Genomic DNA, 115343 nt, shown 5'->3' with positions numbered 1-115343 from the left:
GAAACGGTTAAATTTTTCTGTAACCGCCCGCAGATACATGTTTCCCCATTTATGATATACTATGCACAACTTTAGAAAGCTGAGGTGAGCTCCCGGACATGGGGGACGAATTGGACAGTATATTTTATCTTTATATCGCAACCGCAAGTATTCTTTTATTTTTTACCGCTTTTTTTGTCGGGGCGGAATTCTCCATCATCCGGGTGCGCTTGTCGCGTATCGAACAAGCCTTATCTGAAGGCCGGAAAAATGCCAATTGGCTGGAAAAAATCAGCAATAACCTGGATTATTATTTATCCGTCTCGCGCTTTGGCATCGCCGTGACGGCAATCGGCCTCGGCTGGCTGTCGAAAAACATTGCCGAGTTGCCTTCCGTACAGGCAATAGCGGACAGTGCCGGATCGAATGCGGCAGGGCCGATTGCGTATATCACCGTGCTCGTGCTGGTCTTTTTCCTCCGGGCCATCATCGGGGAACTGGCGCCGAAAGCCTTCGCTGCCCAGTACGCAGAACGCGCGGCTTTCCGCCTCGCCCCTGCATTAAGTCTCGCCGGCAGTGTATTCGCACCCGTATTATGGCTGCTTAACGCAGCGGCGCGGCTGTTGTTGCGGCCGCTGGGCATCCGGACCTTGCAGCCCGAATATGGCCATTCGGAAGAAGACTTGAAGCATTTGATGCACGAGAGCTACCAGAGCGGCGAGATCAACCAGAATGAACTGGCGTATATGCAGAACATCTTTTCGTTTGACGAACGGCTGGCAAAAGACATCATGTTGCCGAGAACGCAAATGATTACCATTTCACTGGAAATGGATCATGATGAATTAATGGAAATTATTGAAGAACATCAATATACACGCTACCCTGTAACCGAAGATGGCGATAAAGACGCCATCATCGGCTTTGTCAATATCAAGGAGTTGTTGACGAGCTACACGACAGCGGGAGATCTTTCGAAAAGCTTGACGATCCACGATTTGCCATTCGTCCACGACCAGGCGCCGATCCAGGATGTGCTCTTGCGCATGCAAAGCCAGCACGTCCATATGGCGATTGTCGTCGATGAATACGGCGGGACAGCGGGCGTCATCACAATGGAAGATATTCTCGAAGAAATTGTCGGCGAAATCCGCGACGAGTTCGACCACGATGAAACCGATGATATCAAACGGATAGACCACCACAATTTCCTTGTCAACGGCCGCGTGCTGCTGTCAGAACTCGAAGCGCGCTTCCCGATCGAATTTGAAGAAAGCGAAGACATCGACACGGTCGGCGGCTGGGTACAGATGATGGACACCGACATCGCAGAAGGCGGCGTCATCGATTTGACCGACTTCCGCTTGATCGTGCGCGAGATGGAAAACCACCAAATCATCACTGTCCAATTGAACAAGAAAAACAAATCATAGAAAAAAGGCATTGCTACATAAGCAATGCCTTTTTTTATTTACTTTTTGTCTTCCAAAAGCGATTTCTCATATTCGAATTTCTTCATCAGCATTTCGCCGGTGTAGCCTTCTTCGATCAATTTCGCCAATACCGCTTTCGTCTGGTCATCGGCCGCTTCCGGATGCTCTTCGCGGTCGATTTCGACGACACTGTCCTCATCTGTGATCCAGTCGGAATAGCTGCCGACATAGAGCTTCAGTCCTTCGTGCTGTTTTTCGGCAAGCATGGCGTACAGCGCAGCCGCCGTTACGCCGCTGCCGCAGTACACGACTGCCGGTTCTTTCGGCTGCAGCAAGCCGCCGAACTCTTCGTCAGTCCGGAATGCCCCATTTGATACGAGTTGCGACCAATCGTAATTGCGGGCGCCTGGTATCCGACCGGCGACCGCATCGATCGGCTCGTTGATGCCAGCATAGCGCTCAGGAGAACGGGCATCGATCAAGACGCCCAATTCTTTGCCGTCAACGATTTGCTGGACATCTTGCCGAGTTGCAAGCACCTCATCGTTAAATTTCGGTGTTACGGTTGAAGCCGGATATGAGGTTGATTCTGTCGAGGTGGCAATGCCTTGTTGCTTCAGTTCGTCAAAGCCGACACGGCTGATATAGGCGTGTTCGAAGCCTGCATAAGTGAGCAGCCACCATGCCCGCGCGGCATAAGGAGAACCGCCCTGGTCATAGACGACGACCGAATCGGTTAATTCCAGGCCTGCTGCTCGGAACAATTGGGTCAACTGCTCTTTACTTGGCATCGGGTGGCGGCCATTTGCAGACGCCATATCGGATAAATCGTTCTCCAAATCCCAGTGGACCGCCCCTTGTACATGTTCTGCCGCAAAGCTTTCGCTTCCCCAGGCGGAATCTTTCAAGTCAAAACGCGCATCGATCCACCGGTACTTCTCTGTATCTATCGTTTCAATAAAAACAGCCATATTATCCCCTGCCTTCCATCAATTTTTCATGCAATTGCTTCCATTGCGCCAAAATTTCGCTTTGCTGCAGCAGGCTGCGCTCGGAGTCGATTTGCTCGATCGACTGGCGAAGCAAGTGCTGGCGAAGCCCTTCCGCTTCCTGTTCGATCCAAAATTCCGCCCATTCTAAAAGTGCAGTTTTTTCCTGTTCCAAATAGCGGCTGGCATCCGGTTCCATCATTCCCTGCAAGGCGTCGCGCATCGCTTCTTTTTCATTTTTCTCAAAAAAGCTCTTATTGTTTTTGTAATATGATTTAGCCGTGGAATAATCGGCATCGGTAAACGGCTGGCCGGCATCGAGCAGCTGCGCTTCCTTCACTTCATATGGAAGGAACGAAAATTCTGGATTCCAGTCCTTGAGTTTAGCCGCATCGTCTTTGAAGCGTTCCGTCAACTTCTTCTCGATAAAACGGGCAAGACGCAGATTGGTCACTCTCATTTCCTGCTGGAAATCAAACGCCGTCATTTCCCGCAAATCACGCAATGCCGTATCGAGTGCTTGCTTCGAGGATTCCCTTGCGAACAGTGATGGGTTGAATGCTTCCTTGAAGAAATCGTTGAAGCGGTAGAACACGCGCTGCTTCACGTAATACAGCAATTCGCCGAGTTCTTGGCTCGCTTCTTGCTCCAATACCGGTGCCATTGTTTCGTTATAGCGTTTGCGTACTTTCTGTTCCAATTGCTTCAATTCTTCCAGGCGCTCATCTTTTCGTTCCAGGTTCTTTTCGGTCGACTGGATCAAATTGCGGAAACGGTCCACCGTCTTCTGTTCTTCTTCCGACAGCGACTGGACCGCCATCCCTTTCAGCTCTTCTTTCAGGAAGTGCTGGAAGTTTTCCTCGAACTCCGGCATGCCGGAAATGTCGCGCTCTTTCAAGGCTTGCAGGCTCGAAACGCCAAACAGGCGCGGGAAGCGGATGCCGAAGCGCTGCAATTCATTGCCGACATAATCGATCACTGCCTGCTTTTCCTCTTCATTATTCGCCAAATCGATCGCATTGACGACAAAGAACATCTTGTCCATTTCGAAAGCGTCTTTCACGCGGCCGAGTTGAATCAAAAATTCGCGGTCCGCACGGGCAAAGGCGTGGTTGTAATATGTGATGAACAACACAGCGTCTGCATTGCGGATGTATTCGAATGCGACATTCGTGTGACGCGCATTGATGGAATCCGCACCTGGCGTGTCCACTAGGGTAACACCATTTCTGGTCAACTCGCAATCAAAATAAAAATCGATTTCCTCGACAAAACAACTGCGTTCTTCTTTGGCGACATACAGGCCGAACTCTTCGCGGTTGACGCGCAAAGTTTCCCCGAGATGCCCGCTAAAGGATTCATACCCACTCTTGAATGCCAGCAAGAACGACTTATGGATTTGCTGCTCGGTCGTTGCATCATCCGGAAGCGCATCGGTTTTCGCAAATGCTTCTTCCAGCGTCTCCACGTCTGTGCCAAAGACGGCAAACGAATTTTTAACATCCTCGGTCATCGCCGAGACGGTTTTCAATCGTACGTCAGCCGTTTCATGTGGATGGGCGTCGGTCACGGGGCGGATGCGGTTGATGGTCGCAGTCGTCGGGTTCGGGGACACCGGGAGCACCGTCTCGCCCATCAATGCATTCGAGAACGAGGATTTCCCGGCACTGAATGCACCGAACAAGGCGATGGTGAATTCCTGGCCTTCCAAACGCTTCGCTTTGCGCTTCAAATACTCAACCGTTTCCGAAAATCCACGCACCGGCTCTAGAATATCGGCGGTTTTCTTCACGCGCGACAACACTTGCTGTTCATCAAACGATGCCAGTTCATGTGTCGGGGCGGTCTCGCCACCGTCCCATTGCTGCTGTACTTCCTCTTCGAGCATCGACGGCGTGAATTCCACCATGTCTTCCGCCGACAAATGAAACGCATCTTGCCAAGCGGCTACTTGTTTTTCCGCCGCGTCCATCTGCTTCGGCAAAATGGCGGTGAAGGATTTCTTCACTTTATCGATCGCTTCGTCCATTTCCTCGAGCGTGCGGATCGCGAGCACCTTTTGTTCAAGTGACTCGGATTTCATGTCGATCTCCACACCCGCATCGTCCGGCAGTCCTTCAAAGCCTTCCTGTTGGTGGGCTTTCCAGGGATCGGTTTCCTGGATGAGCCAGCGCTGCACTTGGGCAGTCAAGCTCTTGCTGACATTGAGTACGGTATCTGCAGTCATCGTAGCCGTTTCCGGCACATTTTCTTCGACAACTTCAAACGGCAAGCCGAATTGCATGTTATCGATTTCAAGCGATTCGGTATCCGTCAACAGCCCAGCTTCGCGCAAGGAAGTTTTCATCAATTTCTTCAAATGGCCTGACATTTGCGAATCGATCGTTTTCGACAGCTTGTCTAGAAGGTCGTTTTTACGGTTTTCCCGCTCTTCTTCGGTTTTCTTGCCGCTGAACAACAAGCCCACTTTGAAACCAGGTTGGCGCGCTTCTATATAAGCACTGAGCGCATCCCTCACTTCATAAGGCATGATATTGGCGTTTTCAAGCAGCTCTTTGCGCTTCTTCTCGAAATTCAATCGCCAATTGTCATAATCCTGGACAGAACTGCGGCGCTTGATCAGTTCGTGTTCTTTTTTTAGGTCTTCGCGCGCAGCCCATTCTTCCTCCGACAAAACATTCGCGAAGGCTTCAAGCCGCTCCGCTTTTTCATCTTCCAAAAAGCCGATGTGCTCATCTTTCAATTGACGAAGTGCAGAAGCCGAAGCTTCGCCGAGATGCCCTTGCCAATTGTCCATGACGGAGGAGACGAGCTGTTTCACTTCGGGAAATTCATTGCCCGGGAAGTCGTGGACTTTTAATGAAGTGAAAAAGATGCCTTTCGGTTCTACGCCCCAAGCGGCAAAGCTATCCGCAACCGATTGCTGGAACTCCGTAAACGACATTTCGCTTTCCTGATGTTTATCGATCTGGTTGACGATCAAATACAGATCTGTGTACTTCTGCAATTCCCTTGTGAAATTGAAATTGAGCTCGGATTGCACATGGTTGTAATCCATCACATAAAACACCATATCGGCCACATGCAATGCCGATTCCGTTGACATCCTATGGGCGTCGTCCGTTGAGTCGACGCCTGGCGTATCCATCACGGTGATGCCCTCTGGCAACACGGAAGTGGAATGTCCGATATCGATTTGTGTGACGTCGCCGCTCTTGCAAAAATCCTTGACCGCCTGAAAATCATAGTTCTCAGGGAAATGCACGGGACGGTCTCCCCTGCGGTTGACAATGGCATAGTCTGTTTCTGCCTTATGGACATTGACGATGTTTGCGCTTGTCGGGATCGGGCTCGATGGCAAGAGCGTCTCGCCCGTCAAAGCGTTGATCATTGACGATTTTCCGGAGGAGAAATGGCCGGCAAAGCCGATGATGAATTGGTCTTTCAAAATCTTGCGCGCAAATAATTCCGCTTTTTCTTTGCGTTCCGTATCTTCGTTGTCCTTAAAAATCCGGTAAAGATGCGCTGTTTCGATTAATTCCTGTTTGTGGTCTGTCGCTGTCATATGTATATCTCCTTCACCGTTACTTCTATTCATCATATCATTTTTTCCAGCAGAACGAAAAACATCCTCCCATTACTGGAAGGATGTTTCTTCAGGAAAACCCGTGGATCGACATGCCGCCATCGATGAACAAGGTCTGACCGGTAATATAACCCGCTGCGTCCGACGCGAGGAACACGACAGGCGAAGCCACTTCCGGCAACTCGCCGACGCGCTTGAGCGGTGTCACGGCAAGAATCGAATCCAAGTATTCCTGATCCGACAGGAGTTTTTCCGTAAGCGGCGTACGGAAATACCATGGGCCGATCGCATTGACGCGGATGCCCCGCTCGCCCCATTCCATCGCCATCACTTTGGTCATTTGAATAATCGCCGCTTTGGAAGCCGCATAGACAACGCCCGTCTTCAGCGCCCGGTCGCCGCCGACGGAGCTGACATTGATGATCGATGCCCCTTTTTTCATATGCTTGGCCGCTTCCTGGGAAAACATGAATACGCTTTGCGCATTGGTATCCATGATGCTATGCCATTCGCTATCGGTCGCCTCATCCAGTTTCGAACGGATATTCATCCCTGCATTATTGACTAGGATGTCTATGCGGCCAAACCGCTCAACCGCCTTTTCGACTGCTGTTTGGATGTCGTTTCGGTCAGTCACATCCGCGACTGCATAGGATGTGCGATCGCCAGCCATTTCCTGCATCACTTGCTCCAGGTCGCTTTCCGTCCGTGCGACAAGCAGGACATTCGCCCCTGCTTCACCAAGTGCTAGTGCGATCGCACGCCCGATGCCTTTTCCGGCTCCGGTCACGATTGCGGTCTTGCCTTCTAAATGAAAAGATTCCAACACAAGTAAGTCCCCCTTTTAGCCATTTTCTATTCATGCATTGATAAAACCGAAATCTCCTTTTTTCATTACTTTAGTTGATAGATTTTGGCGTATTTCGCTTCCAAGTATTCGGCCAGATGGTTTCCATTCAAGCCTTCGCCCGTCGCTTCTTCCAACAGCTCAAGCGGCTTCTTGACAGCTCCGTGGCGGTGGACCTTGTCCGTCAGCCATTCGGTAACTGGGCCAACTTCTCCAGTTGCCAGCAAGTCATCGAAATTCGGGATGTCTTTTTGCATAGCCTTCTTAAATTGGGCTGCATACAACAGCCCCAGTGCATAGGAAGGGAAATAGCCGAAGCTGCCGCCTGCCCAGTGGACATCCTGAAGTACGCCTTCGCCGTCGTGTTCCGGTCGTATGCCCAAGTATTCCTCGTATTTATCGTTCCATAAAACCGGGAGATCCTTCACTTCGTAGTCGCCGTCGAACAAGCCTTTTTCCAATTCATAACGAATCATGATATGGAGTGCATACGTTATTTCATCGGCTTCGATGCGGATTAAGGAAGGCTTTGACTCATTGATGGCTGCGAGGAATTTATCAAGCGCCACGTTCTGGAATGAATCCGGTGCATAAGACAGGAATTTTTCGTAGTTATGGCGCCAGAATGATTCGTTGCGCCCGACAAAGTTTTCAAAGAACAATGACTGCGATTCATGAATGCCCATCGATGAGCCGCCGTCGACCGGCAAGCCGCTTAAGTCACTGCTGATGTTTTGTTCATACAAAGCATGGCCCGCCTCATGGATCGTGCCGAAGACAGCCGTCCGGAAATCCCGTTCGTCGTATTTCGTCGTTACCCGGACATCGCCTCGGTTCACTGCGATCATGAACGGATGGACTGTTTCGTCCAGTCGGCCCGCTTCGAAATCATAACCCAATTGTTTCAGCACATCCATGCTGAAATCCTGCTGGGCTTGTTTCGGGAAATGCCCATACAGAAATTCGGTGCTCGGCTGAGTTTCCGACTCCTGGATTTGTTTGACGAGTGGCACGATGCGGTCTCTCAATTGCCCGAATACCCGATCCAGCTGTTCAGTCGTGACGCCTGGTTCATACTGGTCGAGCAAGGTATTGTAGATGCTGCCATTTTTCACGCCCCAATAGCCGACAAAGCGGCGCGTCGTTTCCACGAGCTGTTCAAGATATGGTTGGAACATGGCGAAATCGGCCTGCTCTTTCGCCTCTTCCCATACGGATTCCGCTTTGCTCGTCAAGACGACGAACTCGCGGTACTCCTCCGGCGGAATTTTTGCGTTCAATTGGTATTCACGGTCGGCTTCTTCCACCGAGCGCTGCATCGCGATCGATAAGCCGTCTTGCCTTTTTAGTTCAGCGATCAGTTTGCCATATTCTTCGGAAGTCGACATCGCAAACAGTTCCGAAGACAAGGTCCCGATCGTCTCTGAACGCAGGTCCTGGCCTTTTTTCGGCGCGCCTGTCCGCATATCCCAATACAGCAATGAGATGGCTTCGTTATAACTTGTCATTTTCTGGTGTAGTTCCCTGAATTGTTGTTCCATTGACACAATATTCCTCCTTCTTTTCCGGTCTATTGTATCATAAGGAACGTTTTTTCCGCCCCATCGGCTTTCGGGAATTTCATTTGTATCTCCGGCCTGGCGGAAAAGATATAAAAAAATCAGCGGGGAGTTTCCCCGCTGATTTATCACTTCTATTTATTCAGCGATTTTTCGCCGGCACCGGCAAAACGTTCTGCCAGAGATGTTCAATGCGCAATTCCTCTTCGGTCAACAGCAAATGGATTTCGCCGTGATCGGAAGAAGAACGGATGAGGCGCCCGACACCTTGCTGCAGGCGCAATTGCATAAACGGCAAATCAATCTCTTCCAGCGGATGTTCGCTGAATTTGCGCTTGGCGTCGAATACCGGATCGCTCGGCGGCATCGGCAAGTCGACGATGATGACTTTGGTCAAGGCATCACCCGGCAAGTCCATTCCTTCCCATAGGTGGTGGGAACACAGCACTTGGAATTTGCCTTCCTGGAAATCACGCACGACGGACGATAGCTCGCGGTCGCCTTCGAACTCGATGGCAGTCGAAGAATCTTTCGGCACTGCGCGTTTGAAGGATTGCATGGCGGCTTTTGATTTGAACAACACCAATGTCTGGCCGCCTTCCGCTGTGAGTTCCAATACTTTTTGGGCTTTTGCCTCCTGTGATACCGGGTGTTTGTAGATCTCCATCACTTCTTCGTATTCAAACGGAGATGGCACCGAGAACGATTCGAAATTGTCGATTCCCAAAGTATCCGCGAGATAAGTGAAATCTTTCGCAACGGATAACGTCGCGGAAGAAAAGACGATCGGCAGTTTGCCATCGAATAATTTCTCCTCGAGAATATCCGTCACAAGGCGTGGCATGATGACCAATGTTTCAATTTCATCTTTTTCTTCAAGCCAGCTGATCGCGTCGCCATTTTCAACAAACAAGCCCATCGAGAAATTGTACTGCTCGAAATACTCTTCGGCCAAGTTCAATTCGTATTCGGGTATGCTGAACAATTCGCCTTCAAAGACGAATTCTTCCAACAGGCTGTCGACGGTGCGGATCAATTCCGTTCCGATGCGTTTCAATAACGGGTCTTCTTGGATCGCTTTACGGTCTTCTTCACTTGGAATCAAATTGCTGCGCAGCACACGGAAGAATTCCGTATGCAAATCGATGGTCCGTTCAATGAGGCCGAGCGTCTTTTCGCGGACGCCGTCAACCATGACTTTTTCCGTTACATCATACAGCGAGCTTTCCTGCACTTCATAAGTAAGCGCGCGCTGTGCGGCAAATTCGAGTAAATGGCCTTCATCGAGCACGATTTGGGAAACTTCCGGAAGGAGTGGGGCCTGGCCTTCATGCTTGCGGTTTTCTTTCGTCCAAATATGCTCCATCAGGAAATCATGTGAACAGATGACGAGGTCAGTGGCTTCCCGGTAATGGTTGCGGTGCAGCGTCTGACCGCATTTATTGCGCATCTCGCAGGCATTGCAGTTTTGGATCGGATGGTAATTGACTTGCTGCCATTGGTCATCCGTGAGTTCTGGGTAGCTCGAACGTTCGCCGTATGGATACATTTGCTGCATCGAATAAGTTTTGTTGACGAATTCAGGGAGCGTATCTTCGATGTGATCGAGAAAATCCTCGTCGCTGCGTTTTTTCGCCCCTTCGAATCGCTGCAGGCACAAATACTGGTCGCGTGATTTCGCGAGGCGGACGTCCAAATTCAAATTGAATAATTCATCCAGCCGGTCGATATCCCCGCCTTTTTTAACCAATTGTTCAATCAATGCCTCATCTGCACAAGAAATGAGGGCAGGCTTTCCTGTGTAGCGGGCATAGGCAATCGCTGGCAATAAATAAGCCATCGTCTTGCCTGTCCCGACTCCTGCTTCTGCAAATAGCACTTGTCGTTCTTTCAGCGCTTTTTCCAATTGAAACGACATGAAAATCTGCTCATCGCGGAGTTCATACCCTTTTTCAGGCAGAATATCGTAGAAGATATCCCCGATCCAGTCGTTCAATGAGTCAAAGAAGGTTTTGTCTTTGGATAACGGAAATGGCAATGCTTGTCTCATATAAAACCCCTCACAGAGAAACGGAAGGGCGGGATGCCCTTCCGTTTTCCTCATTTATTTTTTGGACGTTCTCCCCAGAATTGGAACAGGTCCGTGCGGATAAAGCCATTATACAATTTGCGTTTTTTCGTCGCTTTCTGGCCATAGAGTTTTTCAAAGCCTTCCATTGACGACAACATATAAACAGACCATGTCGGATATTTCGAGAACATTTGCCCCATATCCCCGATCATTTCCTCAATCACTTCCACTTCACCGATCCGCTCGCCGTATGGCGGGTTCCCGATGACGACACCGTTTTCTTCAGTCGTCGTGAAATCAGTCACTTGGCGCTGCTGCAGGCGGACGATTCCTGCAAATCCAGCTTCAATGACGTTTTCTTCGGCTATTTGAATCATCCGGTGGTCAATGTCGGTGCCGAGAATATTGAGCGGTTGATCGTAATCCGCTTGTTCTTCCGCTTCGGCACGAACTTCATCCCAAATTTTAGTGCCGATCCACGGCCATTGTTCGCTATCGAATTCACGGTTATAGCCCGGCGCAATGTTTTGCCCGATCATTGCTGCTTCGATAACGATTGTCCCTGAACCGCAGAACGGGTCGACAAATGGGCGGTCTGGGGTCCAGCGGGACAATTTGATGAGCGCAGCCGCTAAGGTTTCCTTCAGCGGTGCTTCGCCTTGCCCGACGCGGTAACCGCGTTTATGCAGTCCCGCTCCGCTCGTGTCGATCGATAATTGCACTTTATCTTTCAGGATCGACACTTCGATCTTGAAGCGCGGTCCTGACTCATCCAAAAAGGCATTGCGGTGATACGCTTTTTTCAAGCGTTCGACAATGGCTTTTTTGACGATCGACTGGCAGGTCGGCACGCTGTGGAGCTTCGATTTGACGGATTTTCCTTGTACCGGAAATTCAGCATCGACCGGCAAGTATTTCTCCCATTCGATCGCTTTTGTCTGTTCGAATAGATCATCGAAAGTCGTCGCTTCGAATTCGCCGGCGATCAATTTTACGCGGTCCGCTGTGCGCAGCCAAAGATTCGCTTTCGCAATGTCCCGGGCAGTGCCTTCGAAAAACACTTTCCCATTGTCTGTTGTCGTTTCATATCCAAGTTCTTTTACTTCGTTCGCCACGATGGATTCAAGCCCCATCGCCGCAGTGGCCAGTAATTTATAGCTAGTCATAACAACTTCCTTTCCGTCTTCCTTATCTCTGTTTTAGTCATCATGGAAGCAATCGCTGGCATGGCCTTGCGATATGCAGCAGCTCGCTTCATTTCGGAGCTTAATCGCTCCGCATTCATCTTTGTTCATATGAAGAAAGGCTCCCCAACAGGAGAGCCTTTCAGAAAAGATAAGTTAAGACCATTCAAAATTCTATAAGCCATGTTTTGTCTCCACGTACTCAAACGGCCGAAGCCTCGTACTAGCGGATGGCAATCATCTATCTGCGGATTCGCTCCGCCTCTTCCGTCGGTTCATTTCCCTTGGAAAAGTGCCCCTACCATAATTTGGGTTTCTCACTCGCGGGGTTTACCTCGTTCCACCTGCATAGTTTCCTAGACAGCTCCGTCACTGTGGCACCTTCAGGGTATTTCGGCCATATCCGAAGACTTAGGCGTTCTACCCGCCGTCAGCATAAATGCTGCCCCAGCTTATTGTTTCGCTGGGCGCGATCACTACGGTCATCGCAGATCCGTGTGAGCATGGACTTTCCTCTCCCGCATCGAGTGCGGGAGCGATTGCCAGAATTTCAAATGGCTAATTAAGTATACGCTATTCGGCGGCTGTTGACAAGCTTATTACCTATTGTCGAGCTTATTGCCGAACACGTGATTCTCCAGATGGGACAATCTGCGCAAAATATCAAAATTGGTCGTTCCAGGGGCGGGAGTTGCTTGCTTTTTTGGCGACTCCTCCAGTTCCGCGCGCAATCGGCGGTTCTCGTTTTGCAATTGCTCGATTTTCTTGTTGTACAATTCATAGTCTTGAATGATCTCATCCAGGAAATGATCCACTTCGTCCTGGTTGTAGCCGCGCATGGCTGTTTTAAAGTCTTTTTCTAGAATGTCTTTTGCTGCGTATTTAATATCCATTCGAATCGTCCTTCCATTAAAAGAAACTTCGTGAAATATGTCTATTCCTTACGGCTAGTATAGCATAAGCGATATTTATCGTGTTCTGCGAACCGTGGATTCGGCGGCTTTTTTTCGTTTTTTCTCCTCGAGCCGCAGTTCGCGCTTCGCCAAGTCATCCAATATCGCCTTCCTGACTTTCGTCTGGCTGGCTGCTTCTTTTGCAAAGCCGGTCATGACAAGCGCTTGCGTCGGGTCTTTGAATTGGTGTTCGTGGAGTTTCGCCAAATGCACCCACGCCTCCACTTCAACCGGCCCGCGCAGATGAGGCGCGGCTTCTTTGAACAATTGAAGCGCTTCCGTAAATTCGCCTTTGCGCTTTTTTTGCACTGCCAGCAAAAAGCGGGCAAGCGCCCCGGCGTCTCCGCGCTCAAGCGTAACATGTTCAAGATAAGCAGCGCTTTGGTCGAATTGCTTCAAGTCCGCGTACCATTTTCCGATATTCGTATAGGCGCCGCTCGATTCGCTTGAGAGGTCTTCCATCAGCAAATCGGATGAGCGGATGTAAAGCGACACGAGCGACAGGATGTCCAGTTCGTTATGGTACAGCACTTTCGCCAAGCCTTCCGGAAATCCGCTTTTAACCGCATCGAGATAAATCGCGGGGATCAAATACCCCGGCACGTCCCCGCTGCGGGCAAAACCGAGCTTTTCTTCTTCGATGACGCTCAGCTTGAGCCGCTGCAATTCGTTTTTCCAGATCCTTTTCGTGCCGTGGAATAAATCGATCTGCTTCGGGTCGGGCAGTTTCGGCAAGACTCCACGGTGCATCGTCCAGCGCGAATGAAGCTGCGGCCAGTCGAAGCTTTTGCCGTTGTAGGAGAAAATGACCGAGTCCTGTGCCTGCCATAGATTCGATTCGTAAAGAAAAGCAGCTTCCTGAGAAGGATCCGGCATGATCCATTGGGTCATTTCAAAATGTTGTTGTTTTCTTTCCAATACGCCAAGCAGGAAAATATACGCTCCCGTCCCGCCGAGCCCTGTCGTTTCCGTATCGAAAAACACCAAAGGGGCCTCTTCGGCCAGTTTGAACGGATGATCATAATCGGTATTTTGCCATGCTTCAAGCACACGGTCGAGTTCACCCAGCACGACATCGCCGTGAAGGTAATCAAGCGGATACTCGATTTTCTTCTCGAAGACAAAACCGAATTGATTTTCCTTCAAGGTCAAACCGATTTCCTTCCACTGCGTTTCATGAGGCGGCCGTGCAGGGGCCGTTTGCGCTTTTCGGGTTGCCGGTTTCTTGTTCAGCATGCCTTTCATCTGCATCAATTTGTTTTCAAAAGACATACGCTCACCCCTCTTTCTCCAATTCCACGAGCAATTCGATGACGCGCCCTTTCATGTCCATCGCCGCATCCTGTGCCCCGATGCATGACGGGCAACCGTCAAAGCATGGGCATTCCGTGACGTGCTGCCGCGCCTTTTCGAGCAAGGGCTGCCACAAGTCATAGATGCGCTCGCTGATGCCGATGCCCCCCGGGTAGGAATCGTGGATGAAAAAGGACGGCTGGTCATTATGCGGTGATTTCACTTGCGGCACGACGTGAACGTCCCGCCGGTCGCATTGCACGAATATCGGAATAAAGCTTTCGATGGCGTAAGCCGCGCCGGTCATCATATCCGACAAATCCGAATCACTGAAATCCGCCGGCTTATCAAAGCTGAGCCATGTCGATGAGGTATGCAGTTCTTCCGCAGGTAGTGAAATCGGCCCTGAGCCAATATTGTCATGCGTATCAAAACGGATTTTCTTGAAAATCGTCGGCATGGCAAGTACCGCCACATCGCCGTAAAATACATTCGACTGGTGGAGCTTCCGGTGCTTGTCTTCGCTGATCACTTTCAATTCGATTGCGAGGTTCGCATCGGTGAAATAATCGACATCCACCTCCCGCACATACGCTTTTTTCTCTTCCCAATCCAAGATTTCCACTTGAAACTGGGTACCTTGGTGAAGGTAGATCGCTTCTTCGTGCAGAAGCGTCATGGCGCTAAAACGGTCCATCTCGCCGATGACTTTCGTGTCGGCCGGAACCGATTGGTCGACGATGACGACGTTTTCCTGCGTCGCTGAACGCAAGGAGATATCGTGCGCCGGGAATCGGTCGCTCATCCAATGCCAGCGGTCCGATGTCCGGACGAGCACCCCTTCTTCCTGAAGGTATTCAAGCAACGACTGGACATCGAATTCCCCGTACATATCATCTGTCGAAAACGGAAGTTCGAACGAGGCGCATTTCAGGTGGTCCATCAAGATGATGATGTTCTCCGGATGGATGCGCGCTTCTTCCGGCGATTGGTCGAGAAGATATTCCGGGTGGTTGATGATGTATTGGTCAAGCGCTGTCGACTGGGCGACATAGACGACGAGCGACTCGTCCTGGCGTCTTCCTGCGCGTCCTGCCTGCTGCCAGGCACTCGCGATATTGCCGGGATAGCCGGTCATGATGCACGCCTGCAATTGGCCGATGTCGACGCCGAGTTCAAGTGCATTGGTCGATACGACGCATTGGATTGAGCCGTCGCGCAAACCTTTTTCGATGGCGCGCCGCTCGGAAGGCAAATAACCGCCCCGGTAGCCTTTAATCGATTCGTCCTGCAACTTATATTTCGTAATTTCGTTTAAATAAGTTACCAGCATTTCCACGCGCACGCGGCTCTTTGCAAAAACGATCGTCTGGACGCCTTGCTTGACGAGATATGTCGCCAAGTCACGCACTTCGAGCACCGCGCTGCGCCGGACGCCGAATGTCGGGTGGACGATCGGCGGATTGTAGAACAGGATATGCTTTTTGCCTGCCGGCGCACCGTTCTGGTCAATCAATTCGTGGGCGGTATTGGTCAAACTTTCAGCCAGCTGCTTCGGGTTGGCGATGGTCGCTGACGTACAGATAAAGACCGGATCGCTGCCGTAAAAGTTGCAGATCCGTTTCAGGCGGCGGATGACATGCGCCACATGGGTGCCGAATACCCCTTTATAGGTGTGAAGCTCATCGATCACTATATAATGAAGGTTCTCAAAAAGAGATACCCATTTTGTGTGATGCGGCAAGATGCCGGAATGGAGCATGTCAGGGTTGGTCATGACGATTTGTCCGGCTTTCCTAACCTTCGTCCGAATCGACGGGGAGGTGTCGCCGTCATAGGTGTAGGACAGGATCGACTGCTCGGTCTTTTCGATCAAATCGTGCAAATCGCTTTTCTGGTCTTGCGCCAAAGCTTTCGTCGGAAACAAATACAAGGCGCGTGCATTCGGGTCATTCAATATTTTATGCAGCACCGGCAAATGATAGCAATACGATTTACCGGATGCGGTCGGCGTCACGGCCGTAAATGAATTGCCCGCTTGCGCTAAGTCGAATGCCTGCCTTTGGTGGGTATACAATTGTTCGATGCCTTTCTTGCGCAAAGCTTGTTTTAAGCTATCGTGCATCGCTTCCGGAAAATCGGCATAGCTAGCCGGCTTTTCAGGCTTCGTATGCCAGTGGTAAATGCGCTCCATCATCTCCGGCTCCACTTTCCATTCTGCGAGGATTTCCGGTATCGTCTTTTTGATTCTCATTGTTTCTCATCGCCCTTTTCATCAATCGCTGTCAGCAAGGTCTGGATTGTATACTGAGCCGCTTGTATCGTTTGGACAAAACGCTTTTTGCTCGTATCTTTATAGAAACTTTGGACGAATACTTGCCCCATGCCTTCTGCCGCATTGTCGATTTGCAGCTTGTGGACGTATTTCGGCCGTTCGTTCCGGATAAACATAAGCGAAGCATCTTTCCATTCATCTATGGCAGCATGCCATTCATCGGCATACGGTTTTACATCTTGAAAAAAATCAGGATCGGCGTCCAGTTCACGCATTTTCTTAAAGCGTGCAAGACACATATCGCATTCGTGGTAAAGATTGGTTGATAATTGCTTGAGGTCCATTTTCTTCCCCTCCATAGCCATTAGTTTATCACAATCCGGCAAGCCATATACAGTTTGCCGAACAGGCATTCTTTTCAGTTGGAGATGGCTTTGAAATCCGCTATTATTAGGAGTAAAGTTCGGAAACCTTTCATCATATTTGTCGTCTAGGTGCGTGTGATATGATAAAGTAAGCGAGGTGTATCACAAATGGCGATCAATTACCCAAACGGAAAGAAATTTTCTCCACCGAAGGATCAGCCGGTGCAGAAAAAGAAAAAAGATGTTTCATTCAGCAACCGCGGGAAAACCCTGGAGGATGAGCTGAACGAAACCAATAGTTTTTATTTGCAGCGCGGGCTCGCCGTCATCCACAAAAAGCCCGTGCCGGTGCAAATCGTGCGTGTCGAATACCCGTCCAGAAGCGCTGCGGTCATCCGGGAAGCTTATTTCCAAGCCCCGTCTACGACCGATTACAACGGCATCTGGCAAGGCCGCTACGTCGATTTCGAAGCGAAAGAAACCGAAATCCGGACTTCTTTTCCGCTGAAGAACATCCACGAACACCAAATGCACCATATGGCAGACATTATCCGCCACGGAGGCCTGGCCTTTTTGATCATCCGGTTCTCTTCCCTCGACCGCTATTTCGTCTTGCCATTCGAAACACTGGAAACCTATTGGAAGCGAATGGCTTCAGGCGGCAGGAAATCGATGACTTTAGCGGAAGTGGAAGCAGCTTCGGTTGAAGTAAAGCCAGGCGCTTTCCCGAGAATCGATTATTTATCCGTGCTCCATCAGCTAATGCAATAGCATATACATGAAAGTGAGGAAGCGCTAGTGAGTGATAAGAAAATATCGCGTGAAGAACGCAGAAAATCAATTGAACGGCAACGAAAAAACTCGAACAAACAAAAGAAATCCGGTGCAAAAACTTGGATCAAAAGAGGGTTACTGGCTGTTGTAGCTTTAGCCGTCGCCGGTTTTCTATTCGGGGTCGTCCTATTCGCTGCCTATGCGTCCAGTGCGCCTGAGCTCGACGAAGAACTGTTGAGAGATCCGATCAGCCCAGTATTCCTGGCCAATGACGGCGAAACGGAAATTCCGTATTTCACTGCCCAAAACCGGGAATACGTGGAATATGAAGATATTCCGCAAGTGATGGAAGATGCGATCCTCGCAACAGAAGATAATCGCTTTTACGACCACTCGGGAATTGATTTGATCCGCCTTGGCGGTGCGGTTGTCGCTAACGTCACGGGCGGCTTCGGTTCCCAGGGAGCGAGTACCATCACCCAGCAGGTCATCAAGAACTCGTTCCTGTCCAATGAAAAAACGCTGAAACGGAAAGCACAGGAAGCCTATTTGGCTTTTAAACTGGAGCGGGAATATTCGAAAGAAGAAATTTTCGAAATGTATTTCAACAAAATCCTGATGTCAGGCAATACCTACGGATTCGGCACTGCTGCTGAACAATTCTTCGGAAAACCAGCGGCTGAATTGGAACTTCACGAAGCTGCCCTTCTTGCCGGCATGCCGCAGAGCCCGAACCGTTACAACCCGTTCAAGAACCCTCAGGCAGCTGAAGAACGCCGCGATGTCGTCTTGAATTTGATGGAACAGCACGGAAAAATCGATGCAGCACAAAAAGAAGAAGCGTGGAACACGCCAGTCGAATCGACCCTTGTTCCTGAAGATCAACGTTCCACTAATGAAGAAAGCACAGAGTACACGGCATTCATGGAAATGGTCGTCGATGAACTCGAAGCCCTCGAAGGCGATTATTCGCTCGATGAAGGCTTGACGATTTACACGACGCTTGAACCGTATGTACAAGAACGTGTCAATGAGACGATGGCATCCGACCTCTTCTTCGATGACGAAGTCGAATCTGCCATGACGGTCGTCGATACGAAAACCGGCGGCATCAGTGCAGTCGGGGCGGCCCGTGAATACGAAGGCGATGTGCGCAGAAACTTTGCCACATCCAGAGACCGCGTCATCGGCTCGACGATCAAGCCGCTTGTCAGCTATGGCCCAGCGATCGAACATTTAGATTGGTCAACTGGCCAAACATTGGTCGATGAAGAATATTCCTATAGCGACGGCCAGGAAATCCGCAATGTCGACGGCCAGTTCCTCGGGCCGATGACAGCGCGTGAAGCTTTGTACCGCTCGCGCAACATTCCGTCAGTCAAGACGCTAGCGGAAGTCGGATCCGATAACGCCAGTGACTTCACTCAAAAACTTGGCTTGGATTTCGGCAGCATTTATGAATCCGCCGCACTTGGTACACCACAAAATAACATCTCTACTGTCGAGTTGGCCGGTGCTTTTGCGGCTTTCGGCAATAACGGTGTCTTCACTGACCCGCATACAATCAAGAAAATCGTCTTCCGTGACGGTTCGACAGAAGAAGTTGTCGCTCCTGAACCGGTGACGGCGATGAAAGACAGCACCGCTTATATGGTGACCGATATGCTTCGCGATGTCGTCGACACAAGCATTGCCGGAGCAACCGGCAAAGAGGCAGCCATCAGCGGACTCGATATGGCCGGTAAGACTGGCACATCCAACTACACGGCAGACAAACTTCAAGAGTTCAACCTCGATTCCAGCTCTGCGCCGGATGTCTGGTTCGCAGGCTATACGACTGATTACTCCATCTCGGTCTGGAGCGGTTATCCATCCATCTCAACACCGATTGACACGGGATCGGATGAGCGCCTGCTTGCACAACGTTTGTATAAGCAAGTGATGAGCCAGATTTCTTCACCGGAAACGGCAAGCTTCCAGCAGCCGGATTCGGTGACGGAGGAAGTCATCGAAGTCGGCACTGAACCGCTTCGCCTGGCGAGCCCGTTCACCCCGTGGAGCATGCGCAGTGAAGAATTGTTCGCCAGGGGGACGGAGCCCAGTACAGTATCAGAGCGATTTGTGGCAGACCCTGACCGACCTTCTGGATTAAGAGCAGACGTCAGCGGCAACACAGCGAACTTGAGCTGGAGCCACGGCTCGGATGATGTATCATTCGAAGTTTCCGTCAATGGCGAAGTGCTGACGACAACAGACGATACCAATTATTCCTATGATGGACTGGAGGAAGGCGTCACGTATACCTTCCGCGTCGTCGCCACTCAAAATGGCAGACGCAGCGATCCTGCTTCCACGACCATCGAAATCTCGCCTCCTCCTGAAGAGGAGCCCGAGGAAGAACCGGAAGAAGAACCAGCTGAAGAAGAGCCGGTTGAAGAAGAACCGGCCGAGGAAGAGCCAGCTGAAGAACAGCCAGCCGAAGATGAACCGGCTGAAGAAGAACCGGCTGAGGAAGAAGAAGCCACCGAAACTCCAGATGATCTCGTAGACATTCCTGAGCAGCCGGAAGAGCCGGAAGAAGGCAACCGAGAAGGATCAGGAAGCAATTCCTCATCCAATGAAAATAGGAACGGCAATGGCAATGGAAACGAGAATGGCAACGGCAATGGCGAGGATAACGGAAATAACTCAAACAGCGAGGACGATGAAGACGCATCTTGATCTTCCGTCCCAATTTTAAAAGGCCTGCCCTGGACTATAGGGCAGGCCTTTTCAGGCTGTCGAGAAAGGTAAGAAGTCGTATTTTCCGAAGCTTATCGCACGACTCCGTGGGGCGGGAATCGAGCCTCCTCAGCCGCTATCGCGACCTGCGGGGTCTCTCAAACCCGCTAGTCCCACAGGAGTCGAGCAAACGCTTCTCCAAATACTAAGCTAGATTTTTGATTTTTAAATATCAAAACGCAGTCACTTTTTTAAAAGTTTAGTAGATTTTAGACTTATTCAACACTCTGAAAAGGCCTGCCTTGGACTATAGGGCAGGCCTTTTTCTGTACAAAAAAACCCGGACAGAAGGATTTCTGTCCGGGTTCGTTCATTCAGCCGGATAGCCGATTTTTGTGCGTGCAATTTTCTTCTTCAACTCTTCAAATAACTGCGCTAGCTGCCGTGAAGCGGCGTGTGCGCTTCTGGAACTCCGGACAAACTCAAGCCGCTCGCTTTCATTCAATGGAGACGGCGCAGAGTTTCCGAACAACCCATACAGCGCTTCTTTTAATGCTTCGTAAAGCTCGCCGCCTTGTGCAATGAGCGTGTGGCAATCACTTGCCTCATGGTCAAAACAGGATTTTACCTCTTGCGATAAGGCAGACCACTCATCGTAAAACGGCGAAACGGTTTGGTCAATTGATTTCCGTGACAGCGTCATGCTTCACAAGCCCTTTTTTATCGCGTTTTTTCCCTTCCCGGCAGCGGTCGAATAACGGACACACGTGACAGCCGGGGTTTTGCGCCTTGCAGTGGTAGCGGCCGAAGAAAATGATTTGGTGATGGGTTTTCGACCAATCCTCTGCGGGGGTTTTTTTCATGATCGTCTCTTCCACTTGCAAGGGAGAATCTTTCCAACGGCATAAGCCGAGACGTTTCGAGACGCGTTCGACATGGGTGTCGACTGCCAGTGCAGGCTTATTGAATGCGACAGAAACGACCACATTGGCGGTCTTTCTCCCGACGCCCGGCAAAGTCATCAATACATCGCGGTCTTCGGGTACTCGTCCCCCATGCTGTTCAATCAGTATGCGGCTGAGCGCTTGGATGTTCTTCGCTTTATTGCGGAACAAGCCGATTGAACGGATGTCCTGTTGTAATTCTTCCAAAGGAACCGATAGATAATCTTCCGGTGTATGGTATTTCTCGAAAAGATCTGCCGTCACTTTGTTGACGAGCTTGTCGGTGCATTGTGCAGATAACAATACCGCAATGACCAAATCGAACGGGTTGCGGTGGATCAATTCACAATGGGCATCCGGAAACATATGGTCCATTTCCTCCAGGCAAGCGAGCCATTCCTTTTTTGTCATCATCCTATCACCTGCTAATTCCGTTCTTCCAGCCAATTATAGAATTGCACTTTTTTCGCCGTGCTTTCCTGTGGCTGAATGCGGATGTTTTTTTCCCGGAACGAATTTGCATGCCGTGACACTTGGCTCGACGTCCGGATGTTTTTTTTCTTCCATTCAAATAAAATACGGTCGACATATCGCAAGCTGATCTTCTGCGCGATGACGGCTTCTTTTAAAGCCATGCGGATGACTTCCGGCGTATGGCCGTCCTGGTCCATCCACATGGAAATCGTCTCAATCTCCATCGGCGATAAGAATCGCCCAAACTCTTGTTCAAACAGCTGGAAGATCTCGCCTTCCTGCTCTTTTTGCGTATGCTCTTTTTCGGTTTGCGCTTGAACTTCCAGGCAGTCCACAAGCTTGTCCCATAAAGGCTGAAGCGAAATCGTCTCCGTCAGCATCCCATCAGCCGTTTCCTGGCGAATCGACAAATAGCCTTGCTGCATCAATTTCTGCAGCATCGTCGTTACGCTATTCTGGCTGGCGGACATCCGTGAGGCGACTTCATCCGGTGTCGGGAAAACGTTCCCTGCCTGTTGGAAAGAGTGGATCTGCAATAGCATGATCGCTTCCTCGTCGCTGATCTTCAAGCGCCGGTAAAACTGAAAAAAAAGCTGGGAAATGGTCACATTTCCCTGCTCAATCCATTGCTGCAATCGGTCAGACTGTCTCATATCCCAACCACCTTTCTGTATGCGAATTTCTAGCTGTCTGAATCTATTAGGATATTTCATCTTGTCGAGAAATTTAAGAAGTTGTATTTTCCGAAGCTTATCGCTCGCTTTCCGCGGGCGGGAATCGAGCCTCCTCGTCACTAAAAACGTTGCTCAACTCTCACTACGTTCGAGCATCGCAAATGAATGTGCTCAGCACAGCTTCGCTCATTCATTGCCTGTGGGGTCTCTCAAACCCGTCGCTTCGCTGCTCCCGCAGGAAAGATAAGGTCGAACTACGTGATGCCTTATCTTTGCGAAGTAATGCGCAGCATTATTGAGCAGAAGGATTTACGAGCGGACACTTCTCCAAATACTTAGAGAGAACATTTATTTTTGATTGTAGAAAAGATGATTTCCTTTTGATCTACATTAAATTATAGACTTCTTTAACACTCTAATTTTTTATCCACCGCGGCAGAAAACCTGTTGAAGGGGTTTCTGCCGGGCAGCTTCTTATTGTCTTGTTTAACTTTTTAAGGGTATAGACGGTTCAACAAACGCGGGAAGGGAATCGATTCGCGGACGTGTTCTGCCCCGCTGATCCAAGCGACTGTGCGCTCAAGGCCCAAACCGAATCCCGAATGCGGTACCGCTCCGTATTTGCTGAGGTCCAAATACCACTCATAAGCAGCTTCATCCAGGTTATGCTCTTGGATGCGCTGTTTCATCAAATCATAATCGTGGATCCGTTCTGATCCGCCGATGATCTCCCCGTAGCCTTCAGGTGCGATCATGTCAGCGCATAGCACAACGTCATCGCGGTCCGGATGCGGCTGCATATAAAACGGTTTGATGCCGATCGGGTAATGCGTGATGAAGATTGGCATGTCGTAGCTTTCGGCCAGAGCGGTCTCGTGAGGCGCCCCGAAATCTTCGCCCCATTTGATATCATCAAAGCCGTTGTCGTTCAGCCATTTGATCGCTTCATCGTACGTGACGCGCGGGAACGGTGCTTGGATTTTCTCCAGCTTCGTTGTATCGCGGCCAAGGCGCTCGAGTTCCAGCTTACAATTCTTCAAGACGGATTGCACGATATGTGCCACGTATTGTTCTTGTACTTCCAAGCTCTCCGCGTGCTCCACAAATGCCATTTCCGGTTCGATCATCCAGAATTCGATCAAGTGGCGGCGGGTTTTCGATTTTTCAGCACGGAAAGTCGGCCCGAATGAAAACACTTTCCCGAGCGCCATCGCAGCCGCTTCCATGTAAAGCTGGCCGGATTGCGACAGATAGGCATCTTCGTCGAAGTATTTCGTCGCAAACAGTTCCGATGTCCCTTCCGGCGATGAGCCAGTCAAAATCGGCGGATCCACTTTGACAAATCCGTTGTCATTGAAGAATTCATACGTCGCGCGGATGATTTCATTGCGGATTTTCATGATAGCATGCTGTTTTCTCGAACGCAGCCATAGGTGGCGGTTGTCCATCAAGAACTCCGTGCCGTGTTCTTTCGGGGTGATCGGGAAATCTTTCGCTTCCTGGATCACTTCAATATCCGAAATCGCTAGCTCGTAGCCAAAGGCAGAGCGCTCATCTTCTTTCACTTCACCCGTCACATACAGCGACGTTTCTTGCGTCAATGCTTTCGCTTTGGCAAAGATTTCTTCTCCCGCTTCCGCTTTGACAACGACGCCCTGTACGAAGCCGGAACCGTCGCGCAATTGAAGAAAAGCGATTTTTCCGCTGGACCGTTTATTGGCGACCCATGCGCCAAGCTTGATGGTTTGTCCGTTATATTTTGCCATTTCGGCGATAGTGATTTTTTTCATCTGTCAAATAGCCTCCAAAATTATATTGCTTACTCTTTCCAGTGTTTGTGCACGAATTGGCTGATGCGTTCGACCGCCTGTTCCAATAATTCGAGCGATGTCGCATACGATAAACGGATCGTCGAATGTGCACCGAATCCAGACCCTGGAATCACCGCAATATTCGCTTCTTCGAGCAGCGCTTTCGCAAAATCGTCCACTGAAGAAAAGCCGGTTTTCGCTACAGCTTCCGAGACGTCCGGCAGCAAGTAGAATGCTCCTTGTGGACGCAATACGGTGAATCCTGGGATTTCCTCCAATTTAGGGAAAATAGCCTCCAACCGGCTTTCAAACGCTTGGCGCATTTCTTCCACTGCATCTTGCGGCCCGTTATATGCTTCAATCGCTGCGTATTGTGATGTTGTGGTCGGATTAGAAGTTGAATGGCTCGCAAGGTCGGTCATTGCCTTGATCAATTCCTTGTCTCCGGCTGCATAGCCGATGCGCCATCCGGTCATCGAATGCGATTTCGATACGCCATTGATGATCACTGTGCGATTTTTGGCATCTTCCGACAGTTCAGCCACCGAAGTGTGGACGGCATCGCCATAGATCAACTTTTCGTAGATCTCATCGGAAACGATAAGGATATCCGCTTCGCGGCAAACTTCAGCAAGTGCTTCGAGTTCTTCTTTTGAATAGAGCATGCCTGTCGGATTGCTTGGCGAGTTGATGATGACGGCTTTTGTCCGGTCTGTTATCGCTTCGCGCAGCTGTTGCGGCGTGATTTTATACGATTGTCCGGCTGTCGCTTCTATGTAAACCGGCACGCCTCCAGCCAGTTTCACCTGTTCTGGATAACTGACCCAATAAGGGATCGGGATGATGACTTCATCGCCTTCATTCAACAATACTTGGAATAGTGTATAAAGTACATGTTTTGCCCCGACGCCGACCATGATTTCGTTCTTGTCATAGCTTAAGCCTTGGTCGCGCTGCAGCTTGTCCTGGATCGCTTGCTTAAGTGCAGGCAAACCGCCGGCAGGTGTATATTTTGTCTTGCCTTCCTCCATGGAGCGCTCGGCTGCATCGAGAATGTTTTGAGGTGTATTATAATCCGGCTCCCCTGCACCGAGCCCAATGACGTCGACGCCCTGTGCTTTCAGTTCATTCGCTTTTGCCGTGATCGCCAAGGTCGTGGATGGCGTTAAAGTCTGTACGCGGTTTGCTAATTTCAACAAATTGATCAACCCTTTCACAAATTCAATATGCGTTTCCACCAAGTGCCATCTTCCGCCAAGAGATAGACGTAGTTCAAGCGCCCAGCTTCATTCAAAAAGGCGATTTCCCACACTGCCCCGGCCTCTTCCATGCCGAGCTTCGTATGGAGGATCTCCTTGACTTCCATATCTTCCTGAACGATCTCACGCGCTTGTTGGGCGGTCACTTGGTCTTCAAGCATCAACGCTTCCATATCCCCTTCTTCAGGAACGAAGGCGGCTTTGATCTTCCCTTCCCCGTCCGTTCCGAGCACCGTCACGGATTGGGTGGAACTGGAATAGACATATGCCCGCTCCACTTCTTCGAGCAACCCTTCCGCCTGCACTTTTTCAACGGCTGCCTGTTCCGCTTCCGAAAACGGTTTATTGCCGAGGAATAAAATGATCAGCACAATCGCTACCGCCAGAAAAGACAGGAAAACGACGATGAATTTCATCCATTCTTTCATATCATCACCTAGGTTTTATAAATTGTGAAAACCGCTTTTGTCTGGTCGTCTTTATCAAGCGCCAGGCCAAACATCAAATCACGGTCTTTCAATGTCCGGTTCAATGCATCGACCACTTTGTACAGGTCTGATTGATATTCGACTTGCACCGTATTTAATACTTCGATTTTGGATTCCATTGTTCGGCACTTCCTTTCGGTTGAGGAGATGCTTCCTCCCTCTTTATCCTTGCCTATTATACCAATGTTCAATATCGGTTACCATCTTTTCCAAAGACACTTTGGCGACCGGCACGTCAGGCAAGGCATGGAGGAATTCCTCGCCATATGATTTCGTTTCAATCCGGCGGTCCAGCACGATGAATAAGCCTTTATCCTTTTTCGAACGGATCAGCCGGCCGAATCCTTGGCGCAAGCGGAGCACCGCTTCCGGCAAGGCATAATGCATGAATGGATTGATGCCTTCTTTCGAGATGATCCGTGATTTCGCCTTAAACACAGGTTCTTCGGGCGATGTGAACGGCAGCCTCACGACGACGACGGCACGCAGCGCATCTCCAGGCACATCGACACCTTCCCAGAAACTATTCGTCCCGAACAATACCGATTTCTGGAACCGCTGGAACGATTTCAATAATTTCATCCGGCTGCCTGAAGACATCCCTTGCGCAAACAGCATATAATCATCGAGCAGCTGGGAATCCTGGATTAAATCGACCGTTTTCCTCAGCATGTCCTGTGATGTGAACAAGACAAAGCAGCGCCCTTCGGTGACGAGCACCGTCTGGGTGACCGCATCCGCGACGGATTCGATGTATTCCTGCTGGGATACTTGCTGGATATCCGGCATGTCCTCAACGATATAAACTTTGGCGCCGCTGTAGAATTGATCGGCAGGTTCGAATTTATCGATCGGCACATGATTCGGTATGCCGAGCTGGTTGACGATAAAGCGTTCGTTCGACGGAACGCTCATCGTGCCCGACAGCCAAATGACCGCTTTTTCGCCCCTTGCCTGGCCGATGACCTTATCGACAAGCGATGCAACTTCATATGGCCGTTTGTACAGCGACAAGCTCGTCGGCATGCTGCGCAAGTCGCCTTCGATCCAGGAAACTTCGTCTTCTTTCGGGAACAGGAAAATCTCACTGAACTCCACTGCTTTTAGCATCATTTCTTCTGTCCAATAACGGAAATCCGCGAGCACAAGCCGTTCGTTCATCGTCAGTTCCGTAAAGCGCCCTGCTTTTTGCAGGATGGTCTGGGCGATATCGATCCAACTGTTCAAAAATCTCAGGAAATCCATAAAGCGCTCTCGTTCGAAATCCAATTCATCCAATAAGGATGCACATTTCCGGGTGCGGCTGTTATGGAATTTATTCTGGAAGGCCTGCGCCAGATAAAGCGTGATTTCGTCGAATAAACTGGTGTACTTCAAGTACAAGGATTCCATCTGCAATAATTCCGGCACTCTGGCAAAGCCGTGGGATTCGGCAACGCGGTAGAATTTCGAAAACAGCTGGTTTTCATCGAAGCTTCCCAATTGGCCGAATACATAGCGCCATTGCGTGTAGACAAAAGTCTTCTCTTTATGGGCAACTGCCGCCTGCACGACTTGATGCGCTTCATCCCATATATACGCATCGACGTTTCTCAATATTGCCCGCTTTTGATTATGCGGATTCAACAGGAAAGCGTGATTGGTCACAATGACATGGGCATGTTCGGCATCTGTCAATGCATGCTCATAGAAATCGACTGTTTTTTCAAGCTTTGTCAATTTTCTTAAATGTGAACGGCGTACTTTATCGACCAGCAATTGGCCGCCGCTCGACACATTCAATTCGTTTAAATCGCCGGTCCGGGTCGAAGTCAACCAGACCATGATCTGCATGATCGTGAAGGTTTCGTCATAGGACTCGTCTTCCCCGTGGAGCAACTCGAATAATCGGCCCAAATCGATGTAATGCGACAGCCCTTTGATGAGTGCCACGTGGATTTTCGTGCCGAGAAATTCTTCCGCGAGCTTCACTTCCTTGGCAACCAGTTGATCTTGCAGATGGGTCGTATACGTGCTGATGACCACTTGCTTGCCGGAATCCTTGGCATAGGCCGCTGCTGGCAACAGGTAGCCGAGTGTCTTGCCCATGCCGGTCGACGCTTCGATTACCAATTCACTCCGTTCATGGATGGCCCGCTCCACCGCCTGCATCATCGCGACTTGACTCGGCCGCTGTTCGTATTCCGGCTTGACGGTCTCCAGCCCTTCTCGCCAATCGGACTGCTGTTGTGAATCAGCCAAGCCCTGCGCACGCTCCGCTTTCGGGACGATTGGAATACCGCGGAATCGGCCGTATCTATCAGCTTGGCCATCGCGTTTTTGCTGCGTAATTTCAAACAGCAGGCGCGACAGGTCGGATTTCAATTGGAAAGATCGTTTATGCAAAAAGACGAGCGTATCGTAAGGAAGTTCAGACAACTCCTGTTTCGCACGTAAAAACAACTCAGCCGTGGCCAAGGCATCGTCATCGGCGCGATGCGCGTTGTTCAAGTGAATGCCTTGTTCCGTTGCAATGTCCTGCAATTTATAGCTGAAGGCCGTCGGGTAGACCAGGCGTGACAATTCCACTGTATCCATCGCAAGCCCCTGCCATTTCGGCATGCCGGCACGGCTCAGTTCCGCCTGAAGAAAAGGCAGATCGAAATGGATGTTGTGGGCGATGAAAATCGCGCCTTCCAACCGCTGGTAAATTTCCTCGGCGTACGCTTCAAAAGGTTCAGCACCTTCCACGTCCCGATCGGTAATATTGGTCAAATCCTGTATGAACGCCGGAATTTTCCGCTGCGGATTGATGAATCTCGTATATGTATCAACAATTTCGCCTTGTTCGATCGCCACCATCGCCAGTTGGATGATCCGGTCACCTTTTGCAGGGGAATGGCCCGTTGTTTCGATATCGACAACGATATATTTTTGGGAATTCATGATAACCCCTCTTTCTCAGGTGATTCTCTCAGGAAAAATTGTAACATATTCGCCCGCTGTTCGCCGAAAGGAGTACGGCAAAATAAGAAACACTCCAAAAGGAGAGCTCTTCCTTTTGGAGTGTTCGGGTATCGAACCTTGTTACATGACCGTCGCTTCCGGTTCGTAATGGATGATTTCTTTGATGGAATTGTCCGCGTCCATGATTGCCACGGTCGGCTTATGGCTGCGTGCATCTTTGTCCATGACATAGCCATAAGACAAAATGATGACGATGTCCCCGCGCTGCACAAGGCGAGCTGCTGCCCCGTTGACGCAGATAACGCCGCTGCCGCGTTCCCCGGCGATGATATACGTCTCGAAACGGGCGCCATTATTGTTGTTGACGATATGGACTTTTTCATTCGGCAGCATGCCGACTGCATCCAATAGATCCTGGTCGATCGTGATGCTGCCGACATAGTTCAAATCAGCTTCGGTTACCGTAGCACGGTGGATTTTGGAATTGAGCATCATTCTAAGCATAGGTCAGTTCTCCTTTAAGTTGAAAATGATATTATCGATGAGCCGGGCTTTTTGGAATTGGACAGCGAGCGCAAGGATCGCTTGTCCTGTCGGTGCCTCGGTCAGGTCCGGGTAAGACAGCAGTTCGACATAATCGATTGTGCCGGATGTTTCTGACTCAAGAAACCGCGTCATCTCCGGAATTGGGTCTTTGCCTTCGCGAGCGGCCGTCACCCCTCGCTGCAAAGCTTGATAAAGTTTCGGCGCCTCGAGGCGTTCCGTTTCGCTCAAATAAACATTGCGCGAGCTTTTGGCAAGACCGTCCTGTTCACGGACTGTTTCGATGCGGCGGATCTCCAGCGGGAAATTGAAATCCCGCACGAGCGATTCAATGATCGCCAGCTGCTGTGCATCTTTCTGGCCGAAATACGCCAAATCCGGTTGGACGAGGTGGAATAATTTCGTCACCACTTTCAGTACGCCGTCGAAATGCCCCGGACGGCTTTTCCCGCACAGGACCCCTGCAAGCGTTCCCGCTGACATCGTGATTGGGGATTCGCGCGGGTACATCTCTTCTGGAGACGGCGCGAATATTACATCGACGCCTGCTTTTTCTGCGAGCTTGCTGTCCCGTTCGAAATCGCGGGGATAACGGTCAAAATCCTCATTCGGGCCGAATTGGGCAGGGTTGACGAAAATGCTCATCACCACCGCATCGGTTTCCGCTTTTGCAGATTCGACAAGCGTTAGATGCCCTTCGTGCAAAAAGCCCATTGTCGGTACCAATCCAATCGACTGCCCGCTTTTTTTGATGCTCCAGACCCAATCTTTCAAGTCCTTCAACGTGTTTATGACTTGCATGTTCTTTCCTCTCCTTTTTAGGAGAAAACCATATAAAAATCCTTCTGTCAGAAGACAGAAGGACAGAAAATTCCAATTCGGTTTCCTCCGTCCCTGTCACGCGTGATCAAGGCAGAATCCTATTCATTTTATCGCTTGCTGTTACGAACCACGGTGCAGTTCGCATCGGATACTGCCCGTTATTTTCACTATAGCAGAATTTTCGAGAAATGCCTATATCGATTACTTCAGCTCGATGTCAGCCGAATAGATGCCGTGGAGCTTGCCATCTGCAGTCCGGAGCTGCAAGACGCCCTCTTCTGTAATGCCTTCTGCTATGCCTTCCAAAGTTTCGCGTGACATGCGGGCGCGCACGGATTTGCCGATTGTAGCCGAATGCCCTTCCCATAGTTCCTTTAATGGCCCAAATCCTTCTTCAATGTACATCTCAGTGTAAATTTCTAGGCAGTGCAGGATTTCCTGCACTAATTTCCTGCGGCTCACCAGCTGGCCGGACTCAAGACGCAATGACGTGGCAATATTCTGGACGGCAGCATCGAAATCGTTCCGCTCTTGATTGACATTGACGCCGATGCCGATAATCAGCGCTTGGATGCCGTCCGCGTCCGATTGCAGCTCTGTCAGGATGCCTGTCGCTTTTTTTGTTCCGAACAAAATATCGTTCGGCCATTTAATCGATGCTTCTAGACCCGTCACCGATTGAATTGCCCGGACGATCGAAACCGCGGCGACCAATGTAAATTGCGGAGCTTTATGGGGCGGGACGTCCGGACGCAAGATGATGCTCATCCAGATTCCTTGGCCCTTTGCGGAATCCCATTTTCTCATCAAGCGGCCTCTGCCTTCGGTCTGAAGATTCGCAATGACGACCGTTCCGTCTGGTGCGCCTTCTTGCGCCAATTGATGCGCAACGATTTGGGTCGAGGCGCATTGCTCCAAATACTCGATGCGGCTGCCGATTTTGCTCGTCTTAAGGCCTGATTGGACAAGAAATGCTTCCAAGCTGTCTGGGCTTTTTTGGATGCGGTAGCCTTTTTTGCGCACCGATTCGATTTCATAGCCCATTTCCTCAAGCTCTTTCATGTGCTTCCAAATCGCTGTTCTTGAAACCCCGAACTCTTCTGCCAATTGCTGGCCCGACACCGGTTCCGCCCCCGCTTCCAATAGCCGCGTCGCCAATTTATGTGTGACGGTGATATTCATCTATAAACCAGTCCTTTATCCGTTCTTTATCATTGGCCAAGCGGCGTTCGACTACCGCTTTTTCAATGTGCAAAGTCCACTCTTTCAGCCATGGCCCCGCTTTTTTTCCTGCCCATTCCATCAAGTCGCGCCCGTTGGCGGCAAGCTCGGATTTTGACCGGATCGGCAAAGCCTCTTGATGCTCTTTCACCGCTTCCGCTTTGTGCGAAGCTGCCTGCGCAATCATCAATTGGCGTTCTGTGAAGCTGTAATAAACCCAATCATCCCATAGCAGCAGCCGGCTCGCTTCCAGTGCCCGCTGCAGGTCTTTTTTATCCTGGTTGGAAAAGCGGTATTCCTGTATCGCGCCGAAAGTCTCGTTAGTTTGATGCAATAAGTAAAACCAGCCCGATAATGGATCCTTGCCGCTCGTGTACCCCGACCACTCAAGTTCAAACAAGCTTCCTGCTGGCAAAAAACGATTCAACCGGGTCGCGGTTAAATAGTGCATGCTGATTCCCGGGTGAGCGGAAACCATGACCTTGTCCAATTCCGCCTTGATGCGCTCGATCGCGACAGACTGTATTCTCTCTGCGTGCTCGATGATGGCTTGTTTGGTCGCCGCATCGATTTGAAAATTCAATTGCCCCGAAAACCGGATTGCCCGCAGCATGCGCAAGGCATCTTCTGCAAAACGTTCTTCCGGAATTCCGACGGCGCGGATGATTCCTGCCTTCAAATCATCCTTGCCGCCGAAGGGATCGATGATTTCCATCTGCTCGGTCATCGCCATCGCATTGATGGTGAAATCACGCCGCTTCAAATCTTCGTGCAATGAGTTGACGAATTCCACTTTATCCGGCCTTCTATTATCCGAGTAGCCGCTTTCTGTGCGGAATGTCGTGACTTCGGTTCCTTGTCCCTCGATAAGAATCATGACGGTCCCGTGTTCGATTCCTGTATCGACCGACCGGTCAAACAAGGCTTTTACTTGTTCTGGGGCAGCGGACGTCGCTACGTCGATATCATGGGGCACGGCGCCGCGCAAATAATCCCGTACCGCACCGCCAACCATATATGCTTCAAACCCTGCTTCCTGTAGGCGCGCGATGATGTGCTTGGCCCGTTTCATTGCTGATCTGCCTTATTCAGCAAACGCGCATAAAGCGTTTCGTATTCGGCAAGAATCTTCTCTGAACTGAAGCGTTTGGTGGCCGTCTCCAACGCCTTAGCGGACATTCTTTCATGGAGCTTATTATCGGTCAATATGCGGATTGCCGCCTCTGCTGCAGCATCGACAGCGCCAAGTTCCACCAGACAGCCGTTTTCGCCCGATTCGATGATTTCCGGGATGCCGCCGATTCGGGTCCCGATTGCCGGCACGCCGCAAGCCATTGCTTCAAGCAAGACGAGGCCAAACGCCTCTTTTTCCGACATCAGCAATTTCACATCGCTCATGCTGTAAAGTTCCGATAGATTGTCGCGCTTGCCGAGAAACAAGACCTCCTGTTCAATGTGGAGGTCTTTCACTTGTTGATGGATGCGGCTCATTTCAGGGCCGTCGCCGACCAGCAATAGTTTTGAGCCGACAGCTTGTTGTACTTTCGCAAAAGCGGAGACGACATCTTCCACCCTCTTTACTTTGCGGAAGTTCGACACGTGGATTAATACTTTTTCATGCGCTTCGATGCCCAGCTCTTCTTTTAATTTGGCTGAATCGTGCTGATGGTATTCCCGCTCGTCAACAAAATTATGGACAGTTTCGATGTGTTTGTCCGGCGCGATCATGTCATAGGTCTGCTGTTTCAATGAATCCGACACCGCCGTCACGATATCGGATTTCTCGATTCCGTAACGGATCGCATCTTTCAATGAACTGTCCGTACCGAGCACGGTAATATCGGTGCCGTGCAAAGTCGTGACGATGCCAATATCGGACCCTGCCATATCACGCCCCAATATCGCACAAACAGCATGCGGGATCGCGTAATGCACATGCAGAAGGTCAAGTTCTTCATTTTTGATCACTTCCGCAATTTTGGTTGCCAACGCGATGTCATACGGCGCATATTGAAACACCGAATAACTGTTGACATCGACTTGGTGGCTGAATATATTCGCATACAGGCGGTTCAGCCGGAACGGCGTACTCGAGGTGATGAAATGAATTTCATGGCCTTTTTCAGCCAGCATTTTCCCCAGTTCGGTCGCCACGACACCAGACCCGCCGACCGTTGGATAACATGTAATTCCGATTTTCATTTTTCGCAAAATCTCTCCTCCTATTTCCGGCGGTCGCTTAGGAGCCGCCAATCGACCAATCCGTTTTCCAAGCCTTTCAGGAGGACTTCAGCTGTTCCCATATTGGTCGCAAGCGGGATTTGATATACATCACAGAGCCGGATCAAAGCCGTAACATCCGGTTCATGCGGCTGGGCTGTCAACGGGTCGCGGAAGAAGATGATCATATCCATTTCGTTTTGGGCAATCATCGCCCCAATCTGCTGGTCGCCGCCAAGCGGCCCGGATTGAAAACGGTGGACCGCCAAGCCAGTCCCTTCGACCAAACGGGAGCCCGTCGTTCCTGTTGCATATAATTGATGCTTCGCCAAAATAGGCTTATAAGCTAATGCAAATTCTATCAAGTCATCTTTTTTTCGGTCATGTGCAACCAATGCGATATTCATTTAATCGCCTCCTCTAGCCGATGATATGTTCCAGGCCATAAATTAATTCCTTGCGCTCTACCACTTCGCGAATCGACAAACTGACGCCTGACATGAACGAACCGCGGTTGAACGAATCGTGCCGCAGCGTCAACAGCTGGCCTTCTCCGCCGAGCAGCACTTGTTGATGCGCAACTAATCCGGGCAGCCGGACACTGTGGATACGCATGCCTTCGTAGTCCGCGCCGCGCGCGCCTTGTAAAGTTTCCTTTTCATCCGGATGCCCTTGCTGGTGGACAGTCCGGGTCTCGCTCATCATATGTGCCGTCTTCATCGCGGTACCCGAAGGCGCGTCGAGCTTTTGGTCATGGTGCATCTCGATGATTTCCACATCCGGTAAATACTTCGCCGCTTGCTCTGCAAATTTCATCATCAAGACCGCCCCCACTGCAAAGTTCGGCGCGATGATACAGCCGAGACCTGAAGTTTTTGCGAGTTCCGTCAATTCATTCAATTCTTCCGTGGAAAACCCGGTTGTCCCGACAACCGGGCGAATGCCGAGCTGCAGGGCTTGTTTCGTATGGGCATAAACATGCTCCGGTGTCGTTAGGTCCACGAGAACGTCCGGTGCGTGCTGCCCGTGAAGCATTTCTAGATCGGTAAAGACCGGCACTCGAAAGCTTTCAGGGAATATTCCTGTATCGGCCAAGGTAGCGCCGATCTCTTTGTAATCAAGTGCTGCCACCAGTTCCATATCGGTATTTTCCATTACAGTATGTACAGCTTCTTTGCCCATTTTCCCGCGGGCTCCGGCAATTGCCACTTTTATCGTCATCATTGCTCTTCCTTTCTTGTCCAGCGGTCTTTATCACGCGTCCGGAATTTTTCCATGACTCCATCATGGGCTTCCTGCAAATCGATATTCATGGAGTTGGCCATGCAGATCAAGACAAATAGCACATCGCCCATTTCCTCTTCGATCAATTTATCGGCTTCCGACTCTTTTTTCTTTTTCGGACCGTACACATGATTCACTTCACGCGCCAGTTCCCCGAGTTCTTCGGTCATCCGCGCAAGCATCTCCATCGGCGCAAAATACCCTTCCTTGAACTGCCCAATGTGGCGGTCCACTTCCTCCTGCAATTGCCTCATGCTTTTATCTGCGTTCACTGTCATCACACTCCCATTCAATCGTAAAGAAAACAGGGGTTGTTGTCAAAAACGGCATTATGGCAGATAATACAGAAGTTGATGACCAAAAAGGGAGGCTGCTTTTTTTATGAAAGATCTTCAATTAAAAAACATCTTTTTCATCCTGCTCGGCTCGGCTATCTATAGTTTCGGCTTTGTTCATTTTAATATTCAAAACGAGCTCGGGGAAGGCGGCTTCGCAGGAATTACATTGATCCTCTATTTTCTTTGGAATTGGGACCCGGCATTGATGAACCTGGTATTGAATATTCCCTTGTTCTTTATCGGCTGGAAATTGCTCGGGCGCAAGGTGTTCCTTTACACGATCATCGGCACGGTCGCTGTTTCCGTCTTCTTGAAAATTTTCCTTATCTACGAAGTCCAAATTCCATTGCGCGATGATTTATTTCTCGCCGCTTTATTTGCCGGCGTTTTTGTGGGGATGGGGCTTGGCATCATCTTCCGCTACGGGGGAACGACGGGCGGGGTTGATATCATTGCGAGGCTGGTACAGAAATACATCGGCTGGAGCATGGGCAAGACAATGTTTTTGTTTGATGCACTGGTCATCATGCTGTCATGGCTGACTTTCCTTGACTACCGTTCCATGATGTATACGCTCGTGGCAGTCTTCGTCGGCGCGCGCGTTATCGACTTCGTTCAGGAAGGGGCGTACTCCGGACGCGGCGCCTTGATCATTTCCAATTCGCAAGAAGAGATCGCAAGCCGCATCGCCATCGAAATGGATCGCGGCATCACGATTCTTCGCGGCTATGGCCATTTCACAAAAGAAGAACGCGAAGTCCTTTACTGCGTCGTGGCGCGCAACGAACTCGTCAGGTTGAAGAACATCGTCAATTCCGTTGATCCCCACGCATTCGTTTCATTGATCGAAGTGCATGACGTGATGGGCGAAGGGTTTACCCTTGATGAACAGAAACAGCCTCTTTAACACGGTTATGCCAAATTAAAAACGGGCGGGAAAAGCAAATGCTTTTCCCGCCCGTTTTATTTCATTATGAACGGTCCATGCTAGTGTAGATCAAAATCAGACGAGCCAGTTCGATCACTGCAACTGCAGTAGCTGCAACATAAGTCATCGCAGCTGCGTTCAATACTTTTTTCGCATGCCGCTCTTCATCGTTGCGGATGACATTATGCGACAGCAGCTGGTCCATTGCACGGTTTGATGCATTGAACTCGACCGGCAAAGTGACCAATTGGAACAACACGCCAACCGCAAGAAGGGCGATACCGATCAACAAAGCGCCGCTCATCTGTGCGAACAAACCGATCATGATGAATACCCAAGACATGTTCGATGAAATATTGACCATCGGCACAAGGCGGTGGCGGAAGCGCAGGAATGAATAATCCGTTGCATCCTGGATTGCGTGCCCCACTTCGTGCGCTGCGACAGCTGTGCCGGCTACCGATGGTTCATGGTAGTTATGGCTGCTGAGCGCGACCGTTTTGGTCATCGGGTTATAATGGTCGCTGAGCATGCCGCGGCTTTCCACGACTTTTACATTGCTCAGGCCGTTCTGGTCCAAAATGATGCGCGCCACTTCGGCCCCTGTATGGCCGGAAGTCGACCGTACTTTGGAATACTTCTTATATGTGCTTTTCAGTTTCATTTGAGCCCAAATCGGCACAATCAACAAGACGATAAAATAAATCAAATAGCCGCCCAATCCCATTTCTCGATCAACCTCTCTTTTTGTTTCTATATGTTTATTTTACTTGTTTTTCTGACTTTGGGTCAACTGATACGCCGCGATTCAAGATGGCGGTTCTGTGACGCCGTGAACCATGCAAACGCGATACAGGCAATCGACAGCCAGAATGTAAAATATCCTATTTCTGCACTGAATTCGCTTAAGCTCGAATAGATGGGCATCTGCCCGAACACATAATCGATGACGTCGTTATGTAAAGTCCAAATAGCGGTAAGCGCAACGGATATGTAGCCGAATCGGTAATGCTCGAAATACAGTACGGCTTGCAGCGCCATGGCAAAATGGGAAGCGACGAGCATCCAGCCCAGCCAGCCGATCGATCCGGTCTGCAGGAGCGTCAGGAGATTCATGACAACCGCCCATAATCCATATTTGATCAAGGTTACAAAAGCGAGCGCTTCAATCAAAGGGCTATGCTTGCCGATGATCCACAATCCAAGGACAATCGTGAAAAACAAGCTTGCGGTCGGGCTATCCGGCACAAATATGAGGAATAACGGTTCGGTGATGCGCAATTGCCACCCATACCAAATGTATCCGTAGATCGTCCCGCCTAAATTCACGAAAAACAGCAATATCAAAAACGGGCGGAACATCAGCCAAGCAGAAATTTTCGCTATGAACTCGACCATCCAACCTTCCTTTCCTGTGCAGAAAAAAAGAGCCGGTTTCCCGGCTCTTCTACATTGCATTATTCAGCTTCAAGCCCAGCAATAAACTCTGTCATGACTTGAAGGTCTTCATCAGATCCATCCCATGATGGCGGCATCAATTGTGTGCCTCCATCTTCGATACCATTCACTGCGATTTCAGCGATTTCTTCAGGTGACAGGCCAGTTCCGATCAAGCTCGGCCCGACTGCCCCTTCCAAGTTGTCGCCGTGGCAGCTGATACATGCAGAAGCGGTGTAGATTTCATATCCAGGGTCCGCTGTATCGATTTCGACTTCTTCCGTGATTTCCCCTTGGCGAGCCGCTGCTTCCCAGTCATGGTTGGCTACGGATTCCCAAGTCAAGAAGACGATGGATGCGACCGCCAAAAGCATAAAGCCTGTCGGCAATGGGCGTTTCGACGGACGGCGTTCCGGTCCACGGTCAAGGAACGGAGCAAGCATCAAGGCACCGAACGCAAGGCCCGGCATGATGATTGCGCCGACGATGTTGAATGGGCCGGACGCGAATTCATATTTCAATAATTGGTATAAGAACAAGAAATACCAGTCTGGCAATGGAATATATGCCGTGTCTGTCGGATCAGCCTGGCCTTCAAGAGGCGAAGGGTGGGCGACAGTCAAGAGCAAATACCCAATTAGGAAGACAGAACCGATCATCCATTCTTTTAGAAGGAAGTTCGGCCAGAAGGCTTCTGTTTTGCCAGGATATTCGGAGTAATCTTTCGGGATATTCGGTTTCCGAAACTCTTTGCTCGGAACACGTGAATCCCCTACAAATTTCATCCCTTTTCCGCGGTGCATAGTGTCCCCTCCTTAAAATCCTTGGTCAAGGATGAATTACAATGGTCCTGAAATACCTTGTCTTCTGATCATGATAAAGTGTGCTGCGAGCAACCCAAGCAAAGCAGCAGGCAAGAAGAAGACGTGGATCGCGAAGAAACGTGTCAAAGTTTGTGCGCCGAGAATCGTTGAATCCCCTGCAAGCAAAATTTTGATCGTATCGCCGATCACCGGTACAGAAGCTGCAATTTCAATCCCAACTTTTGTTGCGAACAATGCTTTCATGTCCCATGGAAGCAAGTAACCTGTGAAAGATAAGCCGAGGATTACGCCGAATAGCAATACTCCAACGACCCAGTTGAGCTCACGAGGTTTTTTATAAGACCCTGTGAAGAATACACGCAGCGTATGAAGGAAAATCATAACTACTACTAAAGAAGCTCCCCAGTGGTGCATCCCACGCACGATTTCCCCAAAAGCGACTTCATTCTGGAGATAATAAACCGACTGCCAAGCATTTTCGATATCCGGCACATAATACATCGTAAGGAACATGCCAGACAGAATCTGGATGACTGTGATAAAGAATGTCAGTCCTCCGAAACAATAGACAAATGCTGAAAAGTGGTGTGCGGGGTTAACGTGTTCCGGTACTTCATGGTCTGCAATATCGCGCCAGATCGGCGTGATGTCCAATCGCTCATCTACCCAATCATATAACTTGTTTAGCACTGGTGTCGTACCCCCTAACTATTAAACTAAAGTGTTTTCTCTTACTGCTCCAATGGCTACAAAGCCATCTTGTTCTTCAACCTGGTACTCATCAAGAGGTCCGAGCGGCGGTGTGCCTGCGATGTTCTGGCCATTCTTTTCATAGCGGCCGGCGTGGCACGGGCAGAAGAACTGTGTTGGCTGTTCTGGGTCCCCGCCCCAGTTGACTGTGCATCCCAAGTGCTTGCAGACAGGTGAAAGCGCGATTAGCTTATCGCCTTCTTTGTAAACCCACGCAGAATTCGTGACTTCAGATGTATACCATGCATCTACTTGTTCGTAGACAAAGTCGACGCGTACTGGTTCTTCTGTAATCTCGGATACAGCTTGATCTGTCAAGACGTAGTCTCCAGCGCCTTTTTGCTGCAATACTGGATCGACTGCAAAACGCACCATCGGCATTAACATTCCTGCTGCCATGAAACCACCTACACCAGTCAGTGTGTAACCTAGGAATTGGCGTCGTGATACACGATTGTTACTCATTCTTTTCCCCCCTCTAACATTCAAGGTCAGTCCAATGGACATACTCATTCAAATATAATTACTAGGACAACCTAATGATATATCAATCAAAACTTAAGGTCAATATTGCATTCAGTCTATCGGAACAGTTTGTGAACATTTCATGAATGATGTGTCCATTCTTTGGTGAACAGCGGCAACACTTGACGCAGCTGGTCTTCCATGACCGATTTCTTGAAGGATTGGTCCATATCACCGGTTGGAATGGCGGGCAACCATAAAACATTGTCAAGTTCTTCGACAGAGCGCCATTTCGGGTCAGTCGTCAAGTAGAACACGTGCTTGAACCCGGTTTCCGACAGCTCTTTTTTCAACTGCTCGCCAAGTTCTGTTCGATCTGCCGCCCGGACATAAGAAATAGGCGGAAGCAAAAGGATCCGCCCTTTGAATTGCTTTTCCAATATAACGGTTAGGGACTGCAAATATTCAGATGCCCCGGCACTCGCCTTCATGCCCGCTACGGTCAAGTCCAATTCAATCAGCGGGACGACCGCGGTGTCGACGTATTCTTTTTGGCTTGTGTATAAATCGATGTCTTTGCTGTTAAAATGCATGTATTCAGTCACTCTCCATTTTTTTTGGCCGATTTAACTACAGACAACAGGGCGGATAATTCAAAGAATCGTTCTTTATCCCCCGCATCCAGTGCTTCGTCGATTTTTTTGAGGATCGTTTCTTCCTGGTAAGACGACAGGCTTTCATTCAATACCTTCTCTGCTATCAGGCGGTCTTGTTCGCTGACCGACGCCCCTTTGGGCATATGGGGATTTTCTTCCAACACTGCGAGATAAAGCGGCGCAGGTGGAATGCTCGGAAAATTCAATTGCACATATAAAGGTTCCTCGGGATGGAGCCTAAGGTCGTGGAAAGACTTTTCAGCATCGGCAGTCATCAGCTTGCCTTTATAAAACTGGAACGGGACGTCTTTCGATTCAGTTGTCGACATGACCATGGCGCGGGGGCAATAATGCGCTTCTTCGACAAAATGCGTCTTCTCCAGCAACTCGTCATTGCTCAGCAAGTAGTTGAGGATCCAGATGCATTCGCGTCTTTTCATCTTATAGGATCCGAGGAACCAGCGGACAAATTGTTTTTTCTCGCCTACAGAAACAGATGCAGTCATATCGTCTCCCCCTTTCATTCAAACGATTGCAGCCAATCGAACCATTGCGGATTTTCAGGCTCCAGCGCTTGAAGCTGTTTAATTATTTCGAGAGCGCGGTCGCGTTTCCCTTCCTCTACTAAAAATAAGGCATAGGATTCGAGGAATTCCGGGTCATCGGAAAATGCCGGATAAGCTTTGTCGTAATACTCCAGAGCTTTGCCGAATTGTTCTGTCCGGTCGTATGCTCCCGCGATCATCGGATAAAGCGCATGCCAGTCATTGCCGCTTTCGACAGCCATTGAAGCAAGCTCAAGCAGTTCTTCGTCCCGCTCTTCTGCATGGAAATAAGATATCAATGCATAAAGAGCCTCCATGTATTCGGGATCAAGGGCGATCGCCTGGCGGAGCATTTCGACGCCTTCCTCCCCTTTGCCAAGCTTCAGCGCGAGTTTCCCTGCAAACAAATACAGTTCCTTATCGAATTCATCACGTGCGAGCCCTTCTTTGATAGCATCGTAAGCACGCTTGTAATCTTCCATCATATTGAAGCATTGCGCTTTCAATAGATAAGCAGAGAAATAATCGGGGTCGGCTCCCAAAAGTTCATCGAGCCGCTTTACCGCTAATTCGTATTGTTTCGCCTGGAAAGCGGCAAATGCAGCGCCGAATAATACGTCAGGCTGCGCTTCGTCTTCCAGCGCACGTTCATAATACGGCAAAGCTTCCTCGTAAGCCGCACCGGCGCTATAGACTTCAGCCAAGCGTTCGCTCAAGTTGACGCCCTCGATTTTGACATTGCGGCTTTCCAGTTCCTGATAGATGCGTGCCGATTCCAGGTAGCGCCCCGAATCGAGCAAAAGTTCCGCTTTTGCCTGCTGCAGGAGCGGTTCGTCCGGCATCAACCCGATCGCTTCATCCAGCCGCAGTTCCGCCGCCTCAAGAAGCCCCTGCAGCTGAAACAGATCCGCTAATGTAACAAGTGCTTGAGGGTATAACTCATCGTCTTTCGGAATCGCCATCAATTCGTTGAGCGCCTCATCTTCACGGTCGGCATCGATCAGCAGTTTTGAACGGTCAACGCGCAATTGCGCCTCTTCCGGAAACATATATTGAAGATGCTCCACCACGCGGAGCGCTTCTTCGATAAAACCGATCTCCTGCAGCCATTCCATGACCGCGTATTGTTCATCGGGATCGCCTTTTAATAAATATTGTTCGAGCAATGTATCCAGCGCAGCCGTATCTCCAGCCTGCACCGCTTCTTGGATATTTTGTAAAGTTGCCATTTGCATCACCTATTCCTTGCCGTTATATAGTTATCGTACACGAAACCATCATCCTAGCATAATAAAAACTCCCCCGGAGGAGAGTTATTGTGTCAGCTTATCGAGATGTTCAAAAAAGTTCGGGTAGGAGATTGAAATGCAGCCCGGGTCGTCAATTGTCACAGCACCATCTGCGATTAATGCAGCAACTGCGGCCATCATGCCGAGGCGGTGATCGCCGTAGCTATTCATCGCTGCGCCAATCAACGGGGTCGGGCCATGTATGACCATTCCGTCTTCTGTCGCTTCGATATCGGCACCGAGTTTTTTCAGTTCGGTGACAACTGCCTGTATGCGGTCGGTTTCTTTGACACGCAATTCTTCCGCATCGCGGATGACCGTCTCTCCTTGCGCTTGCGTTGCCACAAGCGCAATCAATGGAATTTCGTCGATCAATCTTGGAATGACATCGCCGCCTATATCCGTCCCCCTCAAAGAAGTGCTGCGGACCGTCAAATCAGCCGCTTGTTCCCCTTCGGATGTGTGGCCGCTTGCTTGAATATCCGCACCCATGGCTTTGAACACGTCAAGCAAGCCTGTTCGCGTCGGGTTGATGCCGACATTCTTTAATGTGATTTCGCTGCCTTTTGCAATGAGCGCGGCACCGATCAAAAACGCAGCGGATGAAATATCGCCAGGCACCTGGACATGTGCCGCTTGCAGTTCCTGTCCGCCTCTCAATGAAATGACATCGCCTTCGCGTGAGATGTCCGCCCCGAAATGCTTGAGCATGATTTCCGTATGGTCGCGAGACGGCACCGGTTCGTGGACAGTCGTCGTCCCTTGCGCGGTTAATCCCGCAAGCAGCACGGCCGACTTCACTTGTGCACTCGCCACAGGCATCGTGTAATCAATAGCCTGAAGAGCTGTTCCTTGCACGGCAAGCGGCGTGAAATGGCCATTGGCACGCCCACGGATATCCGCCCCCATCAAACGCAGCGGTTCAACGATGCGCTTCATCGGGCGGCGTGCGATGGATTCATCGCCGGCCATGACTGAATGGAAATCAGTGCCCGCGAGCAAGCCGAGCATCAAGCGCGTCGTCGTACCGGAGTTTCCGGTATCCAACACGACATCCGGCTCTTTCCAGGCCTTCCTGCCGCCGCTTTGCACCGTCACGTGCTCGCCATCTATCCGGATCTCGATGCCGAGTGAACGGAAACAGCTGATGGTGCTCAGGCAGTCATCACCCATCAAGAAACCTTCGATGGTCGTCGTTCCCTGTGCCAGCGCTCCGAACATGATGGCGCGATGTGAGATGGACTTATCCCCAGGCACTTGGACGCTGCCCGTTAGCGCAGGTTTTGCGTAGCTGATCGTTTTGGTCATGAATTTCATTCCTTTCAGGAAATATACGTATCGTACACAGTGCGTTCGGAAAAAACGCGTTTCGCATTTGCCCGGTCTTCCGCTGTCTGGAAACTAAGGACGAGAATCCCGAAAACATCTTCGCGGGTCTCCAAGATCCTCAAATTGACGATGCTGATGCCAGCTTCCGCCAGATACCCTGTAAGCTCTGAAATGATTCCCGGCACATCAGGAATATCGATATACAAATCGAATACGGAATACATGGCGCCATGCCCTGCAACCGGCAGTTCATCACGCGTTTCCTTCGCTTTCGCAAAAAAGCGGTGAATCGGCTCCGGCTCATTGCTCTGCAGGATCTCGCGCAAATGCGTCATCTGGTCCATCCAGTGGTCCAGCTGCTCGACAATCATTTCATTGTTTTGTGTCGTGATGTCGCGCCACATATCCGGATTCGCAGAGGCGATGCGCGTCGTGTCGCGGAACCCGCCTGCTGCAAGCTGCCGGGCAAACGGGTACTGCTCTTCCCGGTCCAGCTGGTGGACCAGTGCGGCAGCAATCAAATGGGGGAAATGGCTGACAATTGCTGTCATATGATCATGTTCTTTCGCTTCCAGCACTTTAATCTTCGCTTTGGTGACTGACAACAGATTGACCAGCCTATTTACATCTTCCTCAGCCGTCCCCTTGCCAGGCGTCAATATATAGAAAGCATTTTCAAATAACACGTCTTTGGCTGCTTCGACGCCGCTTTTATGGGAACCGGCCATTGGATGGCCGCCGATAAAGGTATGCTCCAGCTTTGCTGCAGCTTCCATGATTTGGACTTTAGTGCTGCCGGTATCTGTCAAAATGACATTTTCCTTTAAACCCCAATATTTACTCTGTTCCATTAATTTCACAGTGGCGCCGACCGGTGTCGCAAAAATGATGACATCAGCCGCAGCAGCTGCCTGCTCGAGAGAAGGCGGCGAACTTTGGATGATGCCCATTTTAAAAGCTTTTCTGGCAGTCAATGCGTCCGCATCATAGCCCGATACATGAACATCTTCATTGCGCTGCAATGCTTTCGCTAACGACCCGCCAATCAATCCGAGGCCGATAATGAGGACTTCTGTTTTCACGCTTGGCTCACCTGGCTTTTCTGTGATAGATCGGGACGCAGCTTGACAGCGTCATTCATGTAAATGTGCTGGATCTTGTCCTGTGCAAGTTTCGTGTTGACATGCATCATGACACGGATGCAAAGCGGCATGCTGCCGGGCACATCCATTTCATGCGTACACATGACCGGCACATACGTCCAGCCCTCGATGGTGCGTACGGCCTTTGCAGGAAAAGCTGCAGAAATATCCGTCGTTGTCGACACGATGACCGAAGCCACTTCATCCGGTTCGATGCCGTTTTCCTTGGCCATTTCCAAGACCAAGCGGCGCGTTTGCTCCAAAATTTCGGGCGCTTCATCTTTCGTGATGGTGATGGCGCCTCTGACTCCTCGAATCATCAGATCATCTCCTTGATCGTTTTTCTCAGCTTATCGTAAGCCGCTTGCGCTTGTGGTTCTGGGATGGTTTCGATATATGGCCGGCCGACTGCGCCAAGCAAAACGAAGTTCAGCGCGGCAGCGGTCGATTTTTTGTCTTTTTTCATATAGGGCAAGAGTTCTTCAAACGGCATGTCCATCAATAGCCCGAGTGGATAAGCATTTGCTTTTGCCCAGTCCAGGAAGCGCGGCAACTCCGGACTTTTGGATAATTCGAGCGCATAGGCCATGCCGAGCACGACGGCTTCCCCGTGCGTCAGTTTGCCATAGCCCAGATGCGCTTCGATGGCATGTGCCAATGTATGCCCGAAATTGAGGAATTTACGGACTCCTCCTTCGAATTCATCTTCTTCGACAATCGCCGATTTGACGGCGATTCCTTTTTCAAGATGGCCTTCAAGTTCCTGTCCAGTCATCCCGGTAAAATCCTGATAAGCCAGAAGTTCATCAAGCCAGCCTTCATTCGATATGAACGCATGCTTGATTACTTCAGCCATCCCCGAGCGGATTTCGTTTTCAGGCAGCGTTTGGAGAAAGTCTGCGTCGTAGACGACCGCACGCGGCTGATAAAAGGTCCCGATCATATTCTTGCCGAGCGGGTGGTTGATGGCGGTTTTGCCGCCCACAGCACTGTCATGGGCCAAGATCGTTGTCGGCACTTGGATAAAAGGCACACCGCGCATGAAAGTGGACGCGACAAATCCTGCCAAATCCCCGACGGCCCCTCCACCGAAAGCAAGGATGACCGTATTGCGCGAGCAATTCTCCGTAAGCAAAAAGCTGTGGCAATCCATAAAGCTTTCAGCGGATTTTGCCCCTTCGCCCGCCGGGACTTGGAAAACTTTCGGCTGGAAATCCTCCAGCGCATCGAGCAGCTGCGGCAAATGCAATCCAGCCACTTTGCTGTCGGCGATCACAACGACTTGGTCAGCTGCTCCAAGCAAATCGCTATAGCGCTCCGCGAATAGCTTGACCGCCCCTTGCCCGATATGCACCGTATATGGATGTTCAGTCTCGACGCGCAACTCCCTCATGGATTAAAACTCCTTTGTATAGGCTTTATAGCTATCGATGTTTTCTTTCAGCCTCGGCAATTGATCCGCATCGAATTGTTCAAGCAGTGCATTTGCCGCTTCAAACGCCACAACATGCTCTGCGACAATCGAAGCAGCAGGGACCGCACAGCTGTCCGAGCGCTCGATGCTTGCCTGGAACGGCTCTTTCGTTTCGATATCCACGCTCTTCAAAGGCTTATACAGCGTTGGGATCGGCTTCATTACACCGCGTACGATAATCGGCATGCCAGTCGTCATTCCGCCTTCAAAACCGCCAAGGTTATTTGTGCTGCGGCCATATCCTGCTTCTTCACTCCAAATAATTTCATCGTGGACTTCACTGCCCGGGCGGCGCGCCATTTCGAAGCCAAGGCCGAACTCTACACCCTTGAACGCGTTGATGCTCATGACCGAAGCTGCGATTTTCGCATCGAGTTTGCGGTCGTAATGCACATAGCTGCCGATTCCTGCTGGCATGCCTTCTACGATGACTTCTACCGTGCCGCCGATCGAGTCGCCATTTTTCTTCGTGGCGTCGATCAAATCGGTCATTTCTTTTGTTTTTGATGAATCTGCGCAATAGACGGCATCCTGCTCGACAATGTCTCGAATTTCATCTGCAGATTTTCCGATATAGCTTGACGGGTCGACTTTAATGCCGCCGATTTCTGTCACGTGCGACACGATCTTGACGCCAAGTTCAGCAAGCAGCTGCTTGGCTACTGCGCCGACTGCCACGCGTACGGTCGTTTCTCGTGCAGAAGAACGTTCCAATACGTTCCGGAGGTCGCGGTGGCCGTATTTCATGCCGCCATTCAAATCGGCATGTCCCGGGCGCGGACGCGTTAATTGGCGTTTCACTTCATCGGTTTCTTCGATCGGCTCGATGCCCATGACATTTGTCCAATGCTTCCAGTCATCATTTTTGACGACCAATGCGACAGGAGAACCTAAAGTCTTCCCGTGGCGGACGCCTGAAACGATCTCCACCGTGTCGGTCTCGATTTGCATGCGGCGGCCGCGGCCATGGCCTCCCTGGCGGCGTTTCAACTCTTTATTGATCATTTCCGCCGTCAAAGGCAATTGCGCTGGCAACCCTTCAATAATGGCGGTCAATTGTGGACCGTGAGATTCTCCTGCTGTTAAGTAACGCATGTACGCTTTCTCCCTTCAACGTGCTAAAGTATTTAATTATCACTATACCACATGGCATTTGTTCAATTCTATCCTAAATATGAAGAAAACTAAACATTCGAATAGCATTAAACCCGCGCCAATAAAAGAAACCGCTTACATTAATCCGTTGTTTCGCGCGCTGCTCGATTCTTACCATCGCTCTTGAAAATAAAAAAATGCAGCCGTTTGCACGGCCGCATTTTTCAAAATCTGGATTAGTTAACCCAGCTGTTCATAGTTTTTTCGTAAGATACCAATTCTTCTTCTTTGAAGAACAAGCCGATTTCGCGTTCAGCGCTTTCAGCTGAATCAGAACCGTGGATCATGTTTTTCCCGACAGTAACTGCGAAGTCGCCGCGGATTGTTCCAGGAGCAGCATCTTTCGGGTTTGTAGCTCCCATCATTTGACGCGCAGTCAAGATGACGTTTTCACCTTCCCAAACCATTGCGAAAACTGGTCCAGAAGTGATGAAGTCCACAAGTTCGCCGAAGAATGGGCGTTCTTTGTGCTCGCCGTAATGCTGTTCAGCAAGCTCGGTCGGGATTTGCATCAATTTAGCGCCTGCCAAATGATAGCCTTTTTTCTCGAAACGGGAAACGATTTCACCGATGACATTGCGTTGGACACCATCAGGTTTTACCATCAAAAATGTTTTTTCCATTATAGAACACTCCTCTGTTAAAAAGCTCGGGCACTTTGCCCACCTTAAAAAATACTATCATTGTCCGATCATTTGTCAACTGGAAACTAAAACTTTCGCTTGCCGATGAAAAAGGCGATTTTGCGCATCGTTTTCATCGCGGGGCCTTTCGGCAAATAGTCCAGTTCTTTCAGCGCCTTTTCCAAATAACGTTCACTCATCCGCTTCGCTTCATCGACCGCACTGCTCGTGCGAATCGTGCGAACGATTTCCAGCCGTTTCTCGTCGGAAATGTCTTGGTTCAAATTCTCGCGGAGCATCTGATAGATCCGGGGGTTCCGCCGCGCGTATAAGATCGGCAAAGTGATGTTGCCTTGGATGAAATCACTGCCGGCCGGTTTGCCCAATTCCTGGTCGCTGGCTGTGAAATCGAGGATATCGTCGATAATCTGGAACGACATGCCGATGAAATAACCGAAACGGCGCAAATGCGCAGCAGTTTTCTCATCGGTCCCCGCCACCAAAGCACCCAATTCACAGCTGGATGAAATCAATAATGCGGTTTTTCGTTTGATGCGGCGCAAATAATCCCGCAAGTTTTGGTCGAGCCTGTATTTGTCCTCGATTTGAATGATTTCCCCGCGGCACACTTCGATCAATGTCTTCGACAGGATATCGTGGATTCTTGGCGATTCGATTTCCGTGATCCGCTCCAGCGCCCTGGCCAGGATGAAATCGCCGGTATACATCGCTACGCTATTGTTCCATTCCGACTTGACGGTCGGGCGCCCTCTGCGAATCTCCGAATCATCTATGACATCATCGTGGACCAAAGACGCCATATGTATAAGTTCCAATGGCACAGCGACGCGCTTCAGTAATTCGATATCATACTCCCCGAATTTTCCGGCAAGCAAAACAAAAACAGGGCGGATCCGTTTTCCTCCGGCCTGCAATAAATGAAGGGAAGCATCATTTAATAGAAGGGATTCGGAATCCACTGCCTGTTCCAATTCTTTTTCGATCAGTTCCAGTTCCGGTTTCAGGTCGGAATAGAGCAATTTCAACTTCATCTTTTCCACTTAATAACCTTCTCCCGCTTGTTTACTTTTTCAATCCCATATGGAGGGCAGCAGCCCCTCCTGAATACGGTTTGTATTTCACTTTATCGAACCCGACTTTGCTGAAGAGTTTCGCAAGGTCTTTCATGCCCGGGAATGTTTTGGCTGATTCCTGAAGCCACGAATACTCTTTATAGCTTTTCGCAAAGAGCTTGCCGAATACGGGCATGATGAAACGGAAATACATCCGGAAAAACGGCTTGAAAAGAAGGCTTTCAGGCTGTGAAGTCTCCAGGCAGGCAATCATGCCCCCGGGTTTCAAGACACGGTGCATTTCGGATAACACCTGTTCATAATCCGGCACATTGCGCAACCCAAAGCCGATTGTCGCAAAGTCGAATGAATTGTCCGGGTAAGGCAAAGACATTGCATTTCCTTGCACCAATTCGATTTGGGGCATATGGGCTGTTTTCTGGTGGCCGACATTTAGCATGTTTTGGCTAAAGTCCAATCCGACTACGCGGCCTGTAGGCCCTGCCGCTTCACCGAGTGCAATCGTCCAATCCGCTGTCCCACAGCAGACATCGATGCAGGCCGCGCCTTTCGCTACTTGCATTTTGTGCATCGTGTCGTTGCGCCATTTATTGTGCTGCTGAAAGCTGATGACCGAATTCATCTGGTCATAGTTTTCGGAAATTTTTTCAAACACTTCGTGAACTCGTTGTTCTTTCGTTTTCTGCATCATCGTCATCCTTCTCGCGTCAGCGGTTCAGCGCTATGCCGATGCGGAATAATTTGGTGGAGCAATACATTCTTAAGCTCAAAATCCAGTTCGCAATCATTGCTGGATTGCAAAATTTCATTCTCTAAAGTTTCCAGGCGGTCAGTTAGCCAACGCTCGATGAATGCTGAGTGGACCAATGTTCCGCTGAGCAATCTCAGGAGATAGCTGAACTCACCCTTCTTCAACGCATCCAGCTCTTCTGTATAGCGTATATACAGCAAGGATTGTTCCATCAGTTGCCTGTAATGGTCAAATCCATTCTCTTCGTAAAACGCATTCAGCAAAGCCGTTTCGATCACTATCGCTGTATCCTCCACTTGCTCCGGCTGCTGGATCGCATGTTCATGGAAGGATGCTTTCTTTTCGCTCACCTGAATGATTGCTGTAGCGAGCTTTTGTACCATTTCGATATTTTTCCCCTCAGCCAGCAATTGGTAATAGATGCCGCTGTAAAAGTCTCCAGCGAGCACTGTCAATTGCTGCTCTTTGCTGATCGGCATTTCTTCTTTCACCCGGTCATGTGCGTGCAGCGCAGCGTAGACGATCGCCACTGTCCGAGCGCTTGTCTCCATTTTGCCCGACCATTGCTCCCCGTTAAAAAACGGCAGCAGCAAGAAAAACAGGCGCGCCTCCTTAACAAAAGGCCCTTCCGTCAACTGGTCTAGCGTTCGTTGGCGGACTGCTTTTAGTACGTCGATTTCCATGGAGATGATTTTGGATTGTATTTGTTGTCCGTTCATACTGCCTGCTCCATTCATAGGTTAGCCATAGCTCATATTATAGCATATTGCCCTCATGGCCTTCACCATTAACGCTTATTTTTTCGCGTCGCTTTCAATGATGCCGTGCGCGGAATGGATTTCCGCCTTGCCGCGGATTTTCATCGCCGATGTATGTTCGGTGAATTGGGCGATCATCACTTCGCCGCGGTCGAGTTTTTCCGTATGATGGAATTTTGTATCGTTTCCACGCGTCAGCCCGATAACGTTGACGCCATCTTCCTGTGCACGGATAACGACATATTCAGTCTGTGCCATTGTTTACACCTGCTTTTCCATAGTTTTAGTTCATATTGATATAGGTAATAACTTCCGACCGCTTGATGTCATCTGTCTCCAATATCCCTCGTGACACGGCCGTGACGGTCTTCGAGCCCGGCTTCTTGATGCCGCGCATCGTCATGCACATATGCTCTGCCTCGACCATGACGTACACGCCGTGGGGATTCAAAGTCTCCATCATCGAGTCAGCAATGGTGGAAGTGATCCGCTCCTGCAATTGAGGCCGTTTTGCGACTGTTTCGACCGCTCTGGCCAATTTACTGAGCCCTGTGACCACTCCGTCGCGCGGGATATAGGCAATATGCGCTTTTCCGAAGAATGGCACCAAGTGATGCTCGCACATCGAATAGAACGGAATGTCCTTGACCAATACGAGTTCTTCGTGGTTTTCATGAAACACGGTGCGGAAATATTCTTTCGGGTCTTCTTTCAATCCAGCAAAAACTTCCGCATACATTTTCGCAACGCGTTTCGGGGTATCCTGCAGCCCTTCACGGCCCACATCTTCACCGACTGCCTCCAAAATCATTCCGACAGCTTGCTCTATTTTGTTCAGATCTACGTTATGGCTTTTCATATCTATCACGTTGTTTCCTCCTGTAGAAAAAATCACTCTATTTGGGGCAGCGGTTGAAAACAGCCATTGATCATCGCAGTTTCACGCGCCTATTTCTGCTGAGCTGAGAGACAACTCCGCTTTTCTCACCTGAATTGTAGCATTTACGGGGGGTATTGGCAAAAACGGGGCCGAAAAAAAAGAATGGCCTTTGCAAGATTAGATCTCGCAAAAGCCATTCTATGTACAGTAGCCGAAGCTTATTTCACTGCGTCTTTAAGTGCTTTACCTGGCTTAAAGGCAGGAACCTTGCTTGCGGCGATCTCGATTTCAGCACCTGTTTGTGGGTTGCGTCCTTTGCGGGCCGCGCGCTCACGAACTTCAAAGTTACCGAATCCGATCAATTGTACTTTGTCACCTTTAGTTAGAGCATCTTGAATCGCTTCAAATGCAGCGTCAACTGCTTTCGCAGCGTCTTTACGAGAAAGTTCAGCCGCTTCTGCAACAGAGTTCACTAATTCTGTTTTGTTCATGCTATTCACCTCCTCTCAAAGGGGATGCTTGCCATCAATCCTGTAAAAAGAGTATCACAACGAAAATCGCATAGCAACAACAAATAGGCCGCATTTCAAAGAAAAACACCAAATACTCCCAGTATTTTCAAAAACATGTGGATTTCAGGCGAATCCGTGCTGTATCAGGGTTTTTCTTCGGTCAAAAAAATGGGCTCGCCATTTTCATCAATGGTGTATGGAAGTGAATAAGCAGGCACGACCGGGCTGTTTTCGTAAAGGATGAAACGGATATCCTGCCCTGCTTCAAGTTCGCCCTCATAGCTTTGGATTGCCTCATACAAATCAATGGAATAATCGATATAGACATCGCCTTGGCCGGTGATGACCATCGGCAGCATTTTGCCGCTGTATGGGCTTTCAACCATCGGCTCTTCATTGAAGCCCATCGCTTCGTGATTGAATTTATAGACATTGTCGGCAAGGATATCCGAGATGGGGGCCCTGCCGCCATTCGCGCTCTTTCTGACATTGACAGAACGGATGCCTTCCGCTATCCGAAGGTCGACAAGCTTGACGGTGGGATTTTCATCTACATCCATCAAGACATACTGGTAAATCCCGCCGACTTCAAACGCATTGCTCGGGATCTCAGCTGTAAAATCCGGCACGATTTTAGCGAAATCGACCGGATATTTGATGAATTGGTCGACGTCCATATCACGCGTCTTGATCGGCAATAAGCCGCCATTGGCCTCCTGGTAGCGTTCAACCGCTTGTTGTACGGTAGCCAACTGATCTTCATAGGGAATCTGATTTTCCGCCCGCTCGCTGCTGGGATATGCACAAGCCGTAAGGAGGCTTGCTGTCAGCAGGACGAGCAGCAACGCTGTTGTTTTTTTCATAATGTCCATCCCCTCAGGCGCCACCGGTCGGTCCGCTGAATACAGTGAAAACCATAATGAAGAAGCCCAGGATCAGCAGAACGTACGCGATCAGCGCAAATAGAAATTTCAGGATGCCGTTTTGCAATTTGTACCGGCTCAAATAAATCATCCCCATGGAAATGATCAAAAAAGCGATGCCTGCAAACGATACCCACATTTTATCCAAAGAACTCATGAATAAGCCGCCTTTCGTGGAGTTTCAGTCAATAGTATAGCATAAAAAAAGAAGGGGCAGCAGCAAGCAGCCCCTCCGTTTGTGACAATTACAGCAAGTCAATCAAATCTTCCATCTCATTTTTCTTCATGCGGCCCATCAACGCTTCCACGGCATTCTCCGGCTTGACGCCTTCAAACAATACCGCATACAAAGCTTCCGTTATCGGCATGGGCACTTTGTATTCAGCGGCCAATTGATGGGCGGCTTTTGTGGTCCGGATTCCTTCGACGACCATGCCCATTTCGCTGAGGACCTCATCGACGGTTTTTCCTTTGCCGAGCATATTGCCTGCCCGCCAGTTGCGCGAATGGACGCTCGTGCATGTAACGATCAAGTCGCCTACGCCCGATAAGCCTGAGAAGGTCAAGGGCGTTGCGCCCATCTTCACGCCGAGGCGTGCAATTTCAGCCAGGCCTCGCGTCATGATTGCGGCTTTGGCATTATCGCCGTAGCCGAGGCCATCGGTAATCCCCACAGCCAATGCAATGATGTTCTTCAAAGCCCCGCCGATTTCCACCCCGATGACGTCGGTATTCGTATAGACGCGGAAATAGGAGTTCATGAACAGGTCCTGGACACGGTTCGCCGCTTGCGTATTTTCACACGCTGCGGTAACGGTAGTCGGATGCTCTTGGACGACTTCTTCTGCATGGCTTGGCCCCGACAAAATAACGACGTCTTCGACCAGTTCAGCCGGGATTTCTTCGCGGATCATCTCGCTGATCCGCTTAAGCGAATCCGGTTCGATGCCTTTTGACACATGGACGAACAAGCCTTTCTTCGTCATCCGCTCCCGAATATCCCGTGAAACTTCACGAATGGCCTTTGTGGGAACGGCCAATACGAAAATATCTGCGTGCGCCACCGCTTCATCGAGGTTTGCTGTCGCTTTCAATGAATCCGGCAAGCGCACACCTTTTAAATAGCGTTCGTTCGAATGCTGATTGATCTCATCCGCCTGGTCTTGGCGGTGGGTCCACAATAGAAGATCATGGCCATTTTGGGCGAGTACATAGCTGAGCGCCGTCCCCCAGCTTCCTGCACCAAATACAGTGACTTTTTCCATCTTTATCTCTCCTTTATCCTGCTTTAAGAAAATCAAACTCCCACCTCTTCAAGTGGGAGCCCTGATGTTCCGTAAAGTCCGATTGGATCAAGTAATATCAACAGGAATGCAGAAAGGCCTGCTGATTGAATTTAAGTACGTGCGCGCGTAATCAACCGCAGCGGCGTGCCTTCGAAATCAAAACTTTCCCGGATGCGGTTCTGCAGAAAACGCTCGTAGCTGAAGTGCATCAATTCCGGTTCGTTGACGAACACGACGAAAGTCGGCGGTTTGACTGCCACTTGCGTCACATAATAAAGCCGCAGACGGCGCCCTTTATCGGAAGGAGCCGGATTCATCGCTACTGCATCTTCAATCACTTCATTGAGAATACTTGACTGAATGCGGCGCGAATGATTGTCATTGACGCGGTTGATGATCTCAAGGATGTTGTGCACCCGCTGCCCGCTGAGTGCAGAAACGAAAATGATCGGGGCATAATCAAGGAACAGGAAATGCTCGCGGATTTGCTGTGTGAATTTATTCATAGTCTTGTCGTCTTTTTTCAGGGCATCCCATTTATTGACGACAATAATTACCGCTTTTCCTGCCTCATGGGCATAACCCGCAATCTTCTTGTCTTGTTCCTGAATGCCTTCTTCGGCATTCAAGACGACCAAAACAACATCTGAACGTTCAATCGCGCGCAAAGCGCGGAGCACGCTGTATTTTTCGGTGCTTTCATATACTTTCCCTTTTTTGCGCATGCCTGCCGTGTCGATGATGACATAAGGCTGCTCATCGTATTCATACTGCGTATCCACGGCGTCGCGTGTCGTTCCTGCCACTTCACTGACGATGACGCGCTCTTCGCCGAGGAAGGCGTTGACCAATGAAGATTTCCCAACGTTTGGACGCCCGATCAATGAAAACTTGATGACATTGTCCGGATACTCTTCTTCGTCCTCTTTCGGGAAGTGTTTCGCCACTTCATCCAACAGATCGCCAAGGCCAAGCCCGTGCGATCCGGAAACCGGGTAAGGTTCGCCGATTCCAAGTGAATAGAAATCGTAGATCATGTGGCGCATATCTGGATTGTCAATTTTATTGACAGCCAGCACCACTGGTTTTTTCGTGCGGTACAGGATCCTTGCTACTTGCTCGTCCTGTTCCGTCACTCCATCCCGCCCGTTGACAAGAAAGATGATGACATCCGCTTCATCCATCGCCACTTCTGCCTGGCTGCGGATTTGTTCGAGGAACGGCTCGTCGCTAAGGTCGATGCCTCCTGTATCGATGATATTGAATTCGTGCGTCAGCCAATCTGCCGAACTGTAGATGCGGTCACGCGTGACCCCTGGAATATCTTCCACGATGGAGACACGTTCTCCGACCACGCGATTAAAAATCGTGGATTTCCCTACATTCGGCCGGCCAACAATTGCTACTACCGGTTTTGACATAATTAATTCATCCTTCCACTTCTGATAAGCCTATTATACACGAAAAAGAGGATGGCATCTGAATAATGTCCATCCCCTTAAATTGTCCAATATTCAGTTTTTCAAAGGAACTGCAAAATGTTCGGTCTCAAAGCCTCTCTGCTGCAGATAGGAAAGTAACTCCCCATCGATAACGGCGGGGGCGGAGCGGATATCTTCAATTGTACGTGCCCCGAGTGCGGTCATGAGCATGCGCAAATCTTCGTGCAGCCCATTGATCTCTTCGATCAGGCCGGCTTCCCCAAGGCTGACTGCGTGCTTCAGGAAACTGCCTGCAATCCCTGCAGCACCTGCGCCGAGACGAAACGCCCGGACCACGTCACCGGCGTCCTGAAGGCCACCTGAGGCCAACACGGTGCGGTTGAAGCCCTGTCGGCATTCGACGATTGCGGCAGCCGTCGGGATGCCCCAGTCTTCAAAATAAGCCAGTTTGCGTTTTCTGCGTTCATTTTCGATGCTGGCAAAATTGGTGCCGCCAAAGCCGCTCGCATCGATTGCCGCAACTTGAGTCTTGTTAAGCGCCCCAGCAGTTTCCAGTGAAATGCCGAAGCCGGTTTCTTTAACGATGACCGGCACATCAAGTGCTTCAGCAATCATGCCAATGCGTTCAAGCGCCCCGCGGAACTGCCGGTCGCCTTCTGGCATCGTCAATTCCTGGACGACATTTAAATGAATTTGCAGCGCATCCGCTTCGATCATTTCGACCGCTTCAAGTGCCTGCTCAACAGTCGCTTCACTTCCAAGATTGCCAAAGATCGTCCCGTCCGGATTTTCTTTCCGGACAATTTGATAGCTCTCGCGTTCATTTTTGTCTTTTAATGCGGCCATTTGTGAACCGACCGCCATGGCAATTCCTGTTTCTTTTGCAGCACGTGCAAGCATGGCATTCAGCTGCAAGGTCTCAGAACCGCCGCCTCCGGTCATGGCATTAATAAAAACAGGTGATTTTAGGTTCAAATCACCTGTTTTGGGTTCCAACGACACATCAGCGACGCCGATTCCCGGCAGCGCCTGATGGACAAAACGGACGCAGTCGAGCCAAGTAGCCCGGCATTGCCCGGTGGACAGTGCATAATTGATATGATCCATCTTTCTTTTTGCCCGTGACATTTATTCGGATTTGAACCCTTTTAATTTATCTCCAATGACATCACTAATCGAGAATCCGGATGCTTCTTCCGGCATATCGTATTGTGAGAAATCCTGTTCCGCTTCTTTTTCCTGAAGCTCTTTGATGCTGAGTGACAAACGCTTGTCTTCTTTATTGACTTCCAGTACTTTCACTTCAACTTCCTGGCCTTCTTGCAGCACTTCATGAGGCGTAGCGATATGCTTATGCGCGATTTGGGATATGTGCACAAGACCTTCCACTCCCGGAAGCACTTCAACAAATGCGCCGTAGCTGACAAGGCGCTTCACTGTTCCTTTGTGGACAGAACCTTTTGGCGCCTTTTCATCGATGGCATCCCATGGGCCAGGCAAAGTATCTTTGATCGACAGCGAGATGCGTTCAGAGTCACGGTCAACAGAAAGCACTTTGACTTTCACTTCCTGGCCTTCCGTCACGACGTCCGACACTTTGTCGACATGCTCGTGTGATAATTGGGAAATATGCACAAGCCCGTCCACTCCGCCTATATCGACGAATGCGCCGAATGATGCGATGCGCTGGACTTTGCCGTCAAGCACGTCCCCTGCATTGATTGAATCCATCACTTGTTCTTTCTTGGATTCTTTTTCCCCTTCCACGACAGCGCGGTGGGATAGGATCAAGCGATTGTTCTCTTTTTCCATCTCGACAATCTTAAAGGTCATGACGCGGCCTTTGTAATCCTCAAAAGATTCGACGAAATAATCTTCCACGAGTGAAGCCGGCACGAAACCGCGTACGCCAAGGTCGATAACCAGACCGCCTTTGACGACATCCTTCACTTCCGCTTCGATAATTTCACCGGATTCGAATTTCTTCTCGAGATCGTCCCAAGCGGATTCGGCATCGACTTTGCGTTTCGACAACACAAAGTTCTCGTCTTCCACTTTGGTGATGATCAATTCAAGCTCGTCACCTTCTTGGACCGAGTCTGAAGCTTTTTCGATGTGGAGGCTCGATAACTCGCTGATCGGGATGATCCCGTCGAACGGCGCTCCGTCAATTGTCACCGTTACCGCTTTTTCCTCGATTTTGGCGACTATTCCTTTTACGCGATCTCCTGTTTGGAAGTCACGGTTTTCCATCAAATTCATATCCTCTGACATAAGTAGCCCTCCTTCACAAACTATCCATCTTCTATTTTATTCGAATTCTCTAATAAAAACAAAAATAATCACTTATTTTCGGCGTTTTCATCCAGAATTTTTTGAATACTGGCCATGATGGCTTCTGTCACTTCTTCTGCGGAAGCTTTGCGTTCACGATAAGGATCCATCAAGATCGGGTCGCCGTAGACCACTTTCACTTTCCCGAACGGCTTATACGGACCGATGATGGCGCACGGCATGACATCTGCATTGCCGCGAAGGGCGAAGAACCCGGCACCGCTCAAGCCTTTTTTTAGTACGCCATCAGTCGAACGCGTGCCTTCCGGAAACAGCCCGACGACTTCGCCGCCTTTCAGCAGTTTCAACGCCGCCCGCAAGGCTTCCCTGTCGCTCATGCCGCGTTTTACCGGAAAGGCGTTGACTTTCGGCAGGATCGAACCGAGCACCGGCGCTTTGAACAATTCCTCTTTTGCCATGAAATGGACCGTTCTCGGCGCTGTCATGCCGACCACTGGCGGATCAAGCGCATGGATGTGGTTGCTGCAAAGAAGCACGCCGCCCGTTTTCGGGAATTTCTCAGTACCGCTGACCTGGAAGCGGTACAGCGGGCTCAGCGCCGTTTTCACGAGTGTTTTTCCTACTGCATACAAATTCATGATGCCACCAGCCTCTCTTCCGCCAGTTTCAAGATGGCTTCCGCTGCTTCTGCGATCGTCAAAGGAGTCGTATCCAAAAACACGGCATCCTGCGCTTGCCGCAAAGGTGCCACTTCACGTTCGGAATCCATCTTGTCGCGCTTGGCGATTTCCTCCTGCAACTCGACAAGCGGCGTTAGGATATCGCGCTTTTTATTTTCTTCAAAACGGCGCCTTGCACGTTCTTCGACTGTAGCGGACATAAACACTTTAAGTGCAGCGGCCGGCAAGACATGCGTGCCGATATCGCGGCCATCCATGACGACGCCGCGGTCTTCCGCCAGCTTTTGCTGAAGCTCGACCATACGCTTTCTGACCAGTTCGTGGGCGGCCATTTCCGACACCGCTTTCGTCACATACTGGGAACGGATCGCATCTGACACGTCTTGTCCGTCGAGCAGTACTTTCTGACCGCCTTCAACTGGGATCAAATCGATTTCGGTCGCCTCAAGCAAAGCGCCGGCTTCTTCATTGCTCGCCAAATTGATGCCTGCGTTCAACGCCTTCAGCGTGATCGCGCGGTACATCGCGCCAGTATCGATATAAATATAGCCTAATTTTTCCGCCACTATTTTAGCGATCGTGCTCTTGCCCGCAGCTGCCGGCCCGTCGATCGCGATTTGTATAACTTTCGTCAAAACTGTCACCTCATCTTATGTAATGATTTCATTTTATCACAATACGCCAAAGGTTTCGGGCAAAATCAAAACGCTCGACGAATAGTTTGAAGGCCCAAGCAGCGCAAAGAAAAAAAGCCCCGCAGCGGAAGGCTTTTGTTGTAATCAATTCGGGGTGTGCTTATGGTAATGGCTGACCGATAATTGGTGGGCCTGGCGAACTTTCCGCAAACCGAACCACCACAAGAACAGCATGAACGGGACAGCGCCGTACAATAGATTATCGTAGGCATAAAGTGACGCGTTATAAGCGATGTGCAAGAGCGACGCTGCAACTAAAGCTGCCGCCAGCCACCATTTACTTTCCTTTTTTTTGCTGAATTTTGCTTTTCCGAAGTAAAAGCCCATGACCACACCGAATAAAGCATGGCTTGAAACCGGAAGAAACGCCCTCAGGAAAGCTGCGCCAAGCCCGAATTCAAGAAGATATAGAATATTTTCGACTGTGGCGAACCCAAGCGACAAACTCGCGCCGTATAAAATCCCATCATATGGGTCTTCGAAATCGATATGGCGGAATACTGCCGCCAGCAGGACGATCCACTTGAAAAACTCTTCCAATAAACTCGAAAACAAGACGGATTTCATGAAGGCATTCTGGAATACATTCTCGGCTTCAAACACATACTGGATAAAAAGAATCGGGAATGTGAGAAGAGCGCCGTATAAAAAGCAATGAAAAATCAATTTCGACGGTTCTCCTGCAAATTGATCGCGCAAATAAAAATAACTGAACAATGCGAGCCCGGGCGCAATCGCTACCGTCAACAGCTCTAACATAGACGCCCTCCTCCATTCCATTCAGCCGGTGCTGTTAAATTTCAAACGCTTCCCTGTCAATCGCTTCATTGCCCGACAGCAGGATCGCCAATTTGATGCGCGCTTTTTTGCTGTCGTAATCGCTGCCTAAAATGACGCCGCGCATCAGCAAATCGTGCGCGCTTCCGGGATAGCTGTAAGCCGGATAGGCATTGCCTTCTTCGGCGCTCGTCGTCAACACGACCGGAATGCCGGATGTCACGGCACGTTCGACCGCTTCCACCATATGCGGGGAAATCTGCCCGCGGCCAGCCGCTTCCAAGACGATGCCTTTCGATCCGCTTTTAGCCAGCATATCGACAATCGAACCTTCCTGGCCCGAGTAGCATTTGACGATATCGACGCGCGGCATGCCGCCGGGCACGCGATGCACTTCACGCAGTACCGGCTTTTGGTAGATGCGGACCTTATCGTTATCGATGATGCCCAAATAGCCGTGGCCGAATGAGTCGAAGCCCTGCAAATTGCTGGCATGCACTTTTTTGACATATTTCGCGCTGTAGATCCGCTCATTGAAAACGACAACCGTCCCAACGCCTTTGATCACCGGGTCGACAGCAACGTAAATCGAGTTGCGCAAATTAGAGTAGACATCTGTCCCGACCGCTTCTGGGGCACGCTGGCTTCCTGTCACCACGACTGTCCGTTCATCGCCGACAGTCAAATCCAGGAAATAAGCCGTCTCTTCCAATGTATCCGTGCCATGCGTAATAACGACACCCTCCACTTCCGGATCTTCCAATTCTTTCAAAATCGCTTCCTTGACAATGTTCATTTCGGCAAAGCCGATATGCATGCTTGGCAATTGATAGACATCGATCACTTTCACTTCGATTTCGGATGGCAATTGGCAAAGCTTCGCTAAATCTTTTCCCGAAATGGCGCCTGATTTCAGCAAGCCATCGTCTGAAATGGCTTTGCTTGCAATGGTGCCCCCTGTCGTAATTAACGATACTTTCTTTTTCATGATGCACCTCTTTTGGATAATCTAGTCTATTGAACTTCTCAGTGCTTGTTTTTTCGCAATCGCTGCTGCGATTTGCTGGCCATGGAAGCGGCCATTCTCGATAAAGATTTCATTGGCATTGTTTCCGGCCGCGATGACGCCTGCGATAAACAAATCCTCGACATTGGTCTCCATCGTTTCTTCATTGAAGGATGGCCTGCCGCTTGCTGCATCGATGCCGATCCCCATCTGCCGGAGGAACTGGTGGTCCGGATGATAGCCGATCATGGCGAAGACAAAATCATTCGCGAAAGTTTCTTTCGTGTCGTTCACGGTCAATTCGACTTCGCCTTCACGGATCTCATCGACGATCGAATCGAACAGCATGGTGATTTCGCCTTGGCGGACAAGGCCGTCGAATTCCGGCAAAATCCACGGCTTGACACTTTTCGAATAGCTTGTGCCGTGATAGGACACCGTCACCCGGCTGCCGGCTTTATGCAATTCCAGCGCTGCGTCCACTGCTGAATTCTTCCCGCCGATCACCAATACGTCGCGATCGAAATAAGGATGCCCTTCCTTGAAATAATGCATCACTTTCGGCAAGTCAGCGCCCGGTACTGCGAGCTTGTTCGGATGGTCGTAATAGCCGGTTGCCACCACCACATATTTCGCCTGGTAGTCGTTTTTGTTCGTTTTAACGAGAAAACCGTCCGACGGTTCAATCGATAAAGCCGTTTCGAACGCGCGCACATCCAGCGCGTGCCGTTTCACCACTTCCCGGTAATAGACAAGCGCTTGATTGCGCTTCGGCTTGCGGTCTTCGGTGATGAAGGGCACATCGCCTATCGCTAGTTTCTCGCTGCTGCTGAAAAAGGTTTGATGCGTCGGGTAATGATAGATGGCGTTGACGATATTGCCTTTTTCGAGAATGACGGGGTGCAGGCCCATTCTCTGTATTTCGATGGCGGCCGATAAACCACACGGACCGCCTCCTACGATGATGACATCTGCATGTTCCATTTCAACCACTCCTGTATTAATGTCCATATTCATCTTATCCGATTGAGGAGCTTTGTGCCAAATGCTTCCTCCCCGGTGCAGGCTGAATTTCAAGCACATGGTATTGCGCTTTTGCGCCAAGCCGGAGCGGCAAAGTCGTCGTGCCGAAGCCGTTGCTGATGAGTTCGGTAATGCCATCTGAAGCAACCAAAGAACCCCGGTCGAATATCCCGAACGGCCCCAGCCTGATCTGGCCGCCGTGCGTATGGCCGGCCATCATCAAGCTGACGGGGTAAAATTGCTTTACATGCTGAAAGACAAAAGGCGTATGGGAAATGAAGATGACGGAATCGCCTTTCTCGACAGTGCAAAAAGCAGTTTCCACGCTGTGTTCCCGAAAAGCGAAATAATCGATTCCAGTTAATTTAAGCTTAGCATTGCCGAACAATTCAACCGATTCATCGTCAAGGATAATGGCGCTTTGTTCTTCGAGCAAGGCCCTTAATCGCTCTTCGCCGATTTCCCTGTCGTTGTTTCCGAACACATAATACACCGGTGCAAGTTTACTCAACACCCGCAAGTTTTCACGGATGCGCTGATCCGGAACCCCCCGTTCGACAAAATCCCCGCCGATGACGACGAGGTCCACTTGATCGCTGAACATATCGGGACGAAGCTTGCGCCGGTGAACGTCGGAAATGAACAACAGTTTAAAAGGAGAAAACTCAGCCTCTCCCGACAAGCGGATAACCGCAGTCTCTTTGTGTTCGCTGTGGGCGGAGCGAAACATCCACGCCAGTAGTGCCAAGCCGGCTATGCCGATCCGTAAAATCCATTTCATCATGTTCATCCTTTCCGAAGCAACAAAAAAACATAAGCTGCGCTTATGTTTTCCTGTTCAAGCCGCTATTCAATCTTCCGTAATGTCCAGAATTCGGAAGCCGGATTTTTCCAGTTCCTTCGTGAATTTATCGATATTGTTCTTTTTCTTGACCTTCAGGACGATGCGGCGCACCACTTTGTCCGTCTCGTCAAACGTGACAAGGGAAACGACCGATTCTTTGTACTTCTCGATGATTTCCCCGAGACGCCCGATGCGCCCTTCCGACTCAACCGATGTGAAAGTGATGCGGAAACCGGATTGCTGCATGCCGAACGCACTTTGCAATTGGTTGACGACGTCAAAGCGAGTGACGATTCCAAGGAATTTTCCTTCATCGACAACAGCGATGATCGGGAAATCGCGCAGTTCAACCAAAGCCTTCTCATACACATCATCGATATTCAAGTAAACATCTTGGTTGACCATGATATCTTTCACTTTTGTCGAACGGACAAAGTCATCTTTCCGGGCGTTCGAATAGAAAAACGCGCGGTATGCATGATACCAAGTGAAGATCCCTTTGAACTTGTCGCCTTCGACAACAGGCAGCGCATCCACGGAATGCTGTTCCAATAGCTCGAGCCCTTTTTCCATTGTATCTTCCGGTTTTACTGTAATGCATTTCTCTTTTTTCACTAATGCGCTTTTGACAAACATTTGCTCACCTCTTTTTAGATTCTTTCTATCTTTTTCCTTACCCGAGGCATTTAATCTCGCTTTAAGGCAAAATCAATGTTTGTCCAGGGCTGATATCGTTGGATGCCAATCCATTGGCCTGCTTGATTTTCTCAACAGCGGCAGCAGCACCGCTCGCTCCGTAATTATTAACGGCAATGCGATAAAGCGTTTCGCTCGATTGGACAGTCACTGTCTTCCCGCCTGCAGTCGGGGTTTCCTCCTGCTCTTCTTGCTGTTCTTTTTCTTCAGCTTTCGCACGTTGTTCGGCTTCGGCTTTTGCTTTTGCTTCCGCTTCTTCACGCGCTTTTTGTTCTGCCAGCGCTGTTTCCTGGGCTTTTTTCTGTGCTTGCTGTTCCGCAGCTGCCTGCTCTTTCTCCTTCGCTTTGGCAGCTGCCTTTTCCTCGCGTTCACGCGCTTTTTCTTTTAATTGTTTTTGTTCTTGCGCTTCTTTTGCTTTGGCGCTTTTCTTTTCTTCTTCGTCTTTCTCTTGGTCATCTGCAGCGGCGAGTACCGTACTGTCAGAAGGCGGCTGGGAATTCAATTCGAAGCTGACTTCATTTTCGTTCGTTTTGGCAGTTAGCGTGTCATCCGGTTCATAGTAAAACGCAACATAGATCAACAAAGTGACCGGAATCAAGATAAAGATGAAAAACAAAGAAGGCAATAATAAACCCCTGCTTTTCGGCTTGGGCATTTGGCGTGCGCGCCTCGTCAATTCTGCCATGCGTTCATGCGACAATTCCTGGCGATTCTTTTCCATTGATTCATGATAATTATCGTTTCCCATTTCACGACTACCCCTATCTGTACTAATATATCTATTATGACGAAAAAAGGCTTATTTGTAAATAATAGAAATAGAGATTTTCATATAGGAAGAAGGACCTTCAAGCGCTCTTTCCAAGACCCGTGTGGAGATGCTTTCAGTTCGCTTCGATTGCCTTTGAACAGGCTATAGTCGATTCCATGGAAACTGCAGCAATTAGGCGGTATGCCGGGGTTTTCCTGGTCGAAACTCATGCTGATGTATTGCCGGATGCAGCCTTTTGAATGGACCAGCCCACGAACTGATGCAACTTGCCGTTGTTTTTCTATTTTCAATCGTTCAATCTGGTTCAATGTGCCTTCTAGCGGAAGGCGTTCGCGCCAATAGGAAATGATCCGATACGCCGTTTCCCTCATCATCCCCTGCTCAATCAATTGCTTCGCCTCTTCGCCGCGCTCATAGATCAGCTCGATTTCGTGGCGTTCTGGCAAATCATCCATGATCAAACTTTCCACGAGCCGCTCATCGCCCGCAGCATACAATAAAGTCGCAAGTGACGGCAAAGAATCCCGGCCGGCGCGACCGACTTCCTGAACATATCCTTCTATAGAAGAAGGCAATTGGAAATGGATGACGTGGCGGATGTCGGGAATATGGACCCCCATGCCGAACGCATTGGTCGCACATACCCACTCGAGTTCCTTGTTGGCAAATTGCTGCTGGACGAAAATGCGGTCCTGCTGTTCCATCCCGCCGTGGTAAAATGCCGCCCCGATCCCGAGCGAGAGAAGCCGCTCCGCCAATTCCTGCGATTTCCGCCGCGTTCCCGCATAAATGATCCCTGGCCCGCCATATTCTGCCACCAAGTTCATCAGCGCCTCCAGCTTCTCGTGATCGGTTTCAAATTTCCGGATATCGTAGCTAATGTTCTTCCGGTCCATCGGATGAGAATAGACGAATGGGTCGCTCAATTTTAAATAATGCTTGATTTCATCTGTCACTTTATCGGTCGCGGTTGCGGTCAGCGCCAAAGTTTGCGGATTTCCAAGCTTTGGCAGAACCTCTGCAATGCGCAAATAATCCGGGCGGAAATCGAAGCCCCATTGGGAAATGCAATGCGCTTCATCCGCAACGAGCAGCGAAATGCCAAGTGCTTTCAACTTCCCGAGCACATACGGCTGGACAAGCATTTCGGGAGCCACGAAGATAAATTTATAAGCATCGAGCGTGTTCCAGGCCTTTTCACGATCTTCCGGTTTCATAAATGAATTGATGGCAATGACCGATTTTTCCCCCATCTTTTTCAATTGGGCAACTTGGTCTTGCATCAATGATAAAAGCGGTGAGACGATGACGACGGCGCCCGGCAAGGCTTTCCCAGGGAGCTGATAACATAGCGATTTCCCCATGCCGGTCGGCAGCAATGCTAAAACGTCGCGCCCGGACAGCACTTGTTCGATCACTTGTTTTTGCCCAGGGCGAAATTCCGTGTAGCCGTAAGCGTCGTATAATAGCTTTTCAAGATTCATGTGATGCCTCCTCTCATCGCCAGCGCGAGGCGAATTTGGAAGTAACTGGCTTCCGGCAAACGCTCTTTAATATCCCGCAGGCGCATCGACTTCAACTCTTTGCTGATGTGATGGATTGACTCGAATAATCGCTCATCCATAAACGGTGAAACACTGAACGCCGGATCGTTCATGGCCATCTCTACAAAATGATCCTCGATTGTACTCGTTTTCAGCTGCCTGAGCTCGGCAATCTGCTTTAGTGAAAACCCGCGTTCGGACAATTTTTGCGTTCGTTTCGCCGATTCCGTCAAAGCGGATTGCTGGATGATGCCTTCAAGCATACCCGCTAGCATTGGATATTCCATGCTTTCGAGCACTTCCAGCCAAGCATGCAATGCTTCGACAGCCGCAATTTTCACATCTATCGGCAACATATCGTATTTCATGGCCAATTGATCCCAGGTGAGCCCGCTGACTCCATAACCCGACAACCGCTCCATCAGGATGCCTTTATGCGCTTCGGTTGTTTTTGCTAAAGCCAAGCTGGTTTCAATTTGGTTTTTAAAAGCTTCCTGGACTCCGGCTGAACGAAAATCGATGCGCTTCAAATAAGCCTTGGCCCATGTCTGCACCGTTTCATCGGTGACGACTGGATCAAAGCGTTTGTGGCCTTGCATAAAACTGGACATCGTCTGCACCACTAATGATAGGCGTGCAAAGAACCGGCTTTCGTTGCCCCTGTACTTCCAACCGTTCAAGGGTGTAGGCGGAATTTCCAAATCAAATGCGGAGCGATGGAGCTGGACGCTGTTTTCATCCGGTATCAACAAGCCTTGTGCCTGCAGCCTTTCAATAGACGATAGATAATCTTGCTTGTCCAGCTTAGGGAGCACGGCAAAAAAAGGATGCAGGCCGAAATAGCCGATGTCCTGAATCGTTTGCCCTGATTTCTTTCCTTTAATTAAATGATAAGGGGAAGAAACGGTCCGTTGACCGTCTACCGCTTTCATGATCGTTAAAACGACTTCATCGAATCGCACTGAATTACCCTCCTGGCGGTTTTGGGTTGAAAAAATCATGAAATATCTATAGAATAAACACGATAGTATAACTGAACTTGTTCGGAGATAAAGGAGAGGAACTGGAATGGCTAAATATACCATTGTTGATAAAGATACGTGTATCGCATGCGGTGCTTGCGGAGCAGCGGCACCCGACATTTACGATTATGATGACGAGGGCATCGCCTTCGTTATTCTTGATGATAACACGGGGACTGAACAAGTGCCAGATGAGCTGATGGAGGATATGGAAGACGCATTTGAAGGATGCCCGACCGACTCCATCAAAGTGGCAGACGAGCCATTTGAAGGAGATCCACTAAAATACGAAGACTGACCAAAACTTGGTCAATAGAAAAAGCGGCCGGAAGAATCATCTTCCAGCCGCTTCTTTTTATGATAAATAATAGGAGCGTTGTTTTTCAATCCACGTATGCATGCTGCCGAAGATCAATAAGACGACGGTCGTAAGCGCCAGGCCTTTGATCAAGTTGAACGGCAGGATCCCGAGAACAATGGTCGTGTACAATGCGCTGCCTGTCTGTTCAGGCATATTCAGGAAATACGTGTACATCGGCAAAAAGACGAAATAATTCAGCAAGCTCATGCCGATTGCCATTGAGAATGTCCCGATTACCAAACCGAATGCGATTCCCTTTTTTGTGGAAACTTTACGGTAAATGGCGTAGACCGGCAAAATGAACAACAGGCTCGTCGCAAAATTCGCCATATGCCCTACAGGCACGCCAGTCGGGCTACCTGAAAAAATCCAGTCCAATACGTTTTTAAAGAATGCGACCAAGACACCTGCTACAGGCCCCATCGTAATCGCCGCAATTAGTGCTGGCACGTCACTGAAATCCACTTTCAAAAATGCTGGCAATGCCGGCAGCGGAAAATTGAATAGCATCAACACAAATGAGATGCTGCTCAGCATACCGATGACGATCATCGATTGCAATTTCTTGTTCTTCATGTTCCTCTCTCCTTGTCGTGATTCACCAGAAGAAAGGTTCGGAGCGCATTGCCAAAAAAATCCCTTAAGCAAGGTTCACTTAAGGGAGAGTCAGGCACACTGAAATAAACGGTCCGCCTTTAAAACGGCATGCGTCCGTACCTTCACCTTCTCCCATCCAGACTATACTGTCGGCTTTGGAATCTCACCAAATCCTGCTTTTTACGGCTCGCGGGCTGATGGACCATTGTGTCCAATTACCGCCGGTAGGGAATTGCACCCTGCCCCGAAGATGAATCGATATTTTTTTTATACAAGTCAATTTTATAAAAAAAAGACAGCAATGTAAACCATACTGCTTACATTGCCATCTTTTTAATTTTCTGGCCAGTCGAGGCGGTTGGGGGAAACCGGCAATTCCAGTTCACGAGCGAAATCGAAATCGGCCCATTCCGCTTGCACCGTATTGGATACGGTCAGCGATGAACCGTAGGATTGTGCCGTGAGCGCCATGCTTTCGATCATTTGCATCGCTTCTACTCCATCGAGCGCCTCTAAGTCCAACGGCTCTTCAAATACCACTGTAGCGTTCGCCCCGTCCATCTCAACGCGGTAATTGATCTCTTCCGGAACCGGCGAACGGTAATCGTCGTTCGGCGATTGCTGAAGCGCCATTAGCGCATCTTCCACATTTTCCGGCGACATCCCATAAGCCGGAGCCAAATGCCAGTCACCCGTTGAGGCGGCAAGCAAATAAAAACTTTGCCCCTGCTCCCCGGGGACGAACGGTTCCACTGTCCCTATATGGGATAATTGCGCAGCCTCGCCTTCTTCGTTCAATACATGGATTTCCTGCTGATCCATAAATGTTTCTTCCAGGCTGGATAGGTACAGCAAAGTGGAAGCCGAACCTTGATCGTAGGAATGGCCGTCCGGCAGGAAATGGCTGATTGCCGAACCAGTTTGCTGGAGCTCACCTTCATAAGGGTGGTACTCATCAAACCCCAATCCGGATTCATCGATTTGCCCGGCGAACGTTTCATATAATTCTAGCGCAGTCGGCTCCGGCGTATCAGCCAGCTGTTTTGGAATGACGAAACTTATCGGAACCACATAGCCATGGTAAGCCAGCCCCATGCGTAAAATATGCTCATCTTCCAACTCGCTTTCATAAACTGCGCTCCGCTGCACTTCCGGGTCTTCCGTAGCCAAACTCGCTGCCCCGTCAGACTGTTGTGTAGCCCCTTCCGCTTGATCCGTTTGCGCCTCCTCTGTCGTCACCGTCGACTCCGCATCGCTGCTTTCACTCTCGCTGCTGCTTGAATCGGTTCCATTCTGCTGCAGCAATGAGACGACGAGCACCGATATGCTGAAGAATGCGACGATGGCAACCAGTAAAGGCAGCCAGCGCTTCGGCTGCTTTGGCGTTCGCTCTTTTTGGGAAAGCTTTTTATACACTTCGGCTTTGGGCCGCCTGTCTTGTATTTTGGGGAAATCCCGCAACAAATTTTCGATTTCTTCATCGTTCCATTTGTCATTCGGCATATTCTCCTCCCCCTTCTGCTTCTAGTAATTTTTGGCGGAGGGACCGGATTGCCCGGTGCTGTGTCGTTTTGACTTTGCCTTCCGACCACTCCAGGACTTCAGCCGTTTCCGCAATGGAGAGATCTTGGAAATAACGCATGATGATGACGAGCTTCTGGTCGCCTGTACACAAATCAAGCATTTGGTACAAGCGGATCTTGTCCTCATTGAGCAATGAAACTTCTTCCGGTATTCGTTCAGTTGAAACCAATTGCTGGGTTTCCCAGTCGAAGAAATCCATCGAATGCTTTTTCCTCACTGCCGTCTTGCGGAAATGGTCGATGGCGACGTTTTTGGCGATCGAAAAGAGCCAGGTCTTTTCCGAACTCTTTCCCTGGAACCGGTCATACGCGCGCAGCACCCTCACATAAACTTCGTGCATCAGGTCTTCCGCCACATGCCGGTCCTTCACTAAATACACCAAAAACTGAAAGACATCCTGATGGTATTGATCGTACAGCCTATGAAACACGGAGTCATTCACGCAACTCCCCCCGTTCCTTGGATTAGTCGTCACGACAACAGAAAAGTTACATCGCCTTCAGGGGCAATGTGAAGATGAACGAAGTGCCTTCGCCGAATTTGCTTTCGGCACGGATTTCTCCCGAATGTGCTTTGATGATATTGCTGGCAATCGCGAGGCCGAGCCCTGTGCCGCCTTTGCCGAGCGTCCTGGCTTTATCGGCTTTATAGAAGCGCTCAAAGACGAACTCCAGGTCTTCCTCTGAAATTCCGGCCCCGGTATCGTTAATTGAAACTTTTGCGTAGTCTTCCATATTTTCGACATGCACATGCACTTGCCCTCCCTGCGGCGTGTGGCGAAGTGCGTTATCGATCAAATTCGTCATGACCTGCTCGATGCGGTCTTCATCCAATTCGGCGGCCGCCCAGTCATCGAGTTCGGTCGTGAAGCTCAGTTCGATGTCTTTCTCTTTCGCGGCTTGGCTGAATTTCAAGCTCATCCGCTCGATGGCATTATTGAACTGCACCAATTCTTTGTACAGCCGCATATGGCCGGACTCCAGTCGCGCCAAGTTCAATAGGTCTGTGACGAGGCGGCCCATGCGCTGGGATTCTTCATAGATGATCTTGGTCATTTCGTTGCGTTCTTCTTCGCTTGCGCCGACGTCATCGAGCAAGGCTTCGCTATAGCCCTGCAGCATGGCGATCGGCGTCCGCAATTCATGGGATACATTGGCGATGAAATCTTCGCGCAGCTTCTCAAGACGGTGCTGTTCAGTCATGTTATGGAGCACAGCCACCGCTCCGCGCACACTTTCCCCGCTGTAAAGCGGGCTGAAGTTGACCGCATAATAGGCGCCTTCGATTTCCAGCTCTTCTTCGATTTCCTCCTGGAACGTCAGCACATGGTCGAGCATATGGAGCATTTCCGATGGCAACGCATTGGCCTCGGCCGTGCCGTCTTTGAAGAGCCATTGCCGCAGCAGCTTCTCTGCCGGCGGATTGCTCAACAGGATTGTCTTGTCCTGGTTAAACGTAATCACGGCATCCGCCATCGAAGTCAAGATGCTCGATAATTGCTCTTTTTCCTGATTGATCACTTCGAGGTGATGTTTTAGCTGGCGCCCCATCTGGTTAAAGGCAATTGCCAATTGGCCAATTTCATCTCCAGAAGAAACTTTTACTTTCGTATCAAAATTCCCTTTTGCCAATTCAAATGCCCCTTCGCGCATATTACGCAGCGGGGAAGTAATACGGGTCGACAGGAAAAATGCAAAAAACGTGGTCAATAATAACGCAATAAACGCGGACAGGAAAACGATATTGGTTGTCCTTTCAGCGGTGCGGTCCATAACTTCCAATGATTGGTAAATGAATACCGTCCCGTGAAGCTCATCGCTTGTTTGAAGAGGCGAGGCCATGACGATGTATGATTCCATCCGGTCCGCTTCCGACAATGACGGCAAAAGCATTTCTTTTGTTACGGTTTCATCGCTTTCAAACACTTTTTGAAACTCGTTTTCGCTGACGATCTTTTCCCTGATTGCCTCGCCATTTAAGCCATCATGCAAATAATAAGAGATCTCTCCCGGTTCTTCGGCAATGACGGCATTGGTTTCAGGCCCTAACACCTCGTCGACGATGGACAAATTGTCTTCATTGCCATGATCATTGAAAATCCTCGCAATCATATTGGCTTCATTATGAAGGGCTTCTTCTACCGTCTCGCTATGGAAATTCCCGAGAAACTCCAACAGCAGCACCGTCACAATAAACAAGACAAAGGAAACGAGAAGCAAAATGGTTACCCACAGCTTCCCGACGATGCTATTCCATATTCTATTCATTGCCGACCTCGAATTTGTACCCGACACCCCATACGGTGACGATCATCTTAGCGGCCGATTCGGAGACGCGGTTCAATTTCTCCCGCAAGCGTTTGACATGGGTATCCACGGTGCGCAAATCGCCGAAAAAGTCATAATGCCATACTTCTTTGAGCAAATGCTCCCGGTCGAACACTTTATCCGGGGATTTTGCCAAGAAATATAAAAGTTCATATTCTTTCGGTGTCAAATTCACCTCGACGCCGTCTGCTGTCACGCGGTGCGCATCGTGGTCGATCGTCAGGTGCGGAAAGACGACCAAGTCTTTTGAAACGGTCGAACTTGTCGATGGCGAATAAGCAGACGACCGGCGCAGAATCGCTTTAACGCGCAGCACAACTTCCCGCGGGCTGAACGGCTTGACGATATAATCATCCGCTCCGGATTCGAACCCTTCCACACGGTTTGCTTCCTCCCCTTTAGCCGTCAGCATGATGATCGGCGTCATTTTCGACTCCCGAAGTTCAGTCGCCACTTCGATGCCGTCTTTTTCCGGCATCATGAGGTCGAGCAGGATGCAATGGTAATCCGTCTCCATCGCCTTTTCCATAGCCTCTACGCCGTTTTCGGCTTCCTCTACCATATATCCTTCACGCTCGAGATACATCTTCAACAAGCGGCGGATCCTCTCTTCATCATCCACTACAAGAATTGTAATTTCTTCAGACATCCTAATCCCTCCAACTTTCATCTCTATACCTTTCATTGTACCGATAAGGGTCCCAAAAATAAACGAAAAGCCTTTTCCAGGAAAGGAAAAGGCTTTTTTCATCAAGCGTACGAATGCAGTCCGGCGATAATCAAGTTGACTGCCACCAAGTTGAACATGATGATGACAAAACCGATGACCGCAAGCCAAGCAGACTTTTCGCCTGCCCAGCCTCGCCCGAGCCGCAAGTGCAAATACGCTGCGTAAAATAAGAACGTAACAAGAGCCCAAACTTCTTTCGGGTCCCAGCCCCAGAAGCGCGACCAGGCGATTTGCGCCCAGATCATGGCAAAGATCAATGCGCCGAGCGAAAAGATCGGGAAGCCGATGATGATCGAGCGGTAATTGATCTCATCCATCAGCTGCAGATTGACGTTTTTAGTAAACGGCTGCAACATAGCGGAAATGCGTTTGCGGAAAATGAGCCGGATCAACGCATACAGCACCGTTCCGACCATGACCGACCAAAACACGGTCGTCAGTTTTCCGGCATGGACGATCGGCGGCATTTCCAGTAGCGGCATGAACGCTCCGTCTGTCATTGGCTCGAATTCGTTCATTCCGAAAATCGCCGGCATATTGTAAGTGATTTCCGAGGGTTGTTCGTCTTTGTTAACATAAGCGAAATCCGCTTCATAATTCGTCAAGGTAAAGAATGTACTCGTGACGACAAAGCCCAGCACCAAGACGAGCGAATACATGATGGCTTCAAGCCAAAAGCGCTGCTTCGACTTTTTCTTTTGGTCGACGACTTTGAGCAAATAAATCAAGCCGGCCGCCGCACTGATCGCAAGAATCCCTTCCGCAATGACGACCGTGATGACGTGGATTGCCAGCCAATTCGTCTGAAGAGCCGGAATCAACGGGCTTACTTCACTCGGGAACATGCTTGCGTAAGCGATGATCAATAATGCGATTGGCAAAACGATCATTCCGAGTACTGCGGTTTTATACAATGCATAAAGAATAATAAATCCGCCAACAAGCGTCATTCCGAATGCGGTCGTGAATTCGAACATATTACTGATCGGTGCGTGTCCCGTGACCATCCACCGTGTGATGAAATACCCTAATTGCGCAAGGAAGCCGATGACCGTAATGGTGATCGCGACTTTACCCCAACGCTGTTCAGATCTGTAGGTGCCTTTTTTATTGCCTTTCACGGCCCCACCGAATACGAATGTCGCTAATAGATAGGCAATGAAGGCTACGTATAATAAATTGGAACTGATGTCGGCTAATGTCATGTCAATTGTTCACCTTCCCTTTTCTCCTGTGCTTCCATATCTTCCTGTTGGTCGCGATATGCCGGAAGAGAAGCGTGTTCAGTCACCTGGTCCAAATCTTTTTTCAGTCCAAACCAGTTTTTATTCGTGTGGCCCGCAAGCAAAATGCTGCCATCCGCCTGCTGCTGGATCCAGAAGCGGCGGTGGTTGAAATACATTCCTTGCGCCACGCCGATCATGAAGATCAAACCGCCAAGCCCAAGAATCGGCAAGGTGCGGTCTTTGCGAACCGTCAAGCCGGATGCATCCCGCGTCTCGACACCCTGGAAGGCCAGTTTGTAATCGTTGTCGCCCAATGGTTCGACTGTATTCTGGATGGTGATAAAACTCGTCTCGCCGTCCGGCGTGTCGGGAGTTGTCATTTTCACGAGGAATCCCGGATTTTTCGGCAGCGGTGTCGCTGTTTGCGGTTCGCCGTTTTCAAAACCGGAGAAGTCAGGATAATAGCCAAGCAGCTCGACAAGAGAACCGTCTTCAAGCTCGTAATTGGTTTCCGGATTCACTAAATCGATCGTCAAATCTCCGCGGCTTTCACCCGTTTCCTTGTTCTGCAGCGCGAAGCTCATCGTTTTCAGCTCATCTTGTTGAAAATCCATCTGGTACAAGGCGTAGCCATCGAATTTGAATGGCTGGTTAACGCGGATGGCGTGCTCTTCGACCATTTCCATATCGGCTGTATCGCCTGGCAATGCGCCTTCCGGAATTTTGTACAGAACAACATCCGTTTGGTAATTTTTCGCTACCGTTCCGACACGGTCAATCGCTTCCCCGAATTTCTCTTCTTCGCCTTCACCTGTGTAAGTTTCCAGTGTAAAGCCTTTGCTTTCTAAGACATATCCCGGCGCATCCGGGATTGCACGCGTTTCGCCTTCACGGATCCACAGCGTTTCGTCTACATAGAAACCGGGCATCATGCGCAGCATGACGCCGAACAGGAAGATGATGAGCCCGATGTGGTTAACATAAGGGCCCCAGCGCGAAAAACGGCCTTTTTCAGCAAGCAAGCCGTTTTTATCGGTCGACACCTTGTATTTCAAATCGGTCAATTTTTCTTCGGCTTTTTTGAGCGTATCCGCATCTCCTGGCCCTTCCGCTAAGATGCGCTGTTTGCGCATAAAACTGGAATGCCGCAGCACACGCTGATTTTTCAATGATCTGTAAAGCGGCACAAAACGGTCGAGGCTCGCAATAATCAGCGAGATCGCAAGCATCCCGACCAGTCCGATAAACCAGAACGAATTGTATAAATCATGAAAGCCAAGGGCGTGGTAAACAGTCCCCACACTTCCATAGATATCGGTGTAATAAGCTTCGATATCAGCATCCGTTGCTGCGGGCACATATTGTTTTTGCGGCAAAATCGTGCCGAGTGCGGCAGCGATCAATAACACGATGATGATTCCGACGCCAATTTTAACGCTGGAAAAGAAATTCCAAATTTTGTCGATGATCGACTTGTTATACGTCTGGGAACGTCTCGCTGTTCCTTCATAGCGCATATCCGCCAATTGCTTGTTTTGTTCCTGTTCATTGAGCGGCCGGCCGCACGATTCACAAAGAACCGTGCCTGGCGGGTTTTCATGGCCGCATTTGCAAATCAATTTGTCCATCCCAAAAATCTCCTTATTCAGGTTTGATTTCTTCCATAAAACCTGCGATGTCCTGTTCTGTCATTTCACCGGTTACGATGCGCTGGATTTCGCCTTGCGGGTTCACCAGCATGGTCGTTGGAAGCGGGCGGATATTATATGCAGTCATGACGCTTTTATCGCGGTCGATGACAATCGGGAAATTGAGTCCGTATTGACGGGCGAACGTCTCTACTTCAAAATTCGATTGCGCAATATTCACCGCAAGGATCTGGACGCCTTGATCTTCATATACTTCGTACTGGCTAGCCATAGCGGGCATTTCCTTGATGCACGGTTCACACCATGTGCCCCAGAAATTCAGGAACACGCCCTGCCCTTTATAATCGGACAGCTTATGGGTTTCACCGTCGAGATCCGTCAGCGTAAAATCCGGTGCTGCATCTCCCACTTTCAGCACTTCCACTTCATCGGCCGTCACACTATTGTAGATCGTATAACCAATGGCCGCGACCAACAGCAGCAAAATGACGGAGCGCATAATCGTCCGGTTTTTCTTTTTGTTCCGTTTTTTCTCCGTACTCATAAAGATCCTCCTTCGAAGGATTGGATGCACATCAATTATAGCAAAGATTCATAGGGCCCCTGTCCACAGTTTTGAAGGGTTTGTGAACGTTAGCGGCGTTTGCCGGTATCAGCAAGCACGCGCAATTGCTTTACTTCGTGGGGGCTGAGCTCTCTCGATTCCCCGGCATTCAGGCTATGCAATGTTAAAAAAGCGAATTGTTCGCGGCTTAGCTTCTGGACCGGGAAGCCGATCGCTTCGAACATGCGGCGGACTTGACGGTTGCGCCCTTCGTGGATGGTAATCTGGACAATCGCTTTTGCCGCCTTCGTATCGGCTGACAATAATTTCACTTTTGCCGGTGCCGTCATGCCGTCTTCCAATTTGATGCCGCGTTCGAGTTTCTGGAGATCTTCCTTGGTCGGGATGCCTTTTAAGCGCGCGACATAGGTCTTGTCGATCTCAAACTTCGGATGTGTCAGGCTATTGGCGAATTCACCGTCGTTCGTCAATAGCAATAGTCCTGACGTGTCGTAATCAAGGCGGCCGACAGGATAAATGCGTTCTTCGACATTCGGGAAGAAATCGGTCACGACTTTGCGGTTCTTGTCATCGGACACGGCCGAAATGACGCCGCGCGGCTTGTATAGCAAAAAGTATACTTTGCGTTCTTTTTCCATTTGGACGCCTTCCACTTCGATCTTATCGGACGGTGTCACTTTGACGCCCAATTCCTTGACGGTTTTCCCGTTAACTTTCACTTTCCCATCCAAAATCATTTGTTCCGCTTTGCGCCTGGATGCAATTCCTGCATGCGCCATTACTTTTTGCAATCTTTCCATTTCCTGTTCACCCCATCTAATTAAATACCGGCGGCATAGGCGGCCGATTCACGTTTTTCGCGGTCTTTCTAACCGGAATTATGGCATAATTCCGGTTAAAGAGAAAGCGCATCGCTCAAAAGAAAAGAAGACTGTTAATGCGTCCCAGTCTTCCCAGTAAGCTCCTATGCATTTACTTCTTCTTTGAATGCTTCTTGAAATTTCGTCATGAAAAGATCGCTGTCTTCTTCTGGTTCTTGTGCCATTTCTTCAGGCAGCGGAGGCAATTCCTCCAAGTTCTTCAAGCCGAAATAATTAAGGAATTCATCGGTTGTGCCGTACAAAATGGCACGGCCCGTCCCTTCAGCACGCCCGCATTCCTGGATCAAGCCTTTGGCTGCGAGAGTCGCCAGCGCTTTTTCGCTTTTCACACCGCGCAAATCCTCAAGTTCCACTCGGGTGATCGGCTGTTTGTACGCCACGATTGCCAATACTTCAAGCGAAGCCTGTGACAGCGACTGGGGAGTCGGGTTCTCCACCAGCTTCTGGATGGTTTCCGCCATTTCCGGCTTGGTCACCAATTGATAAACGCCTGCCAGTTCTTTCAACGTCACGCCAAAAGCTTCTCCACCATATCGGCTCTTCAGCTCCAAGAGTGCCTGCTCCACTTGTTCAGCATCAGCTTCCGTCAAAAATTGCAATTGGCTGAAACTCAAGCCATCGTCTCCTGTGACAAAAAGCAATGCTTCAATTTGGCCCAAAAGGTTCTTCTTCATCTTGCCACGTTTCCTTTCTCAGTTCCACCGACAATTCGGTGAAATTCTTTTGCTGTTCGACCGCAATCACTTGCCGCTTCATCAACTCAAGCAAGGACAAGAACGAAACGACGAGCACCGCCTGGTCATCAGACGGGAAAAGTTCGGAAAAATTAGCCCTTCCTTTGAATGATTTTAGCCGTTCGACCATCGAGCCCATCTGTTCTTTGATGGATACTTCCTGGCGTGCGACACGCGTCGAAAGCGGCGCCCTCAATTGCTTCCGGCGCAGCATCTTCTGGAATGCCCCAAGCATTTCATAGGCGTTGGCATCATACTCCATGGCATCGGGCTTCTGCTGGAGTTCCGATAAATCAGCAGGCGCTTTTGAATAAAGCACTGCCCGTTCATTCTCCAGCTTCTTCAGTTCGCCGGCTGCTTCTTTGAATTTCTTGTACTCGATCAGCCGCGACACCAGTTCGTCGCGGGGGTCTTCTTCGTCGAATTCATAATCGAGTTCATCGATTTCCCCTTCGTGCACCGGCAGCAGCGTCTTGCTCTTGATTGCCAGTAAAGTCGCCGCCATCACTAAGTACTCGCTCGCCTCGTTGAGTTCGAGCACTTGCATTGCACGGATATGCTCCATATACTGTGTAGTGATTTGGGAAACGGGTATATCGTAAATATCGATTTCCAAACGATGAATTAAATGCAATAATAAATCAAGCGGGCCTTCAAAGGCGTCCACTTTCACTTCATAAGACATGTGACTACCACCTGACTGTTCATATTCCTACTATACTTGATTATAAAAGAAAGGAGATTGAAATGCATCCGCTTAACCATCCCTTATTCCTTCAATACATCATCCATTTCAATGACGAAAAAGATTATTTCGAATGCCACGAAGTCGGCGAAGAGTATTGGAAACAAATCGCCCCAAAAGACAAGACGCATCCGCTGACCGGGTGGATCCAATTGGCGGTCGGCATGTACCATTGGCGCCGCAGCAATTATCCTGGCGCGCTCCGTTCGCTCATACGGGCCAAACCGAAACTCGCTGAAGCGGGCATTTGGACCGAAGGCTTTGACCAGCAGCAACTAACCCGGCTTCTTGCCGAATCGATACAGGGAGTCACCGACCGCGAGCCGTTCGAGCACCGCGACCTGCCGCTTGTGCCAGGCGAACTCTTTCAAGCGATCGAAGAACGGAAGCAGCAATACTTGGCTCCTGTGCATGATGAGTATTATTTGATGCACAAGCACCGGTTGCGCGACCGGACGGAAATCATTGCGCTCCGGCAACAGAAAAAAAGGCGGAACCTTTAAGAATTAAAGGCCGCCTTTTTTTACTGGGCATTTATTCAGGAAAGCTTCGGTTTCGTCTGTAGCCCGCATTTCCCGGTGCTGCATCATGTCTTGAATCTTATCGATCATCTGATGGCCGATCCCGTCGCCCCGATGGGATGGATTCACCGACACATGATGGATGGTGTAATGATCATCTGCGACTTCCACACCTAACAACCCGACAAAATCGTCCTCTTTTTTCCATAGGAACAATTGCCATTCCGGGTTTTCTTCGTAGATGTGCATGGTCTGCTGCAGCTTTTTCAGTTCGCGCTCTTTGGGCATGAAAGACAATAACCCCATGGCGATCTTTTCAAATGATTTTTTGTATCTGTATAACATAATTGATCCCTCATTTTCATCTTAAAAGCAGCTTTACCCATACTACTATAAACTCCACAATAACTCAAGTTTACACAGGATTAACCGCCTGTGACATTGTCGGCGAAGAACAGCCAATAGGCGATGCCCCAGGCGAACGCCATCAACAGGACGAACAGGAACAACATGATGTTCTGTTTTCTCAACGCTTAGCCTCCTCTTGCAAATAACCCACTTCATTCTTGACCAAGTCTTCAAAGCTTTCCCGCCGGATGACGAGCTGGTGCTTTCCTTTCTCTACAAAAACGACTGCCGGGCGGGTGATCCGGTTGTAATTGCTCGCCATGGAATAGCCATATGCACCGGTACAGAAAACAGCCAGAATGTCACCAGCTGAAACTTCCGGCAACTGCGCTTCTTCAATGAGCTTGTCGCCGGATTCACAGCATTTCCCTGCAATCGTATACACTTGCCCCGCCTCCTCTTGCGCACGGTTGGCCAGCAACGAACTGTATTTTGCCCCGTAAAGAGCCGGGCGGATATTGTCGGACATGCCGCCGTCGACCGCTGCATAGCGGCGTGTGTCGGGCACATCTTTTGTCGAGCCGACCGTATAGAGCGTCGTGCCAGCATCGCCGATCAATGAACGGCCCGGTTCGATCCAGATCTCCGGCACCGGGAACCCGGCCTCTTCGGATGCGGTTTTGACCGTGCGGATCATGTCTTTTACATACACAGCCGGCTCAAGCGGAGCATCTTCTTCCGTATAGCGGATGCCGAAGCCGCCGCCCAAGTTCAACACGCTGCAAGTATAGGAGTGCTCTTGTTTCCACCCCGCCATTTTCAACAGCAATTTTTCAGAAGCCATCTGGAATGCCGCGGTCTCAAAAATTTGTGACCCAATATGGCAGTGGAGGCCGATCAACTGCAGATAATCATGATCATAAGTTTCTTCAAACGCGCGGTCTGCCTGGCCGTTGTTCAAATCGAACCCGAATTTCGAGTCTTCCTGCCCGGTGGTGATATAGTCATGGGTATGGGCTTCAATGCCCGGCGTAACGCGAAGCAAAATGTTCATCTTCTGCTTTCGCTGTTCAGCTGTTTTTTTCAACAGCTCGATTTCATGGAAATTATCGACGACGATGCAGCCGATTTGTTCATCAAAAGCCATATCGATTTCCGCTTGGCTCTTGTTGTTGCCATGGAAATGGATTTTCTCTTTCGGGAATCCGCTTTGGATCGCCGTGTAGAGTTCCCCGTCCGACACGACATCAAGCGACAGCCCTTCTTGTGCTGCGACTTGGTAGATGGCGATGCCGGAGAACGCTTTGCTGGCATATGCGACTTGGTAGCCGACTTGTTCGTTTTGAAAGGTTTTTTGGAAGGCTTGAGCGCGTTCGCGGAATAGCGCGATGTCATAGACGAAAAGCGGTGTGCCGTATTGCGCGGCAAGGTCTAGCGTGTCTACTCCCCCGATTGTCAAATGGCCTTTTTCATTAATTGATTGCGTGCCGTATAGATGCATGTTGTCTCCTCCTGAGTGGGCTATGTATAGTAAAAATCTTGCTGAGCCTAGACCCAGCAAGATTCGTTTAATCGGTGATCAAAGCGGAGACGAGTTGAATCGCTTCAACCGGCTCGTTTGAATACTCGATACTATTGTATAACATTTCCTGGCATTCCGCGAGGTCTTGCGTATTGGAATAAATGGTTGCGAGCGACTCGCCTTGTTTGACGAAATCGCCGACTTTCTTGTGCAGCACCAAGCCGACCGATAGATCGATGACCGAATCCTTCGTCGCACGGCCTGCGCCAAGCACCATTGCCGCTGTCCCGATTTCATCCGCTTCCATAAAGGAAATATAGCCGTCCTGCTTGGCTGGCAGCTCGGTGACGAATTTCGCTTGCGGCAATAGGCGGAGGTCATCCACTACAGCCGGGTTGCCGCCCTGGTCTTCGATCAATTGGCGGAACGCTTGCAGTGCTGAGCCGTCTTTGATGACGCCCTCTAGCATGATGCGCGCCTCTTCCAAAGTTTCCGCCTTGCCGCCGACAACGACCATTTGGCTGCCGAGCACAAGGCACAGTTCTGTCAGATCTTCCGGCCCTTTTCCTTGCAGCGTTTCAATCGCTTCTTTTACTTCCAACGCGTTGCCGATCGCAAATCCGAGCGGCTGGCTCATGTCTGAAATGATGGCCATCGTTTTGCGCCCTGTCGCATTGCCGATGCCGACCATGGCGTGCGCCAGTTTTTTGGCATCTTCTTCCGTTTTCATGAATGCGCCTTCGCCTGTCTTCACGTCCAGAACGATGGCATCGGCGCCGGCTGCGATTTTTTTGCTCATGATTGAACTCGCAATGAGCGGGATGCTGTTGACGGTTGCCGTTACATCACGCAAGGAATACATTTTTTTATCGGCTGGCGTCAAATTGCCGCTTTGGCCGATGACCGCCAATTTGTGTTCGTTCACTTGGCGGATAAAATCCTCTGTAGACAATTCGACGTGGAATCCGTCGATCGCTTCGAGCTTATCGATCGTCCCACCGGTGTGCCCTAGGCCGCGTCCGCTCATTTTCGCAACCGGCACGCCGCACGCCGCCACGAGCGGCCCGAGGACTAGCGTCGTCGTATCGCCGACGCCTCCTGTTGAGTGCTTATCCACTTTGATGCCTTCGATGGCTGACAAATCGATCTGGTCGCCTGACTCCGCCATCGCCATCGTCAAATCAGCCCGTTCACGTTCGCTCATATCCTGGAAAAATACCGCCATCAAAAAGGAACTCATTTGATAATCGGCAATTTTGCCATTCGTGTAGCCAGAGACGATAAAACGGATTTCTTCTGTAGACAGCTCATGGCCATCGCGTTTCTTTTCAATCAAGTCCACCATTCTCATTGATCATTACCGCCTTTTTTTAGTTTAGTTTCGATAGAAAGCTTGTGCCGAATTTCGGCAGTCCGCAAGCGAAGTTGTCGGCGATGGTTGCACCGATATCCGCAAATGTCGAACCTGTTCCAAGATCAGACCCGCCGTTGAAACGAGGGGAATAGGCAAGAAGCGGAACGTATTCGCGCGTATGGTCGGTTCCCGGGAAAGTCGGGTCATTTCCGTGATCTGCCGTAATAAGCAGCAAATCGTCTTCCTTCAAGCCTTCCAGCACTTCCGGCAGGCGCACATCGAATGCTTCAAGTGCTTTTGCATAGCCTTCTGGGTCTCTGCGATGCCCAAAGAGCGCATCGAAATCCACGAGATTCAAAAAGCTCAAGCCGTTGAAATCCTTGCCAACGACTTGCACAAGCTTATCCATGCCGTCCGCGTTATCAGCAGTTCTCACAGATTCCGTCACGCCTGCGCCATTATAGATATCGTTGATCTTGCCGATGGCGATGACGTCTTTCCCTGCGTCCTGCAGTTCATTCATGACAGTACGGTCAAAAGGCGTCAAGGCATAATCGTGGCGGTTGGAAGTGCGTTTAAAGGCGCCAGGTTCGCCGAGGAATGGGCGCGCAATGACGCGACCAACCAGGAATTCCGGGTCCAAAGTAAGTTCACGTGCCGTTTCACAAATCCGGTACAGCTCATCCAGCGGGATCACTTCTTCATGTGCCGCAATTTGAAGAACCGGATCAGCAGATGTATAGACGATCATTGCCCCTGTTTCCATATGTTCCTGGCCGAGCTCGTCGAGGATTTCGGTCCCGCTTGCCGGTTTATTGCCGATGACTTTCCGACCTGTCGCCTGTTCAAGCTTATCGATTAATTCTTTCGGAAATCCTTCTGGATAGACTTTGAACGGGGTATCGATATTAAGTCCCATAATTTCCCAGTGACCTGTCATCGTATCTTTGCCAACAGAAGCCTCCTCGAGGCGTCCATAATAGGCAGCTGGCGTTTCCTGTGCTTCAAGTCCTTTGACAGGGACGATATTGGCTAAGCCCAATCTCTCCATATTCGGCATTGAAAGCCCGCCGGCGGATTGTGCGATATGGCCGAGTGTATCCGCCCCTTTGTCCCCAAAAGCTTCAGCATCCGGCGCTTCGCCAATGCCGACAGAATCCAATACGATTAAATGTATGCGAGTAAACGGTTTTATTGTCATGTAAGTTCCTCCTTATTTGCCCTTTTATTCTATCATATGAATCGCCCATGTCGGAAGTCAGACCTCTGTCATGCCCGAGGATGAAATTGCGAGTAAACGTCTTTCAAACGCGTCTTGCTGACATGGGTATAGATTTGGGTCGTTGAAATATCGGCGTGCCCGAGCATTTCCTGCACGGCCCGCAGGTCTGCCCCGTTTTCGATTAAATGGGTGGCGAATGAATGGCGCAATGTATGCGGCGTCAATTCTTTCTGTATGCCTGCTTTCTGGGCGTGCTGCTTCAACAATTTCCAGAACCCTTGCCGTGTCAAGCGTTTCCCTCTTTGGTTAATGAACAGGGCATCGGTTTTCTCAGCCGGATTTCTTAGAGCAAGACGGCCCGATTCGATGTATTGGCGGTTCGCTTCAAGTGCAGCCCTGCCAAGCGGGATAATCCGCTCCTTGCCGCCTTTTCCGGTGCAGCGCACGAAACCCATCGTCAAATGGACATCTTCCATATCCAAATTGATGCATTCACTGATGCGCATGCCGCTCGCATAAAGCAATTCCAGCATGGCCCGGTCACGCAGCCCGTTGGCTTTTGACGTATCCGGCGAATTCAATAAAGCATCGATTTCTTCTATAGATAGAACATTTGGCAGCTTCTTGTCCATTTGCGGCATTTCCAAATGAACGGTCGGGTCCGAATCACTGCGTTTTTCCCGGATCAAGAACTGATGGAAACTGCGGATCGAGGAAATATGCCTCGCCACCGTGCGCGACGTTTTCGCCATTTCCTGCAGATGGCGCAAGTGATTCAAGATATGGACCCGTTCGATGTTCGCGAGCCGTTCCAATTGTTCGACTTCACTCATATATTGTATGTAGCTTTTCAGATCGCGTTCATATGAAGTCAGCGTATTATCAGCCAGCTGTCTTTCCACTCGGAGAAAATGCAAATAATCATCCAATGCATCTTTCGCGTCGTTCATCGGAATTCCTCCTTTTTGGGCTGTTTTAGTAAAGATGAAAAAAGGCGGCCTTCGACAGGCCGCCTTTTAAGCGTCTTTTTCCGGCTTATCAGCACCTGAATCATGGCAGCGCCAGCAAATGCCATGAAAAGTCAGACGGTGGTCTTTGATCTGGAAGTTCCAGCGCTTTTCCACGACCGCTTCGACATCTTCAAGCAAATCTTCCTGTATCTCATCTACTGCCCCGCACTCTAGGCAGACCAGGTGATGGTGGAAGTGTGCTGCGCCTTCCTGACGCAAATCATAACGGGAAACGCCATCCCCAAAATTTATTTTATCGACAATTTTCAATTCGGTCAGAAGTTCCAATGTACGGTATACCGTAGCCAAGCCGATTTCCGGTGCGATGTCCTTGACCAAAAGATAGACATCCTCAGCACTTAGATGGTCTTCTTCATGATCCAATAAAATTCGTACCGTTGCTTCACGCTGTGGCGTCAGCTTATAACTCGCAGCGTGTAATTGCTTTTTTATACGATCTATCCTTGTTTCCATGCGACGCCCTCCCTCAAACTGTATTCATTATATCAAAAGGGCGTTCTCGATTACAACAATCGATGCCGTTTATTATTTAGAATCATTCTTAACTAGTAATTGGATTAATTCTTATCTGACAAGTAGTTTTTAACCCATTGCACAGCGTAAGCGGTTTTTGCGTCAAAAATCCGTTCGTTCTCGATCAGTCCTTGTGCTTCTTCCACCGAGACTTCAAGCAATTCCACGAATTCGTCATCATCCGTCACTGCGCCGTTTTCCGCATGGTGCAAGCCGCTCGCAAAGAACACATGCACCACTTCATCGGCAAACCCAGGGGAAGTCGAAAAGCTGATGACTTTTTCGAGCGTGTCTGCTGAATAGCCTGTCTCTTCTTCCAGTTCACGCATGGCTGTGTACTCTGGAGCTTCACCAGGCTCCAGTTTTCCGGCTGGAATTTCGACGAGCGAGCGTTCAAGTGCTTTGCGGTATTGTTCGACCATGATGATTTTCTTTTCATTCGTCAACGCGATGACAGCTACCGCTCCCGGGTGTTCGATCAATTCGCGCTTTGACTGCTTGCCGTTTGGCAGCGTCACGTCGTCGACTTTTAAATTGATGACCTTGCCTTCGTACAATCGTTCACTGTGAATTGTTTTTTCTTCAAATTTCTTCATGCTGGCCCTCATTTCGTTTGTAGTTTCAATACCGCAAAGTATACCATAGAGGAAACAAATTTTTACAATGAGGTGAAAAGATGAAATACAACACACTGGGAACCAGCGGATTTGAGGTCAGCGAAATCGCGCTCGGCTGCATGTCGCTGCCGGAAGACCCGCAGCGGGCAAGAGCCATCATCGACGAAGCGATGGACAATGGCGTCACGTATTTCGACACGGCCGATTTTTACGGCAAGGGAAAGAACGAGGAAATCGTCGGCGGAGCTCTTGGCAACCGGCGCAAAGACATCATCCTTGCCAGCAAAGTGGGAAATGAATGGTCCGAAGAGTCGGATGAAGTGAAATGGAATCCAACGAAAGCTTATATCAAAGAACAAATCCATAATTCGCTGCGCCGCCTCAAAACGGATTATTTGGATCTGTACCAGCTTCACGGCGGGATGATTTCCGATGACTCGCAAGAAACCATCGAGGCGTTCGAAGAATTGAAACAAGAGGGCTTGATCCGGGCTTACGGAATTTCTTCCATCCGCCCGAATGTCATCCAGCGCTTCCTGGACAAAAGCGAGATTGTTTCGATCATGATGCAATACAGCCTGCTCGACCGGCGCCCGGAAGAATTGCTACCGGCGATCGGTCAAACCGGCCGCTCTGTTGTGGCACGCGGCAGCCTGGCAAAAGGCTTGCTGACGGCTGAAGGGTTCACACGCGCCGAAAAGATGGGCGATTACTTGCAGTACGGCCCGGACCAGCTGACGGATACTTTGAAGGAGCTTTCCGCCATCCATGATAATATCCATGCGCTCGCCCTGCATTCGGTGCTGTCTGACAGCACCGTAGCGGCGGCTGTAACCGGTGCGAGCAGCCCTGGGCAATTGCGTGAAACGCTGGAGGCTTATCAACAGCCTGCCAGCCCACAACAGATCGAAGAGGCCAAGAAAGCGACGCGGCTAGACCGTTATGAACAACATCGCGATTAAATCGGCAGACGCTTTACAGATGGTGCCCCGCTTGACGCGGGGCGCTTTTTTTAGCCTTTTGGCGCATCTTTTCTGAACTTGGAATTCCGTTAAGGACCTTTGTACCTTTTTTCGCCGGCAAACTTTATACAGTGAATTTGGCTGGTCGATTCAACACATATCAATTCCTTATACGATGCGCTTCTTCTCTATTTCTAGTTCTTTTTCTAATGAAATTCCCTTGTTTTTTACCGGAAGATTTAATTTATCGAAAAGGACTTTTGCAGGTTTGAAAGAATACCTAGAAGTGAATATACTGATTACGACTGAAATTTTCAAACCTTAATTTCAAGAAATCGGGGGCGTGCAAAATGATGAATTTTTATTTGACCCAATCCAAAAAATCTTATCAGTCAGCAGACGGAGATGCCATTTCGATGCATTCCTACCTCGTTGTTGAATCTGTGACAAGATCCCTTGGACAGGAGTTTAAAAATCATAAGCTGGCTTGGGAAGCGGAAGACCACTGGCTGCTTGCAGACGCCCCGGAGAAAATCATCCATATGCCAAATGGCTATCAGCGTTTCGAACTCTCGGAGCCGGTGTTCGCTTCCTTGCGCTTACTTGCCGAAACCCAGCCAAAAGAGCTTCATATCTTGACGCCTTTTTCCAGAAAACGCACTTCCGAAACATTCATCGAGCAGCAGCAAGCTGAGGCACGGAGGGAGTTTCACCTTAACGACGTGGCCAAGAGCTTAAAGCAGATGTTCAAGGACATCATGACAGTCTAGAACCTTTGCATATAAAAGAGCCGGAGAACAGTTTATGTTCTCCGGCTCTTTGTGTTTCATTCGCTTTAAATTTGTTCCGGATCTTCTTTTGCCGCTTCCTCTACAGGCTGGTCAGTTGCTGGTTGGCTGGCCGGTTGTATAGCCGCTTGTGTGGCTTGTGTGTTTCTCGATGTGTAGGTCTTCAGCATGTCTGCAATATCAATGCCCGTCATTTCTTTCAACGGTTCCTGCATGTCCACCATCGTGCGTGTGACGCTTCTGCCGAACGACGGAACGCCTTGGCCGTTCCCGGAATCGATGATTTTCACCGAATCGATATTGTTAAGCGGCTGTGCTACTTTTTCAGCGAAGACTGGCAGCATATCGATCAGTTTCTCCGCAATGATGACATCGCCATGTTCTTCCATCGCTTCCGCAAGCAGTTTGCGGGATTCCGCTTCTGCTTTACCGCGTTCACGGATGACTTCAGCTTCGGCAGCCCCTTCATCACGTTTGATCTTCGCTTTCGCTTCCCCATCGATAACAGAACGTCTCGCTTCCGCTTCGGCCGTACGGGTTGTCTCGTAATAGCTGGCATCCGCTTTTGTTTTGCGGACTTTGCTTTCTTCTTCTTCCAGACGGACCGCACGTTCGCGCTCCATGAACTGCATATTCAACTCTTCTTCCTGGATTTCCATCGCGAGTTTCGCCTTTTCGAGTTCATATGATTGCTCGGACTTGGCGCGTGCGCGTTCGGTTTCTTCCTTGAACGCCGCGTCTTTCAAATCTTTCTGCTTGCGCGATTCGGCAATGGCGATTTGGCGCATATACTCTTCTTCTTTCGCTTCCTGGTCGGTTTGGGCACGGTGGATGCGTGTTTCCCGCTCCGTATTTGCCTCCGCGATTTCCGCCTGCTTGCGCACTTCAGCGATGCGCGGCCGTCCAAGATTTTCAAGATAGCCATTGTCTTCATCGGCATCGCGGAGATCCGTCAACCCGAGTGAAGTGATTTTAAAGCCCATTAAATCAAGTTGTTTTTGCGCGATTTCCTGGACATCGGTATTGAATTTCTCCCGGTCGCTATTGATATCTTCGACGGTCATCTTAGACAGGATGGCACGCAAATTACTGCCGAGAACTTCAATGATCTCGCGCTCGATCTCATCTTGCTCTTTTCCGAGAAATTGCTCCGCATAATTGGCGATGCCGTTCAAAGTATCTGCAACTTTTACCATCGCAACAGCATCCGCCACAATCGGCACCCCGGCATTCGTATAGACGCGCGGCGTCGACAACTTCAACTGGAACGAAGTTAAATTAACCGGCGTGGAAGTCTGGAAACGCCGCAGCAAATAACCCCCGCCGCGGATGATCTTCATGGAACGCCCTTCATCATCCGTGAAAATGTTCGTGTCTTTTTTCGGATCCCCTAGTTTCGGCCCTGTAATGATCAAGGCTTCGTTCGATTTGGCTGTGCGGTAGCGAATCTTCATCCAAAAGAAATAGCCGACTGCCGCAATTGCCGCCAAAATGAGAATTACAATTAAAATTGAAATAATTCCGATTGACTCCATCTTATCCCATCCTTTTCAATAAGCTGATTTTCTCCTACACCATTTTATACGGTTGAATCAGTAAGATGTTTCAAAAAAAGGAAAAGAATCTCCAATCTTTTTACAAACTAGTCCGCCATCACTTTAATCAATGAAAAAATAATGGATAATACCATCAACACAAACACAAAATATCCGAAATGGATCCACGGTCTTGCATGCGGCTGGACCAGCTTTGGTTCCATTTGTTCCGGGTCTCTCGTCAGCCCGGCGTTTGGCGGCATCTCTTCTTCCCTCATCTTTTTTCCTCCTGCGATCAAATTTTTTCCTGTTAAATCTTTCAGCCTGCGTTGAATGATCTTGATAGTAAAGTGCACTTCTTTTATTATATCAATTGGCGGTAAATGGAATATAAAAATATTTTGGAAATTATTAACTAACTTTGTAAACAAGCCGCTTTTCAGCGTTTTTTGGTACGATAGAAACCATACTGTATTGCAAAAGCCGTTTAGTCTCTTAGAAATGGGGGTGGGCAGGCCATGAAACTCATCGACGATCTGGCTGGCGCGATTTATGATGTCTTGAGTTGGCTTTTATGGGGTTTTTCTTATTTTGCCGCTGGGGTTGTCATTATAGGGACTCCCTTATACTTAATCACCTTTCTGTTGGAATGGTTGGTCTGAACGAAGAACCCCCTGTCACAAATGTGACAGGGGGTTTCACTATTAATATTTTGTTCCTGCATCTCCGTGCCGCTCGAGCAATTCTGCAAACGACAGGTTTTTCTCGCGTTCTTTGCGTTCAAACTGGCGCTGTGCTTCTTTTTCTTCCTCAAGCTTCTGCTGGTCCTTCAATAGCTCTTTTTTCGTGGCTTTCAGCTTCGATAGCTGCTCTTCCGAAAAAAGGCCGTTGACTTTTGGTTTATCTTTCGCCATGCTGCTCTCTCCTTATGGGCGTTTTACGATCGTTGCAACGCCTTGTCCGCCGCCGATGCACAGTGTTGCAAGGCCCGTCTTGGCATCCCGCTTTTTCATCTCATGGAGAAGTGTCACGAAAATCCGTGTACCGCTCGCACCGATCGGATGGCCGATCGCAATGGCCCCGCCGTTGACGTTCAATTTTTCATGATCAAACTGTAATTCACGGTCGACCGCAATCGATTGCGCCGCAAACGCTTCGTTCGCTTCGATCAAATCGATATCGCCAAGCGTCATACCGGCTTTCTTCAAAGCGTTTTTCACTGCTTGGACAGGCCCGATGCCCATCACTGCAGGATCGACGCCGGCGTTGCCGTTTGCTGAAATGACCGCAAGCGGTATGATGCCAAGCTCGTCGGCTTTTTCTTTCGTCATGACGATCACTGCTGCCGCGCCGTCATTGATGCCGGATGCGTTGCCGGCTGTAACTGAGCCGTCTTTCTTGAACGCCGGGCGCAGTTTCGCAAGCTTCTCTTCAGTTGAAGAAGCTTTCACGTATTCATCCGTTTTGAAGAGGATAGGATCGCCTTTGCGCTGCGGAATTTCTACAGCCACGATTTCCTCGTCAAAACGCCCGCCTTCGATTGCCGCTGATGCACGGGCTTGTGAACGGGCCGCAAAGCGATCCTGCTCTTCGCGTGAAATTTCATAGCGGTCGCACAGGTTCTCGGCTGTTACGCCCATATGGTAATCATTAAATGCACACGTCAAGCCGTCATGGACCATGCTGTCGACCACTTTTTGGTCGCCCATGCGGTAGCCGTCTCTTGCACCTTCCAATAGATACGGCGCACGGCTCATATTCTCCATGCCGCCTGCCACCACGATATCGGCATCACCCGCAAAAATCGCTTGGTACGCCAAGTGGACAGATTTCAAACCGGATCCGCATACTTTATTAATGGTCATCGCCGGTACCGTTTCCGGAAGCCCTGCTTTAATGGAAGCCTGGCGCGCCGGGTTTTGCCCCAGCCCTGCCTGCAGGACATTGCCCATGATGACTTCCGATACTTGATCGCCCGCTACCCCTGCGCGCGATAGAGCTTCCTTGATGACGATTGCTCCGAGGTCAGTCGCCGGTACATCTTTCAGCGCCCCCTGGAACGAACCGACCGCCGTTCTGACAGCGCTTGCAATTACGATTTCTTGTGACATTTCTTTTTTCCCCCTTGTCTGCTTCTTGCTCTTTTATCCCCCCAATCGCTACAATAAAGCTAAGGGGGGATAGTATGTTTAGTTTACCAAAAACAGCTACGATTATCGAGGTCGGGCCACGCGATGGCCTGCAAAATGAAGCCAGGACCGTCAACACCGAAGACAAACTGGATTTTATCACGGCCTTGCAGGAGGCAGGATTGCAGGAAATGGAGCTGACGTCTTTCGTATCGCCGAAATGGGTGCCGCAAATGGCCGATGCGCAGGATATCGTTGCCGGCGCAAAAAAGACCGGCCGGCAGATGGTGCTGACGCCGAATGAACGGGGCATCACGTCCGCCTTGGAAGCCGGAGCTGATTCGATCGCCGTCTTTGTGGGCGTATCCAATTCATTCAATGAAAAAAACATCAACAAGACGACAGCCCAGTCCATGGAAACGTTAAAGCCGTTGATCGAGAAAGTAAAGCAAGACGGCATCTTTGTCCGAGCCTGCATTTCAACAGCGTTCTACTGCCCGTTTGAAGGAGCAGTCGATCCACAACGAACGATCGATTTATGCCGGCAATTCGTCGATTGGGGAGTCGATGAGTTGAGCGTCGCCGATACGATCGGCCTGGCGAATCCGCAAGAAAGCCATGAGCTGTTCAGCCGATTGAAAGAGCAATTTCCGGAAGTGCTGATTGCTGCTCACTTCCACGATACGAGACGCATGGCGCTCGCCAATGCCTATGCAGCACTTCTCGCTGGAGTCGACCGCTTCGACGCTTCTGCTGGCGGGCTCGGCGGCTGTCCATTTGCACCGGGTGCAACCGGAAATGTCGCGACCGAAGATCTTATCCATATGTTCCACCGCATGGGCATCGACACAGGGGTCGATCTCGAGAAACTTTACGAAGCGATTTCGCTCATTGAACCCCATGTATCGAATCCGCTGCAAACAGGCATGTATACGTTATACAAAAACAGAAAATGAGGTGTGTGCGCCGTGAAAAAACGACTATTGTGGACTTCAGCCATCGTCTCGAGCACATTGACTGCTTCTTTTGCCGCATTGGGTTTTGCCGCTAGCAACCGTCTGATGTATGTGAAAAATAAAGACGCCTCCTTGATTTTGGAACGGGAAACGAATGCCAAACGCTACGATGAAGCATGGTATGCCAACGTCAAGAAAAGCGAGCAATGGATCGAATCCGCCAATGGCTATCCGATCAAAGCGATATTTCTCGAGCCGCACACCACGAACCGCTACATCATCATTTGCCATGGCGTCACCGAAAGCAAAGTGAATTCATTTAAATATGCGCGCATGTTCGAACGCCTCGGCTTCAACTCCGTCGTCTATGACCACCGCCGGCACGGCGAGTCCGGCGGCAAGACAACGAGCTTCGGACATTATGAGAAGCTGGACTTGCAAGCGGTTGTGAAGGCGCTGAAACTCCATGTGGGGCCATCGTTGTTCTTCGGCATCCACGGGGAATCGATGGGCGCCGCGACGACGCTATTATATGCCGGAATGGAAGACTCGGCGGATTTTTACATCTCTGATTGCGCCTATTCCGATATCAGCGAACAGATTCTGCACGTCATGCGCACCACGACGCCGATGCGCACTTCTTTGGCGCTTCGCCTTGCCAATGTCTTCCTGAAACTGCGCGACGGCTATTCCATTACTACCGTATCGCCCCGGGAAGTCGTGAAAAAGATCGTAAAGCCCGTGCTGTTCATCCACAGCCTGCCGGACGAGTTTGTCTTGCCGAAAATGACGAAGGAACTATTTGAATTGAAACAAGGCGCCAAGCAGCTTAAGCTGTTCGCACAAGGCGAACATGCCCAATCGTTCAATAAAAATCCGGACGAATACGAAGGCACAGTTGCAGAATTCCTGACGGCCCACGATTTATTGACACCTAAACCTGCTGCCGGCGTTTCACAGATTTCCAGCTGACCCAGAGTGAATTCAAAAAAAGAACCACCGTTCGCATTGAGCGAACGGTGGTTCTTTTTGTATTCATCACCTATGGGCGAATAATTGCATAAGCGTTTATTTTTTGCCCGGTTTTGTCGAGGCTTTGTTCATTTGAGCCATCATTTGGTTGATTTTCTTTTGAGATGGTTTTTGACCCATTTGCATCATCATAATCCGCAGCATCTCTTCGTTGATCGGTGGGTTGTCCTGCAAATATTTCATCATGTATCGGCGAGCGATAAAGAATCCAAGTGCAACACCTGCGAGTAAAGCCACAATAACGATAACAATCCAGATCCATGTATCCATACAAATTACCTCCTTCGTGTTGCCAATTAAATCATGCACCAAAAAGGATTATACTATAAATTTCAGGACGTGACTATATGAACGGTATTAAAATTGCGGAGAAACAAGGACGGCTGTCTATCGCTCCTTAGGTAATGGCTCTGACGTCACTTGCCGGACGAATTCATGGACATGTCCCCCGCTTTTTTAGCCAAACGCCGCCCTTGCCCTGTCGTAACCCATTCTGTCAGCTCCAAAGCTTCTGAGCTGTGTGCAGCGTCATGACGATATAGAATCCGAAGTAAGGGGATATTCTTCATTTCGAATGGCGTCAATTCAGGGCACAATGCCGTCGCTAAACATGTAATGGATCAATTCATTATAACGGAATGGGCCTATAAGAGGTCGAACCGAAACATTTCCACAAGAAAAAGCCGCCAGGACTACTTTCTGACGGCTTCATCTTATTTCAAGAATTTCATAATGATCTTAAGCACCGAGAACTAAACCGGAATTCACCCGTTGATCAATTGCTTCACTTTCGATGCCACGTTTTCAGGCGTGAACCCGAATTCTTCCATGATTTTTTCACCAGGGGCACTTGCACCGAAGTGATCGATTGCGAGAATATCTCCTTCAAATCCAGTGTAGCGGTCCCAACCGAATGATGAGCCCATTTCAATGGCAAGGCGTTTTGTGATGCTTTTCGGCAAGACGGATTCTTTGTACTCCTTGTCCTGCTGTTCGAAACGATCCCACGATGGCATCGACACAACAGACACCGAAATGCCTTGTTCTTTCAATTGCTTCTGTGCATCGATTGCCAGGCTGACTTCAGAGCCAGTCGCCAGAAGCAATGCTTGTGCGTCATCAGCTGGAGAGACGACGTAAGCGCCTTTCTCGACGCCTGCCTCCGCTTTTTCCCCAGTTGTCTCGAGGACTGGCAAGTTTTGGCGGGACAATACGAGCAAGGTCGGCTTGTCCTTGGACGTGAGCGCCAAGCGCCATGCCGCTTTTGTTTCGTTCGCATCGGCTGGGCGAATGATGCCCAAGTTCGGCATTGCGCGCAGTGATGCAAGCTGTTCGATCGGTTCATGTGTCGGGCCGTCTTCTCCGACCGCTACGCTGTCATGCGTGAATACGTAGGTAACTGGAAGCCCCATTAAAGCGCCTAGGCGGATCGCTGGGCGGACGTAGTCGCTGAACACGAAGAACGTACCACCGAAGACATGTAAGCCACCGTGAAGCGCCATGCCGTTAAGTGCAGCGCCCATCGCGAATTCTCGAACGCCGAACCAGATATTGCGGGCTTCTGGATGCTCAGCGTCGAAGTCGCCTCCGTCTTTGATATTGGTTTTGTTCGATCCCGCAAGGTCAGCGCTGCCGCCGAAGAACGAAGGAACTGTCTTCGCGATAGCGTTGACCATATCACCGGATGATGCACGCGTTGCTTGCTTTTTGCCGACTTCGTATTGTGGGAATTGTGAGTCGAAATCAGCCGGCAAGTCACCGCGGATTGCTGCTTGCAGCTGGGAAGCAAGTTCCGGATGCTGCTCTTCGTACTGCTTGTACAACTCGTTCCAAGCCGATTCCGCTTTCACGCCAAGTGAATCTGTCGCTTCTTTGAAGGTTTCATAAACTTCTTCCGGCACATGGAAATCTTGATCAAAAGTCCATTTATAATATTCTTTTGTCAATTTCATTTCATCTTCGCCAAGTGGTGCACCGTGCGAATCTGCTTTACCGGATTTGTTCGGGGAACCATAGCCGATGACCGTCTTGACTTCAATCAATGTCGGTTTGTCAGTAGATTTTTTCGCTTCAGCGATTTTTGCGGACAAATCGTCCATGTCGTTGCCGTTATCCACACGGAGGTAGTTCCAGCCATATGACTCGAAACGCTTCTGGATGTTTTCTGAGAAACTCATAGACAAATCGCCGTCGAGTGAAATGTCGTTGCTGTCATACAAAACGACCAATTTGTCCAGTTTCAGGTGCCCTGCAAGCGAAATCGCTTCTCCGGCTACCCCTTCCATCAAATCTCCGTCACCGCAAAGAGCGAACGTGTGGTGGTCGATAATGTCGAGACTTTCTTTATTATATGTAGCTGCCAAATGGCGTTCTGCCATCGCCATGCCGACTGCCATGCCGATTCCTTGGCCAAGCGGACCTGTCGTCGCCTCCACACCAACTGTGTGCTTGTATTCAGGATGTCCTGGCGTCTTCGAATCCCATTGGCGGAAGTTTTTGATTTCCTCCATCGGCAATCCGTACCCGCTCAAATGAAGCAGGCTGTAAAGCAGCATCGAACCGTGTCCTGCTGATAGGACGAACCGGTCGCGGTTGAACCAGTCTGGGTTGTTCGGGTTGTGGTTCATATGTTTTGTCCAGAGTGTATACGCCATTGGAGCGGCGCCCATTGGAAGTCCCGGGTGTCCCGAGTTTGCTTTTTCAATAGCATCGATAGAAAGTGTACGAATGGTATTCACTGCAAGTTGATCTGCATGGTTTGACATAGTGACATCCTCTCTGAAACTAAATTTAATCCTATTCCAGTTTAGTCAACAATAGGACAGAATACAACGAAAAAGAGAATAAGTATTAATTCAAATACTTATTCTCCCGTTTATTTTTAATCTTGTCTGGTGTTACGTCTTTTCCTTCCGGATCGATGACAGTGACATTTTCAATCGTCCCGCGCATCGATTTTCGGAAACTTTGCAAGTATTCCTGGCGCAGCGCCGACTGTTCTTTCGCTTCTTCTTGCGTCAGCCCGTCGCGCTTGGACTTTCTGGACAATTCATTGATGCGTCCGATCTTATCTGGAGATAGCATGTAAAGTCCCCCTTTCTACTGCTCAATGGTACAAAAAAAGGCGGGACAGTGCAAGGTTTCAGCTTTCTTTCATTTGCTGGTACTCGCGGAAACGGCGGTGCACCGTCGCCTTGCTTGCTTGATATCCGAAGCCTTGCAGCGTGACTGCGATTTCATGGAAGGTCAAGCCGCTCGCTTTTAAACTGACAATCTGGTCTACCGGAAGGTCCAGACGCTCGCGGCCGTCCGGATTGCCTTTTCCTTTCAAATTGCGTTCCGGTTTGTAACCGTTCTCTACCGCACGCTTCATGCCCCGTTTGATCTTGGCATTGTGGATTTTGCGTTGGTATTCTTCCACGATGGCCAAGATTTCCAGGACCATGTCGTCCATATCGTTCAAAGCGATTGGGCCGTGGTCGGACAGCGTATAAACATCGACTTCATGCTTTTTCATGACATGCAGCAAAGCGATGCGTGCATGCCCCCTGCCAAGGCGCGTCTCATCCTGAATGAAGACGGCGTCGACTTTTTCGCTTTTGACTTGGTTGAGCATCTCGAGAAGCCCTTCCCGGTCCATCTCATAGCCACTGTGCTGGTCAGTGTAGACATCTTCAACCAGGTAGCCTTGCTCGAATGCAAATGCCAGCAATTCTTCTTCCTGCCGTTCAAGTGAAGTTTCCTGCTCGTCTTTAGTAGTGCTGACACGGCAGTAAACCAACGCTTTTTTCTTCATTCTGCATCACCTGCGTAGTATTTAGTTTCATCCGGAGAAAAGTTCAACTGATCTGCAGGAATCTTCAACGATTGCCCTGCCACGATTTTCGTCGACTTCAAATTATTCACTTCCATGATCTCTTCTATCCATTCATGATGGGGAGTTTCGCCGCTGAACGATTCAGCCAGCTCCCATAGCGTATCACCTTTTTCAATTTGCAGCTCGCCCAATTGCTGTTTTTCGGCATTATGGCTGATCACCGCGTAAAATGTAAACACTACTATGAGTGAGAAAAAGAAAACCAAATATGAGTTCTGTCGAAAGAATGTCATTCAAGCCGCCTCCTTTAGAATATTTGTTCGGAATGTATGTTCTCATATTAAAGCGAACAGGCGTTTCTTGTCAAGATTAAATTCGAACCTATGTTTGCATTTCAATGCCCGAGTTGCTATACTATAGATAGTTAATCTTGAATAAATCCTATAAAGAGGTGAAACTGGTGAAAAAAGTATCTAAGCGTCAGGAAGACATCCTGAATTTCATAAAAGATGAAGTCCGTGCAAAAGGCTATCCGCCCTCCGTCCGGGAAATTGGCGAAGCGGTCGGCCTTGCATCCAGTTCGACTGTACACGGCCATCTAGCGAGACTCGAAAGCAAAGGGCTGATCCGCCGCGACCCGACAAAACCAAGAGCCATCGAAATCATCGGTTCGGAAGAAGCGCTCATCGACAAGAGCCCTGTCCTCCATGTGCCGCTCATCGGGAAAGTTACAGCAGGGATGCCGATCACTGCCATTGAAAACGTCGAAGAATACTTCCCGCTGCCGCAAACATATGGGACGGAAGAAGACCATATCTTCATGCTGGAGATCATGGGTGAAAGTATGATCGAAGCTGGCATCCTAAACGGCGATTACGTTGTTGTCAAACAACAGCAAACTGCAAACAATGGAGACATTGTCGTCGCAATGACCGAAGAAAATGAAGCTACGGTCAAACGCTTCTTCCGTGAGGACAATTACTTCCGCTTGCAGCCCGAAAATTCATCGATGGATCCAATCATCGTTGACCAAGTAAGCATTCTCGGAAAAGTTGTGGGCGTCTACCGCCAAATTCATTAAGCATTTTGCTTCAATACAAAAACGATAGAAAAAAGGGGGAAAGTAAAACTTCCTCCTTTTTTCTATCGTTTTTACGAATCTATAATTATCTTATGTAATCTTAATTGTAAACAGGCAGCCAGAGATATCCATCTCCGGCTGTCTTAATGTTTTTTTAGTTTGCTTGCGTTTCTGTCACAACGATGTATTTGACCAGATTGATGGTTATGCGGTAAATCTTGCCGTTTGCTTCGTCCGTCAATTCATAGGTACCGTTCGACGGCACTTGGCTGATGGCCGATTCCTTATCGATCGCTTTGACTGTATGCACGATGGTATTTCCTTGATCAAAGAAGAATTCTACTTGAAACGTTTTCACCGAGATTCCTCCCTTCGATATGAATGGATATGCATATAATAGTGTAGCATAGATTGTCGGTTAGTTTCGGTTTTGCCATTCCTTGAAGATTATTACTTTCAAGGCCAGCATTTCTTCTTCATTCAAATCATCATCAAGTTCATCCATTACTTGTTCAGCCGTCATCGTATCATTTTCGACGGCATTTTTCATTTTCAGCAAGTTACGGAAACCGACTTTTTCCATCATGACGCTGGCTGCATCTTCTTTGGTCTCAAAAGCCAATTCCTGTTCTTCTGGCACTTGTGGCGGGTCGACTTCAATGGAATCTCCTTCAGCGATAGATCCTTCTTCAAACTGCTCATCTGTTCCGCTGTCCGGCGCTTGTTCTGGAATCGCTTGTTGTGACTGCCACTCTTCCATATAGCGGCTGACTTCCGGATCCGCTTCGATTTGCTGGACCATTTCTTCCATTTTACCGCTTTGCTCGAGTTCTTCAAATGCTTTTTGTGCTACTGCCTCAGTCGATAGATTCGGCCCCACTGCATACAAGGCGATTCCTGCGAATGAAAAGGCAATGAGAAATACAATGATGACATTCATAAAACGCATTTTATCCCTCCAGATATTAGAAGTTCTTTCATATAAGTAAAATCTTACCACGTTTCCGCTGCACAGCGTATATGTGAAAGGGCGCAATCTTTAGACAGTTTTACTCTGGTTTGCCAATCGCCTTTTGCCGTATGGCCTAGGCCCATAAAAAAAACCGGAGCACTGGGCTCCGGTTTTTTTCACTATTAATACATTTTCAAGTACTGCTCGCGCTCCCATGGGTGAACGCTGGTTCTGAACATATCCCATTCGATCTCCTTCGCTTCCACGAAGTTATTCAAGATGTGTGAACCGAGCGCTTTTGTCATGACTTCATCATTTTGCAACTCATCAAGCGCTGCATACAACGTGCCTGGCAGATCTTCAATGCCGACTTCTTTGCGTTCTTTGCGGTTCATCGCATAGATATTGCGGTCTACAGCTTTTGGCGGAGTCAAGTCACGCTTGATGCCGTCAAGGCCGGCCCCAAGCAGTACAGCCATTGCCAAGTAAGGGTTCGCAGCCGGGTCAACTGAACGCACTTCAACGCGCGTTGACAAGCCGCGTGAAGCCGGAATGCGGATCAACGGACTGCGGTTCTGGCCAGACCAAGCGATATAGCAAGGCGCTTCATAGCCTGGAACAAGGCGCTTGTATGAGTTGACTGTCGGATTCGTCACAGCAGTGAATCCTTTAGCGTGCTCGATGATGCCCGCCAAGAATTGGAAAGCTGTTTTGCTTAATTTCATGTCGCCATCTTCGTCAAGGAAAGCATTTTCGTTGCCTTTGAACAAGGAAACGTTCATGTGCATGCCCGACCCGTTGACGCCGAATAATGGCTTCGGCATGAATGTCGCGTGAAGTCCGTGTTTGCGGGCAATCGTTTTAACAACCAATTTAAACGTTTGGATATCATCACAAGCTTTGATGGCATCCGCATATTTAAAGTCGATTTCATGTTGTCCTGGCGCTACTTCGTGGTGGGATGCTTCGATTTCAAAGCCCATTTCCTCCAGCTCAAGTACGATGTCGCGTCGGCAGTTTTCGCCAAGGTCCATCGGTGCCAAGTCAAAATAGCCGCCGTGGTCATTCAGCTCAAGAGACGGTTCGCCTCTTTCATCGAGTTTGAACAGGAAGAATTCCGGCTCTGGCCCTAGGTTGAAATGAGTGAACCCAAGTTCTTCCATCTCTTTCAAGACACGCTTCAAGTTTGTGCGTGGATCGCCAGCAAATGGCGTGCCGTCTGCATTGTAAATATCGCAGATCAAACGCGCAACTTTACCTTTTCCTGTAATCCATGGGAATACAACCCATGTATCCAGGTCTGGGAACAAGTACATATCGGATTCTTCGATGCGGACAAAGCCGTCGATTGAAGATCCATCAAACATCATCTTGTTGTCAAGCGCTTTTTCAAGCTGTGATGTTGGGATTTCCACGTTTTTGATAACGCCGAGAATGTCGGTGAATTGCAGGCGGATAAAATTGACGTCTTCTTCTTTTACCAAACGAATAATGTCTTCTTTTGAATACTTGCTCATGTACTGTTCACTCTCCTAGGTTATATTATGTAGCCCGCTTATTTAAAAAAACGGGATAAATCACCGTGTCTTTGGGATGCCTGGCTGAACGGCCGTGCCTGATGCTTCATCTCCTCGCGCAGCAAGCTGCGAAGTTCTGCATCACTCAATGTCTTCGGCTCGGCTTGGTCGTTTTGCGGCATCTCTTTTGATTCGTATAGTTTTCTGATGCCCGCAACGTTAAGTCCCTGCTCCAGATAATCCTTGATCTCGAGCAGTGCATCGACATCATTCAACGAAAACATGCGCTTATTGCCTTCTGTTCTGGCCGGATTGATCAGCTTCTGCTCTTCGTAATAGCGTATTTGCCGTGCTGTCAAATCCGTCAGTTGCATTACGATGCTGATCGGGAGAATGGGCATGGTGCGGCGAACCCGATTTGTCATAAGTTTCACCCATTTCACTAATTACTACACTTTCAGTTTATTACATGTCAGGTTATTTGTCAAACAGATGTTAGATTTCCTGACATATTTTTTAAAGATTGTTTTGAAAAGCAATTATAGCAATTGTTCTTTCTCCAAAGCTTGCAATGCTTTGACGACTGCCAGTTTCACATGTTCGTACGTCAAACCGCCCTGGACAAATGCGGTATATGGCGCACGAATTGGCCCGTCAGCTGTCAATTCGATGCTCGCGCCTTGAACAAAGGTCCCAGCTGCCATGATGACATCGTCTTCATAGCCAGGCATATAGGCCGGTTCCGGCAGAAATTGGGCATTGACCGGGGAATTCGCTTGAATCGTTCGGCAAAATGCCACCATCTGTTCGGCCGTCTTGAACGAGACCGACTGGATCAGGTCTGTTCGTTCCGCGCTGTAATGGGGGCTGGTTTTCATGCCGGCGGCCTCCAATAGAGCTGCGGTGAAAACCGCCCCTTTTAAGGCTTGTGACACGATATGCGGAGCCATGAAAAATCCTTGATACATATCGGCAAGCGCATTGAGCGACGCTCCAGCCTCCCCTCCTATACCCGGAGAGGTCATCCGGTAAGCGCATTTTTCAACAAAAATGCGTTTGCCAGCGATGTACCCTCCGATTTTCGCAAGCCCGCCTCCCGGATTCTTGATCAACGAGCCGGCTATGAGATCCGCACCCGCTTCAATTGGTTCCTCAGTTTCCACGAATTCTCCGTAGCAATTGTCGACGAACACGACAGCATCCGGCTTGATTTTACGGATTTTTTCGACCATGCCCCTGATTTCATTGATGGTGAAAGAAGGCCGGTTATCATAGCCTCTCGAACGCTGGATCGCGATCATTTTGGTATTGTGCGCGACGGCTTGTTCAACGGATGGCCAATCCACTTGATGCTTTTCGTCCAGGTCCACGTGCCGGTAAGAGATACCGAAATCCTTAAGGGAACCGGTATCCTCTTCTCCGCCAGAGACGATCGAAGCGAGGGTATCATAGGGTTGGCCTGTGATATACAATAGTTCATCCCCTGGCCGCAAGATGCCGAAAAGCGAGATGGTAATGGCGTGCGTGCCTGAGATGATCTGCGGGCGGACCAGCGCCGCTTCGGCCTCGAACACATCCGCGTAGACACGCTCCAATGTATCTCTGCCTTCGTCATCATAACCATAGCCTGTAGAAGGGTGGAAGTGATGGTCGCTCACCTTCTGCCGATGGAAGGCTTCAAGCACTTTCTGCTGGTTGTGCAATGCGATGTCATCTGCCGCTTCTAATTGCGGCCGGATCATGTCTTCTGTCTTTTTGATTAGGGTATGCATAGGAATCTCCATTTCTCTTCGGTGGTTGATTGCTCATTAAGCTATTTGAAAATGACTGCAATTCTGCTACAATTCATAGAGTTGTTTAAGTTAAGGAGGGCGTCGGATAATGGCTTGGGAAGTACTAAGCGCCATCGGGACCATTGCTTTTGCAATATCCGGGGCGATCATCGCCATGGAAGAGGAATACGATATTTTCGGCGTCTATCTGCTTGGTGTCGTCACGGCATTCGGCGGCGGTGCCATCCGCAACCTGTTGATCGGGGTGCCCGTCTCCGCTTTATGGGAGCAGGAATTCATGTTCCAATTGGCACTCATCTCCATCACCATCGTGTTCTTATTCCCACATAAGACACTCGGCCATTGGAATCGCTGGGGCCATTTCTTCGATGCCATCGGCTTGTCTGCATTCGCGGTACAAGGCGCTTTGTTTGCGGTCGACCTGGGCTTGCCGGTCTACGCAGCGGTTGTGGCCGCAGTGCTGACCGGATCTGGCGGCGGAATGGTGCGGGATCTTCTCGCTGGAAGAAAGCCTTTGGTGTTGAAGGCCGAAATATACGCTGTCTGGGCGGCAATTGCAGGATTATTGATCAGCATAGATGTGATCCGGACCGATTTCATGCTTTACGCCTTGTTCTTGGCCATTACCCTGCTGAGGATCTTATCCTATACGTATAAGTGGAAATTGCCGACACGAAAAATTCTCACGACATCATAAAAGCCGACCGGCAATTGCCGATCGGCTTTTTCTCATCCGTAAACTGTAACGCCGCGCCATGACGACATGCCGCCGTCGACATTGACTGAATGGAATCCATTCGACTCCAAGTATTCTGCAGCTTTCGCACTGCGGCCGCCTGCCTGGCAGACGACATAATACTCTTTCGAGGAATCCAGTTCCCCAGTGCGCTCCGGCAATTCACCGAGCGGGATGTGCTGTGCTCCCGGAATCATACCGGCAGCCACTTCATCTTTCTCGCGAACGTCGATGATGTGGAGTTCGTCTCCAGCATCCACTTTCTGGTTCAGTTCATCTGTGCTGATTGATTTCATCCGCTATTCCTCCCGTTGATCATTTATGCTATTGCGCTGTTTATTCCTGGTGCTCGATCGATACCGGTTTTGACGGCGAAAAAGTCGAGATCGCATGTTTGTAAATCAATTGCTGCTTGCCTTCCGTTTCCACCAGCACCGTGAAATTATCATAGGATTTGATGGTGCCCTTCAATTGGAAGCCGTTTAGCAAAAACACCGTGACGAAAATATTGTTTTTGCGCAGCTGGTTTAAGTATACATCTTGGATATTAACCGGTTTCATGGAACTCCCCCTGTTTCTCTAGCGTATAGTTTTGGCCATTTGTTCAATTCGACGATTCCGGTCGCTTTCCTGCCAGAAGCGCATAATTTCTTCCAAATTGTTTTTTGGATCTGCTGTGGCATCCAGCCAAAGAATCGGCATTTTATTACGGAAATAGGTGAATTGGCGTTTGGCGTATTTTCTCGAATTGCGTTTCAGTTTCGCAATCGCCTCATCCAATGGATACATGCCGTCAAAATACCCATACAACTCCTTATAGCCGATCGCCTTGATGGACTGAACATCACGCAGCCCTCTGTCATACAAACGCCGGACTTCATCCAACAAGCCGGCCTCCATCATCCCTTCGACGCGGCTGTCGATGCGCTTATACAATTCGTCCCTTGGCACATCGAGGCCGATGATCAATTCATCGTACATCGGCGCCTGCGCCAGGCTGCCGTCCTCTTTTTCCTCGCCGCTCAATAAAATCTCCATTGCACGCAGGACGCGCCGCGTGTTGTTCGGGTGGATATCGATTTTCGGATCCAACGCCATTAATTTGCTGTGCATTGCTTCTGGCCCTAAGCGTTCGAGTTCAGCATGCAGCGTGTGCCTGAGTTCTTCATTGACTTGCTGCTTGGAGAAACGGTAATCGAATAGCACCGACTGGACATATAGCCCGGTCCCCCCGACGATGATCGGGAGCTTGCCGCGCTGTTGGATTTCCGTGATTTTTTCGCGGACCAGCAATTGGTATTCGGCAACTGAAAACGATTCCTCCGGGTCCCGGATGTCGAGCAAATGATGCGGAATGCCGCCCATTTCCTCCGGCCGGATTTTAGCCGTCCCGATATCCATTCCCCGATAGACCTGCATCGAATCCCCGTTGATGATCTCTCCATTAAACCGTTTGGCAAGTTCGATACTAAGTGCAGTCTTGCCGGAAGCTGTTGGGCCGACAATGGCAATCACTTCAACCATAATCATTTAGCCAATCGAGAATGACTTGCTGATGGGTTTCAGCGTTCAACTCATGGAGCACTTCGTGGCGGCCCTCTTCCGCCATATAGACTTTGACGTTTTCGATGCCCGCTTCATCGAATTGGGCAGCCGCTTCGAATACGCCGCTCCCTTTTGCGCCGACCGGGTCCATCGATCCGCTGATGAACAATACGGGGAGGTTTTTGGGAATTCGGCTGACTTCATCCATCCGGTGAATGATTCCCAAGCCTTCGAACAAGTCAATATAGAATTGGTTGGCCATTTCAAATCCGCACCATGGATCCGCTTCGTATTGCGCGACCGTTTCTGTTTTACGGCTCAACCAGGAAAACTTGGATTTTTCATCCAAAAAGTCTTTATTGTAACTGCCGAAAATCAATTTTCCTAGAATTGGGTTGATTGTCATTTTCCCTTTGAACTTGCTGAAGCTCTTCGCGACAGCGAGGCCGGCAGACAATGAAACTCCTGGATGCCCACCGGTGCCAGATAACACAGCGCAGTCGACTCCCCTGCCATAAAGCTGCAAATAACGCCTGGCAACAAACGATCCCATCGAATGGCCGATCAGCGTAAACGGCAACTCGCCAAGTTCTTGTTGCGCATGCACAATGGCTTCATGGACATCTTCAACGACGCGCAAAAACCCCTCGTCGTCCGCAAAATACCCGGCTGAACCATTGTGTTCCGCTGTTTTGCCGTGCCCTCTTTGATCATGTGCCGAAACTGTATATCCTTGTTGGTTCAATAAATGGATAAAATCTTGATAGCGGCCGCTATGTTCAGCCATTCCGTGGATAATATGCACATGGCCTTTCGGATTTTTCGCCCTATGCAAGCTGCAGTAGAGTTCGTGGCCATCCGATACCCGAACGAATGAACTTGTCATGCCCATCGATCCACATCCTTTCTCTAATCTTGTAGTGAAGCATCTTCTGCCGCTCCCTTAAACGCATACAGTTTAGTGCCGGCACTCAATTCATTACGCGCTTGAACATTTTTTCGATATCGTAAGTTTTGAAATGAATGATGACCGGGCGCCCGTGGGGGCAAGTGAATGGCTGTTCGGCCTTCTTCAAATCAGCCAATAAATGTTCCATGTCATGCTTTTGCAGGAAGTGGTTCGCTTTGATCGAACGTTTGCAGCTCATCATGATGGCCGCCTCTTCCCTTAATTTCTTAATATCGACTTTGCGTTCGGCCAGCACTTGCTCAATTAAATTTTCGATGACTTCCTGTTCAAAGCCTTTCGGGAACCACGTCGGGTATTCCCGGACAATGAACGTCGTCTCGCCAAATTCCTCAAGAAATACGCCGCTTTCTTCCAGGGCCTTCACTTGCTCTTTCAAATGCAGCGCCTCGTCCCGGCTGTAATGGAAGGTTAACGGCAACAGCAGCGACTGGCGTTCATTTGAATCGATATCCCCTACTTTTTCGCGGAAAAATTCATACTTGATGCGTTCCTGTGCAGCGTGCTGGTCGACCAGATAAAAGCCATCCGAGCTTTGCGCCACAATATAGGTTCCGTGGATCTGACCGACCACTTCCAGTTCCGGAAATTGCGGGCTGTCGTCAATAGCTTGGCGACTTTCAGGTTCATCAAAAGGCCCCTGCACGTCTTTTGCCGGTTCCTGGGCCGGTTCACCGGCTGGTTCTAGCCTTGGCTCCAGATGGAATTCCTCAACACGTTCCTGCAGCTTGTCCTGTTTCCAATCCATCGATGACAGGGGTTCCGGTTGACGGCGCACTGTTTCTTCAACCGGGCGCTTCCACAAATCCAATTGCCGGCTCGGCGCCTGCTTGGCCGGCTTCGGCTTTTCGATGACCGGCGCGCGCACTGCGGTCTGGATGGCTTTGCGAATCGTCTCATGGACCAGCTCAAGCAGTTCCTTTTCCTTGCTCAGCCGGATTTGCTGCTTCGAAGGGTGCACGTTGACATCGGTCAAATACGGGTCCCCTTTAATGTTCAAGACGACAATCGGCTGGCGCTCAAGCGGCAGGAAGGTATGGTACGCCTTATGCACCGTATTGGCGATGGCGTAATGCTTGACCCAGCGGCCATTGACGAACAACGAAATATAGTTTTTATTGGCGCGCGTAATTTCAGGAAGTGAGGCAAATCCTTCGATTTGGTAATCAGGCGATTCGCCTTCAAAAGCGACCATTTTCTTGGCGATGGCCACTCCGTAAATATCCGCCAGCACACGGCGAATCTCACCGCTGCCCGCTGTCTGCAGCAATTGCTTGCCGTCATGGACCAAGCGGAATGAAACTCCTGGATAACTGAGTGCAAAGCGGTTCATCAAATCAATCGTATGCCCGAGTTCCGTCTGCAAGGTTTTCATGTACTTCAATCTTGCCGGCGTATTGAAAAACAATTGGCCGATGCGGATATCCGTCCCTTGCCGCAATGCCCCTGCCCGCTGGACGGTAAGTCGCCCGCCTTCAATCTCCAGGTGGGTCCCTGCCGCTCCATCGGATGTGTGCAATACTACTTTCGAGACAGAGGCAATACTGGCCAGCGCCTCACCGCGGAAGCCGAGCGTGCGGATGCGGAACAGATCGTGTTCATTTTCGATTTTGCTCGTGGCATGCCTTGAAAACGATAAGAGCGCGTCTTCCTCATCCATGCCCGCCCCGTTATCGATGATCTGTATCGAAGTCAGCCCTGCTTCCTCGAGCAACACTTCTATAGCCGTGCTGCCGGCATCGATCGCATTTTCCACCAATTCCTTGACGACGGAAGTCGGCCGTTCGACGACTTCCCCTGCTGCGATTTTATTGGACAGCGGTTCGTCCATCAACCGGATTTTGCCCATAGGATTAGCCTCCTCCGTTAATTTTCTCCTGCAAGTCGTTGATCAGCTGCAACGCTTCAAGTGGCGTCATGCGTGAAACCGATGCATCTTTGATGGTTTGAAGAACTTCTTCGTTCACCGTATCGCGTTCATCAAAAAACGATAATTGTTCTGCCTGCTGCTGTGTTTTATGATTATCCGCCTCGAAACTAAGCAATAATTCACGCGCGCGGCGCAAAATCGCTTCCGGCAAATTGGCCAGTTCCGCTACATGCACCCCGTAGCTCTTATCGGCCGGCCCCCGTTTCACTTTGTGCAGGAACACCACTTTGCCTGACTGCTCCATAGCGGAAACGTGGACATTGCTCAGTTTCGGCAGTGTTTCCTCGAGTGCCGTCAATTCGTGGTAATGCGTTGAGAACAACGTATTGGCGCCGATCTGTTCATGGATGTATTCAATCATCGACTGCGCCAGTGCCATGCCATCGTAAGTCGAGGTGCCGCGCCCGATTTCATCGAATAGCAGCAAGCTGCGGTCTGTGGCATGGGTGATGGCGTATTGCGACTCCATCATTTCGACCATGAACGTACTTTGGCCGGAGACCAGATCGTCCGCAGCACCGATGCGCGTGAAGATCTGGTCGACAATCGGCAATTCCGCAGAAGCCGCTGGGACGTAGCTTCCGATTTGCGCCAGGACAATCGTTAAGGCGACTTGGCGCATATAGGTGCTTTTGCCGGACATATTCGGCCCAGTGATTAACAGCATGTTGCCATCATCGCCGAGTTCGCAGTCGTTCGGGACATAATGCTGTTTGTTGAGCATCTTCTCGACGACCGGATGGCGGCCTTCGCGAATCGAAATTGTCCGCCCGTCATTTAAGGACGGTTTTGTGAAACGGTATTTCTCCGCAACTTCTGAAAAGCTGATGTAGACGTCGAGCGCGCTGACTTTCGAAGCCAGTTGCTGGATGCGCGAAATGTACTCTTTCACTTGCTCGCGCACGCTGACGAACAATTCGTATTCCAATGTCAGGCTTTTTTCTTCCGCCGTTAAAATCAAGGTTTCTTTTTCTTTCAACTCCGGCGTAATATAGCGCTCCGCATTGGCCAGTGTCTGTTTTCTTTCATATCGTTCGAGGTCCGCCAAATGCATATTGGCTTTTGAAATTTCGATGTAATAGCCGAAAATACGGTTATAGCCGACTTTCAAGGAACGGATCCCGGTTTTCGCCCGTTCTTTTTGCTCGAGTTCCGCAATCCAGTCCTTGCCGTTTCGTGAAGCGTCCCGGTATTCATCCAATTGCGCATTAAAGCCGTCGCGGATGATGCCGCCTTCTTTCGCTGATAGCGGCGGATTGTCGCTTATTGCAGCCAGCAACTCGCATACTTCCGGGCACGGGTCCAAACCGGCGCTGAATTGCTCGAGCGAAGAGTGACCCGAGCCCGCAAGCTCACGCACGAGTTCCGGAATCTTCTCCAAGGAATTGCGCAGCTGCGCCAAATCCCGCCCGCTCGCGCTGCCGAATGCCACACGCCCAGATAAACGCTCGAGGTCATATACTTCTTTCAATAATTGCTGCAATTCCACACGCACGAAATAACGGTCCATTAAAGCTTCGACCATTTTCTGACGTGCTTCGATCGCAAAGCGGTCCGCGAGCGGCTGGTGCAGCCATTGCTTTAACTTGCGGCTGCCCATGGCCGTGACCGTTTCGTCCAGTAGCCATAAAAGCGTGCCTTTATTGTCACCGCCACGGATCGATTCGATCAATTCCAAATTGCGCTTTGAGTAATAATCGATGCCGAGGATGCGGGCATTTTCACGGAATTTAAACGGTTGGATATGGCCGAGCGATTGTTTTTGGGTCGCTGCGATATAGGCGAGCAGCCGCTTGCTGCACATTTCCAGCTCGGTTGGGCAGTTGGCGAACAAGGACGGTTCCGCTGCAAAAGGCGCTTCCATATGCTCGACTGATAAAATGAGCTGCTGGTCCTCTTCTGCGAGCAATAAGCGCAATTGCTCCGAGACGACCAGTTCGCGGATATGCAGCGCCTGGAGTTCGTTGAGCAAGGCTTTTTCGTTGCCCGCTATGTAGGTGGCGGTCGATTCGCCCGTAGAGATGTCCAAATACGCAAGGCCAAAACCGCCTGCCACTTCATCGGCAGCCGCAATGAAATTATTCGCTTTGGCATCGACGCTTTTGCCTTCGGTATGCGTCCCGGGCGTAATGAGGCGGACCACTTCACGTTTAACTACGCCTTTGGTCGTTTTCGGGTCTTCCACTTGTTCGCACACCGCGACTTTATGTCCTTTTTGAATCAGCTGGTCAATATAATTTTTCGCGGAATGATGCGGAACCCCGCACATCGGAATGCGGTCTTCTCCATTGCCGCCGCGGCTCGTCAACGTGATTTCCAGTAACTGGGACGCTTTGATCGCGTCGTCGTAAAACATTTCATAAAAATCACCCAAACGGAAAAACAGGAACGCATCCTGGTATTCGGATTTCACTTGCAAATATTGTTGGATCATTGGTGTCGGTGCCATTGTCTACCCTCTCTCATTCAATCAATTGTTCGTTTCCCCATTATAACAAACTCAAAGGCAGAAACGAAAAAACTGAAAGAGCTGGGCTCTTTCAGTTTCTATAAGATCACTGCGCAATTTGTTTTGCACCGCGGGTCATGAACAGCTTCCGCCGCCATCGTTCCGTACTTTGGATCCTGTTTCACCGCGCAGCAAGTCGCCGCCAGTATCCGTGATGATGTTGTTGGTCACTTGATTGGCAATGGCCGTAGAAACCATCTGCAACAGCGAATTGACATCGCTTTGCGATTGCTTGAATTCCTGAACGATCGGCACAGCATCAATTTCATCTTCGATTTTCTGGATTTTTTTCTCGATCAATTCAAGCGCGCGTTCTTTCCCGTAATGCTGGAAGTTGACCGCTTGTTTTTGAAGGCTTTTCAAGCTGGCAATTTTTTCGCGGATTTGCTGGTTTTCGTTGATTTGTGCTTCCGCACGCTTAAAGAAATCCACTTCTTCTGTTTCAGCGATCATGTCCGCTACTTCCCGTGCTTTATCGACGATTTGTTGTTTTGTATAAGTCATTTCCGTAGACACCCATTTCCTGGTCCGGTGCCAAACCCCGGCATCAGACGCTATATTTTGATTTTCTTTATCTGTCAGAACACTTTCGCTTACGATTGTACAGTGAATCCGCTAAGCCCGACAACAATTTTGTCTCAAGCCAGCCATTCGTCCATCTCTACCCATTATACTGAACGAATGGGGCTTGATACAAGCTGTGCGGGCAATTGTCGTTAATTCGACACCGGGTTCATGCTTGGAATGGGTAATCTTCATTGATGTAGATTCTCTCACAGCCTAAAGCTTTGCCGGTATTGTCGTCAATTTCCGTGAAAAACCCGCTGACGACCGAACGGCCTGTTTTTGGCACTTCAAAGCGCGTCGGCATATTCGTCTTGAAACGGTACAAAACCGAATCACGCTTCATGCCAAGGATTTCGTCGTATGGGCCGGTCATGCCGACGTCCGAAATATAGGCTGTACCACCTGGAAGAACCCGTGCATCAGCTGTCTGGACATGAGTATGCGTTCCGACGACAGCAGAAGCGCGGCCATCCAAATGCCAGCCCATCGCAATCTTCTCGCTTGTCGCCTCCGCATGGAAGTCGACGAAGACGAGCGGCGATACTTGCTTCGCTTCCTCGATCAATTCATCCGCCATCTTGAACGGATCGTCATGGGCAGGAAGGAACACGCGGCCGTGCAAATTGATGACCGACAAGGTTTTGCCGTTTTTCGTGACAGTGGCCATGCCGCGGCCAGGCGCTTCTTCCGAAAAGTTCGCCGGTCGGATCAAGTAATCCACATCGTCGATAAAATCGAAAATTTCTTTTTGGTCCCATGTATGGTTGCCCATAGTCACCATGTCGACCCCCATGAACAAGAGATCCTGGTAGATCGACTTCGTGATGCCCCGCCCAGCTGCAGCGTTTTCGCCGTTTGCGATGACGACATCCGGTGCATACTTGCGTTTCAGCCGCGGCAAATAACTTTCGAGCGCTTCTCTCCCGATTGACCCTACAATATCCCCGATAAATAAAACTTTCATGCAATCACCTTTCCCCATAAGAAAAAGGCTTCTTTGAATGGATATTCAACGAAGCCTTTTTCGTTTTTATTTTGCGTATTCAACGGCGCGCGTTTCGCGGATGACCGTCACTTTGATATGTCCTGGATAATCCAATTCTTCCTCAATGCGCTTGCGGATATCGCGTGCAAGGCGGTGAGCTGTCATATCGTCGATCTGCTCCGGGCGAACCATGATCCGGATCTCGCGGCCGGCTTGGATGGCGAACGATTTCTCGACACCTTCGTAAGACTCCGAAATCTCTTCCAGCTTCTCAAGCCGGCGGATATAGTTCTCGAGCGTTTCGCTTCTGGCACCTGGGCGAGCGGCGGATAGTGCATCCGCTGCTGCGACGATGACCGAAATGACCGAAGTCGCTTCCGTGTCGCCGTGGTGGGAAGCGATGCTGTTGATGACGACTGGATGTTCCTTGTATTTCGTCCCGAGCTCCACACCGATTTCAACGTGGCTGCCTTCGACTTCGTGGTCGATGGCTTTGCCGATATCGTGCAAGAGACCCGCGCGTCGTGCAAGTGTCACATCTTCTCCAAGCTCTGCTGCCATGAGGCCTGACAAGAACGCTACTTCAACCGAGTGTTTCAGTACGTTCTGGCCATAGCTTGTGCGGTAACGGAGTCGACCGAGTATTTTGATCAAGTCTGGATGCAAGTTATGTACACCTACGTCAAATGTGGTTTGTTCACCAATTTCACGAATTTGTTCATCGACTTCACGTCTTGACTTCTCAACCATTTCCTCGATTCTCGCTGGATGGATGCGCCCGTCCGACACCAACTTCTCAAGTGCCAAACGCGCTGTTTCGCGGCGAATCGGGTCAAACCCGGAAAGAATGACCGCTTCCGGCGTGTCGTCGATGATTAAATCGATACCGGTCAAGGTCTCAAGCGTCCGGATATTGCGTCCTTCACGCCCGATGATGCGGCCTTTCATCTCGTCGTTCGGCAAGTTGACCACGGAAACGGTCGTTTCCGCTACATGGTCTGCAGCAAAGCGCTGCATTGCGAGCGATAGGATGTTCTTCGCTTTTTTGTCCGACTCTTCCTTGGCACGGGCTTCCGATTCTTTGACCATGACTGCGATGTCTGTCGACAATTCATTCTCCACTTGCTCAAGAATGATGCTTTTCGCTTCTTCACGTGTCAACGATGAAATCCGTTCCATTTCGGTTTGTTGCTGCTGAACCAAATTCTCAGCTTTGCTCTCCATCTGTTCAATATGCTGTTGTTTTTCGGCAAGAGCCTGATCCTTGCGTTCAAGGCCGGCCTCGCGTTTGTTTAATGCATCATCCTTGCGATCCAAATTTTCTTCTCTCTGCAACAACCGATTTTCGTGTTTCTGCATTTCCGATCGGCGTTCTCGAATTTCAGATTCAGCTTCAGTACGCAATTTATGATTTTCGTCTTTCGCTTCCAGCAAGGCCTCTTTCTTCAGCGCCTCTGCTTCCCGTTTTGCATCTTCGACGACTTGCTCTGCGGAATGTTTGGCGCCAGCCATTTTGGAATCGTTTGCCTTTTTCAATGCAAAATACCCAACAACTACACCGACGATGATACCAAGCAAAGCGAAGATGAACTCAGTAATACCCATTCGGACACCTCCTCTTGCTATTGATTTTTTACATTTTCAAAGGATGAATCAATAACTCGTTGTCTTTCATCAATCGTTTAAAAATTAGTAAATAATACAATTTTAATTGTATAGATGGACCTATGCCCTGTCAACCCTGCCACGCCGGCGCCCTTTGCTTACAAAAAAGACTGCGAAGCAATTGCTTCGCAGTCTTTACAGAAAGTCTCTATGGAAGTTCAAGCCGAAGCCTATTCCTCTTCGTCGACAAGCAAGTTGAAGTCTTCTGCTTCTTTCTTGTCATCTTTTGGGACAGATACTGAATAGGAAGCTGCCGTCATGCCATAATGTTCACGGACCTTGCCTGCGATTTCGTTGCGGATGTCTTCATGCTCACGCATAAATTGCTTGGCATTTTCACGGCCTTGCCCGACGCGTTCATTGTTATAGGAATACCATGAACCGCTTTTTTGGACAATATCAAGATCTGCTGCAAGGTCGACAATTTCACCTTCACGCGAAATCCCCTGACCGTACATGATATCGACTTCCGCCGTGCGGAACGGTGGAGCTACTTTATTTTTGACGATTTTGATCTTCGTGCGGTTACCGATGATGTCATTGCCGGATTTCAAGGCTTCTGCACGGCGTACTTCTAGGCGCACAGATGAATAGAACTTCAACGCGCGGCCACCCGGTGTGACTTCCGGGTTCCCGAACATGACGCCGACTTTTTCACGGATTTGGTTGATGAATACAGCAATGGTGTTCGATTTATTGATGGCACCCGACAGTTTACGGAGAGCCTGTGACATGAGGCGGGCTTGGAGCCCGACGTGGGAGTCGCCCATTTCGCCTTCGATTTCCGCTTTTGGCACAAGTGCCGCTACGGAGTCGATGACGACGATGTCTACCGCACCACTGCGCACGAGCGCTTCTGCAATTTCTAGTGCCTGTTCGCCTGTATCGGGCTGGGATAGCAATAGTTCATCCAAATTGACACCAAGCGCTTTTGCATATACTGGGTCGAGTGCATGCTCTGCATCGATAAATGCAGCCGTGCCGCCGGAAGCTTGCACTTCAGCGATGGCATGGAGCGAGACCGTCGTTTTACCCGAACTTTCCGGACCGTAAATCTCGATGACCCGCCCACGCGGATATCCGCCTATGCCAAGTGCGATGTCAAGGGACAACGAACCACTTGAAACGGTTGAGACATTATGGCCTGTGCTTTCACCCAATTTCATGACAGACCCTTTACCAAATTGCTTTTCTATTTGCTTTAGCGCCATATCCAGCGCTGCTTTACGATCGCTCAAAAGAAATCCTCCTCTTATGTGGAAACCATTTTTCTAACTGATTTCAGTATACTAGTTTATTGAGAAATTTACAAGAAAAAAGCGAACGTTTATTCGTGTTCGTATAAATGTTTCCCGAATTTGATCGCCACTATCCTATCATTCCCCGGAAATGGGCATGAAAAAACACGCAAAATTAAATTTTGCGTGCGTCTTCATCTGCCAGTGTCCGTATCAAGTAGTATAAGGCCAGTTTCACCGCACGGATGCGATTGGTGTTTCTCATTCCCGATAGCTGGAGGCGATAAGTTTTCGTGCCCTGATGGCTCGCGATGCCGATCCATACCGTTCCTGCCGGTTCCTCGCCATGTGCATCCGGCCCTGCTGCCCCGGTCAAACTGACGCTCACATCGGTATTGAATTTCTCCCGGACAGCCGAAGCCATCGCTGCAGCCGTTTCTTCGCTGACGACGGAATGCTCTTTGAAAAATCCCGGCGTCATGCCGAGCTGTTGGATTTTCATCTGTTCATTGTACGTGACGACGCCGCCATTCAAGACAGCGCTCGCCCCAGCGACAGAAGCTAGCTCCGACTGGAACAACCCTGCTGTTAAGCTTTCTGCCGCCGAAACCGTCTTGCCTTGGCGTTTCAATAAATCGATGGCTTTCGAGGCAAGAGAATCGTCGTCATAGCCGTACAGATAGTCACCGACGCGCTCCAAGATTTCTTGTTTTGCGCCATCGATCAATTTCCACGCCTCATCCGTGGTGTCCGTCTTCGCCGTGATGCGCAGCGTGACTTCGCCGGCCGATGCCAGCGGGGCAATCGTCGGGTTGGTCTGCTTATCCAAAATGTCCTGCAGGCGGTCTTCGAGTTCCGCTTCCCCGATGCCGTAGAAACGCAGCACATGTGAAAGGATGACGTTTTCCTCGTTGAGCATGCGCACCAATTTCGGTTTCGCCTCGAATTGGAACATCGGCTCCAGTTCATGTGGCGGCCCGGGCAGCAGCATATACATATGGTCGCCGTTTTGATATATCATGCCCGGTGCCATGCCGTTCTCATTGAACAGCACTTCGCTGCCTTTAAGCACGAGCGCCTGCTTTTTATTGTTGTCGGTCATCGGGCGGCCGGCGCGCTCGAAAAACGCGGCAATCGATTCCATTGCCGAATCGTCCATCGAAAGTGTCGTGCCCAGATGGTTTGCGATGGTCTGTTTCGTCAAATCGTCTTTCGTCGGACCGAGCCCTCCGGAGAAGATAATCAGGTCGGCTCGCGATTCCGCGATGGCGATCGTTTCTTTCAAACGCTCCGGGTTGTCGCCGACTACGGTGTGGTAATACACATTGATTCCGATTTCAGCAAGATGCCCCGAAATGAAGCGGGCATTCGTATTGGTGATCTGGCCGAGCAGAAGCTCTGAGCCGACAGCGATAATTTCTGCGTTCATAGCGGTCTTCCTT

The 115343-nt window shown here is 49.7% G+C and carries 118 protein-coding genes, 1 other RNA gene and 1 riboswitch; of the genes, 13 read left to right on the top strand and 106 right to left on the bottom strand.

Features of this window, described 5'->3' with window-relative positions; genetic code table 11:
- The first annotated feature begins 98 nt into the window (after positions 1-98).
- Positions 99-1412 carry a hemolysin family protein gene (locus AB9R92_RS16730; RefSeq protein ID WP_370670543.1) on the top strand — a complete coding sequence of 438 codons (1314 nt, stop codon included), beginning with the start codon at positions 99-101 and terminating at the stop codon, positions 1410-1412.
- Between the two features lie 38 nt (positions 1413-1450).
- Here AB9R92_RS16730 and AB9R92_RS16725 read toward each other — a convergent pair whose 3' ends face one another.
- The 11 genes from AB9R92_RS16725 to AB9R92_RS16675 all read right to left on the bottom strand — a co-directional run bounded on the left by AB9R92_RS16725 (position 1451) and on the right by AB9R92_RS16675 (position 16513).
- Complete coding sequence (locus AB9R92_RS16725; RefSeq protein WP_370670542.1) at positions 1451-2383, bottom strand: sulfurtransferase; 933 nt, start codon at positions 2381-2383, stop codon at positions 1451-1453.
- 1 nt (position 2384) lies between these two features.
- Positions 2385-5966, bottom strand: coding sequence for a dynamin family protein (locus tag AB9R92_RS16720; RefSeq protein WP_370670541.1), 3582 nt, complete (start codon positions 5964-5966; stop codon positions 2385-2387).
- Positions 5967-6057: 91 nt separating this feature from the next.
- A complete protein-coding gene (locus AB9R92_RS16715; RefSeq protein WP_370670540.1) occupies positions 6058-6816 on the bottom strand; it encodes an SDR family NAD(P)-dependent oxidoreductase in 759 nt (252 codons plus the stop codon).
- Between the two features lie 65 nt (positions 6817-6881).
- Complete coding sequence (locus tag AB9R92_RS16710) at positions 6882-8375, bottom strand: carboxypeptidase M32 (protein ID WP_370670625.1); 1494 nt, start codon at positions 8373-8375, stop codon at positions 6882-6884.
- 160 nt (positions 8376-8535) lie between these two features.
- Positions 8536-10443: an ATP-dependent DNA helicase gene (locus AB9R92_RS16705; RefSeq protein ID WP_370670538.1), complete on the bottom strand. Its 1908-nt coding sequence runs from the start codon at positions 10441-10443 to the stop codon at positions 8536-8538.
- A gap of 50 nt (positions 10444-10493) precedes the next feature.
- Positions 10494-11630: a THUMP domain-containing class I SAM-dependent RNA methyltransferase gene (locus tag AB9R92_RS16700; protein WP_370670537.1), complete on the bottom strand. Its 1137-nt coding sequence runs from the start codon at positions 11628-11630 to the stop codon at positions 10494-10496.
- Between the two features lie 190 nt (positions 11631-11820).
- Positions 11821-12199, bottom strand: an RNA gene (gene rnpB, locus AB9R92_RS16695) — RNase P RNA component class B.
- A gap of 48 nt (positions 12200-12247) precedes the next feature.
- Positions 12248-12541 carry a cell division regulator GpsB gene (gpsB, locus tag AB9R92_RS16690; RefSeq protein WP_068869266.1) on the bottom strand — a complete coding sequence of 98 codons (294 nt, stop codon included), beginning with the start codon at positions 12539-12541 and terminating at the stop codon, positions 12248-12250.
- Positions 12542-12616: 75 nt separating this feature from the next.
- Positions 12617-13873, bottom strand: a complete 1257-nt coding sequence (locus AB9R92_RS16685; protein WP_370670536.1) for a ribonuclease H-like domain-containing protein — start codon at positions 13871-13873, stop codon at positions 12617-12619.
- A gap of 4 nt (positions 13874-13877) precedes the next feature.
- Positions 13878-16148: a DEAD/DEAH box helicase gene (locus tag AB9R92_RS16680; RefSeq protein WP_370670535.1), complete on the bottom strand. Its 2271-nt coding sequence runs from the start codon at positions 16146-16148 to the stop codon at positions 13878-13880.
- Positions 16145-16513: a YppE family protein gene (locus tag AB9R92_RS16675; protein WP_370670534.1), complete on the bottom strand. Its 369-nt coding sequence runs from the start codon at positions 16511-16513 to the stop codon at positions 16145-16147. The genes AB9R92_RS16680 and AB9R92_RS16675 overlap by 4 nt, the downstream gene beginning before the upstream one ends.
- 189 nt (positions 16514-16702) lie before the next feature.
- Between AB9R92_RS16675 and recU the strand changes: the two genes are divergently transcribed.
- A complete protein-coding gene (gene recU, locus AB9R92_RS16670; RefSeq protein ID WP_370670533.1) occupies positions 16703-17305 on the top strand; it encodes a Holliday junction resolvase RecU in 603 nt (200 codons plus the stop codon).
- 27 nt (positions 17306-17332) lie between these two features.
- Positions 17333-20029: a PBP1A family penicillin-binding protein gene (locus AB9R92_RS16665; protein ID WP_370670532.1), complete on the top strand. Its 2697-nt coding sequence runs from the start codon at positions 17333-17335 to the stop codon at positions 20027-20029.
- A 370-nt stretch (positions 20030-20399) separates the two neighbouring features.
- Here the strand turns inward: AB9R92_RS16665 and AB9R92_RS16660 are convergent, their stop codons facing one another.
- The 16 genes from AB9R92_RS16660 to AB9R92_RS16585 form a co-directional block, all read right to left on the bottom strand.
- Positions 20400-20732, bottom strand: coding sequence for a YpoC family protein (locus AB9R92_RS16660; protein WP_370670531.1), 333 nt, complete (start codon positions 20730-20732; stop codon positions 20400-20402).
- Positions 20707-21387: an endonuclease III gene (nth, locus tag AB9R92_RS16655; RefSeq protein WP_370670530.1), complete on the bottom strand. Its 681-nt coding sequence runs from the start codon at positions 21385-21387 to the stop codon at positions 20707-20709. The genes AB9R92_RS16660 and nth overlap by 26 nt, the downstream gene beginning before the upstream one ends.
- Before the next feature lie 11 nt (positions 21388-21398).
- Positions 21399-22100: a DnaD domain protein gene (locus AB9R92_RS16650; RefSeq protein ID WP_370670529.1), complete on the bottom strand. Its 702-nt coding sequence runs from the start codon at positions 22098-22100 to the stop codon at positions 21399-21401.
- 515 nt (positions 22101-22615) lie between these two features.
- The gene (asnS, locus tag AB9R92_RS16645; protein WP_370670528.1) at positions 22616-23911 is read right to left on the bottom strand and encodes an asparagine--tRNA ligase; all 1296 of its coding nucleotides are present in this window, start codon (positions 23909-23911) and stop codon (positions 22616-22618) included.
- A gap of 29 nt (positions 23912-23940) precedes the next feature.
- The gene (locus tag AB9R92_RS16640; RefSeq protein WP_370670624.1) at positions 23941-25131 is read right to left on the bottom strand and encodes a pyridoxal phosphate-dependent aminotransferase; all 1191 of its coding nucleotides are present in this window, start codon (positions 25129-25131) and stop codon (positions 23941-23943) included.
- A gap of 14 nt (positions 25132-25145) precedes the next feature.
- Positions 25146-25619 carry a cell wall elongation regulator TseB-like domain-containing protein gene (locus AB9R92_RS16635; RefSeq protein WP_370670527.1) on the bottom strand — a complete coding sequence of 158 codons (474 nt, stop codon included), beginning with the start codon at positions 25617-25619 and terminating at the stop codon, positions 25146-25148.
- A gap of 8 nt (positions 25620-25627) precedes the next feature.
- Entirely contained in the window at positions 25628-25798 is a 171-nt protein-coding gene (locus AB9R92_RS16630) for a YpmA family protein (protein WP_101190435.1), read from the bottom strand.
- A gap of 43 nt (positions 25799-25841) precedes the next feature.
- Positions 25842-28604 carry an ATP-dependent DNA helicase DinG gene (dinG, locus tag AB9R92_RS16625; RefSeq protein ID WP_370670526.1) on the bottom strand — a complete coding sequence of 921 codons (2763 nt, stop codon included), beginning with the start codon at positions 28602-28604 and terminating at the stop codon, positions 25842-25844.
- A gap of 141 nt (positions 28605-28745) precedes the next feature.
- Complete coding sequence (gene panD, locus AB9R92_RS16620; RefSeq protein ID WP_058380581.1) at positions 28746-29129, bottom strand: aspartate 1-decarboxylase; 384 nt, start codon at positions 29127-29129, stop codon at positions 28746-28748.
- A 3-nt stretch (positions 29130-29132) separates the two neighbouring features.
- A complete protein-coding gene (gene panC / locus AB9R92_RS16615; protein ID WP_370670525.1) occupies positions 29133-29969 on the bottom strand; it encodes a pantoate--beta-alanine ligase in 837 nt (278 codons plus the stop codon).
- A gap of 222 nt (positions 29970-30191) precedes the next feature.
- Positions 30192-31172 carry a biotin--[acetyl-CoA-carboxylase] ligase gene (locus tag AB9R92_RS16610; RefSeq protein ID WP_370670524.1) on the bottom strand — a complete coding sequence of 327 codons (981 nt, stop codon included), beginning with the start codon at positions 31170-31172 and terminating at the stop codon, positions 30192-30194.
- A complete protein-coding gene (locus tag AB9R92_RS16605) occupies positions 31150-32283 on the bottom strand; it encodes a CCA tRNA nucleotidyltransferase (protein ID WP_370670523.1) in 1134 nt (377 codons plus the stop codon). The genes AB9R92_RS16610 and AB9R92_RS16605 overlap by 23 nt, the downstream gene beginning before the upstream one ends.
- Positions 32280-33422, bottom strand: coding sequence for an N-acetyl-alpha-D-glucosaminyl L-malate synthase BshA (bshA, locus tag AB9R92_RS16600; RefSeq protein WP_370670522.1), 1143 nt, complete (start codon positions 33420-33422; stop codon positions 32280-32282). Before bshA ends, AB9R92_RS16605 begins: the two co-directional genes overlap by 4 nt.
- Before the next feature lie 11 nt (positions 33423-33433).
- Entirely contained in the window at positions 33434-33838 is a 405-nt protein-coding gene (mgsA, locus tag AB9R92_RS16595) for a methylglyoxal synthase (protein WP_370670521.1), read from the bottom strand.
- A gap of 13 nt (positions 33839-33851) precedes the next feature.
- A complete protein-coding gene (gene dapB / locus AB9R92_RS16590; protein WP_370670623.1) occupies positions 33852-34652 on the bottom strand; it encodes a 4-hydroxy-tetrahydrodipicolinate reductase in 801 nt (266 codons plus the stop codon).
- The gene (locus AB9R92_RS16585) at positions 34652-34969 is read right to left on the bottom strand and encodes a nucleotide pyrophosphohydrolase (RefSeq protein WP_370670622.1); all 318 of its coding nucleotides are present in this window, start codon (positions 34967-34969) and stop codon (positions 34652-34654) included. The genes dapB and AB9R92_RS16585 overlap by 1 nt, the downstream gene beginning before the upstream one ends.
- A 127-nt stretch (positions 34970-35096) precedes the next feature.
- Between AB9R92_RS16585 and AB9R92_RS16580 the strand changes: the two genes are divergently transcribed.
- Positions 35097-35960 (top strand): YitT family protein, encoded by an 864-nt coding sequence (locus AB9R92_RS16580; protein ID WP_370670520.1) that lies wholly within the window; start codon positions 35097-35099, stop codon positions 35958-35960.
- 64 nt (positions 35961-36024) lie between these two features.
- Here AB9R92_RS16580 and AB9R92_RS16575 read toward each other — a convergent pair whose 3' ends face one another.
- The 36 genes from AB9R92_RS16575 to AB9R92_RS16400 all read right to left on the bottom strand — a co-directional run bounded on the left by AB9R92_RS16575 (position 36025) and on the right by AB9R92_RS16400 (position 66610).
- The gene (locus AB9R92_RS16575; RefSeq protein WP_370670519.1) at positions 36025-36708 is read right to left on the bottom strand and encodes a zinc metallopeptidase; all 684 of its coding nucleotides are present in this window, start codon (positions 36706-36708) and stop codon (positions 36025-36027) included.
- A gap of 62 nt (positions 36709-36770) precedes the next feature.
- Positions 36771-37379, bottom strand: coding sequence for a lipoprotein heptaprenylglyceryl N-acetyltransferase LhaT (gene lhaT, locus AB9R92_RS16570; protein WP_370670518.1), 609 nt, complete (start codon positions 37377-37379; stop codon positions 36771-36773).
- Between the two features lie 59 nt (positions 37380-37438).
- Complete coding sequence (locus AB9R92_RS16565; RefSeq protein ID WP_370670517.1) at positions 37439-38221, bottom strand: menaquinol-cytochrome c reductase cytochrome b/c subunit; 783 nt, start codon at positions 38219-38221, stop codon at positions 37439-37441.
- A gap of 36 nt (positions 38222-38257) precedes the next feature.
- Complete coding sequence (gene qcrB / locus AB9R92_RS16560; RefSeq protein ID WP_211654343.1) at positions 38258-38932, bottom strand: menaquinol-cytochrome c reductase cytochrome b subunit; 675 nt, start codon at positions 38930-38932, stop codon at positions 38258-38260.
- Between the two features lie 21 nt (positions 38933-38953).
- Positions 38954-39457, bottom strand: coding sequence for a Rieske (2Fe-2S) protein (locus tag AB9R92_RS16555; protein WP_370670516.1), 504 nt, complete (start codon positions 39455-39457; stop codon positions 38954-38956).
- Between the two features lie 140 nt (positions 39458-39597).
- The gene (locus tag AB9R92_RS16550; RefSeq protein ID WP_370670515.1) at positions 39598-40062 is read right to left on the bottom strand and encodes a YpiF family protein; all 465 of its coding nucleotides are present in this window, start codon (positions 40060-40062) and stop codon (positions 39598-39600) included.
- Positions 40059-40619, bottom strand: a complete 561-nt coding sequence (locus AB9R92_RS16545; protein WP_370670514.1) for a ReoY family proteolytic degradation factor — start codon at positions 40617-40619, stop codon at positions 40059-40061. The genes AB9R92_RS16550 and AB9R92_RS16545 overlap by 4 nt, the downstream gene beginning before the upstream one ends.
- 14 nt (positions 40620-40633) lie before the next feature.
- Positions 40634-41887, bottom strand: a complete 1254-nt coding sequence (locus AB9R92_RS16540) for a tetratricopeptide repeat protein (protein ID WP_370670513.1) — start codon at positions 41885-41887, stop codon at positions 40634-40636.
- Positions 41888-41971: 84 nt separating this feature from the next.
- Positions 41972-43255, bottom strand: a complete 1284-nt coding sequence (gene aroA, locus AB9R92_RS16535) for a 3-phosphoshikimate 1-carboxyvinyltransferase (protein ID WP_370670512.1) — start codon at positions 43253-43255, stop codon at positions 41972-41974.
- A gap of 14 nt (positions 43256-43269) precedes the next feature.
- A complete protein-coding gene (locus tag AB9R92_RS16530; protein ID WP_370670511.1) occupies positions 43270-44358 on the bottom strand; it encodes a prephenate dehydrogenase in 1089 nt (362 codons plus the stop codon).
- The gene (gene aroH / locus AB9R92_RS16525; RefSeq protein WP_068869297.1) at positions 44355-44738 is read right to left on the bottom strand and encodes a chorismate mutase; all 384 of its coding nucleotides are present in this window, start codon (positions 44736-44738) and stop codon (positions 44355-44357) included. Before aroH ends, AB9R92_RS16530 begins: the two co-directional genes overlap by 4 nt.
- Complete coding sequence (aroB, locus tag AB9R92_RS16520) at positions 44738-45811, bottom strand: 3-dehydroquinate synthase (protein WP_370670510.1); 1074 nt, start codon at positions 45809-45811, stop codon at positions 44738-44740. Before aroB ends, aroH begins: the two co-directional genes overlap by 1 nt.
- Positions 45812-45814: 3 nt before the next feature.
- Positions 45815-46987 (bottom strand): chorismate synthase, encoded by a 1173-nt coding sequence (aroC, locus tag AB9R92_RS16515; protein ID WP_370670509.1) that lies wholly within the window; start codon positions 46985-46987, stop codon positions 45815-45817.
- A 236-nt stretch (positions 46988-47223) separates the two neighbouring features.
- A complete protein-coding gene (ndk, locus tag AB9R92_RS16510; protein ID WP_058380561.1) occupies positions 47224-47670 on the bottom strand; it encodes a nucleoside-diphosphate kinase in 447 nt (148 codons plus the stop codon).
- Between the two features lie 86 nt (positions 47671-47756).
- Entirely contained in the window at positions 47757-48731 is a 975-nt protein-coding gene (gene hepT / locus AB9R92_RS16505) for a heptaprenyl diphosphate synthase component II (RefSeq protein WP_370670508.1), read from the bottom strand.
- 22 nt (positions 48732-48753) lie between these two features.
- A complete protein-coding gene (locus tag AB9R92_RS16500) occupies positions 48754-49452 on the bottom strand; it encodes a demethylmenaquinone methyltransferase (protein WP_370670621.1) in 699 nt (232 codons plus the stop codon).
- Between the two features lie 5 nt (positions 49453-49457).
- Positions 49458-50234: a heptaprenyl diphosphate synthase component 1 gene (locus AB9R92_RS16495; RefSeq protein WP_370670507.1), complete on the bottom strand. Its 777-nt coding sequence runs from the start codon at positions 50232-50234 to the stop codon at positions 49458-49460.
- Between the two features lie 75 nt (positions 50235-50309).
- Positions 50310-50531: a trp RNA-binding attenuation protein MtrB gene (gene mtrB / locus AB9R92_RS16490; RefSeq protein ID WP_058380559.1), complete on the bottom strand. Its 222-nt coding sequence runs from the start codon at positions 50529-50531 to the stop codon at positions 50310-50312.
- 25 nt (positions 50532-50556) lie between these two features.
- Positions 50557-51132: a GTP cyclohydrolase I FolE gene (gene folE, locus AB9R92_RS16485; RefSeq protein WP_370670620.1), complete on the bottom strand. Its 576-nt coding sequence runs from the start codon at positions 51130-51132 to the stop codon at positions 50557-50559.
- 239 nt (positions 51133-51371) lie between these two features.
- Entirely contained in the window at positions 51372-51644 is a 273-nt protein-coding gene (locus tag AB9R92_RS16480) for an HU family DNA-binding protein (protein ID WP_052651392.1), read from the bottom strand.
- Between the two features lie 164 nt (positions 51645-51808).
- Positions 51809-52528 carry a hypothetical protein gene (locus AB9R92_RS16475; RefSeq protein WP_370670505.1) on the bottom strand — a complete coding sequence of 240 codons (720 nt, stop codon included), beginning with the start codon at positions 52526-52528 and terminating at the stop codon, positions 51809-51811.
- A gap of 13 nt (positions 52529-52541) precedes the next feature.
- On the bottom strand, positions 52542-52745 hold the full coding sequence (locus AB9R92_RS16470) for a DUF2768 domain-containing protein (protein ID WP_058380557.1): 204 nt from the start codon (positions 52743-52745) through the stop codon (positions 52542-52544).
- A gap of 88 nt (positions 52746-52833) precedes the next feature.
- Positions 52834-53853 carry an NAD(P)H-dependent glycerol-3-phosphate dehydrogenase gene (locus AB9R92_RS16465; protein ID WP_370670504.1) on the bottom strand — a complete coding sequence of 340 codons (1020 nt, stop codon included), beginning with the start codon at positions 53851-53853 and terminating at the stop codon, positions 52834-52836.
- A gap of 131 nt (positions 53854-53984) precedes the next feature.
- Positions 53985-55295 carry a ribosome biogenesis GTPase Der gene (gene der / locus AB9R92_RS16460; RefSeq protein ID WP_370670503.1) on the bottom strand — a complete coding sequence of 437 codons (1311 nt, stop codon included), beginning with the start codon at positions 55293-55295 and terminating at the stop codon, positions 53985-53987.
- A gap of 93 nt (positions 55296-55388) precedes the next feature.
- Complete coding sequence (gene fni / locus AB9R92_RS16455; RefSeq protein WP_370670502.1) at positions 55389-56444, bottom strand: type 2 isopentenyl-diphosphate Delta-isomerase; 1056 nt, start codon at positions 56442-56444, stop codon at positions 55389-55391.
- On the bottom strand, positions 56445-57590 hold the full coding sequence (gene rpsA, locus AB9R92_RS16450; protein ID WP_274844021.1) for a 30S ribosomal protein S1: 1146 nt from the start codon (positions 57588-57590) through the stop codon (positions 56445-56447).
- A gap of 68 nt (positions 57591-57658) precedes the next feature.
- Positions 57659-58249 carry a lysophospholipid acyltransferase family protein gene (locus AB9R92_RS16445; RefSeq protein ID WP_370670501.1) on the bottom strand — a complete coding sequence of 197 codons (591 nt, stop codon included), beginning with the start codon at positions 58247-58249 and terminating at the stop codon, positions 57659-57661.
- Positions 58246-58926 carry a (d)CMP kinase gene (cmk, locus tag AB9R92_RS16440; protein WP_370670500.1) on the bottom strand — a complete coding sequence of 227 codons (681 nt, stop codon included), beginning with the start codon at positions 58924-58926 and terminating at the stop codon, positions 58246-58248. The genes AB9R92_RS16445 and cmk overlap by 4 nt, the downstream gene beginning before the upstream one ends.
- A gap of 144 nt (positions 58927-59070) precedes the next feature.
- Positions 59071-59745, bottom strand: coding sequence for a glutamic-type intramembrane protease PrsW (gene prsW / locus AB9R92_RS16435; RefSeq protein ID WP_370670499.1), 675 nt, complete (start codon positions 59743-59745; stop codon positions 59071-59073).
- Positions 59746-59779: 34 nt separating this feature from the next.
- The gene (locus AB9R92_RS16430; protein ID WP_370670498.1) at positions 59780-60751 is read right to left on the bottom strand and encodes an asparaginase; all 972 of its coding nucleotides are present in this window, start codon (positions 60749-60751) and stop codon (positions 59780-59782) included.
- A gap of 21 nt (positions 60752-60772) precedes the next feature.
- Positions 60773-61753: a YpdA family putative bacillithiol disulfide reductase gene (locus AB9R92_RS16425; protein ID WP_370670497.1), complete on the bottom strand. Its 981-nt coding sequence runs from the start codon at positions 61751-61753 to the stop codon at positions 60773-60775.
- Between the two features lie 34 nt (positions 61754-61787).
- The gene (locus AB9R92_RS16420; protein ID WP_370670496.1) at positions 61788-62573 is read right to left on the bottom strand and encodes a metallophosphoesterase; all 786 of its coding nucleotides are present in this window, start codon (positions 62571-62573) and stop codon (positions 61788-61790) included.
- A gap of 69 nt (positions 62574-62642) precedes the next feature.
- Complete coding sequence (locus AB9R92_RS16415) at positions 62643-63272, bottom strand: CBS domain-containing protein (RefSeq protein ID WP_370670495.1); 630 nt, start codon at positions 63270-63272, stop codon at positions 62643-62645.
- 61 nt (positions 63273-63333) lie between these two features.
- Complete coding sequence (locus tag AB9R92_RS16410) at positions 63334-64080, bottom strand: LysM peptidoglycan-binding domain-containing protein (protein ID WP_370670494.1); 747 nt, start codon at positions 64078-64080, stop codon at positions 63334-63336.
- A gap of 80 nt (positions 64081-64160) precedes the next feature.
- Positions 64161-65588 (bottom strand): RecQ family ATP-dependent DNA helicase, encoded by a 1428-nt coding sequence (locus tag AB9R92_RS16405; RefSeq protein ID WP_370670493.1) that lies wholly within the window; start codon positions 65586-65588, stop codon positions 64161-64163.
- Positions 65585-66610: a YpbB family protein gene (locus AB9R92_RS16400; RefSeq protein WP_370670492.1), complete on the bottom strand. Its 1026-nt coding sequence runs from the start codon at positions 66608-66610 to the stop codon at positions 65585-65587. Before AB9R92_RS16400 ends, AB9R92_RS16405 begins: the two co-directional genes overlap by 4 nt.
- Before the next feature lie 106 nt (positions 66611-66716).
- Here AB9R92_RS16400 and AB9R92_RS16395 point away from each other — a divergent pair, with 106 nt between their 5' ends.
- The gene (locus tag AB9R92_RS16395; RefSeq protein ID WP_068869317.1) at positions 66717-66968 is read left to right on the top strand and encodes a ferredoxin; all 252 of its coding nucleotides are present in this window, start codon (positions 66717-66719) and stop codon (positions 66966-66968) included.
- Positions 66969-67025: 57 nt separating this feature from the next.
- Here AB9R92_RS16395 and AB9R92_RS16390 read toward each other — a convergent pair whose 3' ends face one another.
- From AB9R92_RS16390 to AB9R92_RS16340, 11 genes are all read right to left on the bottom strand, one after another.
- Complete coding sequence (locus AB9R92_RS16390; RefSeq protein ID WP_370670491.1) at positions 67026-67607, bottom strand: ECF transporter S component; 582 nt, start codon at positions 67605-67607, stop codon at positions 67026-67028.
- A 141-nt stretch (positions 67608-67748) separates the two neighbouring features.
- Positions 67749-67884: riboswitch (FMN riboswitch) on the bottom strand.
- Between the two features lie 77 nt (positions 67885-67961).
- Positions 67962-69131: a hypothetical protein gene (locus tag AB9R92_RS16385; RefSeq protein ID WP_370670490.1), complete on the bottom strand. Its 1170-nt coding sequence runs from the start codon at positions 69129-69131 to the stop codon at positions 67962-67964.
- Entirely contained in the window at positions 69121-69654 is a 534-nt protein-coding gene (gene sigX, locus AB9R92_RS16380; RefSeq protein WP_058380539.1) for an RNA polymerase sigma factor SigX, read from the bottom strand. The genes AB9R92_RS16385 and sigX overlap by 11 nt, the downstream gene beginning before the upstream one ends.
- A gap of 46 nt (positions 69655-69700) precedes the next feature.
- Entirely contained in the window at positions 69701-71479 is a 1779-nt protein-coding gene (locus AB9R92_RS16375) for an ATP-binding protein (protein ID WP_370670489.1), read from the bottom strand.
- Positions 71472-72188, bottom strand: coding sequence for a response regulator transcription factor (locus tag AB9R92_RS16370; protein WP_370670488.1), 717 nt, complete (start codon positions 72186-72188; stop codon positions 71472-71474). Before AB9R92_RS16370 ends, AB9R92_RS16375 begins: the two co-directional genes overlap by 8 nt.
- A gap of 101 nt (positions 72189-72289) precedes the next feature.
- Positions 72290-73474 carry a c-type cytochrome biogenesis protein CcsB gene (gene ccsB, locus AB9R92_RS16365; RefSeq protein WP_370670487.1) on the bottom strand — a complete coding sequence of 395 codons (1185 nt, stop codon included), beginning with the start codon at positions 73472-73474 and terminating at the stop codon, positions 72290-72292.
- On the bottom strand, positions 73471-75123 hold the full coding sequence (locus AB9R92_RS16360) for a cytochrome c biogenesis ResB family protein (RefSeq protein WP_370670486.1): 1653 nt from the start codon (positions 75121-75123) through the stop codon (positions 73471-73473). The genes ccsB and AB9R92_RS16360 overlap by 4 nt, the downstream gene beginning before the upstream one ends.
- 13 nt (positions 75124-75136) lie before the next feature.
- Positions 75137-75688: a thiol-disulfide oxidoreductase ResA gene (gene resA / locus AB9R92_RS16355; protein ID WP_370670485.1), complete on the bottom strand. Its 552-nt coding sequence runs from the start codon at positions 75686-75688 to the stop codon at positions 75137-75139.
- 89 nt (positions 75689-75777) lie between these two features.
- The gene (locus tag AB9R92_RS16350; RefSeq protein ID WP_211654380.1) at positions 75778-76509 is read right to left on the bottom strand and encodes a pseudouridine synthase; all 732 of its coding nucleotides are present in this window, start codon (positions 76507-76509) and stop codon (positions 75778-75780) included.
- A gap of 164 nt (positions 76510-76673) precedes the next feature.
- On the bottom strand, positions 76674-77264 hold the full coding sequence (scpB, locus tag AB9R92_RS16345; protein ID WP_370670483.1) for an SMC-Scp complex subunit ScpB: 591 nt from the start codon (positions 77262-77264) through the stop codon (positions 76674-76676).
- Positions 77236-78009, bottom strand: coding sequence for a segregation/condensation protein A (locus tag AB9R92_RS16340; protein WP_370670482.1), 774 nt, complete (start codon positions 78007-78009; stop codon positions 77236-77238). The genes scpB and AB9R92_RS16340 overlap by 29 nt, the downstream gene beginning before the upstream one ends.
- A gap of 62 nt (positions 78010-78071) precedes the next feature.
- Here AB9R92_RS16340 and AB9R92_RS16335 point away from each other — a divergent pair, with 62 nt between their 5' ends.
- A complete protein-coding gene (locus AB9R92_RS16335) occupies positions 78072-78572 on the top strand; it encodes a DUF309 domain-containing protein (protein WP_370670481.1) in 501 nt (166 codons plus the stop codon).
- 3 nt (positions 78573-78575) lie between these two features.
- Here AB9R92_RS16335 and AB9R92_RS16330 read toward each other — a convergent pair whose 3' ends face one another.
- From AB9R92_RS16330 to AB9R92_RS16300, 7 genes are all read right to left on the bottom strand, one after another.
- A complete protein-coding gene (locus AB9R92_RS16330) occupies positions 78576-78935 on the bottom strand; it encodes a GNAT family N-acetyltransferase (protein ID WP_058380529.1) in 360 nt (119 codons plus the stop codon).
- Between the two features lie 181 nt (positions 78936-79116).
- Positions 79117-80439: a diaminopimelate decarboxylase gene (lysA, locus tag AB9R92_RS16325; protein WP_370670480.1), complete on the bottom strand. Its 1323-nt coding sequence runs from the start codon at positions 80437-80439 to the stop codon at positions 79117-79119.
- A gap of 67 nt (positions 80440-80506) precedes the next feature.
- Positions 80507-81811 (bottom strand): pyrimidine-nucleoside phosphorylase, encoded by a 1305-nt coding sequence (locus AB9R92_RS16320; RefSeq protein WP_370670479.1) that lies wholly within the window; start codon positions 81809-81811, stop codon positions 80507-80509.
- Positions 81812-81830: 19 nt separating this feature from the next.
- Positions 81831-83015: a phosphopentomutase gene (gene deoB, locus AB9R92_RS16315; protein ID WP_370670478.1), complete on the bottom strand. Its 1185-nt coding sequence runs from the start codon at positions 83013-83015 to the stop codon at positions 81831-81833.
- Between the two features lie 68 nt (positions 83016-83083).
- Positions 83084-83986: a site-specific tyrosine recombinase XerD gene (gene xerD, locus AB9R92_RS16310; RefSeq protein WP_370670477.1), complete on the bottom strand. Its 903-nt coding sequence runs from the start codon at positions 83984-83986 to the stop codon at positions 83084-83086.
- A gap of 66 nt (positions 83987-84052) precedes the next feature.
- Positions 84053-84520, bottom strand: coding sequence for a ferric iron uptake transcriptional regulator (gene fur, locus AB9R92_RS16305; protein WP_101805095.1), 468 nt, complete (start codon positions 84518-84520; stop codon positions 84053-84055).
- A 104-nt stretch (positions 84521-84624) separates the two neighbouring features.
- Positions 84625-85176, bottom strand: a complete 552-nt coding sequence (locus tag AB9R92_RS16300; RefSeq protein WP_370670476.1) for an NUDIX domain-containing protein — start codon at positions 85174-85176, stop codon at positions 84625-84627.
- 80 nt (positions 85177-85256) lie between these two features.
- Between AB9R92_RS16300 and AB9R92_RS16295 the strand changes: the two genes are divergently transcribed.
- Both AB9R92_RS16295 and AB9R92_RS16290 read left to right on the top strand, forming a co-directional pair.
- Positions 85257-86159 carry an aldo/keto reductase gene (locus AB9R92_RS16295; RefSeq protein ID WP_370670475.1) on the top strand — a complete coding sequence of 301 codons (903 nt, stop codon included), beginning with the start codon at positions 85257-85259 and terminating at the stop codon, positions 86157-86159.
- Positions 86160-86509: 350 nt separating this feature from the next.
- Positions 86510-86929, top strand: coding sequence for a hypothetical protein (locus tag AB9R92_RS16290; protein WP_370670474.1), 420 nt, complete (start codon positions 86510-86512; stop codon positions 86927-86929).
- Positions 86930-86994: 65 nt separating this feature from the next.
- On the opposite strand, the gene AB9R92_RS16285 is transcribed toward AB9R92_RS16290, so the two are convergent.
- On the bottom strand, positions 86995-88482 hold the full coding sequence (locus AB9R92_RS16285; protein ID WP_370670473.1) for a flotillin family protein: 1488 nt from the start codon (positions 88480-88482) through the stop codon (positions 86995-86997).
- Between the two features lie 107 nt (positions 88483-88589).
- Entirely contained in the window at positions 88590-88760 is a 171-nt protein-coding gene (locus AB9R92_RS16280; RefSeq protein ID WP_370670472.1) for a hypothetical protein, read from the bottom strand.
- 240 nt (positions 88761-89000) lie between these two features.
- Here AB9R92_RS16280 and AB9R92_RS16275 point away from each other — a divergent pair, with 240 nt between their 5' ends.
- On the top strand, positions 89001-89144 hold the full coding sequence (locus tag AB9R92_RS16275; protein WP_370670471.1) for a hypothetical protein: 144 nt from the start codon (positions 89001-89003) through the stop codon (positions 89142-89144).
- 42 nt (positions 89145-89186) lie between these two features.
- Here the strand turns inward: AB9R92_RS16275 and AB9R92_RS16270 are convergent, their stop codons facing one another.
- A complete protein-coding gene (locus AB9R92_RS16270; protein WP_370670470.1) occupies positions 89187-89396 on the bottom strand; it encodes a DUF3886 domain-containing protein in 210 nt (69 codons plus the stop codon).
- A gap of 12 nt (positions 89397-89408) precedes the next feature.
- Complete coding sequence (locus tag AB9R92_RS16265) at positions 89409-90593, bottom strand: acetyl-CoA C-acetyltransferase (RefSeq protein ID WP_370670469.1); 1185 nt, start codon at positions 90591-90593, stop codon at positions 89409-89411.
- Between the two features lie 74 nt (positions 90594-90667).
- Here AB9R92_RS16265 and AB9R92_RS16260 point away from each other — a divergent pair, with 74 nt between their 5' ends.
- Together AB9R92_RS16260 and AB9R92_RS16255 are read left to right on the top strand one after the other, a co-directional pair.
- Entirely contained in the window at positions 90668-91567 is a 900-nt protein-coding gene (locus AB9R92_RS16260) for a hydroxymethylglutaryl-CoA lyase (RefSeq protein WP_370670468.1), read from the top strand.
- A 12-nt stretch (positions 91568-91579) separates the two neighbouring features.
- Positions 91580-92539, top strand: a complete 960-nt coding sequence (locus AB9R92_RS16255; RefSeq protein ID WP_370670467.1) for an alpha/beta hydrolase — start codon at positions 91580-91582, stop codon at positions 92537-92539.
- A 96-nt stretch (positions 92540-92635) separates the two neighbouring features.
- Here AB9R92_RS16255 and AB9R92_RS16250 read toward each other — a convergent pair whose 3' ends face one another.
- The 5 genes from AB9R92_RS16250 to yneA all read right to left on the bottom strand — a co-directional run bounded on the left by AB9R92_RS16250 (position 92636) and on the right by yneA (position 96709).
- Complete coding sequence (locus AB9R92_RS16250) at positions 92636-92869, bottom strand: YneF family protein (RefSeq protein WP_058380516.1); 234 nt, start codon at positions 92867-92869, stop codon at positions 92636-92638.
- Positions 92870-93363: 494 nt separating this feature from the next.
- Positions 93364-95364, bottom strand: coding sequence for a transketolase (gene tkt / locus AB9R92_RS16245; protein ID WP_370670466.1), 2001 nt, complete (start codon positions 95362-95364; stop codon positions 93364-93366).
- 85 nt (positions 95365-95449) lie between these two features.
- Positions 95450-95683 (bottom strand): DUF896 domain-containing protein, encoded by a 234-nt coding sequence (locus AB9R92_RS16240; RefSeq protein WP_112231572.1) that lies wholly within the window; start codon positions 95681-95683, stop codon positions 95450-95452.
- Positions 95684-95741: 58 nt separating this feature from the next.
- Entirely contained in the window at positions 95742-96395 is a 654-nt protein-coding gene (locus AB9R92_RS16235; protein ID WP_370670465.1) for a YneB family resolvase-like protein, read from the bottom strand.
- Positions 96392-96709: a cell division suppressor protein YneA gene (gene yneA, locus AB9R92_RS16230; RefSeq protein ID WP_370670464.1), complete on the bottom strand. Its 318-nt coding sequence runs from the start codon at positions 96707-96709 to the stop codon at positions 96392-96394. Before yneA ends, AB9R92_RS16235 begins: the two co-directional genes overlap by 4 nt.
- A 167-nt stretch (positions 96710-96876) precedes the next feature.
- On the opposite strand from yneA, the gene lexA reads away from it, so the two are divergent.
- The gene (gene lexA / locus AB9R92_RS16225; RefSeq protein WP_068462754.1) at positions 96877-97497 is read left to right on the top strand and encodes a transcriptional repressor LexA; all 621 of its coding nucleotides are present in this window, start codon (positions 96877-96879) and stop codon (positions 97495-97497) included.
- A 154-nt stretch (positions 97498-97651) separates the two neighbouring features.
- On the opposite strand, the gene AB9R92_RS16220 is transcribed toward lexA, so the two are convergent.
- The 5 genes from AB9R92_RS16220 to AB9R92_RS16200 all read right to left on the bottom strand — a co-directional run bounded on the left by AB9R92_RS16220 (position 97652) and on the right by AB9R92_RS16200 (position 101738).
- A complete protein-coding gene (locus tag AB9R92_RS16220) occupies positions 97652-97855 on the bottom strand; it encodes a hypothetical protein (RefSeq protein ID WP_058380509.1) in 204 nt (67 codons plus the stop codon).
- Between the two features lie 60 nt (positions 97856-97915).
- Entirely contained in the window at positions 97916-98446 is a 531-nt protein-coding gene (locus tag AB9R92_RS16215) for a hypothetical protein (protein WP_370670463.1), read from the bottom strand.
- Positions 98447-98631: 185 nt separating this feature from the next.
- Positions 98632-99966 carry a type I glutamate--ammonia ligase gene (gene glnA / locus AB9R92_RS16210; protein WP_370670462.1) on the bottom strand — a complete coding sequence of 445 codons (1335 nt, stop codon included), beginning with the start codon at positions 99964-99966 and terminating at the stop codon, positions 98632-98634.
- A gap of 38 nt (positions 99967-100004) precedes the next feature.
- The gene (locus AB9R92_RS16205) at positions 100005-100391 is read right to left on the bottom strand and encodes a MerR family transcriptional regulator (protein ID WP_370670461.1); all 387 of its coding nucleotides are present in this window, start codon (positions 100389-100391) and stop codon (positions 100005-100007) included.
- Between the two features lie 114 nt (positions 100392-100505).
- On the bottom strand, positions 100506-101738 hold the full coding sequence (locus AB9R92_RS16200; RefSeq protein WP_370670460.1) for a methionine gamma-lyase family protein: 1233 nt from the start codon (positions 101736-101738) through the stop codon (positions 100506-100508).
- 109 nt (positions 101739-101847) lie between these two features.
- Between AB9R92_RS16200 and AB9R92_RS16195 the strand changes: the two genes are divergently transcribed.
- Complete coding sequence (locus AB9R92_RS16195; protein WP_370670459.1) at positions 101848-102456, top strand: trimeric intracellular cation channel family protein; 609 nt, start codon at positions 101848-101850, stop codon at positions 102454-102456.
- A gap of 32 nt (positions 102457-102488) precedes the next feature.
- Here AB9R92_RS16195 and AB9R92_RS16190 read toward each other — a convergent pair whose 3' ends face one another.
- From AB9R92_RS16190 to AB9R92_RS16140, 11 genes are all read right to left on the bottom strand, one after another.
- On the bottom strand, positions 102489-102791 hold the full coding sequence (locus AB9R92_RS16190; RefSeq protein ID WP_370670458.1) for a rhodanese-like domain-containing protein: 303 nt from the start codon (positions 102789-102791) through the stop codon (positions 102489-102491).
- 40 nt (positions 102792-102831) lie between these two features.
- The gene (hfq, locus tag AB9R92_RS16185; RefSeq protein ID WP_112231553.1) at positions 102832-103056 is read right to left on the bottom strand and encodes an RNA chaperone Hfq; all 225 of its coding nucleotides are present in this window, start codon (positions 103054-103056) and stop codon (positions 102832-102834) included.
- Positions 103057-103074: 18 nt separating this feature from the next.
- Entirely contained in the window at positions 103075-104019 is a 945-nt protein-coding gene (gene miaA / locus AB9R92_RS16180; RefSeq protein ID WP_370670457.1) for a tRNA (adenosine(37)-N6)-dimethylallyltransferase MiaA, read from the bottom strand.
- A complete protein-coding gene (locus AB9R92_RS16175; RefSeq protein WP_370670456.1) occupies positions 104012-104932 on the bottom strand; it encodes an alpha/beta fold hydrolase in 921 nt (306 codons plus the stop codon). Before AB9R92_RS16175 ends, miaA begins: the two co-directional genes overlap by 8 nt.
- 79 nt (positions 104933-105011) lie before the next feature.
- Positions 105012-106856, bottom strand: coding sequence for a DNA mismatch repair endonuclease MutL (mutL, locus tag AB9R92_RS16170; RefSeq protein ID WP_370670455.1), 1845 nt, complete (start codon positions 106854-106856; stop codon positions 105012-105014).
- A 4-nt stretch (positions 106857-106860) separates the two neighbouring features.
- Complete coding sequence (mutS, locus tag AB9R92_RS16165; protein WP_370670454.1) at positions 106861-109386, bottom strand: DNA mismatch repair protein MutS; 2526 nt, start codon at positions 109384-109386, stop codon at positions 106861-106863.
- 135 nt (positions 109387-109521) lie between these two features.
- Positions 109522-109950 carry a YlbF/YmcA family competence regulator gene (locus AB9R92_RS16160; RefSeq protein ID WP_058380497.1) on the bottom strand — a complete coding sequence of 143 codons (429 nt, stop codon included), beginning with the start codon at positions 109948-109950 and terminating at the stop codon, positions 109522-109524.
- A 229-nt stretch (positions 109951-110179) separates the two neighbouring features.
- Positions 110180-110977 (bottom strand): TIGR00282 family metallophosphoesterase, encoded by a 798-nt coding sequence (locus tag AB9R92_RS16155; protein ID WP_370670453.1) that lies wholly within the window; start codon positions 110975-110977, stop codon positions 110180-110182.
- Between the two features lie 66 nt (positions 110978-111043).
- The gene (gene rny / locus AB9R92_RS16150) at positions 111044-112603 is read right to left on the bottom strand and encodes a ribonuclease Y (RefSeq protein ID WP_058380495.1); all 1560 of its coding nucleotides are present in this window, start codon (positions 112601-112603) and stop codon (positions 111044-111046) included.
- 230 nt (positions 112604-112833) lie between these two features.
- Positions 112834-113901: a recombinase RecA gene (gene recA, locus AB9R92_RS16145; protein ID WP_370670452.1), complete on the bottom strand. Its 1068-nt coding sequence runs from the start codon at positions 113899-113901 to the stop codon at positions 112834-112836.
- Between the two features lie 175 nt (positions 113902-114076).
- Positions 114077-115330 carry a competence/damage-inducible protein A gene (locus AB9R92_RS16140; RefSeq protein ID WP_370670451.1) on the bottom strand — a complete coding sequence of 418 codons (1254 nt, stop codon included), beginning with the start codon at positions 115328-115330 and terminating at the stop codon, positions 114077-114079.
- Positions 115331-115343 lie beyond the last annotated feature (13 nt).

It is taken from the genome of Planococcus sp. SSTMD024 (assembly GCF_041320495.1).
Classification (GTDB): domain Bacteria; phylum Bacillota; class Bacilli; order Bacillales_A; family Planococcaceae; genus Planococcus.
The sequence above is the reverse complement of the archived record's forward strand: the minus strand, read 5'-3'. Positions and strand labels throughout refer to the sequence as shown.

Excerpts from the sequence above, each read along its gene's own strand:
- AB9R92_RS16730 (WP_370670543.1), top strand. The coding sequence starts at position 99 with ATGGGGGACGAATTGGACAGTATATTTTATCTTTATATCGCAACCGCA.
- AB9R92_RS16725 (WP_370670542.1), bottom strand. The coding sequence starts at position 2,383 with ATGGCTGTTTTTATTGAAACGATAGATACAGAGAAGTACCGGTGGATC.
- AB9R92_RS16720 (WP_370670541.1), bottom strand. The coding sequence starts at position 5,966 with ATGACAGCGACAGACCACAAACAGGAATTAATCGAAACAGCGCATCTT.
- AB9R92_RS16710 (WP_370670625.1), bottom strand. The coding sequence starts at position 8,375 with ATGGAACAACAATTCAGGGAACTACACCAGAAAATGACAAGTTATAAC.
- AB9R92_RS16705 (WP_370670538.1), bottom strand. The coding sequence starts at position 10,443 with ATGAGACAAGCATTGCCATTTCCGTTATCCAAAGACAAAACCTTCTTT.
- AB9R92_RS16700 (WP_370670537.1), bottom strand. The coding sequence starts at position 11,630 with ATGACTAGCTATAAATTACTGGCCACTGCGGCGATGGGGCTTGAATCC.
- gpsB (WP_068869266.1), bottom strand. The coding sequence starts at position 12,541 with ATGGATATTAAATACGCAGCAAAAGACATTCTAGAAAAAGACTTTAAA.
- AB9R92_RS16685 (WP_370670536.1), bottom strand. The coding sequence starts at position 13,873 with ATGTCTTTTGAAAACAAATTGATGCAGATGAAAGGCATGCTGAACAAG.
- AB9R92_RS16680 (WP_370670535.1), bottom strand. The coding sequence starts at position 16,148 with ATGAGAATCAAAAAGACGATACCGGAAATCCTCGCAGAATGGAAAGTG.
- AB9R92_RS16675 (WP_370670534.1), bottom strand. The coding sequence starts at position 16,513 with ATGGACCTCAAGCAATTATCAACCAATCTTTACCACGAATGCGATATG.
- recU (WP_370670533.1), top strand. The coding sequence starts at position 16,703 with ATGGCGATCAATTACCCAAACGGAAAGAAATTTTCTCCACCGAAGGAT.
- AB9R92_RS16660 (WP_370670531.1), bottom strand. The coding sequence starts at position 20,732 with ATGACGCTGTCACGGAAATCAATTGACCAAACCGTTTCGCCGTTTTAC.
- nth (WP_370670530.1), bottom strand. The coding sequence starts at position 21,387 with ATGATGACAAAAAAGGAATGGCTCGCTTGCCTGGAGGAAATGGACCAT.
- AB9R92_RS16650 (WP_370670529.1), bottom strand. The coding sequence starts at position 22,100 with ATGAGACAGTCTGACCGATTGCAGCAATGGATTGAGCAGGGAAATGTG.
- asnS (WP_370670528.1), bottom strand. The coding sequence starts at position 23,911 with ATGAAAAAAATCACTATCGCCGAAATGGCAAAATATAACGGACAAACC.
- AB9R92_RS16635 (WP_370670527.1), bottom strand. The coding sequence starts at position 25,619 with ATGAAAGAATGGATGAAATTCATCGTCGTTTTCCTGTCTTTTCTGGCG.
- AB9R92_RS16630 (WP_101190435.1), bottom strand. The coding sequence starts at position 25,798 with ATGGAATCCAAAATCGAAGTATTAAATACGGTGCAAGTCGAATATCAA.
- dinG (WP_370670526.1), bottom strand. The coding sequence starts at position 28,604 with ATGAATTCCCAAAAATATATCGTTGTCGATATCGAAACAACGGGCCAT.
- panD (WP_058380581.1), bottom strand. The coding sequence starts at position 29,129 with ATGCTTAGAATGATGCTCAATTCCAAAATCCACCGTGCTACGGTAACC.
- panC (WP_370670525.1), bottom strand. The coding sequence starts at position 29,969 with ATGCAAGTCATAAACACGTTGAAGGACTTGAAAGATTGGGTCTGGAGC.
- AB9R92_RS16610 (WP_370670524.1), bottom strand. The coding sequence starts at position 31,172 with ATGAATATCACCGTCACACATAAATTGGCGACGCGGCTATTGGAAGCG.
- AB9R92_RS16605 (WP_370670523.1), bottom strand. The coding sequence starts at position 32,283 with ATGAAACGGGCCAAGCACATCATCGCGCGCCTACAGGAAGCAGGGTTT.
- mgsA (WP_370670521.1), bottom strand. The coding sequence starts at position 33,838 with ATGAATATCGCATTGGTTGCACATGACCGAAAAAAAGATGACTTGATA.
- dapB (WP_370670623.1), bottom strand. The coding sequence starts at position 34,652 with ATGACGATAAAAGTGGCAATTGCCGGAGCCCGCGGGAAAATGGGCAAA.
- AB9R92_RS16585 (WP_370670622.1), bottom strand. The coding sequence starts at position 34,969 with ATGAGGCAATTGCAGGAGGAAGTGGACCGCCACATTGGGCAGTTCAAG.
- AB9R92_RS16580 (WP_370670520.1), top strand. The coding sequence starts at position 35,097 with ATGAAAGATCTTCAATTAAAAAACATCTTTTTCATCCTGCTCGGCTCG.
- AB9R92_RS16575 (WP_370670519.1), bottom strand. The coding sequence starts at position 36,708 with ATGGGATTGGGCGGCTATTTGATTTATTTTATCGTCTTGTTGATTGTG.
- lhaT (WP_370670518.1), bottom strand. The coding sequence starts at position 37,379 with ATGGTCGAGTTCATAGCGAAAATTTCTGCTTGGCTGATGTTCCGCCCG.
- AB9R92_RS16565 (WP_370670517.1), bottom strand. The coding sequence starts at position 38,221 with ATGCACCGCGGAAAAGGGATGAAATTTGTAGGGGATTCACGTGTTCCG.
- AB9R92_RS16555 (WP_370670516.1), bottom strand. The coding sequence starts at position 39,457 with ATGAGTAACAATCGTGTATCACGACGCCAATTCCTAGGTTACACACTG.
- AB9R92_RS16545 (WP_370670514.1), bottom strand. The coding sequence starts at position 40,619 with ATGACTGCATCTGTTTCTGTAGGCGAGAAAAAACAATTTGTCCGCTGG.
- AB9R92_RS16540 (WP_370670513.1), bottom strand. The coding sequence starts at position 41,887 with ATGGCAACTTTACAAAATATCCAAGAAGCGGTGCAGGCTGGAGATACG.
- aroA (WP_370670512.1), bottom strand. The coding sequence starts at position 43,255 with ATGACCAAAACGATCAGCTACGCAAAACCTGCGCTAACGGGCAGCGTC.
- aroH (WP_068869297.1), bottom strand. The coding sequence starts at position 44,738 with ATGATTCGAGGAGTCAGAGGCGCCATCACCATCACGAAAGATGAAGCG.
- aroB (WP_370670510.1), bottom strand. The coding sequence starts at position 45,811 with ATGAGGGAGTTGCGCGTCGAGACTGAACATCCATATACGGTGCATATC.
- aroC (WP_370670509.1), bottom strand. The coding sequence starts at position 46,987 with ATGCGTTACTTAACAGCAGGAGAATCTCACGGTCCACAATTGACCGCC.
- ndk (WP_058380561.1), bottom strand. The coding sequence starts at position 47,670 with ATGGAAAAAACATTTTTGATGGTAAAACCTGATGGTGTCCAACGCAAT.
- AB9R92_RS16500 (WP_370670621.1), bottom strand. The coding sequence starts at position 49,452 with ATGCAGAAAACGAAAGAACAACGAGTTCACGAAGTGTTTGAAAAAATT.
- AB9R92_RS16495 (WP_370670507.1), bottom strand. The coding sequence starts at position 50,234 with ATGAACGGACAACAAATACAATCCAAAATCATCTCCATGGAAATCGAC.
- mtrB (WP_058380559.1), bottom strand. The coding sequence starts at position 50,531 with ATGGCACAGACTGAATATGTCGTTATCCGTGCACAGGAAGATGGCGTC.
- folE (WP_370670620.1), bottom strand. The coding sequence starts at position 51,132 with ATGAAAAGCCATAACGTAGATCTGAACAAAATAGAGCAAGCTGTCGGA.
- AB9R92_RS16480 (WP_052651392.1), bottom strand. The coding sequence starts at position 51,644 with ATGAACAAAACAGAATTAGTGAACTCTGTTGCAGAAGCGGCTGAACTT.
- AB9R92_RS16475 (WP_370670505.1), bottom strand. The coding sequence starts at position 52,528 with ATGAAAAAAACAACAGCGTTGCTGCTCGTCCTGCTGACAGCAAGCCTC.
- AB9R92_RS16470 (WP_058380557.1), bottom strand. The coding sequence starts at position 52,745 with ATGAGTTCTTTGGATAAAATGTGGGTATCGTTTGCAGGCATCGCTTTT.
- AB9R92_RS16465 (WP_370670504.1), bottom strand. The coding sequence starts at position 53,853 with ATGGAAAAAGTCACTGTATTTGGTGCAGGAAGCTGGGGGACGGCGCTC.
- der (WP_370670503.1), bottom strand. The coding sequence starts at position 55,295 with ATGTCAAAACCGGTAGTAGCAATTGTTGGCCGGCCGAATGTAGGGAAA.
- fni (WP_370670502.1), bottom strand. The coding sequence starts at position 56,444 with ATGTCACGGGCAAAAAGAAAGATGGATCATATCAATTATGCACTGTCC.
- rpsA (WP_274844021.1), bottom strand. The coding sequence starts at position 57,590 with ATGTCAGAGGATATGAATTTGATGGAAAACCGTGACTTCCAAACAGGA.
- AB9R92_RS16445 (WP_370670501.1), bottom strand. The coding sequence starts at position 58,249 with ATGAATTTGTATGCAGTAGGAAAAACACTCGTGAAAACGGCGCTGAGC.
- prsW (WP_370670499.1), bottom strand. The coding sequence starts at position 59,745 with ATGTTAGAGCTGTTGACGGTAGCGATTGCGCCCGGGCTCGCATTGTTC.
- AB9R92_RS16430 (WP_370670498.1), bottom strand. The coding sequence starts at position 60,751 with ATGAAAAAGAAAGTATCGTTAATTACGACAGGGGGCACCATTGCAAGC.
- AB9R92_RS16425 (WP_370670497.1), bottom strand. The coding sequence starts at position 61,753 with ATGGAACATGCAGATGTCATCATCGTAGGAGGCGGTCCGTGTGGTTTA.
- AB9R92_RS16420 (WP_370670496.1), bottom strand. The coding sequence starts at position 62,573 with ATGAAATGGATTTTACGGATCGGCATAGCCGGCTTGGCACTACTGGCG.
- AB9R92_RS16415 (WP_370670495.1), bottom strand. The coding sequence starts at position 63,272 with ATGTTTGTCAAAAGCGCATTAGTGAAAAAAGAGAAATGCATTACAGTA.
- AB9R92_RS16410 (WP_370670494.1), bottom strand. The coding sequence starts at position 64,080 with ATGGGAAACGATAATTATCATGAATCAATGGAAAAGAATCGCCAGGAA.
- AB9R92_RS16405 (WP_370670493.1), bottom strand. The coding sequence starts at position 65,588 with ATGAATCTTGAAAAGCTATTATACGACGCTTACGGCTACACGGAATTT.
- AB9R92_RS16395 (WP_068869317.1), top strand. The coding sequence starts at position 66,717 with ATGGCTAAATATACCATTGTTGATAAAGATACGTGTATCGCATGCGGT.
- AB9R92_RS16390 (WP_370670491.1), bottom strand. The coding sequence starts at position 67,607 with ATGAAGAACAAGAAATTGCAATCGATGATCGTCATCGGTATGCTGAGC.
- AB9R92_RS16385 (WP_370670490.1), bottom strand. The coding sequence starts at position 69,131 with ATGCCGAATGACAAATGGAACGATGAAGAAATCGAAAATTTGTTGCGG.
- AB9R92_RS16375 (WP_370670489.1), bottom strand. The coding sequence starts at position 71,479 with ATGAATAGAATATGGAATAGCATCGTCGGGAAGCTGTGGGTAACCATT.
- AB9R92_RS16370 (WP_370670488.1), bottom strand. The coding sequence starts at position 72,188 with ATGTCTGAAGAAATTACAATTCTTGTAGTGGATGATGAAGAGAGGATC.
- ccsB (WP_370670487.1), bottom strand. The coding sequence starts at position 73,474 with ATGACATTAGCCGACATCAGTTCCAATTTATTATACGTAGCCTTCATT.
- AB9R92_RS16360 (WP_370670486.1), bottom strand. The coding sequence starts at position 75,123 with ATGGACAAATTGATTTGCAAATGCGGCCATGAAAACCCGCCAGGCACG.
- resA (WP_370670485.1), bottom strand. The coding sequence starts at position 75,688 with ATGAGTACGGAGAAAAAACGGAACAAAAAGAAAAACCGGACGATTATG.
- AB9R92_RS16350 (WP_211654380.1), bottom strand. The coding sequence starts at position 76,509 with ATGGAAAGATTGCAAAAAGTAATGGCGCATGCAGGAATTGCATCCAGG.
- scpB (WP_370670483.1), bottom strand. The coding sequence starts at position 77,264 with ATGAAGAAGAACCTTTTGGGCCAAATTGAAGCATTGCTTTTTGTCACA.
- AB9R92_RS16340 (WP_370670482.1), bottom strand. The coding sequence starts at position 78,009 with ATGTCTTATGAAGTGAAAGTGGACGCCTTTGAAGGCCCGCTTGATTTA.
- AB9R92_RS16335 (WP_370670481.1), top strand. The coding sequence starts at position 78,072 with ATGCATCCGCTTAACCATCCCTTATTCCTTCAATACATCATCCATTTC.
- AB9R92_RS16330 (WP_058380529.1), bottom strand. The coding sequence starts at position 78,935 with ATGTTATACAGATACAAAAAATCATTTGAAAAGATCGCCATGGGGTTA.
- lysA (WP_370670480.1), bottom strand. The coding sequence starts at position 80,439 with ATGCATCTATACGGCACGCAATCAATTAATGAAAAAGGCCATTTGACA.
- AB9R92_RS16320 (WP_370670479.1), bottom strand. The coding sequence starts at position 81,811 with ATGAGAATGGTGGACTTGATTGAAAAGAAACGCGATGGCCATGAGCTG.
- deoB (WP_370670478.1), bottom strand. The coding sequence starts at position 83,015 with ATGACAATAAAACCGTTTACTCGCATACATTTAATCGTATTGGATTCT.
- xerD (WP_370670477.1), bottom strand. The coding sequence starts at position 83,986 with ATGAACGACGCGAAAGATGCATTGGATGATTATTTGCATTTTCTCCGA.
- fur (WP_101805095.1), bottom strand. The coding sequence starts at position 84,520 with ATGGAAACAAGGATAGATCGTATAAAAAAGCAATTACACGCTGCGAGT.
- AB9R92_RS16300 (WP_370670476.1), bottom strand. The coding sequence starts at position 85,176 with ATGAAGAAATTTGAAGAAAAAACAATTCACAGTGAACGATTGTACGAA.
- AB9R92_RS16295 (WP_370670475.1), top strand. The coding sequence starts at position 85,257 with ATGAAATACAACACACTGGGAACCAGCGGATTTGAGGTCAGCGAAATC.
- AB9R92_RS16290 (WP_370670474.1), top strand. The coding sequence starts at position 86,510 with ATGATGAATTTTTATTTGACCCAATCCAAAAAATCTTATCAGTCAGCA.
- AB9R92_RS16285 (WP_370670473.1), bottom strand. The coding sequence starts at position 88,482 with ATGGAGTCAATCGGAATTATTTCAATTTTAATTGTAATTCTCATTTTG.
- AB9R92_RS16280 (WP_370670472.1), bottom strand. The coding sequence starts at position 88,760 with ATGAGGGAAGAAGAGATGCCGCCAAACGCCGGGCTGACGAGAGACCCG.
- AB9R92_RS16275 (WP_370670471.1), top strand. The coding sequence starts at position 89,001 with ATGAAACTCATCGACGATCTGGCTGGCGCGATTTATGATGTCTTGAGT.
- AB9R92_RS16270 (WP_370670470.1), bottom strand. The coding sequence starts at position 89,396 with ATGGCGAAAGATAAACCAAAAGTCAACGGCCTTTTTTCGGAAGAGCAG.
- AB9R92_RS16265 (WP_370670469.1), bottom strand. The coding sequence starts at position 90,593 with ATGTCACAAGAAATCGTAATTGCAAGCGCTGTCAGAACGGCGGTCGGT.
- AB9R92_RS16260 (WP_370670468.1), top strand. The coding sequence starts at position 90,668 with ATGTTTAGTTTACCAAAAACAGCTACGATTATCGAGGTCGGGCCACGC.
- AB9R92_RS16250 (WP_058380516.1), bottom strand. The coding sequence starts at position 92,869 with ATGGATACATGGATCTGGATTGTTATCGTTATTGTGGCTTTACTCGCA.
- tkt (WP_370670466.1), bottom strand. The coding sequence starts at position 95,364 with ATGTCAAACCATGCAGATCAACTTGCAGTGAATACCATTCGTACACTT.
- AB9R92_RS16240 (WP_112231572.1), bottom strand. The coding sequence starts at position 95,683 with ATGCTATCTCCAGATAAGATCGGACGCATCAATGAATTGTCCAGAAAG.
- AB9R92_RS16235 (WP_370670465.1), bottom strand. The coding sequence starts at position 96,395 with ATGAAGAAAAAAGCGTTGGTTTACTGCCGTGTCAGCACTACTAAAGAC.
- yneA (WP_370670464.1), bottom strand. The coding sequence starts at position 96,709 with ATGACATTCTTTCGACAGAACTCATATTTGGTTTTCTTTTTCTCACTC.
- AB9R92_RS16215 (WP_370670463.1), bottom strand. The coding sequence starts at position 98,446 with ATGCGTTTTATGAATGTCATCATTGTATTTCTCATTGCCTTTTCATTC.
- glnA (WP_370670462.1), bottom strand. The coding sequence starts at position 99,966 with ATGAGCAAGTATTCAAAAGAAGACATTATTCGTTTGGTAAAAGAAGAA.
- AB9R92_RS16205 (WP_370670461.1), bottom strand. The coding sequence starts at position 100,391 with ATGACAAATCGGGTTCGCCGCACCATGCCCATTCTCCCGATCAGCATC.
- AB9R92_RS16200 (WP_370670460.1), bottom strand. The coding sequence starts at position 101,738 with ATGCATACCCTAATCAAAAAGACAGAAGACATGATCCGGCCGCAATTA.
- AB9R92_RS16195 (WP_370670459.1), top strand. The coding sequence starts at position 101,848 with ATGGCTTGGGAAGTACTAAGCGCCATCGGGACCATTGCTTTTGCAATA.
- AB9R92_RS16190 (WP_370670458.1), bottom strand. The coding sequence starts at position 102,791 with ATGAAATCAATCAGCACAGATGAACTGAACCAGAAAGTGGATGCTGGA.
- hfq (WP_112231553.1), bottom strand. The coding sequence starts at position 103,056 with ATGAAACCGGTTAATATCCAAGATGTATACTTAAACCAGCTGCGCAAA.
- miaA (WP_370670457.1), bottom strand. The coding sequence starts at position 104,019 with ATGGTTGAAGTGATTGCCATTGTCGGCCCAACAGCTTCCGGCAAGACT.
- AB9R92_RS16175 (WP_370670456.1), bottom strand. The coding sequence starts at position 104,932 with ATGGGCATGACAAGTTCATTCGTTCGGGTATCGGATGGCCACGAACTC.
- mutL (WP_370670455.1), bottom strand. The coding sequence starts at position 106,856 with ATGGGCAAAATCCGGTTGATGGACGAACCGCTGTCCAATAAAATCGCA.
- mutS (WP_370670454.1), bottom strand. The coding sequence starts at position 109,386 with ATGGCACCGACACCAATGATCCAACAATATTTGCAAGTGAAATCCGAA.
- AB9R92_RS16160 (WP_058380497.1), bottom strand. The coding sequence starts at position 109,950 with ATGACTTATACAAAACAACAAATCGTCGATAAAGCACGGGAAGTAGCG.
- AB9R92_RS16155 (WP_370670453.1), bottom strand. The coding sequence starts at position 110,977 with ATGAAAGTTTTATTTATCGGGGATATTGTAGGGTCAATCGGGAGAGAA.
- rny (WP_058380495.1), bottom strand. The coding sequence starts at position 112,603 with ATGGGTATTACTGAGTTCATCTTCGCTTTGCTTGGTATCATCGTCGGT.
- AB9R92_RS16140 (WP_370670451.1), bottom strand. The coding sequence starts at position 115,330 with ATGAACGCAGAAATTATCGCTGTCGGCTCAGAGCTTCTGCTCGGCCAG.